Source organism: Anaerotruncus massiliensis (ex Togo et al. 2026), from assembly GCF_030825285.1.
Classification (GTDB): Bacteria; Bacillota; Clostridia; order Oscillospirales; family Ruminococcaceae; genus Anaerotruncus; species Anaerotruncus massiliensis.
The window spans coordinates 1-113,438 of record NZ_JAPJQF010000003.1; the positions used below are offsets into that span (position 1 = coordinate 1).

The following is a 113,438-nucleotide window of genomic DNA, read 5'->3' on the forward strand; positions in this document are numbered from 1 at the left end:
GTGGAGGCGGCTTCGGCGGCGGCGGCTCCGGCCGCAGCTTCTGAAACGCCCGGAAAAAGAGAATGCGAAAACCGGCCCCGGCTTATGCCGGGGCCGGTTTTGCGCGCCGCCCCCGATTGATTTCGGCGGGGCGCGTATGGTATACTGGTGCTGATCAAAAATATTGCGGCAGCAGATAGGATGAAGCGGATGAAATATCAGGTGGTGCTCTGGGACTTTGACGGGACGCTCGTGGACAGCTCGCCCGGCCTCTTCCGGTCGCTTGGCCGGATGTTCGAGCGGATGGGCCGCCCGGTGCCCGGCGAAGAGGTCCTGCGCAAGTTTATCGGCCCGCCGATCGTCTACTCCCTCAAGACCTACACCGGCATGTCGGACGAGGACGCGGAAAAGGCGGTGTGGCTCTTCCGGGAGGACTACGAGGCGGGGGGCTGCTACCTCTCGAAGGTGTACGACGGGCTGCCCGAACTGCTCGGCCGTCTGCGGGAGCGGGGAATCAAAACGGGCGTCGCGACCCTCAAGCCCGAAAAGACCGCCCGGCACCTGCTGGAATACCTCGGGATCGACCACCTGATCGACACCTGCATCGGCAACCGTAACGACGAGAAGGGCGCGATCACCAAGAAGGACATCATCGAAACCGCGCTCGACCGGCTCGGTTGGACGGACAAGTCCCGCGTCGTGCTCATCGGGGACTCGGTCTACGACGCGGACGGCGCGATCACAGCGGGGATCGATTTTGTCGGGGCGGCCTACGGCTTCGGGCTCCTTCCGGAACAGGCGGAGGAGCTGGGCTGCTGCTACGTGGCGGAGTCCCCGGCCGACCTCGAGCCCTTTTTCTTTGGCCCCGGCGATTGCAATGCGGCGGCGGGCGCGGTAAAATAAAAGTGGACCAACAAGCTGGACGGAGGGGTAGCATGGACGCAAATGTCAGCGCGGTACTCGAAAAGAAGATCAACCGGACGATCGGCAATCTGCAAAACAACAAGATGGACGCCTACTATGTCAAGACCTGCGCGGAGGCGGTCGCGCTCGTGAAGGAGCTCTGCCCCGAGGGACAGTCGGTCTCATGGGGCGGCTCGATGACCCTCGCGGAGAGCGGGATCAAGGAGCTGCTGCGCTCGGGGGCCTACCGCTGCCTCGACCGGGAGGCGAAGGGCGCGGACCCCGAAAAGATCCAGCGGGAGGCGTTCTCCTGCGACACCTATTTTTGCAGCAGCAACGCCGTCACCGAGGCGGGGGAGCTCTATAACGTCGACGGCATCGGCAACCGCGTGGCCGCGATGATCTACGGCCCCAAAAGCGTGATCGTCGTCGTGGGCTACAACAAGATCGTGCCCGACCTCGAGGCGGCGCGGGTGCGCATGCGGGACACCGCCGCGCCCGCCAACGCGACCCGCCTCGACCGGCGCACCCCCTGCAAGGTGCTCGGCATCTGCCGCGACTGCCACAGCGACGACCGCATCTGCTGCGACTATGTCGTGATGTCCCAGCAGAAGGTGAAGGGCCGCGTCAAGGTGATCATCGTCGGCGAGCAGCTCGGCTACTGAGCGGAAAAACAGAGAAAAAGCCCCGGGAACGCGCCGCGTTCCCGGGGCTTTTGTGAAGTCAGATCCGCGCGGCCTTCGCGCGCTCGAAGAGGTCCTGGACCTCTTTGGAGGGCTCCCTGTCGAGGAGGGAGACGGCCACGATCACGGCGAGCGCGAGGGCGAAGCCGGGGGCGAGGGAGTAGAGCCCGGTGGCCGCCAGCACGGGGACGTTTTCCCACAGCACGACGGTCAGCCCGCCGACCACCATGCCGGCGACCGCGCCCTTCATGGTCAGCCGCTTCCAGAAGAGGGAGAGCAGGATGACCGGCCCGAAGGAGGAGCCAAAGCCCGCCCACGCATAGGAGACGAGCCCCATGACCGAGCTGTTCGGATCGAGCGCGAGCAGGTAGGCGACGACGGCGATCACCATGACGGCGGTGCGGGAGACCCACATGAGCTCCCTGTCGGAGGCGTTCTTGCGGAAGAGCGCCTTGTAGAAGTCGTTGGAGACCGCGGAGGCGGCGACAAGCAGCTGGGAATCGGCGGTGCTCATCGCGGCGGCGAGGATGGCGGAGAGCAGGATGCCCGCGATGAAGCCGGGGAAGAGGCGGGTGACGAGGTCCATGAAGATGACCTCCGCCGCGCCCACGTCGGCGTAGACGCCCCGCCCGCCGAGGAAGGCGATGCCCACGATGCCGACGAAGACGGCCGCGCAAAGGGAGATGAGCACCCAGACCATCGCGATGATGCGGCTCTTTTTGATCATCGAGCTGTCCTTGATCGCCATGAAGCGCACGAGGATGTGCGGCATGCCGAAGTACCCGAGGCCCCAGACGAGGCCGGAGACGATCGTGACGAGCGCGACCCTGCCGGACGCGTCGGCGAAGAGGTTGAGGTAGTTGGGGCCTCCGAAGCCCGCGATCAGCTCGGGGGAGATGCCCGAGGTGGTGAAGGCGGCGGCGACCGGCACGATGATGAGCGCGGCGAACATCAGCATCCCCTGGATGAAGTCGGTCCAGCAGGCGGCCAAAAAGCCGCCGAGGAAGGTGTAGGAGATGATGATGACCGCGCCGACGGTCAGCGCCACGACGTAGTCGAAGTGGAAGACATACTGGAAGAGCTTCGCGCCGGTGCTGAAGGCGGAGGCGGTGTAGACGAGGAAAAAGACGAAGATGATCACCGCGCAGACGCTGCGGATCGCGGTGGACTTGCTGCAAAAGCGGTTTTGCAGATACTGCGGGATGGTGATCGAGTCGTCGGCGACGTAGGTGAACTTGCGCAGGCGCACGGCGACGAGCTTCCAGTTGAAATAGGTGCCGAGCGCGAGGCCGATGGCGATCCACGCGGCGGAGAGCCCCGACCAGAAGGCCGCGGCGGGAAGCCCGAGCAGCAGCCAGCCGGACATGTCGGAGGCCTGCGCGCTCAGCGCGGTGACCCAGCTCCCGAGGCTCCGGCCTCCGAGGAAATAGTCGGAGATGTTGTTGGACTTGCGGTAGAAGTAGAAGCCGATCCACACCATCAGGGCGAAATAGATGATGAATGCGATCAGGATGCCGATGTCAAGCTGCATGGCGGTTCCTCCTCATTTTCGTGCTTGGATGTCGGATGGGGCGCTTTTGCTCATTGCCGCAGTGATGAGCTGCAAAACTTACCCATTATTATACAAAATTCCCCAATTCAATGCAAGGGCGGATTTCAAAAGTTGCAGAATTTCTGTTGACAGCGGGGAAAATATGCGTATAATTAGAATCTATCAGGGCAATGCAGTCTTTACTACCTTTTCGGAGGCTTTTGGCATATGTTCAACCGGATTTCCAAGAGAATCGCTTCGACGCTGGCCGCGCTTTGCTGTGCGGTCTGCCTCGCTACCCCTTCTTTCGCGCTCATTCCGAATACGGGCGACGGTTCCGGGATGCTCCTGCCGATTATGGGCGGGCTTCTTGTGGTATCCGTAATCCTTATTATTATCTATGTCGTACTGTCCGCAAAGAAGAAAAAGTAGCAATTTAGGGACGATTTTCACGACCTTCCCGGATTGCGGGAAGGTTTTTTTATATACTTTTTCCAGTTGCTTTTGCATGAACCGTTTTTGTACATTTCATACTTTATTGATGCAGTATTTTAAAGCGCATTTGTGGAAAAGCTGGAAATTCTTTCGTTGCCTTGTGAATAATCATGCAGAATGCTATAATCAAACTTAACGCTTTCGCAGAAGGGAGCGCCTATGCTGACCAATCTCAAACGGATCGTCGTGGTCGTCGGCCACTACGGCAGCGGAAAGACCAATTTTTCGGTCAACCTCGCGGTGGACCTGAAGGCCGCCGGCCGGGACGTGATCCTCGTCGACCTCGACATTGTAAACCCCTATTTCCGCAGCGCCGATTTCGGCGCGCTGCTGGAGGAGAAGGGGATCGGGCTGATCGCGCCCGTCTACGCGCGGTCCAACCTCGACGTGCCCGCCCTTGACGGGCGCCTGGACGCCGTCATCGAATCGGATAAGACGCTGGTGATCGACGTGGGCGGCGACGACGCGGGCGCGGCCGCGCTCGGCCGCTACAGCGCCATGATCAGAGAGGCGGGCGGATGCGACGTGCTCTACGTCGTGAACGCCTACCGCTATCTCACCCGGACGAGCGAGGAGGCCGCCGAGATCCTCGGGGAGATCGAGCGGAAGGCCCGGCTGGAGGTGACGGCGGTGGTCAACAACTCCAACCTCGCGGACATCACGACGGCGGACGACATCGTTTCGTCGGCGGGATACGCTGAGGAGACGGCGCGTCGGTACGGCATCCCCGTGCTCTGCACGACGGCGTGGAAAAAGCTCGCCGCCGGGGTGGGGGAGAAGCTGCCCGGCCGGGAGATCTATCCGGTGGATATTTATGTAAAAAAACCGTGGGAAGTCTAGAGGCCCCACGGCGGTATAGAGTTAAGGAGGTGTTTTCAATGGCAAAGATGACGGTGAACCGTGACATCTGTAAAGGCTGCGGCCTGTGTGTGGAAGTCTGCCCGAAGAAGATCGTTTTTCTGGATAAATCGGTACTGAACGGAAAAGGGTACCATCCCGCTACCGTGACGGATATGGAGAGCTGCATCGGCTGCGCGATGTGCGCGACGATGTGCCCCGACTGTGCAATTACCGTTGAGAAATAGCGGCCTCAAACAGAATTGATCCACGAAAGGCAGTGAAGTTATGTCATCCACGCAAAAAATGTTAATGAAGGGGAATGAGGCGCTCGCGGAAGCGGCGATCCAGGCGGGCTGCCACCATTTCTTCGGCTACCCCATCACCCCGCAGACGGAAGTCGCGGCGTATATGGCCAAAAAGATGCCCAAGATCGGCGGTACATATATGCAGGCGGAGTCGGAGATCGCCGCGATCAACATGGTCTACGGCGCGGCCTCCGCGGGCGTGCGCGCCATGACCTCCTCCTCCTCCCCGGGCATCTCCCTCAAATCGGAGGGGATCTCCTACCTGGCGGGCTCCGACCTGCCCTGCCTGATCGTCAACGTCCAGCGCGGAAGCCCGGGGCTCGGCGGCATCCAGCCCTCCCAGGCCGACTACTGGCAGGCCACCCGCGCCCCCGGCCACGGAGACCTGCACGTGCTAGTCTTCGCCCCCTCCTCCATCCAGGAGATGGTCGACATGGTGTTTGACGCGTTCGACCTCGCCGACTGCTACCGTATGCCCGCGATGATTCTCGCGGACGGGATGCTCGGCCAGATGATGGAGCCGATCTCCTTCCCCGAAAAGCAGGTCAAGACCTACGACAAGAGCGGCTGGTCGACCAGCGGCCACCAGCACAAGCGCGCCCACCACATCGTCAACTCCCTCTACCTCCAGCCGGAGGAGCTGGAAGCCAAAATCCTCGAGCGCTTCCAGCGCTATGAGGAGGTCAAGGCGAAGCACACCCGCTGCGAGGAGTACCTCATGGAGGACGCGGAATACGTCGTCGTCGCCTACGGCGCGACCTCCCGCATCGTCCGCAGCTCGGTCAACTCCGCGCGGGAAAAGGGGATCAAGGTCGGTCTCATCCGCCCGCTGACCCTCTGGCCGTATCCGTACGCGCCGATCGAAAAGGCGGCCGAGCGCGGCGCAAAGGCGTTTTTGAGCGTCGAGATGAGCATGGGCCAGATGGTGGACGACGTGCGCATCGCCGTAAACGGCAGGGCGCCCGTGTCCTTCTTCGGACGCACCGGCGGCGTCATCCCGACCCCCGCCGAGGTGCTCTCCGAAATCGAAAAAATGGCAGGAGGTGACCGGTAATGGCCGTCGTCTATCAAAGACCCCACGCGCTGCTGGATGTCAGCACCCACTATTGCCCCGGCTGCACCCACGGCATCATCCATAAGCTGGTCGCGCAGGCGCTCGACGAGCTCGATATCGAAGGCCGCACGATCGGCATCGCGCCGGTCGGCTGCTCGGTCATGGCGTACAACTATTTCGGCTGCGACATGATTGAGGCCGCGCACGGCCGCGCCCCCGCGATCGCGACGGGCGTCAAGCGTTCGCTGCCCGACAGCGTCGTCTTCACCTACCAGGGCGACGGCGACCTCGCCGCCATCGGCACCGCCGAGACGGTCCACTCCGCGACCCGCGGCGAAAACATCACGATCATCTTCGTCAACAACGCGATCTACGGCATGACCGGCGGCCAGATGGCCCCGACCACCCTGCCCGGGCAGGTCACCCAGACGACCCCCTACGGCCGCGACGTGTCCTACTCCGGCTTTCCGATCCATGTGTGCGAGATGCTCTCCACCCTCGACGGCGTGGCCTACGCCGAGCGCGTCTCGGTGGACAGCGTCCCCAACATCCGCAAGGCGGGCGCCGCGATCAAGAAGGCGTTCAAATGCCAGGTGGAAAAGAAGGGCTTCTCGATCGTCGAGGTGCTCTCCGCCTGCCCGACCAACTGGGGCCTTACCCCCTCGGAGGCGCTCCAGTGGCTGCGTGACAACATGATGCCCTACTACCCGCTGGGCGTCTACACCGATAAGACGGAGAAGGGGGTGCGTCCGTAATGCTGAGTATCCTGCTCGCAGGCTTCGGCGGCCAGGGCGTCCTGTTCGCCGGAAAGATCATGGCCTATTCCGGGCTCATCGAGGATCAATACGTCTCCTGGCTGCCCTCCTATGGGCCCGAGATGCGCGGCGGCACCGCCAACTGCTCGGTGTGCATCTCCGACGAGCCGATCGGTTCCCCGCTGGTGCTCAACCCCGACGTGCTCGTCGCGATGAACCTGCCCTCCTACGACAAGTTCATCGACAAGGTCGCCCCGGGCGGCATCGCCGTGGTGGACAGCTCGCTCATCGCCAAGAAGAGCGACCGCACCGACATCAGCTGCTTCTACGTCCCCGCCACCGAAAAGGCGGATTCCGAGGGCCTCAAGGGGCTCTCCAACAACATTCTGCTCGGCAAGGTCCTGCAGGAGGCGAAATTCGCGTCGCTGGAGACGGTCGAGGCGGCCGTGGCCAAGTGCGTGCCGCCCAAAAAGCAGCACCTGCTCGAGCCGAACATGCGCGCCATCAAGCTGGGCATGAGCCTCTGAGAGGCGGCCCGGACTCGCGGCCCGGAAGGAATTTCCTTCCGGGCCGTTTCCATGCCCGCCGGGCGCGGCATTTCCGGGGAAAAGGCGCGGGCGGGAAAAATCCCCGCACGCTTGTCCGCCGGGCGGGGATTGTGGTAGAATAGGAAGCATGAATGGAGGTGGAGCGGATGCTGCATCTGATCCTGGGCGCGGCCGGCACCGGCAAGACGGCGCTGCTGCACGAGAAGATCGCGGAGTGCGTGCGCGGCGGCGGAAAGGCGGTCCTGCTGGTGCCCGAGCAGTATTCGTTCGAGAGCGAGAAGGCCCTCTACCGGAGGCTCGGCGCGAAGGACGCGCTGTCTGTGGAGGTGCTGAGCTTTACACGCCTCTGCGACCGGATTTTCCGGGAGTACGGAGGGCTGGCGGGGGTGCACCTCGACGAGACGGCCAAGGTGCTGCTCATGAGCGTCGCGCTCGGCGAGATCGGCGGGGAGCTGCGCGCCTACCGCAAAAACGTCTCGGGCGCGGCGTTCGCCGCCACGATGTGCGAGGCGGTCGGCGAGCTCAAGACCGCGGGCGCGGACCCCGAAACACTGCGCGCCGCGGCGGCGGACGCGTCGGAGGACCTGCGGGACAAGCTCTCCGACGTGGCGCTCATCTTCGACGCCTACCAGGCGCTGATCGAGCGCGGCTACTGCGACCCGGACGACAGCCTGCGCCGCGCCTGCCGGAAGCTCGAGGGGCGGGGGTTCTTCGCGGAGTACAGCGTCTTTATCGACGGGTTCATGGCGTTCATGGGCGCGGAGTGGAAGCTGCTCGGACGGATCCTGGAGGGGAGCCCGGCGGTGTGGGCGGCGCTGCCCTGCGACGGCCTTTCCTGCGCCGACGAGACGGGCGCGTTCGCCGCGGCCGCGCAGACCGCCAACCGGCTGGTGCGCGACGCGAAGGCGGCGGGGGTCCCCGTCGCGGCGCCGGTCGTCCTGCGGGAGCCCCGGCGGTTCGCGCGGCCGGCGCTCGCGCACATCGCCGTAGCCTTTTCCGACGCCGCGCCAGAGGGGTGCGAAACGCATGAGGGGGTGAAGCTCGCTGCGTGCGAGGACCTCTACGACGAGCTGGAGTTCGTCGCCTCGCGCATCTGCGCGCTCGTGCGGGAGGAGGGCTGCCGCTACCGCGACATCGCGGTGATCGGGCGGGACCTCGACCGCTACCTCGTGCCGCTCGAGACGGTCTTCACGCGCTATGAGATCCCCTTCTTCGCCGATCTGCGGGCAGATATCCAGGTGCACCCGTTCGCGGCGGGGCTGCTGGCCGCGCTCGACGCGGCGCGCAGCGGGTTCGATTCCGAACACCTGCTCGCGCTCGCCAAAAATTGCGTCACCGGTATCGGCCCGGCCGAAGCGGGGGAACTGGAGAACTACTGCTTCGTCTGGGGGGTCTCGGGCGCGGCGTGGCGGGCGGACTTCACCAACAACCCCGACGGGATGTCGGAGGGCTTCACCGAGGAGCAGGCGGAACGGCTGGGACGGATCAACGAGACCCGCCGAAAGCTGGCCGGCCCGCTCGTGACGCTGCGGCGCGAGCTTGCCGACTGCGACGGGCGCGGCTTTGCCGCGGCGGCGTTCGGGTGGCTCGAGCGGGTGAAGGCGGCGGAGCACCTTCAGGAGGCCGCCGCCGGGATGGAGGAGGGGGAGCAGAAACGCTTCCTCGAGATGTCCGCGCAGGTGTGGGAGGCGTTGCTCGGGCTGCTCGACGTGTTCGGCGGGGCGCTCGCCGACGTGCGCCTGCCGCTTGGGCGGCTGATCGATCTGCTGCGCATGGGGATTTCCGCCGCCGACATCGGGCTCATCCCCCAGACGATCGACCAGGTGATCGTCGGCGCGGCCGACCGCATCCGGCCGGACAGTCCGCGCGCCGCCTTTGTGATCGGCTTCAACGAGGGGGTCTTCCCGCGCTGGGAGACGTCGGCGGGCATCTTTTCCGCCGCCGAGCGCGACCTGCTCAAGGCGCGCGGGGTCGACCTGCTGCGCACGCCGGGACAGACGGCGCTCTTCGAGCGGTATTATGTCTATTTCGCGCTCACGCAGGCGTCCGAGCGGCTGTGCGTCAGCTGGCCGCTGCGGGATACGGCGGGGGCGGCGCTCGCCCCTTCGTCCGCGCTTGACCGGGTGCGCGCGCTGACCGGATGCCCGGTGGAGTCCTCTCTGGAGGGGCCGCTCGGGCGGGTGGCCAACGAGCACACCGCCTTTGACGAGCTGGCGCGCGGCTGGCGGGAACGGACGCCCGCCGAGGCGTCCCTGCGCGCGTGGTTTTCCGCGCGGGAGCCCGCGCGGATGGAGGCGCTCGCGCGGTGCGCCGGGACGAGGGGATTTTCCCTGAACGACCGCGCGGCGGCGCGCGCCCTCTTCGGCGCGCAGGTGCGCATCTCCCCGTCGCGCGCCGAGCAGTACTACCAGTGCCCGTTTTCCTATTTCTGCAAGGCGGGCCTGCGGATCAGCCCCCGCCGCAGGGTGGAATTCAACCCGATCGAGTCGGGCTCCCTCATCCACCTCGTGCTCGAAAAGATGGTGAGAAAATACGGCGGGCGGGGGCTTTCCGCGCTCGACGACACGCGGCTGGAGCGGGAGGTCACCGAGATCATCGAGACGGACCTCTCCGCCAAGATCGCAAACCTCGACGAGATGCCCGCGCGCTTCCGGTACCTCTTCCGGCGGCTGGTGGGCACCCTTGTGCGGCTGCTGCGGCGGCTGGCGATGGAATTCGCCCAGAGCGAGTTTGAGCCGGCGGCCTTCGAGCTGCCGATCAATCTCGAAGCGGAGATGAAGCCCCTCGACCTGCGCGCCCCAGACGGCACGCGGGTGATCGTCGAGGGGATCGTCGACCGGATGGACGTCCTCGAGCGGGAGGGGGTCCGCTATGTACGGGTCGTCGACTACAAATCGGGACACAAGAGCTTCAACCTCTCGGACGTCTGTTACGGGCTCAACATGCAGATGCTCATCTACCTCTTTTCGATCTGCGAGAACGCGCCCGGGGGCGGTGCGGTCCCGGCGGGCGTGCTCTACATGCCCGCGCGCGACAGCGTCGTTTCGGCGGAGCGGGGCGCCACGGAGGGCGAGGTGCGCGCGGAACAGCAGAAACGCCTGCGGATGAACGGCATCCTGCTGGAGGACCGGGAGGTCCTCTCGGCGATGGAGCCGGGCCTCGCGGGGCTCTATATCCCCGTCAGGACGAAAAAGGACGGCTCCTTCGACGCGCACAGCCAGCTCGCCACCCTCGAACAGATGGGGACCATCCGGCGGCAGGTCGAGCGGCTGCTCATTGAGCTGGCGGACAGCCTCGCGGGTGGGAAGATCGACGCGGCGCCGGTCGACGGGCTGAGCGACTACCGGCCGTGCGACTGGTGCGACTACCACGCGGTCTGCGGGCATGAGGATTCCGACGCGGTGAGAAAGCTCGCGGAGCTGGACCGCGCGGCCGCGCTCAAGGCGATGGAAGGGGATGAGGCGGATGGCTGAGCGTCAGTGGACCCCCCGGCAGCGGGACGCGATCGAGGCGCGCGGCGGGACGGTGCTCGTCTCGGCGGCGGCGGGCTCGGGCAAGACGGCGGTGCTCGTCGAACGGGCGGTAGGGCGCATCCTCGACTCCGAGCAGCCGGTCGACGCCGACCGGCTGCTCGTCGTGACCTTTTCCAACGCGGCGGCGCTCGAAATGAAGCAGCGGATCATGGCGCGGGTGACGGCGCTGGCCGCCGAACACCCCGAAAACGCCCGCCTGCGCCGCCAGCAGCTGCTGCTCGGGCGGGCGCAGATCAGCACGATCCACGCCTTTTGCAGCGAGCTCATCCGGCAGAATTTCCAGCTGCTGGGCATCGCCTCCAACATCCGCACGGGGGACGAGAAGGAGCTTGAGGTCCTGCGGCGGGACTGCGCGCGCGGCGTGGTGGAGGAATTCTTTGCGCGGGAGGACGGCGGACGGTTTGCCCGCCTCGTCGAGCTGCTCAGCACCGGGCGGGACGACAGCCGCGTCTTTACCACCCTCTTCTCCCTCTACGACTTCGTGCGCTCCCATCCCTTCTACCACGGCTGGATGGAGGCGAAGCTCTCCTATTATAATGAGGGGGTGCCGGTCGCCGATTCGATCTGGGGCAAGTGCATCCTAGGCTACGCCTCCGACGCGCTCGGGCACGCCTGCGCGCTCTGCGGGCGCGCGCTGTCCCTCGTGGAGGAGGACGAGACGCTCTCGAACGCCTACGGCGGCGCGCTGCGGGCCGACCTGCGGCAGCTCGAACGGGTGCGGGAATCGGTCGCGGCGCGCGACTGGGACGGGACCTGCAAGCGGCTGGGGAGCTTCGTCTTTGAGAAGCTGCGCCCCGTCCGGGGGGACGACCCCCGCAAGGGGGCGGCGCAGGCGCTGCGCAAGAGCGTCCGGGGAATCGTCGAGACGCTGCGGGACCGGCAGTTCTGCGCCACGGCGGCCGAGTTCTCCGAGGACGTCGCCGACCTGCGCCCGATGGTGGAGACCCTCTTCGAGCTGGTGGAGGCGTTCGACCGGGCGTTCACCGAACAGAAGCGGCAGAAAAACCTGATGGATTTTTCCGATATGGAGCAGTACGCGATCGCGCTGCTCGTGCGGCCCGCGGGGGAGGGGTACGTCAAGACCCCGCTCGCCCGGGCGGTGTCGGAGCGCTACGACGAGGTACTCGTCGACGAGTTCCAGGACACCAACGCGGCGCAGGAGATCATCTTCCGGGCCGTCTCGCAAAAGGAGCGGAACCTCTTTCTCGTCGGAGACGTCAAGCAGAGCATCTACCGCTTCCGCCAGGCCTGCCCCGAGCTCTTTATGGAGAAGAAAAAACGCTACGCCCCCTACGACGGCAAACAGTTCCCGGCGAAGATCACGCTCGGGAAGAACTTCCGCAGCGCGCCGGAGGTGACGGGCGGGGTCAACTTTTTGTTTTCGCTGCTCATGAGCGAGGAGATCGGTGAGATCGACTACAACGAGGAGGAGGCGCTCATCCCCGGCGGGAGCTTCCCCGAGGGGACGCCCGCCGGATGCGGGCTGCGCCTTCTGGACCTCACGGGCTACGCGGGGGAGCGGACCCGCGCGCAGGTCGAGGCGGACTACGTCGCCGATGAGATCGCCGGGATGCTCGAACGCGGGGAGCTCGTCGCGGAGGGGGACGCCCTGCGGAAGATCCGCCCGTCGGACGTCTGCATCCTGCTGCGCTCCCCCTCCGGACGGGCGCAGACCTATCTGGAGGCGCTGCAAAAGAGGGGCGTGCCCGTCTGGGCGGAGCCGAAGAGCGGCTTTCTCACCTCGAAGGAGGTCGCGCCGGTCGTCGCGCTGCTGCGGGTGATCGACAACCCCCTGCTCGACGTCGACCTCGCGGCGGCGATGATGTCCGCCCTCTTCGACTTCACCGCCGACGAGATGGCGCATATCCGCCTTGCCGACCGGCGCGCGCCCCTCTACACGGCGGTGCAGAGGCGCGCCGGGGAGGGGGACGCGCACTGCCTGGAATTCTGCGGGACGCTCGCGCGGCTGCGGCGGTTCGCGGCGGGCGCGACCGCCGACGCGGTCATCCGCCGCGTCTACGACGAGTGCGGCTGCCTTGCCAAGGCGCAGGTGATGCGGATGGGCGCTTCCCGCCGCGCGAACCTGCTGCTGCTCGTGCAGTACGCCTGCGACTACCACGCGAGCGGCTACCGGGGGCTTTCGGGGTTCGTCGGGTTTGTCGACCGGCTGATCGAGCGGGGAGGCGACTTCGCGCCCGCGGCGAGTCTGTCGGAGCAGGCGGACGTCGTGCGGATCATGAGCATCCACCGCTCGAAGGGGCTGGAATTCCCCGTCGTCTTCCTCTGTGACTGCGCCAAGCAGTTCAACCGTCAGGATTTGAACGGCACGACCCTGCTGCACACCGAGTTGGGCTTTGCCTGCGTGCGCCGCGACCCCAAATTGCAGACGCAGTTTTCCACCGTGCCGATGCAGGCGCTGCGGCTGGCGATCGAACGCTCGATGCTTTCGGAGGAACTGCGGGTGCTCTATGTGGCGCTCACCCGCGCCAAGCAGCGGCTCATCCTGACCGGGACGCTCACCAGGCCGGGGGAGAAGCTCGCGGGGCTGGCCTGCGCGCCGGAGGGGAACGGCAAGCTGCCGCCCTACCAGGTGCGCGGCGCGGCGAGCTATCTCGACTGGGTCCTGATGGCGGCGGTCCACCACCCCGGCGCGGCAGGACTGCTGGCGCAGTACGGCGTCGAGGCCGGCGCCGTTCCGGCGCAGGCCGCGTTTTCGGCCGCCGTCCTGCCCGTTGGGGGCGACCCGCCCGCGGCGGGGGAGACGGCGGAGGAGACGCCGCCCCCGCCCGACCCGGCGCTCACCGGGGCGCTGGAGCGGCGGCTCGCCTGGCGCTATCCCTTCGCGCCCGAGACGCGGATCCCCACCAAGATGGCGGTTTCGCAGATCTCCAAGGGGGAGCTCGCCAAAAGCTACCGCTTCGCGGGACGGCCCGCCTTTTTGCAGGAGCGGGGGCTCACCGCCGCGCAGCGTGGCAGCGCGCTCCACAAGTTCATGCAGTTTTCCGACTACCGCGCGGCGGCAAAGGACGTCGCCGCCGAGCTCGAACGGATGGCGCGGGAGGGCTTCCTCTCCCGGCAGGAGGCGGACGCCATCGACGCGGGAAAGCTCGCGGCGTTCTTCCGCTCGCCGCTGGCGGGGCGCATCTTCCGCGCGGACAGGGTGTGGCGGGAGCTGCGCTTTCTGGCCGAGGTGGGGAGGGAGACGCTCGGGGCGTACACCGACCTCTTCGACGCGGGCGGAAAAACGGCGGTCCAGGGCGTGGCCGACTGCGTCTTCGCGGAAGACGGCGGCGCGGTGATCGTCGACTACAAGACCGACCATGTCAGGACGCCCGCAGAGCTGGTCGAACGCTACCGGGTGCAGCTCGAGCTCTACCGGAAGGTGCTCGGCGGCGCGCTGGGCATGCCGGTCAGGGAGTGCGTGCTCTATTCCTTCGCGCTGTCCAGGGAAATCATCATTTAGGGGTTGACATCCGCGCATGCGCGTGGTATCATAATTCGGTAAACAAAGTAGAGCAGTTTCTGTTCTCACCTCGCCGCCGGTGGGCGGCTGGTCAATAGCGATTTCCCCTGCGGGGGAGACTGTGGTTGATTTTACGAGCGTGGGCGGTTTCTGCCCACGCTCGTTTTCAATTCAATGCAAAAAAGGCTTTGGAGGTGTTTCGTATTAGCAGCAAGGAATTGCTCATCAATGAGGAGATCAGAGACAAGGAAGTGCGTCTGGTCGGCACGGAGGGGGAACAGCTCGGCGTTGTGCCGCTTGCGACGGCCCAGAACATGGCGATCGAAAAGAACCTTGACCTCGTGAAGATCGCTCCTCAGGCCACGCCGCCCGTCTGCAAGATCATGGACTACGGCAAGTATAAGTTCGAGCAGGCGAAGCGGGAGAAGGAAGCAAGGAAAAATCAGAAGGTGATCGAAATCAAGGAGGTCCGCCTCTCGCTGAACATCGACACCAACGATTTCAACACCAAGGTGAACCGCGCCATCAAGTTCCTTGAGGACGGGGATAAGGTGAAGGCGTCCCTGCGATTCCGCGGCCGCGAGATGGCACATCCCGAGCTGGGGACGAGCATCATGAAGCGTTTCACCGAAGCGGTGGCCGAGGTCGGCAACGTCGAGAAACAGCCGAAGCTCGAGGGCCGCAGCATGGTGATGTTTATTTCGCCGAAGCCCGCAACCAATATTAAGGGAGGAAACAAAAATGCCTAAGCTGAAGACCCACACCGGTGCCAAAAAGCGCTTTAAGCTTACCAAGAACGGAAAGGTGAAACGTGCGCACGCCTACAAGAGCCACCTGCTCAACGGGCACGGGAAGACCGCCAAGAGCAAACGTCGCCTGCGCCGCGGCGCTTACGCCGACAAGACCAACGTGGCGACGATCAAACTGCTCGTTCCTTACAAATAATCGGAATAAGACGGAGGTAAATAGATATGGCTCGTGTTAAGGGCGCAATGATGACCCGTAAGAGAAGGAAAAAGACACTGAAGCTTGCCAAAGGCTACTTTGGCGCCAAGAGCAAGCTCTTTAAAATGGCCAAACAGCAGGTGATGAAGTCGGGCAACTACGCCTTCATCGGCCGCAAGCAGAAAAAGCGCAACTTCCGCCAGCTGTGGATCACCCGCATCTCCGCGGCCTGCCGCATGAACGGAGTCAACTACAGCACCTTCATGAACGGCCTCAAAAAGGCCGGCGTGGAGCTCAACCGCAAGATGCTCTCGGAGATTGCGATCAACGACGCCGCGGCGTTCACCGCGCTCGTCGAACAGGCGAAGGCCGCCCTTTAATAGGAACCGCATACGCCCGCGCGCATCCGCGCGGGCGTATCTTTTGTATGTAGGGGAAGGAGGTACCCGCCGTGGCAGAAAAGGAGATCACTTCGCGCCAGAGTCCTTCCGTCAAGCGGTATGTCCGGCTCGCGGGCTCCCGCAGGGCGCGGTATGAGGAGCGCCTCTTCGTGACCGAGGGGGCCAAGCTCACCGGGGAAGCGTTTGCGGCGGGGTATTTTCCCGTCGAGCTCTTCGCCACCGAGGAGGCGTTCGAGAGCGCTTTCGACACCCTTTCGCCCATTGCGCTCGCGGCGGAAACCTTCTGCCGCATTACCCCGGCCGTGGCGGACAAGCTCGCCCAGTCGGTCAGCCCGCAGGGCGTTTTCGGCGTTTTCCGTATGCTTGACAACGGGACGCAACCTGTTAAAATAAGCAGTAACGGCAAATTTCTCCTGCTTTCCTCGCTGCAGGACCCGGGAAATCTCGGCACCATCCTGCGCACGGCGGCGGCATTCGGGGTCGGCGGCGTCCTCCTTTCGGACGACTGCCCCGACCTGTACAGCCCCAAGGTGCTGCGTGCGTCGATGGGCGGCGTCTTTCGGGTGCCCGCCGCGGTGACGGACGACCTCGGGGGCTGGATCGACGCGCTGAAAGAAGCGGGCGTGCCCGTGTGGGCGGCCGCCCTGCGGCGGGACGCGAAGACCCTCCGGGAGGTCTCGCTCGGCGAGGGCGGCTGCGCGGTCGTGATCGGAAACGAGGGCGGCGGGCTGGCGGACGGCGTGATCGGCCGCTGCACCGGAAGCCTCGTCATCCCGATGGAGCCGGGCAGCGAATCGCTCAACGCCGCGATGGCGGCGGGGGTCTTTTTGTGGGAAATGTACCGTTAGACTGATTTCGGGGGTGCGCGGCATGGCGGACGGCCTCTATTGGATCTGGCTGCAGGAGGCGCTCGGCGCGGGCAGCATCAAGGCGGACCGGGTGATCCGGGAGATCGGCGCGCCCGAGAAGCTCTACCGCATGAGCGAGGAGGAGCTGCGCGCCACGGGGATCTTCGCGCCCAAGGAGATCGAGCGCATCCGCTCGGCCGACCTTCGGAAGGCGGAGGAGAACCTGCGCCTCTCCCGCCGGTGCGGGTGCGCCGTGATCACCCCGGATTCTCCCGATTATCCCGAGGCTTTGACAAATATCGACGGTATGCCGTGTGTATTATATGTACTGGGCGACCTGCGCGGCCTGCGGGAGGAGCTGGTCCTCACGCTGGTGGGGACGCGGACCTCGACCGATTACGGCGAGCAGTGCGCGAGACGCCTCGCCTATGACCTCGCCTCGGCGGGCTGCACCGTGGCCAGCGGGCTCGCGGTGGGCGTCGACTACGCAGCCCACGATGGGGCGCTTGCCGCCAACGGGCGCTCGGTCGGCCTGCTCGCCTGTGGGCTCGACATCGACTACCCGAGCGAAAGCCGCGGCCTCAAGCGGCGCATCCTCGACGAGGGCGGCGTGCTGATGACCGAGTTCCCCTTTGGGGAACGCCCGCAGCGATACAACTTCAACATCCGCAACCGGCTGCTCGCGGGCATCTCCGCGGGCGTCGTGGTGGTGCAGGCCCCCGAGCAGAGCGGCGCGCTCAACACCGCGCGCCACGCACTGGATCAGAACCGGGACGTCTTCGCGGTGCCGGGGGAGATTTTCGACCCGAGCATGACCGGGTGCAACCGGCTCATCAAGGACGGCGCCAAGCTCGTTCTGAACGTCTACAGCATCCTGGAGGAGTATATCGGCCGGTTCCCGGCCGGGATCGACGCGCATACGGTGGTGCGGAAGATCCGTGCCGCCGGGCAGGATGTAAATCCGCAGCCCCTGAACGGCCCGCGCAAGGTGCCGCGCCCGTCCATGGGGGAGGCTTTGCCGCTCATGGTGGCGCAGGAGGCCGTCCCGCCGGCCGAACGGCCCGGAGAGGCGGCGCTCGGGGAGCTGGGGGTCTCGGAGGAGGCCAGGAGCCTCTACGCCGCGCTCGGCGATCTGCCGGAGGGCGCGGAACCGCTCGCCGGGCGCGCGGGGCTCACCGCCGCGCAGGCGCTGGCGGCCCTGACCGAGCTGGAGCTCTTCGGGCTGGTGCGGGCGCTTCCGGGCGGCAGGTACCTGGCCGGGGCGCCGGAATGAAACTGGAATTGACTGCGCGTAAGCGCGTTTATTGATAGAGGGGAGCTTCCCCGGGAAAGGAATGGTTACAAGTTGTCCAATCTTGTCATCGTGGAGTCGCCCGCAAAGGCGAAAACGATAAAAAAATACCTCGGGAAGGGGTTTGAGGTGGTCGCGTCGATGGGACATGTCCGCGATCTGCCCAAGAGCAAGCTGGGGGTCGACGTGGACAACGGCTTCGCGCCGCAGTACGTCGACATCAAGGGTAAGGAGGATCTCATCAAGGATCTCAAAAAGGCCGCCAAGAAGAGCGACGCCATCTATCTCGCGACCGACCCGGACCGCGAGGGGGAGGCGATCTCCTGGCACCTGGCGCAGATGCTCGGTGTCGACATGAAGGAGCAGAACCGCGTCACCTTCAACGAGATCACCAAGAGCGGCGTGCATTACGGCATGGAGCACCCGCGCACGATCGACGAAAAGCTCGTGGACGCGCAGCAGGCGCGCCGCATCCTCGACCGCATCGTCGGCTACAAGATCAGCCCCTTCCTCTGGCGCAAGGTGCGCAAGGGGCTGTCGGCCGGGCGGGTGCAGTCGGTCGCGGTGCGGATCATCCTCGACCGTGAGGAGGAGATCCGCGCCTTCAAGCAGCAGGAATACTGGTCCATCGACGCGCTGCTCGCCGCCAAGGGCTATGCGAAAAAGCCCTTCCCGGCCAAGCTCTATTCGATCGACGGCAAAAAGCTCGAGCTCGCCGGCATTCCGGACGAGGAGAGCGCGAAAAAGATCATCGAATCCCTCGACGGGGCGGACTACACCGTCGGCAACGTCAAGAAGGGGGTCCGCAAAAAATCCCCCGCGCCGCCCTTCATCACCTCGACCCTCCAGCAGGAGGCCTCCCGGCGGCTCGGCTACCAGTCCCGCCGCACGATGAAGATCGCGCAGGAGCTCTATGAGGGCATCGAGATCGAGGGGATCGGCGCGACCGGCCTCATCACCTACATGCGTACCGACAGCCTGCGCATCTCCGACGAGGCCGCCGACATCGCCAAGGCCTACATCACCGAGACCTACGGCAAGGAGTACCTGCCGGGGACCCGCCGCGTCTTCAAATCCAAGAAGAACGCGCAGGACGCGCACGAGGCGATCCGCCCGTCCGATCCGACCCTCACGCCCGAAAAGGTCAAGAAGGACCTCAGCGCCGAGCAGTATAAGCTCTACAAGCTCATCTGGGAGCGGTTTATCGCCAGCCAGATGGCCAACGCCCTGCTCGACACCGTGGCGGTCGACATCAACGCCGCGAACTGCCTGTTCAAGGCGTCCGGTTTTACGGTAAAGTTTGACGGCTTTACAGTGCTTTACGAGGAGGCCAAGGACTCCGACGAGGAGAATTCCGCGGCGCTCCCGCCGCTTGAGACGGGCGGCGCCCTCGCCCTCAAGCAGCTCACCCCCAACCAGCACTTCACCCAGCCGCCCGCGCGCTACACCGAGGCCTCCCTCATCAAGACGCTCGAGGAAAACGGCATCGGCCGCCCGAGCACCTACGCGCCGACGATCACGACGATCCTGGCGCGCGGCTACGTCGAGCGGGAGGGCAAGGCCCTCAAGCCGACCGCGCTGGGCGAGGTGACGACCAAGCTGATGGAGGAGCAGTTCTCCAAGATTGTCGACATCGACTTCACCGCCAACATGGAGAAGAGCCTCGACGAGGTCGAGGAGGGCAAGGAGAGCTATACCCAGGTGCTCGATGGCTTCTATGGGGATTTCATAACGACGCTTGAAACGGCGGAAAAGAATATGGAGGGCACCCGCGTCAAGGTCCCCGACGAGGAGACCGACGTGGTCTGCGAGCTGTGCGGGCGCAAGATGGTCATCAAGACCGGGCGGTTCGGCAAATTCCTCGCCTGCCCGGGCTTCCCCGAGTGCCGCAACACCAAGAAGATCGTCAAGGAGACGGGCGGGCTCTGCCCCGTGTGCGGCGGCAAGGTGCTCGCCAAAAAGTCGAAGAACGGCAAGGGCTACTACGGCTGCGAGCACTTCCCCGAATGCAAGTTCATGACGTGGGACAAACCGCTCTCGGAGCCCTGTCCCAAATGCGGCGCGGCCCTCTTCCAGAAGACGGGGCGCGGCGCGCTCATCCACTGCCTCAAGGAGGGCTGCGACTACGCGCGGCCGGTGAAAGGGAAGTCCTCTGCCGGGGACGCGGACGAGGAATGACGCCGGTCGCGGTCATCGGCGCGGGGCTCGCCGGCTGCGAGGCCGCGTGGGCGCTGGCAAACGCGGGAATCCCGGTGCGGCTCCACGAAATGAAGCCGCAAAGGTTTTCCCCCGCGCACCACAGTGAAAATTTCGCGGAGCTTGTCTGCTCCAACTCGCTCAAGGCCCAGCGCATCGGCTCGGCGGCGGGGATGCTCAAGGAAGAGATGCGCATGATGGGTTCGCTGGTCGTCGCCTGCGCTCATGAAACGAGCGTGGCGGCGGGCGGCGCGCTTGCCGTGGACCGGGACGCGTTTTCCGCGCTTGTGACGGCGCGCGTGCGCGCGCACGCGCTGATCGAGGTCGTCCCCGGCGAGGTGGCGAAGATCCCCGAAGAGGGGAATGTGATCGTCGCGACGGGGCCGCTCACCTCCGACGCGCTCGCGGCCGACATCGAGGCGCGCTGCGGCGGGTCGCTGAGCTTCTACGACGCGGCCGCGCCGATCGTCACCTTCGATTCGCTCGACCGGGAGCGGGTCTTTTTCGCGGCGCGCTACGGCCGCGGGGAGGACGACTACATCAACTGCCCCTTTACGAAGGAGGAGTACGAACGGTTCTACGACGCGCTGTTAAGCGCCGAGGGCGCGCCGCTGCACAGCTTCGACCGCCCGGAGGAGAAGGTCTACGAGGGCTGCATGCCGATCGAGATCATGGCGCGGCGCGGTCCGGACACCATCCGCTACGGGCCGCTCAAGCCGGTCGGCCTGCGCGACCCGCGCACCGGGCGCCGCCCGTGGGCGGTCGTGCAGCTGCGGCGGGAGAACCGGGAGGGGAGCCTCTACAACCTTGTGGGCTTCCAGACCAACCTCAAATTTGGGGAGCAGAAGCGGGTCTTTTCGATGATCCCGGGGCTCGAGCACGCGGAATTCGCGCGGTACGGCGTGATGCACCGCAACACCTTCCTCGATTCGCCCCGCCTGCTGGACGGCGCCTTTCGGCTGCGGAGCGAGGAAAGAATCTGCTTTGCGGGGCAGATTACCGGCGTGGAGGGGTATATTGAGTCGGCCATGTCGGGAATCCTAGCAGGGAAGCAGCTTGCGCGCAGGCTGCGCGGCCTGCCTTCGCTGGAATTGCCGCGCGACACGATGTCGGGGGCGCTGTGCGCCTACATCAGCGATGAAAGCGTCGCCGAGTTCCAGCCGATGGGCTGCAATATGGGGCTGCTGCCCCCGCTCGGCGAACGGGTGCGGGACAAGCAGCAGCGTTACCAGATGATCGCCGAGCGGGGGCTCGGCCACCTGCGGGAGGTCCTGCGGGAAGAACAGGAGGTCTTGTAATCATGAGAATCATCGTGGATGCCTTCGGCGGAGACAACGCGCCGCTCGAGGTCCTCAGGGGCTGCGCCATGGCCGTGAAGGAGTACGGCGTCGACATCATCGCCTGCGGAAGCGAAAAAACCATCCGCGAGGTGTGCCAAAAGAACCGGATCCCGCTCGACCGCATCTCGATCACCGACGTGGAGAAGGTCATCCCGGTGGAGGTCGACCCGACCGAGGTGGTCAAGTCGTACGACGACTGCACGATGGCGGTCGGCATGAAGATGCTCGCCTCGGGCGAGGGGGACGCCTTCGTCTCGGCGGGCAGCACGGGCGCGATCGTCGTGGGCGCGTCCCTCTTTGTCAAGCGGATCAAGGGGATCAAGCGCGCCGCGCTCGCAACCGTCATCCCCTCGCAGGACGGCTGCTACATGCTGCTCGATATGGGCGCGAACGCCGAGTGCCGCCCCGAGATGCTCGTGCAGTTCGGCATCATGGGCAGCGCCTACATGGAGCATGTCCTGGGGATCGAGCGCCCGCGCGTCGGCATCATCAACATCGGCACGGAGGAGAATAAGGGCCTCGAGTTACAGATCGACGCCTACCGGATGATGCAGCACGCGCCGGTCAATTTTGTCGGCAACGTCGAGCCGCGCGACCTGCCCTTCACCAAATGCGACGTGGCGGTCGCGGACGGGTTCGTCGGCAACGTCGTGCTGAAGCTGACCGAGGGGCTGGGCTCCTGGTTTTCGAAGGAGCTCAAGGGCATCCTCTTCCAAAACGCGGCCTCCAAGATCGGCGCGGTCTTTCTGAGCAAGGGCGTGCTCTCCTTCAAAAAGAAGATGGACTACACCGAGTACGGCGGCGCGCCGCTGATGGGCATCTCCAAGCCGGTCATCAAGGCGCACGGCAGCTCGAACGCAAAGGCGTTCAAAAACGCGATCCGGCAGGCGAAGGAGTACACCGAGCGGGGCGTGATCGGCGAGATCAGCGACGCGCTCGCGCAGCTCCGGGCGAACGCCGCGGACAACCGGACGGAGGGCTGAGATGGAAGCACATGTAAAGGATACGGCCCCGCTTGAGGAGCGGATCGGCTACACCTTCCAGAACCGTAAATACCTCGACATCGCGCTGACCCACTCCTCCTACGCCAACGAGATGAAGAAGAACCTCTCGAGCAACGAGCGGCAGGAGTTTTTGGGGGACGCGGTGCTCTCGATCATCGTTTCCGACTATCTCTTCCACACCTTCCACCTCGCGGAGGGGGACCTCACCAAGCTGCGTGCGGCGATGGTGTGCGAAAAATCCCTCTGCGAGTTCGCGCGGCAGTTTTCGCTGGGGGACTACCTCAAACTCGGACGCGGCGAGGAGATGATGGGGGGGCGCACCCGCCCATCGATTCTGGCCGACGCGTTTGAGGCGCTGCTCGCGGCGATCTACCTTGACGGGGGGATTGAACCGGCGCGCAGATTCGTACTCGGATTCGTCGTGGACACGCTCGAACACCGGGACGAGTTCGCCTTCACCGACTACAAGACGATGCTCCAGGAGATCATCCAGAAGAACCCCGAGGAGCGGCTTTCCTACGTGCTCGTCGAGGAATCCGGCCCCGACCACAACAAGTCCTTTGTGGTCGAGGTGCACCTCAACAGCAACGTGATCGGCAGCGGGCGCGGCGGCAGCAAGAAGAGCGCCGAGCAGGCGGCCGCCCGCGAGGCGCTGCGGCTGATGGGCGAGTGCCCGTGAGGCACGCGAACCTCGCGATCTTCGTCCCCCACGCCGGCTGCCCGAGGCAGTGCAGCTTCTGCAACCAGAAAAGCATCTCGGGCGCGCGGGAGGCCCCGACGGGGAAATCGGTCGCGGCGCTCTGCGCCGAATCGGCCCGCGCGCTCGCGGGCACGGACACCGACGCGGAGATCGCCTTTTTCGGCGGCAGCTTTACCGCCATCGGCCGGGACTACATGCTCGAGCTGCTCGAGGCTGCCGCCCCCTTCGTGGGCGGCGCGTTCCGGGGCATCCGAATTTCCACCCGGCCCGACGCGGTCGACGGGGAAACGCTCGGCCTGCTGCGGCGGTATGGGGTGACCGCGGTCGAGCTCGGCGCGCAGAGTATGGACGACGGGGTGCTCGATCAGAACCTGCGCGGACACACCGCCGCCGACGTGGAGCGCACCGCAGGGCTCGTGCGGGAGGCGGGCTTTGAGCTGGGGCTCCAGATGATGACGGGGCTTTACGGCTCGGACGAGGCGCGCGACTTCATGACCGCGGAGCGCCTGGCCGCGTGCGCTCCCGACACGGTGCGGGTCTATCCGACGGTCGTGATGGAGGGGACGGGGCTCGCGGCGCTCTGGCGCGCGGGGGCCTACCGCCCCCAGACGCTCGAGGAGGCCGTCTCGCTCGGGGCGCGGCTGCTCGAATTTTTCGGGGGGAAGGGCGTCCGCGTCATCCGCATGGGCCTGCACGCGCAGGACTCCCTCGATCGGGAGCGGCTGGCCGGGCCCTACCACCCGGCGTTCCGCGAGCTCTGCGAGGGGGAGGCGATGCGCCGGCGCGCCGAGGCGCTTCTCGCCGGACGCCCGGAGGGGGAGTACCTCCTGCGGGTCGGCCCCCGGAGCCTCTCAAAAATTACGGGGCACGGGGCGCGCGCCGTTGAAAAACTGGGGAAATTAGGGTATCATGTAAAGATAGAACCGGACGGGAGGCTCTCGGGCCTCGCGATCGAGATAAAGGAAGTGTGACATTGCGTCTTCGCAGCTTGGAGATACAGGGGTTCAAATCCTTCCCCGACCGCACAAAGCTCAGCTTCCACGACGGCATCACGGCCGTCGTCGGGCCGAACGGCTCGGGCAAGAGCAACATCGCGGACGCGGTGCGCTGGGTGCTGGGGGAGCAGTCGACGAAGACGCTGCGCGGCGGCAAGATGGAGGACGTCATTTTCGGCGGCACGCAGGCGCGCAAGCCGCAGGGCTACGCGCAGGTGCTGCTCACGATCGACAACGCCGACCGCGCGCTCGCCTGCGACAGCGACGTGGTCACGGTCGGGCGCAAGCTCTACCGTTCGGGGGAGAGCGAATACCGGCTGAACGGCGCGGCGGTGCGCCTCAAGGACGTCTACGAGCTCTTCATGGACACGGGGCTCGGGCGGGACGGCTACTCGATCATCGGGCAGGGCAAGATCGCCGAGATCGTCAGCGCCAAGAGCACCCAGCGCCGCGAAATCTTCGAGGAGGCGGCGGGGATCTCCAAGTACCGCTACCGCAAGCTCGAGGCACAGCGCCGCCTGGAGGCCGCGGAGGAAAACCTCCTTCGCCTGCGGGACATCCTCGACGAGCTCGAAAGCCGTGTGGAACCGCTGCGGGCGCAGTCGGAAAAGGCGGCGCAGTTCCTCGAATACGCGGGGGAGAAGAAGACGCTGGAAATCTCCCTCTGGGTGCTGACGCTCGACAAATCCAGGGCGGTGCTGCGGGAGCAGGAGGACAAGATCCTGCTCTGCCGCGACGAGCACGACGGCGTCCAGGCGGAGCTCGACGGCATCGAGGGGCAGATCAACGCGTTCTTCGCGCAGATGCAGGCGCTCGCGGTCGAGATCGACTCGCGGCGCGGGCGCGTCCGGGAGATCGAGGAGCTCACGGCGCAGAGCGGGGCGGAGATCGCCGTCCTGCGCAACGATATGGCGCACAACGACGCGTCGGTCGAGCGCATCCGGGCGGAACTCGAGCAGTCGGACGCGTCGGACAGCGATCTCGACGAAAGGATACATACCTTTGAGGCGCAGATCGCAAAACGCCGGCAGGGCCTTGACGACCTGCGCCGCAGGCATGAGGAGGTTCAGCGGGAGCTGACGACGCTGGGAGAAGTGCAGGAGGACTGCCGCGGGAAGATCGACGCGCTCAAGGAGCGCCGCTTCGGCCTGACCCAGAGCATCAACGAGGTCAAGCTCTCCTCCGCGTCGAGCAGCTCGCTGATCGACGAGACGATCGCGCGGCTCGAGTCCCTCAAGGAGGGCGCGGTCGTCAAGGACGAAAATATCGCGAAGATCCGGCGGGAGCTCTCCGACTGCGGGGAGCTGCTCGAGGGGATCGAGGAGAACCTGCTTTCGCTGCAAAATTCCCGCAGGGGCTGCCAGATGAAGCTGGAGGGCCGCCGGCAGAAGCTCGACGCGCTGCTCGAGCAGCGGCGCGCCCTCGAGGACAAGGCCCGCGCCCACACCCAGCGGGCCAAGCTGCTCTTCGACATGGAGAACAGCCTGGAGGGCTTTTCACAGAGCGTCAAATACATCATGGAGCAGGCGCGCAGGGGCGCGATCGGGGACGTTTACGGCCCCGTCTCCCGGCTCATCTCGGTGGAGGACGACTACGCGCTCGCGGTGGAGATCGCGCTCGGCGCGGCGATGCAGAACATCGTCGTCAAGGACGAGGCGGTCGCCAAGCGCGCCATCGGCATGCTCAAATCGAGCAAGTCGGGCCGGGCGACCTTTCTGCCCGTCTCCACGGTCAAGGGGAATCGGCTCAACGAAAACTGGCTGCCCGGAACGGACGGCTTTGTCGGCGTTGCCGCCGACCTGGTCCGGTGCGACGAGCGCTACCGGGGCGTGATCAACCAGCTTTTGGGCCGCATCGTGATCGTTCGGGACCTTGACTGTGCGGCCGCCGTCGCGAAAAAGGGCGGCTACCGCTTCCGCGTCGTCACCCTCGACGGGCAGGTCGTCAACGCGGGCGGCTCGATGACGGGCGGCTGGGCCGCGCGCAGCGCGGGCATCCTCAGCCGCTCGAAGGAGATCGAGGAGCTCAAGGGCAGGGCCGCGGCGTGCGAAAAGGAGATGGCGGGGCTCGACGGGCAGATCAAGTCGCTGCGCGAGGAGATCACGGCCGTGCAGGCGTCGCTCGCGGGGATCGATGGGGAGCTTGCCACCGCGCAGGAGGATAAGATCCGCTATACCGCCGAGCAGAAGCAGCTGGCTTCCGCCCGCGACGAGGCGGTCCGTTCCCGCGAGCAGGCGGCGGAGGAATACGGCCGGCTGGCCGAACGGCTCGAGGAACTGAAGGAAAAGAACGTCACGAGCGCCGAGCTGACCGACGATTTGAACCGCCAGCTTGACGAGGTGGCGCAGCAGCTCGGCGTGCTCGCCTCCAAGCGGGACACCTGCGCGGCGCAGGCGTCGGAGGTGTCCGCGCGCCTGTCCCGGCAGGACGTGGAGATCATCTCGATCACCAAGGAGATCGACGGCCTGCGGCAGATGGCCGACCAGCTGCGCGACCAGAAGCTGCACCAGAAGGAGCATGTCGCCGGGCTCGAGCGGCAGCGGGCGGATTATCTGCGGGAGAACGCGGAAATCCGGGAGAAGATCGCGCAGGCCGAGCAGAGGCGGGAGGACTACGCGGCGCAGGCCGCCGCGCTGGGCGCGGAGATCGAGCAGAAGACGCAGGCGCGCAACGCCTGCGAGGCGAAGACCACCGCCCTGCGCGCCGACGAAAAGGAGATCACGGCGCGGCGGGAGACCGCCGGGCGGGAGCTTGCGCGGCTCGAGGAGAAGAAGGCGTCGCTCCAGGCGGAGTACGACGGCATCATCTCGCGGCTGTGGGACGAATATGAGATCACCCGTACGCAGGCCTCCGAGATCGCGCGGCCGGTGGAGGACGCCGGGAAGGCGCAGCGGCGGCTCGGGGAGCTCAAGGGGAAGATCCGGGCGCTCGGCAACGTCAACGTCGGCGCGATCGAGGAATACAAAGAGGTGTCGGAGCGGTACCGCTTCCTCAAGACCCAGACGGACGACGCGGAGAAGTCCCGCGCCGAGCTCATGAAGCTGATCACCCAGCTCACGAGCGACATGCAGTCGATCTTCGCGGATAATTTCGGCAGGATCGCCGAAAATTTCTCCAGGATCTTCACCGAGCTCTTCGACGGCGGGCGGGCGGAGCTCACCCTCACCGACCCGGGCAGCGTGCTCGAATCGGGCATCGAAATCTACGTCCAGCCGCCCGGCAAGATCATCAAGAACCTCGCGGCCCTCTCGGGCGGCGAGCAGGCGTTTGTGGCGATCGCCATCTATTTCGCGATTCTCAAGGTGCGGCCGTCGCCCTTCTGCCTGCTCGACGAGATCGAGGCGGCGCTCGACGACGTGAACGTCGTCAAATACGCGCAGTATCTGCGCACGATGTGCGACAGGACCCAGTTCATCACGATCACCCACCGGCGCGGCACGATGGAGGAAGCGGACATGCTCTACGGCGTGACGATGCAGGAGGAGGGCGTGTCCAAGCTGCTTGAGCTGCACGTCAGCGAGATCGAAAGCAAACTGGGCATCAAGTAGGGGGGTACCAAATGGGATTTTTCGGAAGACTTGCGGAAGGGCTCAAAAAGACGCGGGAGTCGATGGCGCGCGCCGTCGACGAGCTGGTCAATTCCTTCACCAGGATCGACGAGGAGCTCTTTGAGGAGCTCGAGGAGACGCTCATCATGTCCGACGTGGGCGCGGTGACCGCCGCGGCCATCTGCGATGAACTGCGCGCGGAGGTCAAACGGCGGGGCGTCACCGACGCGTCGGAGGTCAAGGGCCTGCTCAAGGAGATCATCGCGGGGATGCTTGCGGGCGGGGAGGAGCTGAACCTCTCGACCAGGCCGTCGGTCATCCTCGTCATCGGCGTGAACGGGGTGGGCAAGACCACCACGATCGGCAAGCTCGCCGCCAACCTCAAGGCGGACGGCAAAAAGGTGCTGCTCGGCGCGGCGGACACCTTCCGCGCGGCGGCGATCGAACAGCTCGGCGTGTGGGCCGAACGCTCGGGGGTCGACATGATCCGGCAGTCGGAGGGCTCCGACCCGGCGGCCGTCGTCTTCGACGCGGTCACGGCGGGCAGGGCGCGCGGCGTGGACGTGGTCATCTGCGACACGGCGGGCCGCCTCCACAACAAGAAGAACCTCATGGACGAGCTGGGCAAAATCTCCCGCGTCATCCAGCGGGAAGCTCCCGGCTGCGACACCGAGGTGCTGCTCGTGCTCGACGCGACGACGGGGCAGAACGCCCTCAACCAGGCGCGCCAGTTCAAGGAGGCCGCGGGCATCACCGGCATCATCCTCACCAAGCTCGACGGCACGGCGCGCGGCGGCGTGGTCATCGGCATCAAGCAGGAATTACAGGTCCCGATCAAATATATCGGCGTGGGCGAGCAGATCGACGATCTGCGGCCCTTTAACGCGCAGGACTTTGTCGACGCCCTCTTCGGCGGGCGGGAGGAAACGGAGGAGGACGCGTGATGAAGGTGATCGCCGCGACGGGGAACATGGGCAAGCTCCGGGAATTTGCCCGCATCTTCGCACCGCTGGGCATCGAGCCCGCCGCGCAGTCGGAGGTCTGCCCCGGCCTCTCGGTCGAGGAGACGGGGACGACCTTCGCGGAAAACGCCTTCCTCAAGGCGGACGCGGTCCATGAGCGCACCGGGCTGGCCGCCGTCGCGGACGACTCGGGGCTCTGCGTCGACGCGCTGGACGGCGCGCCGGGAGTCTACTCGGCGCGGTACGCGGGGGAGGAGACCCCCTATCCCGAAAAGATTTCCCGCCTGCTCGGAGAGCTGGAGGGGGTGCCGGAGGAGCGCCGCACGGCGCGTTTCGTGGCGCACATCTGCTACATCGGCGCGGACGGCGCCCGCATCGACGCGGAGGGGACCTGCGAAGGGAAGATCGGCTGGGAGCCGCGCGGAGACGGCGGCTTCGGGTACGACCCCATCTTCTACGTGGGGGACCGCAGCTTCGCGGAGCTCTCCGCAGAGGAGAAGGACGCGGTATCCCACCGCGGCAAGGCGCTGCGGGAATTGGCGCGCAAGCTGAACGAACATCAAAACGGATGAGATAGAGGAGAAAAGGATATGCTGACAAGCAAACAGCGGGCGAAGCTCCGCGGCATCGCGAGCACCGGGGAGACCATCCTCCAGGTGGGCAAGGGCGGCGTGGCGGAAGCGCTCGTCAAACAGGTGGACGACGCGCTGACGGCGCGCGAGCTCATCAAGCTGCGGGTGCTCGAGACGAGCCCCGCGCCGGTGCGCGAGGTCGCGCAGCAACTCGCCGAGGCGACCGGCTCCGAGGTGGTGCAGGTCATCGGCATGAAGCTGGTGCTCTACCGCCGCAACCCTGAAAAGCCGGTCATCGACCTCGGCTGATGCGCACGGGGGTCTTCGGCGGGACCTTCAATCCCGTCCACAACGGCCACATCCACCTGGCGCGCACCTATTTTGACGCGCTCCGGCTCGACCGGATGCTGGTCATCCCCACCTGCCTGCCTCCCCACAAGCCGGGGGAGCAGCTCGCGGACGGGGCGGACCGGCTCGCGATGTGCCGCCTCGCCTTCGACGGCCTGCCCGGCTTCGAGGCGAGCGACATCGAGCTGCGGCGCGGGCAGAAAAGCTACACGGTGGACACCCTCGAGCAGCTTGCAAAGGAATACCCGGACGACGGCTTCTACCTCATCATGGGCAGCGACATGTTCCTGACGCTGACCGGGTGGCGGGAGTGGAGGCGCATCTGCGAGCTGGCGGTTATCTGCGCCGGGGCGCGGGACACCGCGCTGCGCGGCCGGCTCGCCGACTGCAAACGCTCGCTCGAGGCGCAGGGGGCGCGCTGCGAGCTGGTCGAGCTTAACCCCCTTCCGATCTCCTCGACGCTCGTGCGCGCGCGCGCGCGGGAGAAAAAACCGCTCGGCGGGCTGGTCCCGCCAGAGGTCGCCGCATACATCGACAGCCATGGGCTCTATCAGACATTATAGGAAAGCGGGGCGTTCCTGATGGAATATGATCTGAAGAAGCTGGACAAACTTGCGAAAAAGACCCTCTCGGCCAAGCGGTACTACCACACCCAGTGCGTGGTGCAGCAGGCGCAGAAGCTCGCGCGGCTCTACGGCTGCGACGAGCAGAAGGCGATGGTGGCCGGCTGGATGCACGATATCTGCAAGGAGATGCCCAGGGAGGAGCAGTTGCAATGGCTCACAAAGTGTGGTATCATTCTTGACAGCGTGCAGGAGAGCCAGCCCAAGACGTGGCACGGCATGGCGGCGTGCGGCTTCATTTCGGAGAAGCTCGGCATCACCGACCCCGGGATCCTGCACGCCATCCGTTTTCACACGACGGCGTGCGGGCATATGACCGAGCTGGACGAGGTGGTCTATCTGGCGGATTTGACGAGTGTCGACCGCGTCTATCCCGACATCCTGCCGATGCGGAAACTCGCGGAAACCGCCCTCAAGCCCGCGATGAAGGAAGCGATGCGCTACGCGGTCAACGACCTCGTGGAGCGGTCGCTCGGAATCAGCTTTGATACGTTCCAGGCATATAATGTCTATATGGCGTACTGATTTTTTACCGGAGGTGAAGCAATGACATCGATTGAAATGGCAAAGGAGGCCGCGAGGCTCCTGTCGGAAAAAAAGGGCACGGACATCACCGCGATCGAGATCCGGGATCTGACCACGATCGGGGATTATTTTGTCATCGCGTCTGGCGGGTCCAACGCGCAGGTCAAGGCGCTTTCGGACGCGGTCGAGGAGGGGCTCTCCAAGCAGGGCTTCGAGCCGCGCCGCATCGAGGGCTACCAGTCGGCCATGTGGGTCGTGCTCGATTACTACGACGTGATCGTCCATATCTTCTATGACAAAACCCGCGAGTTCTATTCGCTCGAGCGGCTGTGGGCGGACGCCCCGCGCGTCGACCTGGGGCTTGCGGAATAAAATAAAGGAAGCCAACATCATTTGCCGCGCGGGACACGGCAAACAGGGAGTGTACAGCATTGAAGTACGATTTTGCAGCAATTGAGAAAAAATGGCAGAAGAGCTGGGAGGCGCGCAACGTCTTCGCGGCGACCGACGACTACTCCAAGCCGAAGTATTACGCGCTGGTCGAGTTCCCCTACCCGTCGGGGCAGGGACTGCACGTCGGCCATCCGCGCTCCTACACCGCGCTGGACATCGTCGCGCGCAAGCGCCGCCTGGAGGGCTACAACGTTCTCTACCCGATGGGCTGGGACGCCTTCGGCCTGCCGACCGAAAACTACGCCATCAAGAACCACATCCACCCCGAAAAGGTGACCCACGACAACGTTCAGCGGTTCAAGTCCCAGCTCAAGAGCCTGGGGCTCAGCTTCGACTGGAACCGGGAGATCAACACCACCGATCCCGATTACTACCGGTGGACCCAGTGGATCTTCCTCCAGCTCTTCAAGAAGGGGCTCGCCTATAAGAAGGAGATGTCGGTCAACTGGTGCACCGGCTGCAAGGTCGTACTGGCGAACGAAGAGGTCGTGGGCGGCGTCTGCGAGCGCTGCGGGAGCGAGGTGGTCCACAAGGTCAAGAGCCAGTGGATGCTCGGCATCACCCAGTACGCCCAGCGGCTGCTCGACGACCTCGACACGGTCGATTACATCGACCGCGTCAAGGTCTCCCAGCGCAATTGGATCGGCCGCTCGACCGGCGCGCAGGTGGATTTCGACACCACCGCGGGGGACAAGCTGACCGTCTTTACCACCCGCCCCGACACCCTGTTCGGCGCGACCTACATGGTCATTTCGCCCGAGCACCCCTACGTCGACCGGTGGGCGGACAAGATCTCCAACATGGACGCGGTGCGCGCCTACCAGGAGGAGTCGGCGAAGAAGTCCGACTTCGAGCGCACCGAGCTGGTCAAGGACAAGACGGGCGTCATGCTCGAGGGGGTCCGGGGGATCAACCCGGTCAACAACGCCGAGATCCCCATCTTCATCTCCGACTACGTCCTCATGTCCTACGGCACCGGCGCGATCATGGCCGTCCCGGCGCACGACACGCGCGACTGGGAATTCGCCAAGAAATTCGGCCTGCCCATCGTCGAGGTGGTCAAGGGCGGGAATGTAAATGAAGAAGCCTTTACAGACTGTGAGACGGGCGTGATGGTCAACTCCGGCATGCTCGACGGCCTCTCGGTCGAGGAGGCGAAGAAGAAGATCACCGCCTGGCTCGCCGAAAACGGAAAGGGCGAGCCGAAGGTGAACTTCAAGCTGCGCGACTGGGTCTTCTCCCGCCAGCGGTACTGGGGGGAGCCGATCCCGATCATCCACTGCGACCACTGCGGCTATGTCCCGCTCGACGAGAGCGAGCTGCCGCTGCGCCTGCCCGAGGTGGACAGCTACGAGCCGACCGAAAACGGCGATTCGCCGCTCGCGGCCATGGACGACTGGGTGAACGTGCCCTGCCCCAAGTGCGGCGCGCCCGCCAGGCGGGAGACCGACACGATGCCCCAGTGGGCGGGCTCGTCCTGGTACTTTCTGCGCTACTGCGACCCGCACAACGACAAGACCCTCGCCTCCAGGGAGGCGCTCGAATACTGGATGCCGGTCGACTGGTACAACGGCGGCATGGAGCACACGACGCTCCACCTGCTCTACTCCCGCTTCTGGCACAAGTTCCTCTACGACATCGGCGTGGTCCCCACGCCCGAACCGTACGCCAAGCGCACCAGCCACGGCATGATCCTTGGCGAAAACAACGAGAAGATGTCCAAGTCCCGCGGCAACGTCGTCAACCCCGACGACATCATTCGCGACTACGGCGCGGACACCCTGCGCCTCTATGAGATGTTCATCGGCGACTTCGAGAAGAGCGCGCCCTGGTCCCAGTCGTCGATCAAGGGCTGCAAGCGCTTTCTGGAGCGGGTGTTCGGGCTGCTGGACATCCTCGCGCCGGGCGGGGAGTATACCCCCGAGCTGGAAGGCGCCCTGCACAAGACGATCCGGAAGGTGTCCGAGGACATCGAGGCGATGAAGTACAACACCGCCATCGCTGCGATGATGAGCCTCCTCAACGACATCTGCGCGAAGGGCAGCGTCAACCACGCGGAGCTGCGGACCTTCATCCTGCTGCTCAACCCCTTCGCGCCGCACATGACCGAGGAGATGTGGGAGCGCGCCGGGTTCGGCGGGACGGTCACCGACCAGAAGTGGCCCGTCTTTGATCCCGAAAAATGCAGGGACGCGCAGGTCGAGATCGCCGCGCAGGTGTGCGGCAAGATCAAGGCGCGCGTCATGGTGGACGCGGACGCCCCGGACGCCGAGCTGCTCGCCGCCGTCAAGGCCCGCCCCGAGGTCCAGGCGGCGCTGGAGGGCAAGACGATCGTCAAGGAGATCGTCGTCAAGGGCAAGCTCGTCAACATCGTCGCCCGGTAAAAGCCCGTATTCATGCGGTCCGGCGGCTTTGCGCCGAAAGGCGGGGCAAACTGCTTGACAAAACAGGCGTTTCCATAGTATAATAAATTTTGTTATCCACATCTTTGCGGGTATCAACTCCTGCCGGACGGCGTGGGGAGGGAATAGGTAAATGTCAGAAATCAGAGTCAAGGACAATGAGTCTTTGGACAGCGCGCTGCGGCGCTTCAAACGTTCTTGCGCCCGCTCCGGCGTTCTCGCCGAGGTCCGCAAGAGAGAGCACTACGAAAAGCCTTCTGTCAAGCGCAAGAAGAAATCTGAGGCGGCTCGTAAGCGTAAATTCAAATAATCATCCATAAACGGGCGGGGAATATCCCCGCCCGTTTTGCACATTTTTTTGCCGTCCGGCGGGCACCGAGGTTGTAAATCGGGGCGCTTTGCGGTACAATATCCGGGTACGGGCGGCGTTTGCGTCCGCGCCCCGCCCCCGCGGCGGGGATTCTTCAGGAAACGGAGGGACCGGATATGGCGGTCTTTCAGCCCGACTACCGGTTCCGGCGCGCGTGGGACATCCCGCCGGAGTGGCTGCGGGACAAGGGGATCACGGTGCTGCTGCTCGACGTGGACAACACCCTGACCACCCACGACAACCCCGACGTGGCGGACGGCGTGCATGGCTGGCTCGCGCGGATGCGGGCGGCGGGCGTCCGCCTCTTCATCCTCTCCAACAACCACCCGGCCCGGGTGGAGCCGTTCGCCGAAAAGCTCGGCGTGGGCTGTATCGCGGACGCGGCGAAGCCCCTCGGGGGCGGCGTGCGCCGCGCGCGGGAACGGCTCGGGGCGGACGCGCGGGAGATCGCGATCGTCGGCGACCAGGTCTTTACCGACGTGCTCTGCGCCAACCTCGCGGGGGCGGTGTCGATCCTGGTGGAGCCGATCGAGCTGGAGCCTTTCCCGTTTTTTAAGCTGAAGCGCAGATTGGAAAAGCTCGTCCTGCGCGGCGGGCGGAAGGGAACGCACTGATGGCAAAGATCCGGTTCGGCCCGGCGGGGAACTCGCGGAGTTTCACCGAGATGGGCTATAAAAAGAATACCGACCTGCCCGAATACCTCGAAAAGATGGGGCTCGACGCGTTCGAGTACCAGTGCGGGCGGGGGGTCAAGATTTCCGAGGCGAACTGCCGCCAGCTTGGGGAGCTGTGCGCGGCGAAGGACATCCAGCTGAGCCTGCACGCGCCCTATTACATCTCGATGTCGAGCGTGGAGGAGGAAAAACGCCTTAAGAGCGTCGACTACGTCCTCCAGTCGGCCCGCGCGGTCGGCGCGATGGGCGGGGACCGCATCGTGATCCACACCGGCTCCTGCGGCAAGATCAGCCGGGAGACGGCGCTCGAGCTCGCGTGCGACACGATGAAAAAGTGCATCGCGGCGCTCGACGCGGAGGGGCTTTCCCACATCCGCATGTGCCCCGAGACGATGGGGAAGCTCAACCAGCTCGGCACCCTTACGGAGGTGCTCGCGCTCTGTAAGCTCGACGACCGCATCCTTCCCTGCATCGACTTCGGGCACCTCAACGCGCGCACCTACGGCGGCGTCGACGGCCCCGAAGCCTACGCGAAGATCTTCGACGAGATGGAAAACGCGATCGGTATCGACCGGGCGCGGCTTTTCCACTCCCACTTCAGCAAGATCGCCTACACCGTTCCCGGCGGGGAGAAGGTCCATCTGACCTTTGAGGATACCGAGTTCGGCCCGGATTTTGAGCCGCTGGCCGAACTGGTCGCAAAGAAAAACGGCACCCCCACCTTCATCTGCGAGTCCGCGGGCACGCAGGCGGAGGACGCGGGGACGATGAAACGGATGTATCTGACAGCGAAAGGCGGACAGTCATGAAAAAGATTCTGGTCATCCACGGACCGAACCTCAACCTGGTGGGCGTGCGGGAGCCGGGCGTCTACGGGACCGAGGGGATCGACGACATCAACCGGCAGATCGTGGCGCACGCCGAGGCGAAGGGCCTTGCGTGCGACGTGTTCCAGTCCAACCACGAGGGCGCCATCATCGACAGGCTCCACGCGGCGCGCGCCGAATACGACGGCGTGGTGCTCAACGCGGGCGCCTACACCCACTACAGCATCGCCATCCGGGACGCGATCGCCGCGATCCGCATCCCGGTGGTGGAGGTGCACCTCTCCAACGTGCACGCGCGCGAGGAGTTCCGGCACAAGTCGGTCATCGCGCCCGTCTGTGCGGGCGGGATCTTCGGCTTCGGCAAGCAGGGCTACCTGCTGGCGGTCGACGCGCTGGAGGCGATGCAGTGAAGCGGATGCTGGTCATGCACGGCCCCAACCTCAACCTCACAGGGGTGCGGGAGCCGGGCGTTTACGGAACCGAGACGCTGGAGGATATCAACCGGCGGATCGCGGCCCACGCCGAAAAGCGGGGGTACGCGTGCGACTTTTTCCAGTCCAACCACGAGGGGGAGCTGCTCGACAGGCTCCACGCGGCGCGCGGAGCCTATGACGGCGTTGCGTTCAACGCGGGGGACTACACCTTCACGAGCATCGCCCTGCGGGACGCGATCGCGGCGGTCGGCATTCCGGTGGTGGAGGTCCACCTCTCCAACGTCTACGCGCGCGAGGAGTTTCGGCACCATTCGGTGCTCGCGCCCGTCTGCGCGGGAGGCGTTTACGGGTTTGGCAGGCAAAGCTACCTGCTGGCGCTCGACGCGCTGGCGGCAATGAAATAGGAGGAGACATCCATGCAAAACAGAATTGAACGGCTGCTCGGGCTGCTTCCCGACGGGATCGACGCGGTGCTGGTCGCCTCGCAGGTGGGGCGGCAGTACTTCACCGGCATGCACTCGACCGCAGGCACCCTCTTCGCGGTGAAGAACGCGGGCGCGACCTTTGTGATCGACTTCCGCTACATCGAAAAGGCGCGCGCGGTCGTGCGCGGCGCCGAGGTGGTTTTACAGGATAAGCTCTATGAGCAGATCGGGGAGCTCGCCAAACGCCACGGCGTCAGGCGCGTCGCGGTCGAGAGCGAATACATGACCCTGTCGGAGTTCACCGCCTGGAAGGAAAAGGTCCCGGGCGTGGAATTCGTGATGAACGGGAAGGTGAACGACGTCATCCGCCGCATGCGGATGATCAAATCGCCCGACGAGCTCGACGCGATCCGCGCTGCCCAGAAGGTGACCGACGAGGCGTTTTCCCACATCTGCGGCTACATCAGGCCGGGCCTCACCGACCGGGAGATCGCGGGCGAGCTGCTCGACTACGCCTTCCGCCACGGCTCGGAGGGCCCCTCCTTCGACTATATCGTCGTGTCGGGCAGGAACTCCTCGATGCCGCACGGCGTGCCGACCGACAAGGTGGTCGCGCGCGGCGACTTTATCACGATGGACTTCGGCTGCCTCGTGGACGGCTACTGCTCCGACATGACCCGCACCGTTGCGGTGGGGGAGGTCACCGACGAGCAGCGGATGATCTACGACACGGTGCTGCGCGCCCAGCTCGCCGCGATCGCGGCCGTCAAGCCGGGGGAAATCTGCCATGTGGTGGATGCCGCCGCGCGGGACATCATCACGGACGCGGGCTACGGCGCCTGCTTCGGCCATACGACCGGCCACTCGCTCGGGCTGGAAATCCATGAGAACCCGCGCTTCGGCAAGGGGGACGAGACGGTGTGCGAGCCGGGCATGGTCATGACGGCGGAGCCGGGCATCTACCTCGAGGGACGGTTCGGCGTGCGCATCGAAGATATGGTGCTTGTCACAAAGGACGGCTGCGAGGACCTCACACATTCCGACAAGTCGCTGATCATCCTATAATTCTCTGCGAATAGGGCTTGCAAAATGAGTGATTATAATATAGAATTAGAGTGTTAATCTGGATGGTACCGATCTGACCGTGCTTAGGACGGGAAAGAGACAGACGTATCAGAATATTTGGAGGGTAACATATGATTTCTGCCGGCGATTTTAGAAATGGCGTGACCTTTGAGATGGACGGCAACGTGGTCCAGATCATCGAGTTCCAGCACGTCAAGCCCGGAAAGGGCGCGGCGTTCGTCCGCACCAAGATCAGGAACGTGATTTCCGGATCGGTCACTGAGAAGACCTTCAACCCGACCGATAAGTTCCCGACCGCCTATGTGGAGAGGAAGGACATGCAGTACCTCTACAGCGACGGCGACCTTTACTATTTCATGGACAACGAGACCTACGAGAACATCCCGATCTCCAAGGACGTGCTGAGCGACAACTTCAAGTTCGTCAAGGAGAACATGGACTGCAAGGTGCTCTCCTACAAGGGCAAGGTCTTCGGCGTCGAGCCGCCCTTCTTCATCGAGCTCGAAGTCACCCAGACCGATCCGGGCTTCAAGGGCGACACCGCCACCAACGCGACCAAGCCCGCGGTGCTCGAGACGGGCGCCGAGATCCGCGTCCCGCTCTTCATCAACGAGGGCGACCACATCAAGGTCGACACCCGCACCGGGGAGTATATGGAGCGCGCGTAACCTGCTGATCCACATGATTCTATGATTTTTAAGGAGGCGTTACCATGACGATTACTGAACGGGCCGCTTATATCAAAGGCCTGGCCGAGGGCCTCGGCATCGACGAGAGCACCAAGGAGGGCAAGGTCATCAAGGCCCTGATCGACGCGTTTGACGATATGGCGCTCACCGTGTCCGACCTCGAGGCGGAGCTCGACGAGCTCACCGAGCAGGTCGAGACGATCGACGAGGACCTCGGTTCTCTCGAAGAGGACTACTACGACCTCGACGACGAGTGCGACTGCGACGAGTGCGGCGCGGAGGACTTTGAGGACGGCGACATCTATGAGGTCTGCTGCCCGACCTGCGGCGACATCGTCTGCATCGATTCCGACATGCTGGAAGAGGGACAGACCACCTGCCCGAACTGCGGCGAGCTGCTGGAGTTCGACCTTGAGGACGACGGGGAAGAGACCGAAGACTCCGACAACGAAGACAAATAAAGGATTTCCCGAACGGATTCCGTCGGAAGACACCCCGCCTCCCGCGGGGTGTTTTCACTGTTGACGATTTTTTGTCAATCTGTGCAGGATTTTCGACCGAAAAGATACCAGCCGAAAGGATTTATGCCATTGTCGAGGGGAATGCGGATGACCGCGCTTCTCATCGGACTCCTGCTGCTCGCCGGTTGCGGCGGGCGGGAGGCTCCGGTGACGGGCACGTCGTTTCTCATGGATACCATCGTGGAATACAAGCTCTACGGGAAGAACGCCCAGGCGGCCAGGGACGCGATCGAGGCGGAGCTCGCGGGGATCGAGTCGCGCATGTCGATGTACCTGCCCGATTCGGAGGTCGCGCGGCTCAACGAAAACGCGGGGAGGGGGTACGTCCCCCTCTCGGAGGACACCTACGGGCTGCTCTCCCGCTGCGCGGCGTTCGGGGAGGCGTCGGGCGGCGCGTTCGACGTGACCATCGCCCCGCTCACCGCCGAATGGGGGGTCACCTCAGGCCATCCGCAGGTGCCCTCCGACGCGCGCATCGATGAGCTGCGCACCCTCGTCGGATACCGGGACATCCTTCTTGACCCCGCGGACCGGTCGGCCATGCTGCGCCGCGAGGGGCAGGCGGTCGACGTCGGCGGCGTGGCCAAGGGTTACGCCTGCGACGCGGCGCGCAGGGTCGCGCGGGAATACGGCGTCGACTCGGGCTACATTTCCATCGGCGGCAACATCATGGCTATGGGGGCGAAGCCGGACGGGGAGCCCCTGAAATTCGGGGTGCGCGATCCGCGCGGCGGCGGGAACGACTACATCGCGGTGGTGACGCTGTCCGATACGACGATGGCGACCTCGGGCGACTACGAACGTTATTTCGAGCGGGACGGGGTGCGCTACCACCACATCCTCGACCCCGCGACCGGCCGCCCGGCCGACACCGGGCTGATGTCCGTGTCGGTCGTCTCTCCCGACGGGGCGCTTGCCGACAGTATGTCGACCTGGCTGTTCATCAAGGGCAGGGACTACGTCCTGGAGAACCTCAACGCGCTCAGCTGCGGGCTGGTCGTCATCGACCGGGAGCGCAACGTCTACGTGTCCAACGACCTTCTGGACCGGTTCACCCCCGCCGACCCGGGCGGGAGCTACCACTTCGAGGTGCCGTCATGAAACGGATGAAATACCGCGCGTCCAAGGTCGCCTTTTTGGGGCTGCTCTTCGCGCTGTCGGTCGTGCTGAGCCTCGTGGAATCGTCGCTCGCCCCGATGGTGCCGGTCCCCGGCGTCAAGCTGGGACTCAGCAACATCGTGACGATGTACTGCCTTTTCTGCCTCGGCTGGCGGGAGGCGTACTCGCTGGCGGCGCTCAAAAGCCTGTTCGTGCTGCTGACGCGCGGGCCGGTCGGCGCGGCGATGAGCTTCGCCGGGGGGCTGGTGTCGGTGACGGCGATGCTCCTGCTGCGCGCGCTGCCCAAAAAGCCGAGCGAGCTTTTCACAAGCATCTGCGGCGGGCTCATGCATAACGCCGGACAGCTTGTGATGGCGGTGCTGCTATTAAACGGCGCGGTGCTCTATTACTTTCCGGTGCTCGCGCTGGGGGGCGTCGCGATGGGCGCGCTCACGGGGCTGCTCCTGCGGCTGCTCAGGCCGCATTTCAACCGAATCTTCTTTTGACGCCCCGTCCGGAGGCGGGACGCCGGATGATGATACTGCAACTCCCACCATAAAACTCAGAGGAGGAAATGGTAACATGAGTGTTTTGCAAAAGACACTGAAGGGCGCCAAGGTGGCGCACTTCAAGAACACGGAAAATTGCGAAAGCACCCCTATGCCGCTGCCGAAAGAAGTCTGTATTTCGATGTCGCAGCATATGGGCCCGCCCTGCAATCCCCTGGTCAAGAAGGGGGACGCCGTCAAGGTCGGGACGATGATCGGGGACAGCGAGGCTTTTTTGAGCGCGCCGATCCATTCGAGCGTCTCGGGGACGGTCTCGGCGGTCGAGGAGATCGTGACGGCCACCGGCTCCCGGTGCCAGGTCGTGATCATCCAGACCGATGGGGAGCAGGCGGTCGATGAACATATAAAGCCTCCCGAAATCGAAAACCACCCGGAATTCGTCAAGGCGATCCGGGCCTCCGGGCTGGTGGGGCTCGGCGGCGCGGGCTTCCCGACGCACATCAAGATGAACCCCAAAAACCTCTCGGAGGTGGACACGCTGGTGGTCAACGCCGCCGAGTGCGAGCCCTACATCACCTCCGACTACCGCACGATCATCGAGCGTCCGCAGGACATCCTCGACGGCATCGCGGCGATCAAAAAATACGTCGGCATCACCCAGGTCAAGATCGCGGTGGAGAACAACAAGCCCCAGGCGATCGAAATGCTGCGCCGCCTCACCGGGGACGACCCGTCGATCGAGGTGTGCAGCCTGAAAGCGATCTACCCCAAGGGCGCGGAAAAGGTCACCGCCTATGAGACGACCGGCCGCGTCATCAAGGAGGGGATGCTCCCGGCGGACGTGGGCGTCATCGTCGAAAACGTGACGACCACCGCGTTCATCGGCCAGTACCTGCGCACCGGCATGCCGCTCGTCACCAAGACGCTGACGGTCGACGGCGGCGCGGTCGCGGAGCCGAAGAACGTCGTCGCCCCCATCGGCGCGCACTTTTCCGACGTGATCGACTTCTGCGGCGGCTATAAATGCACGCCCAAGAAGCTCATCATGGGCGGCCCGATGATGGGCACGCTCGTCTTCGACGATACATATCCCGTCCTGAAGAACAACAACGCCCTGCTCGCGTTCGACGAGAGCCAGACGGCGGTCTATGAGGAGCAGCCCTGCATCCGCTGCGGCCGGTGCATCCAGGCCTGCCCCTACCACCTGATGCCCCGTATGATCGAAAAGGCCTATGAATCGGACAACATCCCGATGCTCCAGAAGCTGAAGGTTTCGCTCTGCATGGAGTGCGGCTGCTGTTCGTTTGTCTGTCCGGCGAAGCGCAATCTGACCTTTACCAACAAAATGGCAAAGCAGAAGCTCCGGGCCGCGACGGCGAAGAAATAGGATAGGAGGGATTTGTTGTGGCTGTGAATACAGTGGAAACCCAGGCCCCGGCGGAGGAAAAGGCAAAGCTCATGATCACCCCCTCCCCGCACTTCCGGGACGATATCAATACCCGCAAGATCATGCTGACCGTCGCGACGGCGCTGCTGCCCGCGCTGGTCATGTCGATCTTTTACTTTGGGATCCGCGCGCTGCTGCTGACGGCGGTCTGCGTCGTCTCCTGCGTGGTGTTTGAATACCTCTTCGCGAAGGTCACCAAAAAGCCCGTGACGATCAGCGATTGCAGCGCGGTGGTCACCGGAATCATCCTCGCCTTCAACGTCCCCGTCACGCTGCCCTTCTGGATGGCGGTGTTCGGGTCGTTCATCGCGATCGTCGTGGTCAAATGCCTCTTCGGCGGCATCGGCTGCAACTTCGCCAACCCCGCCGCGACCGCGCGCATCTTCCTGCTCGTGTCGTTCGGCAACCAGATGACCCACTGGATCGCCCCGCACGCCGCGATCGACGCGGTCGCGACCGCGACCCCGCTCAAGCTGATTTCCGCCGGGCAGACCGACCAGCTCCCGTCGCTGTGGAACATGCTGATCGGCAACCGCGGCGGCTCCCTCGGCGAGACCTGCGCGCTCGCGCTCATCGTGGGCGGGCTCTACCTCATCTGGAACGGCGTCATCGGCTGGCAGATCCCCGTCACGCTGATCGGCAGCGTCTTCGTCTTCGCGCTGCTCTTCGGCCAGGACCCCTTCTACGCCGTGCTTTCGGGCGGCGTGATGATCGGCGCCTTCTTCATGGCGACCGACTACTCGACCAGCCCGGTCACCACCAAGGGCAAGGTGATCTTCGCAATCGGCATCGGCTTTATCACGATGGTGATCCGCGTCTTCTGCAACTATCCGGAGGGCATGTCCTTCGCCATCCTGCTGATGAACATCCTCGTCCCGCACATCGACAGCCTCACGATCACCAAACCGTTCGGCGCTGTCTTTGAGCAGAAAAAACAGTAGGGGGGCGCGAACATGAAAGAACTTTTGAAACCGGTCGTCGTACTGACCGTGATCTGCGTCGTGGCCTCCGCGCTGCTGGGGCTCACTTACGACAAGACCGCCCCGCTCATCGCGCAGGCGGAGAAAGAGGCCTCCGACGCCGCCATGCAGGCGGTGGTCCCAGGCTCCACCACTTTTACCGAGCTGGCCCTGGAGGGGATGGAAAACGTCCTCATCGCCGCGAAGGACGACAGCGGCAACGGCTACGCCTTCAAGGTTAAGGACAAGGGCTTCGGCGGCGTGTACAACGTCATGGTCGGCATCGGCAACGACGGCAGGATCACCGGCGTGAAGCTGCTCGACAACTCCGAGACGCCGGGACTCGGCTCCAAGACGGGGGCGGACGCCTTCACCGGCCAGTTCCCGGGCAAGGACAAAAGCCTTGAGGGCGTCGACGCCGTCACGGGCGCGACGATCTCCTCCAACGCATTTTTCCGGTGCGTCGACACCGCCTATCAGGCGTATGAAGCAGTAGGGGAGGGCGCTTAAATGAGCAATCCGAACAAACCCAGCAACTGGAGGGTCCTGACGAACGGCATCCTCAAGGAGAACCCGACCCTGGTTCTCATCCTCGGCACCTGTCCGACGCTCGCCGTCACGACGATGGCGGTCAACGGCATCGGCATGGGCATCGCGGCGACGGTGGTGCTCATCTGCTCCAACATCGTCATCTCGCTGCTCAAGAACATCATCCCCGACAAGGTGCGCATCCCCTGCTACATCGTGGTCATCGCGAGCTTTGTCACCCTCGTGCAGTTCATCGTCAAGGCGTACGCGCCCGATCTCGACAAGGCGCTGGGCGTCTACCTGCCGCTCATCGTCGTCAACTGCATCATCCTCGGCCGCGCCGAGATGTTCGCCAACAAGAACACCGTTCTTGCCTCCGCCTGCGACGGCATCGGCATGGGCATCGGGTTTACGCTGGCGCTCTTCGCGATGGGTTCCATCCGCGAAATCCTCGGCAACGGCACCTGGATGTCGGGCGCCGAGTGGCTCGGCATCCAGAACGGCGTCTCGCTGCACTGGGATAACCCGATCATCGTCTTCCTGCTCGCGCCGGGCGGTTTCCTGGTCTTCGGCGCGCTCATCGCGCTGGTCAACCACCTGACCCACGGCAAGGCGATCAAAAAGAAGGAGTTCGGCTGTGCCGGCTGCCCGTCCGCGGCCGCCTGCGCGGCGGTCCGGAAAGGAGGTGCTGACGAATGAAGGAATACCTGATCATTTTAGTCGGCGCCGTACTCGTCAACAACTACGTGCTCGCGAAGTTTTTGGGCATCTGCCCCTTCCTCGGCGTCAGCAAAAAGCTCGACTCCGCGTTCGGCATGAGCGTCGCGGTCATCTTCGTCATGGCGCTCGCCACGGCGGTCACCTGGCCGATCTATACCTACATCCTCGTGCCGAAGGGGCTCTCCTACCTGCAGACGATCGTCTTCATCCTGATCATCGCGGCGCTCGTGCAGTTCGTCGAGATCGCGCTTAAAAAGTATATTCCCGCGCTCCACAAGGCGCTGGGCATCTACCTGCCGCTTATCACGACCAACTGCGCCGTGCTCGGCGTGACCATCCTCAACCTCGACGAGGGGTATACCTTCGGCCAGTCGCTGGTCAACGCGGTCGGTTCCGGCCTGGGCTTCCTGCTCGCCATGGTGCTCTTCTCAGGCGTGCGTTCCCGCGTGGACGCCGCGGCCGGCAGCACGCCCAAGGCGTTCCAGGGAATCCCGATCACACTGGTCGCGGCGGCGATCTGCTCGGTGAGCTTTATGGGCTTCAGCGGCATCGTCGACGGCCTGTTTAAATAATGGGGGTGGGCTCTATGTTATTTCCGGTAATCATCGTCGGCGGGATCGGGCTGCTGTCCTCGATCATCCTCGTCGTCGCCGCAAAGGTGATGGCGCTTCCCGCGGACGAACTGTTCGATAAGGTGCGCGCCGAGCTTCCGGGCGCCAACTGCGGCGCGTGCGGCTACGCCGGCTGCGACGACTACGCCAAGGCGGTCGCGCACGACGGCGCCAAAACCAACCTCTGCGTGCCGGGCGGCGACGCGGTCGGCCACAAGCTCAGCGAGGCGATGGGCGTCGCCTTCGAGGACGTGGAGGAGCAGTACGCCGTGGTGCGCTGCTCGGGCAACTGCTACGCCACCGACAGCATCATGGACTACGAGGGCAAGCAGAGCTGCGCGGCCTGCAACTTCTTCTACCAGGGCAAGGGAAGCTGCTCCCACGGCTGCCTCGGCTACGGCGACTGCATCGCGGCCTGCCAGTACGGCGCGATCTCGATCGTGGACGGCATCGCCGTCATCGACAAGGCGGTCTGCGTGGGCTGCGGCATGTGCGCCAAGGCCTGCCCCAACCACCTGATCACGGTCATCCCGGCCACGAGCACCGTCTATGTCGGCTGCTCGTCCCACGACAAGGGCGCCTTCACCCGCAAGGTGTGCAAGAACGGCTGCATCGGCTGCAAGAAATGCGAAAAGACCTGCGAGAACGGCGCGATCACCGTCACCGACAATCTCGCTTCGATCGACCCGCGCAAGTGCACCAGCTGCGGCGCCTGCGTGACCGCCTGCCCGACGGGCGCGATCGTCACCTGCGCCTCCCGCTGCGAAGCGATCGTCGGCGAATAAACAGACGAAAGGCCGCCGCGTTCAATGAACGCGGCGGCCTTTTTCCGTATGATTTTCAGTGCTCCGCCCAGTCGAGGCTGCGGCCGACGGCTTTCCGCCAGCCGGAAAGCAGCCTTTGGCGGGCGGGATCGTCCATGTCGGGGTCGAAGCGGACGTCGCAGCTCCACAGCTTTTTGAGCTCGTCCAGGTCCTTCCACACGCCGGTGGCGAGCCCCGCCAGGTAGGCCGCGCCGAGCGCGGTCGTCTCGCGGATCATCGGCCGGCACACCCGCTTACCGAGGATGTCCGCCTGGAACTGCATGAGGAAGCGGTCGCGGGAGGCCCCGCCGTCGACGTTGAGCTCGGCGAGGGCGATGCCGGTGTCCCGCTCCATCGCCTTGACGAGGTCGTAGCTCTGGTAGGCGATCGACTCCTGCGCCGCGCGGATGATGTGCTCCCGCCTGGTGCCGCGGGTGATGCCCACGATGCAGCCGCGCGCGTACATATCCCAGTGGGGCGCGCCCAGCCCGGTGAAGGCGGGGACGAGGTAGACCCCGCCGGTGTCGGGCACCTTCCGCGCGTAGTACTCGGCGTCGCGGCTTTCGTTGATGAAGCGCATCTCGTCGCGGATCCACTGGATGACCGCGCCGCCCACGAAGACGCTGCCCTCCAGCGCGTACTGCACCTTTCCGTTCAGGCCGATGGCGATCGTGGTGAGCAGGCCGTTTTCGCTGACGCAGGGGGTCCCGCCCGTGTTCATGAGCAGGAAACAGCCGGTGCCGTAGGTGTTCTTCGCCTCGCCGGGCGCGAAGCAGCACTGGCCGAAGAGCGCGGCCTGCTGGTCGCCCGCGATGCCCGCGATCGGGATCCGCACCCCCTGGACCGCGGCATAGCCGTAGATTTCGCTGCACCCGCGCACCTCGGGCAGCATGGCGCGGGGGATGTCGAGCGCGTCGAGCAGCTTTTGGTCCCAGTCGAAGGTCCTGATGTTATAGATCATCGTGCGGGAGGCGTTGGTGTAGTCGGTGACGTGCACAGCGCCCCCGGTCAGCTTCCAGATGAGCCAGCTGTCCACCGTGCCAAAGAGGATTTCCCCCCGTTCGGCGCGTTCCCGCGCACCCTCGACGTGGTCGAGGATCCATTTGATCTTGGTGCCCGAGAAATAGGCGTCGGGCACCAGCCCGGTGGCCTCCCGGATGTAGCCGGAAAGCCCGCGCGCGTCCAGGTCGTCGATGATGTCCGCAGTGCGGCGGCACTGCCAGACGATCGCATTGTAGACCGGACGGCCGGTGGATTTATCCCACAGGATGGTCGTCTCCCGCTGGTTGGTGATTCCGATGGCGGAAATTTCCCCGGCGTCCACGCCGCTCTGGGCGATGACCTCCATCATCACCGCGTACTGGGAGGAGTAGATCTCCATCGGGTCGTGCTCGACCCAGCCCTCCTTCGGATAGAACTGCGTGAACTCCTTCTGCGCCATGCCGACGATGTTCTGCTCCCGGTCGAAGAGGATCGCCCGCGAGCTCGTCGTCCCCTGGTCAAGCGCCAGCACATAGTTTCCCATTTTTGCCTCTCCTCTCACAGGCCGCGCGCGGCGATGAAGCGCGCCCGTCCCGCACACATATTCCACGGCCGCTCTGGGCGGGCGCGTGGAGGGTGACCGCGTCAAGGGGCTTCGCCGGTCCGGTCAGTTCCATTCTACCAGATTTTTCATCCCGTGGACAACCCTTACAGCCGGCCCGGAAGGCGCTTGTTCCGTTCACAGCCGGCGCATGAACATAAAAGCGGGCCATAAAAGGGCCGAAGGCCCTTTTATGGCCCGCTCCCGGTCTCTCGGCAGTTGTCCGGTCACAATAACCAGACTTCGGGATTGGAGGAGGAGACCGCCACCGCCCCCGCACCCAGCGCGTTGAGCACGTCCTCCTTGTCGGAGATGAGTCCTCCCGCGATCATCGGCTTGCGGACGATCGCCGCGAGCCTGCGGATGACCTTGGGCATGGCGCCGGGCAGGATTTCCACCGCGTCCGCCGCCTCGAACGAGAGGCGCTTTTCAATGTTGACCAGCGCGATCGAATCGAGCATAAAGAACCGCTGCACCGCGAGCATCCCGCGCGCCTTTGCGCGCCGGACAAGGTTGGAGCGGGTGGAGATGATCCCGTCCGCCCGCGTGCTCTCCGCGATGAAATCCACGGCGACGTCCCGCGCGGCCAGCCCGTCGATCAGGTCGATATGCACCATCGCGAGCTTGCCCGCCTCATGCACACGGGAGACGACCTCCTTGACGCCCAGCAGGTTGCCGCTCAGCACGAAGACGATCTGGCAGTCGCTGTCCATGCTGCGGGAGAGCCCCGTCGCGTCCTTAACGGCCGCGATGACCGGGTTCTCCTGCAAAAGTTCCACAAACGCTTCATGCCTCACCCACATAGCCTCCCGTCTTCAGTAAAGCATACCTGCAAAAGGAGGTTTTGTCAATCCTCCACCCGGGGACCCGTCCCCGGGTGGAGGACAGCCCGTCCGGCGGCTTTGACCGGATTTCGGCGCAAAAAACGGCCGCGCCTCCGCCGGCAGGCGGACCGCGGCCGTTTTTTTATTCATCCGGGGCGGGGAAGGTCCCCCGGCGCATCCGATCAGGGAAAAACCTTCACGAGCGCGTCGGGGTCGGCGGACTCCTTCGGGTCGGGCGGGGCGAGCGGCTCGCCGAAGGGCATCTGCGCGACCAGCTTCCAGCTTTCGGGAAGCCGCCAGGTCCGGCGGACCTCTTCGTCGATGAGGGGGTTATAGTGCTGGAGCGAGGCGCCGAGCCCGGCCTCCTCGAGCAGCGTCCAGACGTTCAGCTGCGCCATGCCGTTTGCCTGCTGCGCCCAGACCGGGAAATTGTCCCGGTAGGTGGAGAACCTGTCCGCGTAGTCGTCCGTGACGGCGGTGTCGTCGAAATAGAGGACGGTCCCGTGCCCGGCGGCGAAGGAGCGTATCTTTCCTTCAGTTGCGGCGAAGGCATCCGGAGGCACGATGGCGCGCAGCGATTCCAACACGATCTTCCAGAGCTTTTCGTGTTCGGCGCCGAAGAGCAGGACCGCGCGCGTGCTCTGCATGTTGAAGGCGGAGGGGGTGACGGAAACGGCCTCCTTCACCAGCCCGGAGATCCGGCTGTCGTCGATGGGGGAGCCGCTGCCGATCCGGTAGCAGGTGCGGCGGGCTTTCAGGGCGGATAAAAATGTGTTCATATGGGTTCCTCCGATCACAGGGTTGCATGTTTGTCGAAAAATCCTCTATAACAGGATCGATTATCATTATTATAATCTTTTTTCCTCCGAAATGCAACCCTAATCGAAAGCGGCCAGCGGGAGACGGGGGACGAGGTCCTGCTGCGTCAGGTAGGTCAGCCCGTCGAGGTAGTCCTCCCGGTTGTCGCCGCGGTAGACCAAGAGCGGGCGCAGCGGGCTGGAAAGCCCCGGCTGGGCGTTCAGCCGGTCAAGCGCGTACTGGAGCCACGCCGCGTCAAACAGGCTCCCGCCGACTACGACGAGCTCGGGGTTGGTGACGCAGTTGACGATGGAGACGACGCGGGAGACGATATCAAGGCAGTCCTCCCGGGAGGAGACGCTGGGAAGCAGGTCGTTCAAGGTCTGCTTATGCCCCATCGGCAGAAAGCCGAGCTCCCCGGCGAACTGCTTGGCGCCGTGGACGACCTGCCCGTTGGCAATGACGCCCGCGCCCGCGCTCTCCCGGTCAAAATGGATGTAGGCCATATTGAAGCCCGCGGGACTGCAGGAGGGGTGTTCCCGGTGGTAGCGGTTCATATAACCGAGCGCGGTCGCGTTGAGGTCGTTTTCCAGAACGAGCGGAAAGGGGAAGGCGGAACGGACCCGCGCCCCGAGGTCGTTCGGGACCAGGGTATCCAGTTCGCTGCCGATATAGGCGCGCCCGTTCTCCACGATGCCGGGCACGCCGAGCCCGACCGCGCGGACGTCCCAGCGGGAACGGCAGCCCGCGATCAGGCGGAGGACCGCTTCCACCGTGTCGCCGTCCTCGATGGGGGTGAAGCTGTCCGCGGCGACATCTCCCGTCAGGCCGGTGATCCGGTAGTCGATCCGTTCCCCGGCACAGTAGAGCGCGAGGGTCAGGTTGCGCGCCGGGTTGAGGGCGTACCGCTGGGCGCGCCGTCCGCCGCTCGACCGGTCGAGCGCGCCCGCGACGATCTCGCCGCCCGCTTCGAGTTCCTCAAAGAGGTTGCGGATGGTGGTCGCGCTGAGGTTCGTCTCATTGGCCACCTCCGCCCGCGTCGCCGAGCCAAGGCGGATCAGCGTCCGGTAGAGCAGGGTGGTGTTCATCCGCTTCATCAGCTCCGGTTTCCCGGTCACCCCGGTCATCGCGCTCCCTCCAGGCTGTCAAGTTTTTTGCGCAGTTCCCCGAGCAGCGCCGCCTCCCGTCCGCCGGACTCGGCCGAACCCAGCCGGATAGCGGGCTTGATCTTCCCGTGGAAGTCGCTGCCGCAGGTGACCGCGAGGCCGAGCGCCTCCGCCTGCCGGAGATAAAAGGCGGTCTGCGCGGGGGTGTGGTAGCTGCTGTAGGCCTCGAGCCCCGCGACGCCGCAGCGCACGATGCTTTGCAGCAGGGCGGCGTCCTCGTGGATGTTGTTGCCGGGGTGGGCGAGCACCGGAAGCCCGCCCGCTTCGCGCACCAGCGTGACCGCCTCCGCGAGGGAGGGGAACCGGATGGGGACGTAGGCGGGCTTTCCCTGCGCGCAGAAGTCCCAGTAGAAGTTGACGTAGGGATTGTCGGAGCGCGCCCCGCCCGGACGGTAGGGGGAGAGGAGGGGATGTTCCGCGTTTTCCGGCATGGCGAGGGCGACCTCCGCGATCATCTCGCCCGTGACGATGCCGTCCTTGGAAAGCGCCGTCACCGCCGCCAGATCCAGCGGGATCCCACAGGCGCGCACCAGTTCGATTCGCCGCCCGGCGGCGGTTTGCTCCTGCGAGAGGACCGATTCCTCGGCCCGCGCGAAACCGGGGTGGGCGGGGTCGATCCAGTAGCCGAGCAGATGCAGGTCGACGCCCTCGTGGGTGCAGTCGAGCTCGACCGCCGGGATGACCTCGACGCCCAGCGCCCGCCCGGCCTTGAGCATCGCGGGGACGCCGCGCGTCGTGTTGTGGTCCGCCAGCGCGGCGGTTCCGATTCCCGCCCGCCAGCAGAGGAGCGCCAGTCTGGTCGGGGAAAACTCCCCGTCGTCGCTGAAGGAGGAATGGAGATGCAGGTCCAGCCAACTCATATCGTCGCCTCCAATACTTTAGACAGATACTTTTAAAAGTTTCTGATTTAACTATAGGACATCGGAGCGCAAATGTCAATAGGGGGTGTAAATTCCCGGCGGATGGTCTATAATCAAGAAAAGGAGGGGATGGCATGGAGCGTCTCTGGTGCGTGCTGGCAGGGTACCTGTTCGGGTCCTTTCTGACCGCCGACCTGATCGTCTTCTGCCGGACGGGCGCGCGGCGCGCAGAGGGGTTCGGCAACCCCGGCATGGCGAACGTCGCCTCCCGGCTGGGGACGGGGAGCGGGCTGCTGGTGCTCGCGGGGGATATCCTCAAAACGGCGGCGGCCTGCGCCCTCTGCCGGCTGTGGCTCTTCCCCGGGATGGGGCGGATGGCGGTGCTCTACGCAGGGCTCGGCGCGGTGCTCGGGCACTGCTGGCCGGTGTGGAACGGTTTTCGCGGCGGCAAGGGAGTGGCGGTCGCCGGCGCGGCGTCGATCCTTTTTTCACCCCCCGTCGGAATCGCGAGCTACCTGCTCGGCGCGGCGGCGGTGCTGGCGATGGGCTATCTCGCGGTGGGCTCCGCGGTGATCGCGGTGAGCCTTCCGCTCTTGACGGCGCTTTTCGGCCTCGGGCGGGAGGCGGCCGCGGCGGCAGGCGTGATCGGCGGCGTGATGCTGGTGCGGCACAGTGGGAACTTTGCCCGGATGCGCGCGGGAACGGAAGGCCGGGCCTCCGTCGCGTCGCGGCTGAAAGCCTATTTGAAGCGGAAATCATTTCACTGAAAAAGGAGCGCCGGTTCCGGCGCTCCTTCGTATATCGGCGCGGAATCCGCGCACCCTAATGCGGGGTGAACGCGGATGGAAAAATTCAAGGAATACGCCGCCGTCTGCACGGTCGGATCGGTGGGCTACAGCGCGATCGAAGTGCTCTGGCGGGGTTTTACCCACTGGACGATGGCGCTGACCGGGGGCGTCGGCTTTTTGCTGCTCTACCTGACCGACCTGCGTATGACGGGGCGGTCGATGCTGCAAAAATGCGCGGCGGGCAGCCTGGTGCTCACGGCGGTGGAATTTGTCGCCGGGTGCATCATCAACAGGGGCTGCCGGCTCGGCGTCTGGGACTACTCCCGCCGGAAGGGGAACCTGCTCGGGCAGATCTGCCCCCTGTACAGCGCGCTCTGGTTTTTGCTCTGCATCCCGGTGCTCCCGCTGAGCCGCGCCCTGCGCGAACGGCTCTGCCAGGGCGGAAGCGGCCGGAGGATCGAGACCGCCTGACGGATAAAAGGCCGCCGTGCATCGCACGGCGGCCTTTTCAGCCTTCGCCGGGTTCGCGGGGCGCGCCGAGGCCGCGCAGCCTTTCAAGCGGCGACTTCCGCGCGGACTCTTCGGGGAACACCTTTGCGGCCGCCTCCCGGTAAAAGACGCCGAGCTCTCCGAGATAGTGCTCGTGCCACGGCTTGCTCTTGCCGCAGTAGTGGATGACGGCGGTGTTCTCCCGCACCCATTTGAGGTCGATCCTGCCGAGGGTGGCCACCTTGACGGTGTTGAAATAGCGCGCGTCGAAGTTATAGACGCGCGGGTCGAGCAGAACGGTGCGGTCGTGGTAGAGGGCGTTGAGCACGTCCTGGTCGGGAAGGATGAGCTTTTCCCGGTGGGCGCGGATGAACTCCGTCACCTCATCGCAGTCCTGTCCGGCGCGCAGCGCGTCCAGGTTCATGAGCAGCACGCCGGAATTGAAGTATTCGCTTTCCTCGGGCATGTCGAGGCGCAGCTTGTACTCCACCTGGGAGACGGGGTTGACCGACCGCGCGGCCGCGAAAAAGTGTTCCCCCAGCTCCATGCCGTAGAGCGGGGCGAGCGGGCGGTTGATCACCATGTCCGGGTCGAGGTAGAGGGCGCGCCCGAGGGTTTGGGGCAGCAGGCGCGCCGAAAAGATGCGGTAATACATCTCCTTGGGGAAATGGAAGAGCACCGGCGCGTCCGCCATGAAGTCCTCCGGAACGCGCACGTCGAAGAGGCGGAGCCTCCCGTCTGGAAGGACGGAGCGGGCAAAGGAGAACGCCTCCGGGGAGAGGGAGGCGTGCAGGACGTAGACGTCCGCCTCCTCCCCGGGATTCGCGTCGAGCAGGCTGCGCAGCATCACGCAGAGCGGCCGCAGATAGTTGGCGTTGAGCGAAACGACGATATTCATCGGCTGCCTCCGAAATCAAAATAGGGATGAAAATATTATAATCCCCGTATCGCGTCTTCGCAATACGGGGATTATGAACGATTTGTATCAGCCGAGGTTCTGGATGGTGAAGCCTCCGTGGAACTCGTCGGCGGTCAGCCTGACCTGGTAGGCGCCGGATACGGGAAGCGCGATGGTCTGGCTCCCGCTCGCCTCGGAGAGGTCGTAGCCCTCAAAATAGATCGTGCCGTCCGGCCCGGCGATCCGCATGTCCAGCGTACCGCCTTCGGTCGAGACGTCGACCTGCACCGTCGTGGGGTTGGAAACGGGCAGATCGAAATAGTAGCTGTGCGCGGTCATGCCGTCCGCCGAATAGACGATACGGTCGGGCCACTCGTTGCTGAAGCCGTCGTTCTCGAGGGGCTCCAGCGGCGGGAGGGCGCTCTCACCGGAAAAGCCGTCCCGGGCGGACGATTCTTCGTCCTCATGATACCAGTCCGCATCCACCCGGCGCACCAGCTCGTCCAGCTTCATGTCGAGCTGATACCGGTCATAGAGGTCGAGCCCGAAATCGACCTCCTCGCCGTCGTAGCGGAACGTCAGGTTGCGGATGTCGAGGCCCAGGGGATCGAGCTTGGAGAGGATATTCTGGATGTCCTTCGCAAAGGACTCCTTGTCGTGGTAGGGGCCGTTGAGGTTAATGTGCAGATAGACGCGCGCGTCCCCGGCGAGCTCGTCGTAGCTCATGTTCGGCGTGTACTGCTTATAGTAGGGGAGCTCGGCGTTCACATACATCTGCCCGATCAGCTCCCGCTCGTCGATGAGGCTTTCGGAGATCCGCCCGCGGAGCTGGGTGTGGAACTCGTCCCGCACCTGCATGGCGGGTGGGCCGAAATAGTTCCAGGCGGCGGGCACGGCGGCGAGGCAGCCGCCCGCGACGATGAGCACAAAGCAGACGAAGCCGCTGAGCAGGTCGTATTTGAGCTTCTGGCCCTTGTGGGCGAAGTAGTTGTAGAGAATTTCGACGCCGAGGAGCACAAAGATGAGAGGGGAAAGCTTAAAGACGAAGACCAGGTCGAGGGAGGGCTTGAACATCGCGGCCAGCGCCACGATGCCGGTGACGATGAGCGCGAAGCCCATCGTCATGGTCCCCACCCGGCGGACCGGCTCCTCCCGCTTGCGGGAAGGAGTCGGCTCCGGCGCGGGGGATTCCGCCTTCGAGGCGCCGCTCCGCGCGGATTCCTCCTCGGGGGTTTCCAGGGACTCGATGCGTTCTTCGTTATTCATTGGAATCCCCCCTGTACTCGACGAATTCTTCCTCCGGCTGCACATGGCGCTTTTTGCCCTTCACGAGGTAGATGCCAAAGAAGATGACGGCGACCGCCACGACGACTGAAGGGATGCGATTGAGGATGCTGCGGAGGTACCAGCTCTCATACCCCATCGTTTCTACAAAGTAGTAGATCAGCGGGGAGACGAAGCTCGAGAAGATCGCCCAGCCGCCGATGAAGATGAGCCCGCCGCCGATGAGGACGTGGCGCTTTTCCAGCAGGGGGCGCAGGCCGCTGAAGACGGAGCCGTCGACCCGCAGGGAGAAGGCGTTGTCCATCTGAAGGCGGTCCTCATAGGGGAGCTGCCTGATGTTGAAGGTCTCGAAGAAGGAATAGAACCAGATGATCGGCAGCAGCCAGTAGAGAAACTCGAACTGGAAGAACCACACGACCGCGCAGACGCCCCAAAAGACGGACATGACCGCCAAGCCCTTTTTCATCATCCCAAGGTACATTTCACCCGCCCCGGGGATGAAGGCAAAGCAGAAGGTGAAGAAGCTATTCTTTTTCATGTTGGGAACCCCTCTCAATTTTCAGACTTTGGAGAATTTTATCCAGTGTTTCCGACAGGTTGTCGGTAAATTGCGTCGTCCGCTCGCTGAAGGTCGCCGCGCCGTTTGCCAGCGCGTCAAGGATCTTGCCGTGGTCGTTCTGGACGTCGACGTTGAAGAGGCCGATGTTCCAGAACATGATGGCGAAGCAGGCCGCGGCGGCCGCCGTCGCGTATTTGTTGACAAAGAGCTTACGGGCGCGCTCGCGGATGCGCCGGAAGACCGGAGGCGCGACCGGCTCGGGGGGAGAGAGCAGCTCGGAGCCGTCCAGGAGGGCGGCGTACCGCTCCACACAGCGGTCGCAGAAGGAAAGGTGCTCGGAAATCTCCAGACGTTCCATCTCGTCGAGCGGTTCGTCGCGCAGCAATGCGCCGAACGCGTCGTCCGTCAGATGCCCGTTTGGATCAAACAGTTCTTTCATCGTTGTACCCCCTCCTTTACGAGTAGTTCCTGTAGCTTGCTTCGCGCCCGGTAGAGCTGCGTCTGCACCGTTTTTTTCGGCCGGTGCAGGGTTTCGGCGATCTCCTCGATGGTTTTTTCCTCGAGGAAGAAGAGCACCGAAACCTTTTGGTAAGGCTCTTTGAGATTGAGGATCGCCTGCCGGATCACTCCGGTTCCCTCGTCGGTTATGTACAGCCGCTCGGGAGAATTCTCGGCGCGGATGAGGTCCATTTCGCTCATGTCCTCGGATAGGCAGACGCGCCGGTTGTAAGCGCTCTTGAGGTAGTCCTTGGCTTTGTTGGTGGCGATGCGCGCGAGCCAGGCCTTCAAATTGTCCTCCGTCACGGTGTCGATGTGGGCGTATGCGGAGACAAAGGCGTCCTGCGCGAGGTTCTGCGCCTCGTGGTAGTCGCGCACGAGCTGGTAGCAGATGGTAAAGACCAGCTTTTCGTACTGTTCCACCATTTCCTGAAATTTTTCATTTGTCATCCGGTCCTGCCTCACCACCTCAATTGCCTTACACCCATCAAACGATGCTGCGCGGCATTTGTCTTCAAACAGCATACACGTTTTTTTCATTTTTGTCGATTGGCAAATCCGCGCACCCCTTATGCCAAATTGACCCGCCGCGCCCGCTGTGGTATGATTGGCAGGACAGGGGGGATTCTCATGCGAAAGATGCTGGCGCTCGACCTGGACGGCACGACCTTCGGGGTGCGCACCGAGCTTTCCGAGGCGAACCGGCGCGCCCTGCTCGCCGCGAAGCGGGCGGGCACGGTCGTCTGCTTTGTGACGGGGCGCAAATCGGTGGAACCGATTTCGCATCTGTGCACGCTTGCCGATTATTTCGTGCTCAACAACGGGGGCACGGTGGTGGCGGCGCCGGACATGGAGCAGCTCTATACCACGCTCGTCGAGCGGTCGGACATGCTCCGCCTCATCGACTTCTGCCTCTCGCAGGATTCCGCCATCCTCCATCTGATCTCGGGGGACTACTGGGGCGTCAACCGCATCACGCCGGGGGTGCTCCGGCAGCAGGAGGAATTCGAGGGCACGCCGGTCGTCTACCGCGGCGCGGACGACCTGCCCTTCGAGACGCTCGACGGCTTTGTCGTGAGCGAAAACTACGGCCCGGTGCGGGAGTTCATCGAGCGGGAGGGCCTGCGGCTCACCTGCGCGGTAACCAACGCCACCTCGATGGACGTGATGCCGGAGGGGGTCAACAAGTGGCGCGGCACGGCGTACGTCGCCGCGCGCGAGGGCATCGCGTATGAAAACATCGTGGCGGCGGGCAACTACTATAACGATCTCGAGCTGATCCGGGGCGCGGGGGTGGGCGTCGCGGTGCGCAACGCGCCGGAGGAGGTGCGCGCGCAGGCCGACTATGTGACCGCGCGCACCCACCTGGAGGACGCGGTCGCGGAAATCGTGGAGAAGTTCATCCTGTGAGCGGGAAAAAGAACGCGGAAAAGCCCTTCCGCCGCGCCTACATCGAGATCACGAACGCCTGCAACCTGAACTGCGCCTTCTGCCCGGGGACGCGACGCGCCCCGCGCGTTCTGTCCCCGGAGGAGTTTGCGCTGCTCGCGCGCGCCGTCAAGCCCCATACCGACTATGTCTGCCTGCACCTGATGGGGGAGCCGCTCCTGCATCCCGCGCTCGGGCGCATCCTCGAAATCTGCGGCGAGGAGGGCCTGCGGGCCAACCTCACGACAAACGGAACGCTGCTGGAGGATGTAAAGGATATCCTCTTGTCGGCACCCGCACTGCGGAAGCTCTCTGTTTCGCTCCACAGCTTCGAGGCCAACGGGGACGGCCCGCCGCTCGAAGCGTATCTCTCGCGGGTGCTGCCGGTCGTGCGGCTGGCGCGGGAGGCGGGGATCATCTGCGAGCTGCGCCTCTGGAACGGCGGCGGCGCGCGGCGGCTCAACGGGCGGGTCTGCCGCGCAATCGAGCGGGAGCTCGGCATCCCGGTGGGGAATCCGCCGGACGGGGTCTGCGACCGCAAGCTCGCGGAGAACCTGCACCTTGTGACCGCGCCGGTCTTCGACTGGCCGGACATGGCCCTGCCCGCCGGGGAGGGCCGCGTCTCCTGCCTCGGGATGCGGGATCATTTCGGCATCCTCGCGGACGGGACGGTGGTGCCCTGCTGCCTCGACAGCGAGGGGATGGTCGCGCTGGGCAACGCCTTTGAGCGCCCGCTCGGGGAGATTCTCGATTCCCCCCGCGCCCGGGCGATCGCGGACGGCTTCTCCCGGCGGACCGCCACGGAAGAGCTTTGCAGGCGGTGCGGCTACGCGCGCCGCTTTTGACAGGAGGGACTGCTATGGAATTTTCAGCGGAGGCGGTCCGGCGGCATCTGCCCGCCGGCCATAAGCCGCCCGTATACTATTATGAGGAGCTTGGCTCGACGAACATCGAGGCCCGGCGGCTCGCCCGGGAGGGCGCGCCGCACGGCACGGCGGTGCTCGCCGAGCGCCAGACGGCGGGACGCGGCCGGCTGGGACGCAGCTTCTTCTCGCCGGGCGGGGCGGGGGTCTATCTCTCGATGGTGCTGCGCCCCGGGCTTTCCGCCGCCGATACGGCGCTCGTCACCCCGGCGGCGGCGGTCGCGACCGCGCGCGCCATCTCCCGCACCGCGGGGGTGGAGGTCGGCGTCAAATGGGTGAACGACCTCTATTACGCGGGGAAAAAGCTCTGCGGCATCCTTGCGGAGGCGCCGCTCGGCGCGGACGGCAGGCCGGAATTCGTCGTGATCGGCATCGGCGTCAACGTGCTGGACGCGAGCTTTCCGCCCGAGCTTTCCGGCGTGGCGACCTCGCTCGAAGCGGCGGGAGCGGGGGAGGCCGACCGGGCCGCGCTGGCGGCGGCGGTCATCGCGGAGATGCTCGCCCTCTGCGGCGGGCTCGGGGAGCGGACTTTCCTCGCGGAATACCGCGCGCGCTCCTGTGTGCTCGACCGGACGGTGACGTTGGTGCGGGGAGAGGAACGCCGGGAGGCCTACGCCGTCGGGATCGACGACGACGCGCGGCTGCTGGTCAGGATGCCCGACGGGAGCAGCGAGGCGATCGGCGCGGGGGAGATCAGCCTGCGGGGAGACTTCGCGTAACCACGCGCGGATTGCGGCGCGATCGTGAGAATGGACGAGCAATCAGGAGAAAACCGGCGACAGATCGGGAAAAATCGGTATAACAGCCTGCTACAAGGGTAGCAATTTACCTTGATAAAGTGTAAAATGTTCAAAAGCGGCCCGGATTTTGCCCTGCCGCCGCCCTTGAGGCAAAAATCAACGATGAATTGGGAGAAAGCATATGAAGAAAATTTTGACCGTCCTTCTCGCCGCGCTGCTCTGCCTGACCCTCTTCGCCGCCTGCGGCGCCCCCGCCGAGCCCGCCGCTCCGGCGTCCGAGGCCGCGCCCGCGCCGGAAGCACCGGCCGAAGAGCCCGCTGCGGAACCCGCCGAAGCGCCTGCCGACGCGGCGCTGCCCGAAACGTTTGTCCTGGGCCTCGACGCCTCCTTCCCGCCGATGGGCTACCTCGACGAGAACAACGAGATCGTCGGCGTCGACATCGACCTTGCCAGGGCGGTGTGCGAAAAGCTGGGCATGAAGTTCGAGCCCAAGCCGATCGACTGGGATGCCAAGGACATGGAGCTCGGCACCGACAAGATTAACTGCATCTGGAACGGCCTGACCGTCACCGACGAGCGGATCGAAAACTATGAGTTGAGCGACGCCTACATGGACAACGAGCAGGTCATCGTCGTCATGCAGGACTCCCCGATCAAGTCGAAGGCCGACCTGGCGGGCAAGATCGTCGCCGCGCAGAAGGATTCCTCCGGCCTCGAGGCGCTCCAGAAGGATGAGGTTTTCCCGTCGATTAAGGACGGCGTCGCCAAGGAGTACGCCAACTATGTCGACGCGCTGACCGACCTTGAGATCGGCCGCTGCGACGCGATCGTCATGGACTCGGTCGTCGCCAACTACTACATCGCAGAGAACGCCAAGCCGATGACCATCCTGGAGGACAAAATGGCCTCCGAGCAGTACGCGATCGCCTTCAAGAAGGGGAACACGGCGCTCAAGGACGCGGTCTGGAACGCGCTGGGCGAGCTGGCCGACGAGGGCAAGATCGCCGAGATCTCTCAGAAATGGTTTGGCCGCGACGACATGATCAAGGTCAAATAAGTTCGGATCCACCGCGATACGCCGCACTCCCGACCGGGTTCCCGGCCGGGAGTGCGGGCTGTTTTATGGAGCCAAACGCTTTTATCGGGCAGCGTGTTAGCGTCGTAAAAGAGCCCGCATCATTTCACTTACATAGGAGCGTGCCTTTATGTCAATCAGCGAGATCGCAACCACCACCAGCGCAATCCTGCAGGGTCTGGGAACGGTTCTGACCCTCTTTTTCGTGGTCCTCGTCGCGTCGCTGCCGCTCGGCTTTTTGATGACGCTCGGCACTCGCAGCCGCGTCGCGCCGCTGCGCTGGATCATCAACGCCTATATCTACGTCATGCGCGGCACGCCGCTGATGCTCCAGCTCTTCTTCATCTATTACGGCCTGCCCTTTGTGAACGACTTCTTCAAGACCGCGCTCCATTCCGCGATGGTCTGCGCTCTGATCGGCTTCTCCCTCAACTACGCGGCGTATTTCGCGGAGATCTTCCGCGGGGGGCTCCTGTCGATCGACCGCGGGCAGTATGAGGCCTGTCAAGTGCTTGGGCTTAACAAGGTGCAGACGACCTTCCATGTGATCCTGCCGCAGATGATCCGCGTCGCGCTGCCGAGCATCACCAACGAATCGATCACGCTGGTCAAGGACACCGCGCTCGTCTTTGCGATCTCGATCACCGAGATCCTCTATTACGCCAAGGCGGCGGTCACCCGCACGGGCAACGTCTTTCCCTATGTGATCGCGTTCGTCATCTACCTGGCGATGAACACCGTCCTCCAGTTGTTCTTCAACTGGCTGGAAAAGAAAATGGCATATTGAGGAGGGCGGGAAAATGAACCTGATCGAAGTAAGCGGCCTCAAAAAGGGCTTTTCCGGACAGGACGTGCTCACCGACGTGAGCTTCACCGTAAAGCGGGGCGACGTGATCGCGGTCATCGGGCCGTCGGGCGCGGGCAAGAGTACGATGCTGCGCTGCCTGATCGATCTGGAGAAGGTCGACGGCGGGAGCATCGTCGTGGAGGGGGAGCCGTTTGTCACCGACGGGGTCTATCCGCCGGCGGCCAAGGTGCGGGCCATCACCGCGAAGATGGGAATGGTCTTCCAGTCCTTCAACCTTTTCCCGCATCTGTCGGTGCGCAAAAACCTGACGATGCCGCTCGTCAAGACGCAGGGCGTCGCCCGCGAGGAGGCGGACGCGCGCGCGATGTCCATCCTCGGCAAGGTGGGGCTCCAGGACAAGGTCGACGCAATGCCCTCAACGCTGTCGGGCGGGCAGAAGCAGCGGGTCGCGATCGCGCGCGCGCTCATGCTCAACCCCGACATCATGCTCTTCGACGAGCCGACCTCCGCGCTCGACCCGCAGCTCACCGCCGAGGTGCTCGGCGTCATGCGCAAGCTCGCGGAGGAGGGGATGACGATGGTGGTCGTCACCCACGAGATGTCCTTTGCGCGGGACGTGGCAAACAAGATCCTCTTCATGTGCGACGGGGAGATCGTCGAGTCGGGCCCGCCGGAGGAGGTCTTCGGCAATCCGAAGGACCGCCGGATGGCGGAATTTTTCGGCAACGTGTCCTGAAGACCACCCGTTTTTTGTCCACATAAAAATTTTTTCCAGTTTTCCTGAAGTAATCCGCGCGTTTGGGCATACTCTATGAGGGAAGAATGAAGCCCGTTGCGGGCAATGACCAAAGGAGAATGTACCATGAAAAAGATATTCGCTGTTCTGCTTTCCGCCGCGCTGTTCGCCGGGATGCTTGCCGGGTGCGGCTCGAAACCCGCGGCCTCCGGCGATTCCACCGAGATGAAGGAGGGGCAGACGATCCAGACGGTTGTCGACCAGATCATCGACGAGGTGGGGATCGCGATGCCCGCCGAGATCGACGACACCCTTATGAAGGACGTTTTCTACATCGACCCCGAAAAGGACGTGGACGAGTATTACGGCCAGTTCGCGATGGTCAATGTGAGCGCCGACAACCTGCTTGCCGTCAAGGCGAAGCCGGAACAGAAGGACGCGGTGATCGAGGCGATGGGCAAGCGCCTCAAGGATGTGCAGGCCTCCTTCTCGAACTACCTGCCCGACCAGTCGGAAAAGGCGCAAAAGGGCCGCGTGGTCGACCGTGGGAACTATGTGTTCCTGGTCATCCTCGGAGAGAGTCCGGAAACCTTTGACGACGACCTCGACCGGGCGGTCAAAATCATTGACGAGGCGTTTGCCGCTTAAATCTTGCATAAATCCGCAGGATTTGGTAAAGTGTACTGGATAGCTTCTATTCGGTACACTTTCATTTTGTGACAAAAAGGGGAGAAACCCGTGGTATTCAGCAGCCTGCTGTTCCTGTTCTGCTTTTTGCCGGTGACCTTCGCGGTCTACTATATCGCGCCGGTGCGGCTGAAAAACGCCGTCCTGCTGGTAGCGAGCCTCGTCTTCTATTCGTGGGGGGAGATCCGCTTCTTCCCGGTGATGATCGCGGTCATCCTCGTCAACTACTTCGCGGGACTGGCCATCGGCCGGTGGAAGCGGAACCGCGCGCTCAGCCGCGCCGTCCTGCTCCTGTCGCTCGTTTTCAGCATCGCGTGGCTCGTCTTCTTCAAGTACAGCAATTTCCTGATCGACAACTGGAACACGCTGACGGGGATGGCGGTGCCCTATATCGAAGCGGCCAGGACCCTCCCGCTCGGCATCAGCTTCTACACCTTCCAGATCATGACCTATACGGTCGACGTCTACGCGGGCAAGGTGGAGACCGAACGCAACATCATCAATTTCGGCACCTTCGTCGTCCTTTTCCCGCAGCTGATCGCCGGCCCGATCGTCAAGTACTCCGACATCAGCCGCGAGCTGCACAGCCGTAAGATCACCCTCGGCGCGGTGCAGGACGGCATCGGGCTCTTCATCCTCGGCCTGGGCAGCAAGGTGCTGCTCGCCAACTCGATCGGCGCGTTGTGGAGCGACGTGGCGGCGGTCGGGTTCGCGAACGTCTCGACCGCTTCGGCGTGGCTCGCGCTCATCGCCTTCACGCTCCAGATCTACTTCGATTTTTCCGGCTATTCGCTCATGGCCATCGGCATGGGCAAGGCGCTCGGGTTCACCTTCCCGCAGAACTTCAACTACCCCTACATCTCCCGCAGCGTCACCGAGTTCTGGCGGCGGTGGCACATGACCCTTTCGGGGTGGTTCCGCGACTATGTCTATATCCCGCTCGGCGGCAGCCGCAGAGGCCCGGCGCGTAACGTCCTGAACCTGCTGGTCGTCTGGGCGCTCACCGGGCTGTGGCACGGCGCGAGTTGGAACTTCGTGCTGTGGGGGCTCTACTATTTCGTCCTGCTCATGATCGAACGGATGGGCCTGCGCGTGTTTCTGGACAGGCACCCGCTCATTTCTCACGCCTATTCGCTGCTGGCGGTCATGCTCGGATGGGGGCTCTTCGCCATCGAGGGGAGCTTCGGCGCGCTCGGCGTCTTCTTTGGGAAACTGTTCTCCCTTACGGGCGGGAATGAATGGATGTTCTACCTGCGCAACTATGCGGTCGTGCTGGCGCTGGGAATCCTCTTCTCCATGCCGGTGCTGAACCGCATCCGCGACCGGCACCCGAAGGTCTGCCGCGCGCTCGCGCTGCCGTTTTTGGGGCTCATACTGGTGCTTTCGGTCGCCTATCTGGTGGACTCCACCTACAACCCGTTCCTCTACTGGAACTTCTGAGGAGGAAGCATGATGCAGACCTTAAAAAAATATCCGCTCGTCTTCCTCTTTGCGGCCTTCCTGCTGATCGTCTCGGCGGCGAACCTGCTGACCCCCGACCGGGAGAAGAGCGAGCTCGAGAACCGCCCGCTCGCCCAGAGGCCGAAGCTGACGGCGACGGCGCTGCTGGCGAAGGACCAGGAGAACAAGTACACCCAGCGGTTTGAAACCTACCTCAACGACCAGTTCGTCGGGCGGGACGGGTGGATTACGCTCAAATCGGTGAGCGAATCGGCGCTCGGAAAGATCGAGAACAACGGCATCGTCTACGGGTCGGACAACTACCTGTTCGACCGGTACGAGACAGTGGACGAGCGCCGGTTTTCGATGAACATCGAGCTGCTCGGGACCTATCTGGCCTCCTACCGGGACACCGCGCCGATCACTGTGGCGGTCATCCCGAACTCCTATGAGATCCTCGCGGACAAGCTCCCGAAGGGCCTGCAAAACGTCAACCAGGCGGCGCGCGTCACTGAAATCTACAGCGCGCTGCCCGGCGGCGCGGACACGCTCGACCTCTTCCCGGTGATGCGGCTCGCCGCGTCGGAGCGGCAGGCCTACTACCGCACCGACCACCACTGGACGACCTGGGGCGCCTACAACGCCTACCGCGCGTTCGTCGAGTCCCGGGGACTCAAGGCGGTGGAATTTTCCGTGCTGGAGCCGCTGAGAAGGGAGGCTCCCGGCTTCTACGGCACCTACTTCAGCAAGTGCAAGCTCTTTTCCGCGGTCCCGGACACGATCGAGTGGTACGATATCCCCGTCTCCTCGGTCACGGTGGGCGGGGAGGAGAAGCCCGGCCTTTACGACGCGGAGAAGTGGGGGGAGCGGGACAAGCACGCCGCCTTCCTGTGGGGCAACAGCGACCTGACCGTCGTCAAATCGGAAAACAACCTCAACCACCAGGAGGGGCGGACCTCCCGCGTCCTGCTCATCAAGGACAGCTATGGGAACCCGTTCGCGCCCTTTCTGACCTACAGCTACGACGAGGTGTGGATGGTCGACCTGCGCAACCTGACGGCGCCGATGAGCGAGGTCATGGCGCGGGCGGAATTCGACGACGTGCTCGTGATGTACAACTTCGAAAACTTCGCGCAGGACTCGAATTTCACCTTCCTCAACCGTTGACGATCAAAAAAGGCAGCCGCCCGCGGGCGGCTGCCTTTTTTATTTTTTCGTCTGTTCGGGCGGGTCGCCGTCGGGCAGGGCGTCGAAGTCTGGAATCTCCGCCTTCATCGGGATATTGAGCTCGAGCGTGCGGGTATCCGCGCCCGCGCCGGGCGCTTCGCCGGGATTCTCCGGTTCCGCGGGAGGGAACTTGCCCCAGCGCTTGCCGATCTTCCCGGTGAGGATCAGGATCAGATAGAGCAGCCCGAAGAGGAGCAGGAACCCGAAGAGGAACCGCAGAAACACATAGGCGTTGTCGGGCTGCGGCTCCACATAGCCGGGATACCGCTCGGGCGGCAGGTAGGGCGAGAGGCCGGACGCGTCGGTCGAAAGGGCGATCACCGCCGCCTCCGTTGCCGCGACCTCCGAAGGCCCGCCGGGGGTGGCGGCGTAGCCGCCGTCCTGCTGCCGGAAGGATTGGAGCGCGTCGTGCAGGTCCCGTCCGTTTTTGGTGAACCGCGCGTCGCCCAGGCCGATGCCGCAGGTGCGCACCGCCGTCAGGACCGCCGCGGTGCTTTCGCAGTCGGGGCGGCCGTTGCGGAGGAAGGCGCCGTCCTCATCCTGCTGGGTGCTCAGCCAGGAGAGCGCCCGGTTGACCGCGGTGTTCACGTAGGGGATGTCCCGGCTCGCCGCGAGGACGGTGACCGCCCGCGCGGTGGTCCGTACGTCCGGGTCGCGCCCGGCGGCGGAACCGAACCCGCCCGCGCGGAGCTGGGAGGATACGATATAGTCGATGACCGCGGTGGGGGAGTTGTGCGCGGAGACGGGAGACTGCGCGTCCGCCGCGCTGTAGGCGGCCAGCGCCAAAAGCGCGCCGTCCAGCCCCTCCTGGTAGATGTTTTCATGGGAGTAGAGGGCGGAAACTAGGTCGGTCTTTTCAAACGAGGCGGGATCCTGCCCGCTCTTGACCAGCCCGATGATGCCCCGTTCCAGCGCGCGGGGAGAGGAAAATCCATCCGCTACGCTGCCGCGCAGGTCCCCGGACAGCCTGGTAACGGCGTCCTCCCGGACGGCCTGTCCGCCGAGCGAATAGGCGAAAATGCTGTTTTCTCCCGGGGGATTGGCGTCGAGGTACCGCCAGGTCTGTTCGGCGACGGGGGCCGGGGCAGCGTCGCCGGGAAGGGTTTCGGCGCTGGCCGTGACGGCCGAAAACAGGAGCAGCGCGCCAGCGGCAAAGGCCGCGAACCGTCTTTGCAAGCAGCAGTTCCCCTTTCATTAAGTGGCTCATAAAAGTATAATACATTGCCGGGTGGATTTCAACTGCATTTGGAAATACATTTTTGCCCAAAATAGGGTTTGAAAGATGCGCCTCCATCATGTATAATAGCTAGAGGAATATCGACGGAAAACGAATAAAGAAGGTGCTCATGTGGCGACAAAATTTATTGTGCCCCTCCAAAAGCTGATCAGGGATTTTAACCTTGAGGTGGTCTATCTTCCCGAAGACGCCGCCGGGATCTCCATCTCCACGCCCGAGGTCAACCGGCCGGGGCTGCAACTGTCCGGCTTTTTTGATTATTTCGACCACCAGCGGATGCAGATCCTCGGAAAGAGCGAGTTTGCCTTCCTCGACCAGTTCGACGAGGAGGAGCGCACCCGCCGCGTGGACGACTACTTTGCAAGTCAGCCCTCCGCGGTCGTCATCACCCGGAACATCGAGGTGACCGACCGGATGCGTTCCGCCGCGCAGAAATACAAGGTCCCGTTGCTGCGCACCGCGGACGGCACCTCCGCCTTCATGGCGGGGCTCATCGGGGAGCTCAACGTCGAGCTCGCCCCCCGCGTCACCCGCCACGGCGTGCTTGTCGAGGTCTACGGCGAGGGCATCCTGCTGCTCGGGGAGAGCGGCGTCGGCAAGAGCGAGACGGCCATTGAGCTCGTCAAGCGCGGCCACCGCCTCATCGCGGACGACGCGGTGGAGATCCGGCGCGTCTCCGCCAAGAGCCTCGTCGGCTCCTCGCCCGAAAATATCCGCCACTTCATGGAGCTGCGCGGCGTGGGCATCATCAACGCCCGCCGCCTCTTCGGCATCGGCGCGGTCAAGATGACCGAGAAGATCAACATGATCGTTCAGCTCGAACAGTGGGACGCCGCCAAGGTGTACGACCGGATGGGCATGAACGACGAATACACCGAGGTGCTCGGCGTGCAGATCCCGTCGCTGACCATCCCGGTGAAGCCGGGGCGCAACCTCGCCATCATCATCGAAGTCGCGGCGATGAACAACCGCCAGAAGCGCATGGGCTACAACGCCGCCCAGGAGCTGCTCGAAAAGCTCGGCATGGTCGAGCCGGACGGCGGCAACCCCACCGACTGGGGAGATTTCTAATCCGGAAAGGAACCTGACTGCATGCAGATCATCGCGGAAACCCACAGCCACACCGTTGCGTGCGACCACGCGTTCAGCACCCTCTATGAGAACGTGCGGTACGCCGCGCGCAGCGGAATCCGATTTCTCTGCGTCACCGAGCACTGCCCGGCGATGGAGGGCGCGCCGGGCGGGATGTTTTTCAGCAACCTGCCCAACGTGATCCCCGACCTGATGGAGGGGGTCGTCGTCCTCAAGGGCGCGGAGACGAACATCATCGATTACGAGGGGGGCCTCGACCTGCCCGACCGCAAGCTCGCGCGGCTCGACTGGGTGATCGCCTCCTACCACATCAACTGCCTCGCGCCCGCCACCGAGGAGGAGCACACCGCCGGCTGGCTCGCAGTCGCGAAGAATCCCCTCGTCGACGTGATCGGCCACGCGGGGGACGAGCGCTACCGCTTCGACGTGGACGCCGTCGTAAAGGCGTTCGCCGAAAACGGCAAGATCGTCGAAATCAACGCCCACTCCTTTGAATGCAGGCCCGGCTCGGCGGAAAACTGCCGCAGGATCGCGGAGAGCTGCAAAAAATACGGGGTGCGGGTGGTGTGCAGCTCGGACGCGCACTTTTTCACCCAGATCGGCAATGTCGGCGCGGCCGTCGAGATGCTGGAGGAGATCGGCTTCCCGGAGGAGCTTGTCATGAACGCTGACTACGGGCGCTTTCTGGCGCTCGCGCGGGAAAAGAGCGGGCGTCCGCTGATATAAAGCCACCAGGAGGACATCAAGAGGAAAGGGAGAGCATACGATGAGTTATTACGTGGGAATCGACCTCGGCGGCACCAACATCGCCGTCGGCGTGGTGGACGAGGACTACCGGATCGTCGGCCGTGCCAATGAAAAGACCAAGGCGTTCCATCCGGCGGAGGAGATCGCGGACGACATGGCGGCGACCGCGCGCCGGGCGGTCGAAAACGCGGGCGTCACCTTCGACGAGGTCGCGTGGGTGGGCGTCGGGACGCCCGGCACCGTGAACCCCGAAACGGGCATGGTGGGACTCGCGGCGAACCTCGGCTTCCACGACACCCCGCTGGGAATGCTCGTCGCGGAACGGCTCGGCAAGAAGGTCTATGTCGAAAACGACGCCAACGCCGCCGCTTACGGGGAACTGATGGCCGGCGCGGCCAAGGGGCTCGACTCGGTCATCCTGATCACGCTGGGCACCGGCGTGGGCGGCGGCATCATCATCGACGGAAAAATCCAGTCGGGATTCAATTACAAGGGCGCGGAGCTCGGGCACATCGGCATGGTCTACCAGGGCGTGCCCTGCACCTGCGGCCGGCGCGGCTGCATCGAGTCCTACTGCGCGGTGACGGGGCTCATCCGCATCACCCGCGAGTCCATGCAGCTCAACGCGAAATCCAAGATGTGGGAGCTCGCGGAGGGCAGCCTCGACAAGGTGAGCGGCCGCACCGCGTTCGACGCGATGCGCGCAGGCGACGAGGCGGGCAAGGCGGTTGTCGACCAGTATATCGACTACCTCGCCTACGCGGTCAGCGGCATCATCAACCTCTTCCAGCCGCAGGCGGTCGTCATTGGCGGCGGCATCAGCAAGGAGGGGGAGACTCTCTTCGGTCCAATGCGGGAGCGCGCCTATCCGCAGACCTTCAACCACGACCCCAACAACTGTTCGCAGATCATCAAGGCGAAGCTCGGCAACGACGCGGGCATCATCGGCGCGGCGCTGCTCGGCAAACAATACAAATGATTTTCCAGGAGGCTTCATGAGCGGGATACACGAGCTGCGGGCGTACTGCGAATCGATCGGGTGCGCCTGCCATGCGGACGAACCGATGTCCAGGCACACGTCGTTTAAAATCGGGGGGCCGGCCGACCTGCTGGTCCGCCCGGCGGACGCTGAGACGGCCGCGAAGGTTATGCGGCGGGCGGGGGAGCTGGGCGTTGCGCTCACGATCATCGGCAGGGGATCCGACCTGCTCGTCTCGGACGAGGGGATCCGGGGCGCGGTGCTCTCCTTCGACGAGCAGGCCGCGAAGCCCGGGATGCAAGGCCCGGAGACGATCTTCTGCCCCGCGGGCGCGAGCCTGACGGCGCTCTGCGTCTTCGCGTGGCAGCGGGGGCTGTCGGGGCTGGAATTCGCCTACGGCATCCCCGGCAGCGTGGGCGGCGCGGTCTATATGAACGCGGGCGCCTACGGCGGCGAGATGAAGGATGTGCTTGAAAGCGTCCGCTGTCTCACGCCGGAGGGCGGGGAACGCGTCCTCGGCGCCGCGGAGCTGGAGCTCTCCTACCGGCACAGCTGGTTTACCGGCCGTCCCGGGCATCTCATCACCGGCGCGGCTTTCCGGCTCCAAAAGGGCGACCCCGCCGCCATCCGCGCCAAAATGGACGATCTCATGGAGCGCCGGAAGCAGAAGCAGCCGCTCGAATACCCGAGCGGCGGCAGCACCTTCAAGCGTCCGGCCGGCTCCTACGCGTCGGCGCTCATCGACCGGTGCGGGCTCAAGGGCCGCCGGGTGGGCGGCGCGATGGTCAGCGAAAAGCACGCGGGCTTCGTCATCAACTACGACAACGCCACCTGCCGCGACGTGCTCGCGCTCGTCGAACTGGTCCAAAAGGAAGTGCTGGAGAAGACCGGCTATACGCTCGAATGTGAAATCAAACTGCTCTGAGAGCGCCCGCCAGGCGGGCGGAAAAGGAAGCCTATGGAATTTGTAATCATCACCGGCATGTCCGGTTCGGGAAAATCCCGCGCGATCGCGGCGATGGAGGATATCGGCTACTACTGCGTCGACAACCTCCCGCCCAAGATGGTCAAATCCTTCACCGACCTGTGCCTTCAGGCGGAGGATAAGGTGGATAAGGTCGCGCTCGTCATCGACGCGCGCAGCCGGGAAATTTTCGGGGACATCTTCGAGGGGATCGAGGAGTTTCTGGAGGCGTCGAGCGGGTTTCAGACCCTCTTCCTCGACTGCGAGGACGCGACGCTCATCCAGCGGTATAAGGAGACCCGCCGCACCCACCCGCTGATGGACGACGAAAACACCTCGATCGAGGAGGCCATCGCGGAGGAACGGCGGCTGCTCTCCCGGCTGCGGGAGTGTGCCGACTATGTGATCGACACCACCTACCTCTCGGTCAACCAGCTGCGGGAAAAGGTGGTCGGCATCTTCCTCGACGACAAAAACCAGGCGATGCTCGTCAACTGCATGTCCTTCGGCTTCAAATACGGCCTGCCCAAGGAGGCGGACCTCGTCTTTGACGTGCGCTGCCTGCCGAACCCCTTCTACGTGCCCGAGCTCAAGAGCCTGACCGGCCTCGATGCGCCGGTGCGGGAGTACGTCCTCAAATGGGAGCAGGCACAGAAGCTGATCCCCAAGCTGTTCGACCTCGTCGACTACCTGCTGCCCCTCTACCGGGACGAGGGGAAGACCCAGCTGACCATCGCGGTCGGCTGCACGGGCGGGAAGCACCGCTCGGTGGTTTTCGCGCAGCTTCTGGAGGAGCACATGCAGGAACAGAAGGTGCGCAGCACCGTGACCCACCGGGATATCGCCAAGCGCAAGGAGTAGCCATGTCGTTCGCCTACCGCATCAAAAGTGAAATCTGCAATAACAGGCCGTTTCGCCAGCGCCGCAGGTGGGCGCTCGCCTACGGCCTTTTGCTGTTCGGACGCGCGTTCGGGCCGGAGGAGATCTCGCTGCACACCGAGCACAAATTCGTCGCGCGGCTCTACGCGGACAGCATCTCCGACCTGGTGGGCCTCGGCGGGAGCATCACCCTGCGGGAGGTCAAGCGCAAGGACCGCCGGAGCGTCTACCTCGTGACGGTGGACAGCCTCTCCGACCGGGTCGCCGTGCTCTCCCGTTTCGGGTGCAGGGCGGGGGAGGACCCCCGCCGCGTCGACTTCACGCATGTCCCCGAGGAGGAGGCCGCCGCCTTTTTGAGCGGGGCGTTTCTGGCGTGCGGCGCGGTGTCCGATCCGGAAAAGGGCTACCGCGTCGAATTCGCGACCCAGCACCAGCCGCTCGCGGACGACCTCGCGGCGCTGCTCGCGGAATATCTCGCGCCGCCCAAGCGGACGGTGCGCCGCAACGACTACCTGCTCTACTACAAGGAGAGCGAAAACATCGAGGACCTGCTGACCTACCTCGGCGCGCCCAAGTCGTCGCTCGAATTGATGGAGGTCAAGATCGTCAAGGAGCTGCGCAACCGGGTCAACCGCGCCACCAACTGCGAGACGGCCAACATCTCCAAGACGGTCAACGCGGCGCTCTCCCAGATCGAGGACATCCGGCTGATCGAAGCGTCGGGAGGCATCGGTTCGCTCGACGAGGAGCTGCGGGAGCTCGCGCGGCTGCGGCTGCAAAATCCGGACATGTCCCTGAGGGAGCTGGGGCAGGCGCTTACGAGCCCGATCTCCCGGTCGGGCGTCAACCACCGCCTGCGGCGGATATCCGAATACGCCGCGGAGCTTCGAAGGAAAGAGCACAGGGAGGAACAGGCATGATTCTGACGACGACCCCTTCGGTGGAAGGGAAGCATATTACGGAATATCAAGGCGTCGTGTTCGGCGAGGTGATCGCGGGCGTCGATTTCATCAAGGACTTCACCGCCGGGCTCTCCAACTTCTTCGGCGGCCGCTCGGGGACCTATGAGGAGGAGCTGCTCCGGGCGCGGGAGGAAGCGATGCGGGAGCTGGAGGGGCGCGCGCGGGCGCTCGGGGCCGACGCGGTCGTCGGGATTGACGTGGATTACGAGGTGCTCGGCGCGAACAACGGCATGCTCATGGTGACCGTGTCGGGCACGGCCGTGCGGCTCGGATAGGGCGTAAGAGGAACGGGCAAAGGGGGAACGGAAATGGCCGATTTTGCGCATCTGCACGTACATACCGAATACAGCCTGCTCGACGGCGCCTGCCGGATCGAGCGGCTGGTCGAGCGGGTCAAGGCGCTCGGGCAGTCGTCCGTGGCGATCACCGACCACGGCGTGATGTTCGGCGCGATCGACTTTTACAAGGCCGCCAAAAAGGCGGGCGTCAAGCCGATCATCGGGTGCGAGGTCTATGTCGCGCCACGCACCCGCTTCGATAAGCAGCACAAGGTCGATTCCTCCCCCTACCATCTCGTGCTGCTCTGCAAAAATAACACCGGCTACCAGAACCTGATCAAGATGGTGTCCGCCGGGTTCGTCGAGGGCTTCTACTCCAAGCCGCGCGTCGATCACGACCTGCTCGAGGAGTATCACGAGGGGCTCGTCTGCCTGTCGGCCTGCCTCGCGGGGGAGATTCCCCGGATGCTCGCCGCGGGGGATTATGACCGCGCGAAGGAGACGGCGCTCTGGTACCAAAACGTCTTCGGCGAGGGAAATTACTATATCGAGATCCAGAACCACGGCATCCGGCTTCAGGAGCAGATCCTGCCCGACCTGCTGCGGCTCTCCAAGGAGACGGGCATCGGCCTCGTCGCCACCAACGACGCCCACTACATCGAGAGGGCGGACGCCAGGATGCAGAGCGTGCTGATCTGCATCCAGACAAACACCACGGTGGACGAGCCGGGCGACCTCGAATTTGAGACGGAGGAATTCTACGTCAAGAGCCGTGACGAGATGGCCGCGCTCTTCCAGAACTACCCCGGCGCGCTCGACAACACCCTCAAAATCGCGGAGATGTGCAACGTCGAGTTCGAGTTCGGCAATACCAAGCTCCCGCTCTTCGTCGCGCCGGGCGGGGAGGACAACCTCTCCTACTTCAAGCGCCTCTGCTACGAGGGCCTGCGCCGCCACTACGGCGATCAGCCCGACCCGGCCGTCGCGGAACGGCTGGAGTACGAGCTGGACGTGATCATCAAGATGGGGTACGTCGACTACTACCTCATCGTCTTCGACTTCATCAACTACGCGAAATCGGTCGGCATCCCGGTGGGGCCGGGCCGCGGTTCGGGCGCGGGAAGCCTCGCCGCCTACTGCATCGGCATCACCGGCATCGATCCCATCCGCTACAACCTGCTCTTCGAGCGGTTTTTGAACCCCGAGCGGGTCAGCATGCCCGACTTCGACATCGATTTCTGTTACGAGCGGCGGCAGGAGGTCATCGACTACGTCGTGCGCAAGTACGGCGCGGACCATGTCGCGCAGATCATCACCTTCGGGACGATGGCCGCGCGCGCGGCCATCCGCGACGTGGGGCGGGTGCTCGGCGTCCCCTACCAGCAGGTGGACGCGATCGCCAAGCTGGTGCCGAACGAGCTGAAGATGACGCTCGACCGGGCGCTTTCGGTCTCGGCGGACCTCAAGCAGATGCGCGAGAGCGACCCCAAGGTGGCCGAGCTGCTCGACATGGCGCGCAAGATCGAGGGGATGCCCCGCCACGCCTCGACCCACGCGGCGGGCGTCGTCATCACCCGCGACCCGGTGGACAGCTACGTGCCGCTCTACAAGGCGGAGGAGACGATGCCGGTCACCCAGTTCACGATGACGACGCTTGAGGAGCTCGGGCTGCTCAAGATGGACTTCCTCGGCCTTCGCACGCTGACGGTCATCAGCTACGCCGAGAAGGAGGCCGCCAAACGCAGTCCCGGCTTTCGCGCGGACAGCATCCCGCTCGACGATCCCGACACCTTCGCGATGCTCACCAAGGGGCAGTGCGTCGGCGTCTTCCAGTTTGAGTCCGCGGGCATGCGCAACGTGATCGCCCAGCTCGGCCCCGAGTCGATCGAGGATTTGATCGCGGTCATCTCCCTCTACCGCCCCGGGCCGATGGAGTCGATCCCCACCTACATCCGCAACCGCCACAACCCCGGGCTCGTCACCTACAAGCACCCGCTCCTCAAGCCGATTCTCGACGTGACTTACGGGTGCATCGTCTACCAGGAGCAGGTCATGCAGATCTGCCGCGCGCTCGGCGGCTACTCCTACGGGCGCGCCGACCTCGTGCGCCGCGCGATGTCCAAGAAGAAGCACGATGTGATGGAGAAGGAGCGGGAGGTCTTCGTTTCGGGCGCGCAGGCAAACGGCGTGCCGCGGGAGACCGCGAACGAGATCTTCGACGAGATGAGCTCGTTCGCCTCCTACGCCTTCAACAAATCCCACGCGGCGGCCTACGCCTTCGTCTCCTACGAGACGGCCTACCTCAAATGCCACTATCCGCGCGAGTTCATGGCGGCGCTGCTCACGAGCGTGCTCGACAACACCGACAAGGTCATCGAGTATATCGGCGAGTGCGGCCGCATGGGCATCAAGGTGCTGCCCCCCGACGTCAACATCAGCGGCGAGGGCTTCACGGTGAGCGGGGACGCGATCCGTTTCGGCCTGCTCGCGGTCAAGAACATCGGCCGGGGCTGCATCCGCGAGCTCATCGCCGAGCGGGAGGAGAACGGCCCCTTCCTCGACTTCTCCGACTTCTGCGAGCGGATGTACGGCAAGGAGACGAACAAGCGCGCGGTCGAAAGCCTCATCAAATCGGGCGCGCTCGACTGCGCCTGCAAGAACCGCCACAGCATGCTGGAGGGCCTCGAGGCGATCCTCGACGACATCGACGCGGCCGCCAAGCGCAATATTTCCGGCCAGATCAACCTCTTCGACAACCCCGACGTGGGGATCAAATCCGCCCACCAGCTTCCGCGTGTGGAGGAATACGAGCCCTCCGAGCTGCTCGCGATGGAGAAGGAGACGACGGGGCTCTATATCAGCGGCCATCCAATGGCGCGCTTTGCCGAGATGATCGAGCAGGAGCACTGCACGCTGATCGCCGATATCTCGAACGCCGAGGAGCGGGGGAGCCATATCGCCGACGGCGCGTCGGTGCGCGTGGCGGCGATCGTCTCCTCCAAGCGGCTCAAATCGACCCGCGGCGGGGAGATGATGGCGTTCGTCATGCTCGAGGACACGAGCGGCAGCATCGAGATGCTGGTGTTCCCAAAGGTGCTCACGCAGTATTCCCACAAGCTCGCGGAGGGCAGCGTCGTCATTGTGCGCGGCAGGGTGTCGATGCGCGAGGAGGAGGACGCCAAGCTGATCTGCGAGGCCGCCGCCTCGCCCGGCGAGCCGCTGCCCGAGGGTTCGCCCGCGGGGGCGGGCCGCTATTCCGGCGCGCCGCGCCGCGAGCGGGCACCGCAGGCGCCCGCACGGCCCGCCGCGTCCCGCAGCAAAAACGCCGGGGCCTACCTGCGCATCGACAGCGCGTCGGCGCCCGTCTACGACCGGGTGAAAAACCTGCTTTCGATCTTTTCGCCCGAAAACGGCGGGACCGGCCGGGACGCCGTGTACTTCTATTTCAAGGACACGGGGAAATACAACGTGGCCGCGCACGCCCTGTGGGTAGATTACAACCCCGTGCTCGAGCGGGAGCTCAAGAAGCTGCTCGGCGCGGAAAACGTCGTATATAAACAATAAATTTCGCGGGTTTTCTTTGAAATTATCCAGTACTATGATAAAAATTAATCAGGTTGAATCAAATCGCTTGCACAAAAGGGACGAATCTTCTATAATTATTTCGGTAAAATGCCGATAATCGGGCATAAGTAAGATTAGAACGCGGATTTTCCGCAGACGGAGGATGCGAGGATATGGAAAACAAGCAGAAAGCGATTGGCGTATTGACCAGCGGCGGTGACGCCCCCGGCATGAACTCGGCGATCCGCGCCGTCGTCAGGGCCGCCCTTCATAAGAACATGCGGGTGATCGGCATCCGCCGCGGCTACAGCGGGCTGCTTGCCCACGATATGTTTGAGATGAACCTGCGCAGCGTCAGCGACACGCTCCACCGCGGCGGCACGATGCTCTATTCGGCGCGCTGCCCCGAGTTCCGCGACGACAAGGGCGTGGAACGCGGCAAGGAGGCCTGCCTCCAGGCGGGCATCGACGGGCTGGTCGTCATCGGCGGCGACGGCTCCTTCCGCGGCGCGCGCGACCTCTCCCTCAAGGGGATCCCCTGCATCGGCCTGCCCGGCACGATCGACAACGACATCGCTTCGAGCGACTATACGATCGGCTTCGACACGGCGGTCAACACCGTCATGGACATGGTCGATAAGCTGCGCGACACCTCCCAATCCCACGACCGCTGCTCGATCGTCGAGGTCATGGGCCGCCGCTGCGGCGACATCGCCCTGCACGCCGGCATCGCCTGCGGCGCGGTTTCCATCCTCGTGCCCGAGGTGCCCTTCTCGATCGACGCGATCGTCGAGAAGATGCAGCGCACCCTGCGCACCGGCAAAAAGCACTTCATCGTCATCGTCGCCGAGGGCGTGACCAGCTCGGACGGCGTCGGTACGGTCCACGACATCGCCGAGGAGATCGAGGCGCGCACCGGCGTCGAGTCCCGCGCCACGGTGCTTGGCCATGTGCAGCGCGGCGGCGCCCCGACCGCCCGCGAGCGCGTGCTCGCCAGCGAGATGGGCTACCATGCGGTCGAGCTGCTTGAAAAGGGCATCGGCAACCGCGTGGTCGTCTGCCACGAGAACAAGATCGTCGACTACGAAATCCTCGAGGCCCTCAGCATGAAGAAGGAATTCAACCGCCATCTCTACGACATCGCGGACGCGATCAGCATCTGATCTGAAAGAAAAAGGCCCCCGGAAGCGCTTGCGCTTCCGGGGGCCTTTTTTTCCGCGCGTGGATTTGCTATAATAGGACAGGATTGGCCCCGCCGCCGGGACGGGCGCGCGGGCGTATCAAAATTCGCGCAAATTTTTCTTCCCTGGGCGCTATCATGAAAAAAGGGGGTGGCGGACATGCTCTTTAACCGGAAACTGGAAAAGCCCCGCGTTGCGGCGGTCATCGCCGCGGCGGGGGCGGCCTCGCGCATGCAGGGGATCGACAAGCAGTTTGAGGAGATCTGCGGGGTTCCGGTCGTCGTGCGCACAATGCTCGCCTTTTCCGACAGCGACTGGATCGACGAGATCATCGTGGTCGCCCGCGCGCAGGATATCCCGACGATGCACGCCCTGATCCGCGCCTGGGGGGTCCCGAAGGTGCGTTCGGTGGTCGCCGGCGGCCAGACCCGCCAGCAGTCGGTCCAAAACGGCGTCGAGGCCGTCGGGTACGAGACGCAGTACGTGGCGGTCCACGACGGCGCGCGCCCGCTTGTGAACCAGCAGGTCATCGCGGACGCGGTGATCGACGCCGTCCGCTACGGCGCGGCGGCGGCGGCCGTGCCGGTGACCGACACCGTCAAGGTCGCGGATGAAAACAGGCGGATCCTTTCGACGCCCGATCGCAGCACCCTGTTCGCGGTGCAGACGCCGCAGGTGTTCGAGCTCGAGCGCTACCGGCTGGCGGCGCGGAAGGCGGAGGAAACGGGGATGGACTATACCGACGACTGCCAGATGCTCGAGGCGGCGGGGTACCCGGTCTATCTCGCGCGCGGGGACTACGACAACATCAAAATCACGACGCCGGTCGACCTCGTGGTCGCGACGGCGATGGTGGAGGCGGCGGAGGGGGAACGCATATGAGCGGCATGAGAATCGGGCACGGCTACGACGCGCACCGGCTCGCGGAAGGACGCAGGCTGGTGATCGGCGGGGTGGAGATCCCCTGGGAAAAGGGATTGCTCGGGCATTCGGACGCGGACGTGCTCGCCCACGCGGTGATGGACGCGGTCCTCGGCGCGCTCGCGCTCGGAGATATCGGGGCGCAGTTCCCCGACAGCGATCCGGCCTATGAGGGCGCGGATTCGGTCGCGCTGCTCGGGCGGGTGCGCGCGATGGCCGAGCAGCGGGGCTGGAAGATCGGCAATGTGGACGCGACGGTCGTCGCGCAGGCCCCGAAGCTCGCGCCATACATCCCGCAGATGCGGCGGCGGCTGGCCGACGCCTGCGGGGTCCCGGCGGAGGATGTGAACATCAAGGCCACCACCGAGGAGCACATGGGCTTCACCGGGAGCGGGGAGGGCGTCAGCGCCCACGCGGTCTGCCTGCTGATGAGGCGCTGACTTTCCGGGGCGTTCCTGCATATGATGATACAGCGGTACCTGCACGCGTTTTGACGCGCGGACTGTACCGCTGTATTTTCTTTTGCCCGCTCAGGCGGGAATACACAGTCGGCAATGCGGCGCGTCCGCATCCATGATTTCATAGCAGGGAGAACGATGCTTATGACAAATATAGATCAGGCCGTGCTGGTGGTCCGTTCCGTCACCAGCGCGATGAAGGGCCAGAAGCTCTTGGAACAGAATGGGATTTCCGCCTATGTGGAGCGCAACACCGCGCCCAACAGCAGACAGGGCTGCGGGTACGGGCTCAAAATCCGCGGCGACGTGGCCGCCGCCGCCGGAATCCTGAGCGCGGCGGGGATCAAGGTCTCGGAAATTCAGCGGGGAGGGTGACCGGATGATCTATTTCGACAACGCGGCCACCACCTTCCCAAAACCCGCTTCCGTCAAGGACGCCGTGGATACGGCGCTGATGCGTTACGGCGCCAACCCGGGACGCAGCGGGCACGACCTGTCGGCCGAGACCGCCAAACAGGTGTTCGAGGTGCGCTCGAAGGCCGCGGAATTTTTCGGCGCGGCGGACGTGGAGGACGTCGTCTTCACCCAGAACTGCACCTACGCGGTCAACACGGTCGTCAAGGGGCTTTTCAAGCCGGGCGACCACGTCATCATCTCCGACCTCGAGCACAACGCGGTCCTGCGGCCGGTCCACGCGCTCACGGTGCAGGGGATCATCACCTACACGGTCGCGGAGACCTTTTCGGACGACGAGGAGACGGTGAACGCCTTCCGCTCCTGCATCCGGCCGAACACCCGCGCGATCATCGTCACGCACGGCTCCAACGTGTTCGGCGTCAAGCTGCCGATCGCGCGGCTGGCGCAGCTCGCACGGCAGTATGGGCTCTACTTCGCGGTCGACGCCGCCCAGACGGCAGGGATCGAGCCGATCGACGTCAAGGGGATGCAGATCGATTTCCTCTGCACGGCCGGGCACAAGGGGCTTTACGGTCCCACCGGGACCGGGCTGCTCATCACCTCGTGCGGCAAGCGCCTGCGGCCGCTCGCGGAGGGCGGGACGGGCAGCGTCTCCTACGATTACCTACAGCCCGATTTCATGCCCGACCGCTTCGAGGCGGGCACCCTCAACACGGTGGGCATCCTCGGCATGGGCGCGGGGATCGACTTTATCCGCCAGAGCGGAATGGAGCGGATCGCCGGGTTTGAGAGCGGGGTGGCCCGGTGCGTTTACGAGGAGCTCTGCGGGGTGAAGGGCGTCCGCCTTTACACGCCCGCCCCCCAGCACGGCAAAAACCTGCCGGTATTCAGCTTCAACATCGACGGCCTCGGCTCGGAGGAGACGACCGCGAAGCTCAACGAAATGGGGTTCGCGGTCCGCGGCGGGCTGCACTGCGCGCCGCTCGCGCACAAAAAATTCGGGACCAACCACGGCGGGACGGTGCGCCTGAGCGTCGGCGCCTTCAACACGCCCGACGAGGGAAGACAGTTCGCGCAGGCGGTCCGGAAGATCGCATATGAGAAATAAAGCCAACCGCGCCATGCGCCAAAAAAAAGATTGATTTGCTGTGGATATGTGATAAAATATAAAAAGGGATTTATGCGGCCGGAATGGTTTCCGGCCGCATCGTCCGAACGTCGAAGGGGAATGAATGTATGGCCGAGCTCTGGTACAACATTGTCAGAACGTTCAGCACGTTTGAGTGGAAAGACGCGCTGGACATCCTTGTCATGGCCTTTTTGATCTACCAGGGCATCAAGCTGGTGCGCGAGACGCGCGCCGCGCAGCTTGTCAAGGGCATCGCGATGCTGCTGCTGCTCTACCTGCTCGCGCAGGCGCTCGAGATGAAAGCCATGCAGTTCATTACAAAGAATATTTTGCAGATCGGCGTCTTGGCGCTCGTGATCGTCTTCCAGCCGGAGCTGCGGCGCGCGCTCGAACAGGTCGGGCGTTCCCGCATCGGCAAGCTGCAGGTCTTTTCAGGCGGGATGAGCGAACAGGAGACGCGCGCCAAATGGGTGAAGTTCATCAACGCCCTGGTGGAGGAGGCTTCCTCCCTCTCGCGCCAGAAGATCGGCGCGCTCGTCGTCATCGAGCAGAAGACCAAGCTCGGCGACATCATCAAGACGGGCACGGTCGTCGACGCCGACCCCACGCCCGAACTGATCGGAAACATCTTTTTCCCCAACTCGCCGCTGCATGACGGCGCGATGATCGTCCGCGAGGGAAGGCTCCACGCCGCGGGCTGTTTTCTGCCGCTCTCCGATAACCAGGAGATCAGCCGCGAATTGGGCACCCGCCACCGCGCGGCGCTCGGCATGAGCGAAATGAGCGACGCGATCGTCGTGGTCGTGTCGGAGGAGACCGGCTTCATCACCGTCTGCCGCAACGGCAAGCTGGAACGGGGGCTTTCCACCGCGCGCCTGCGGGAATATCTGGAAGCGGAGCTCACCCCCGAAAAAGCCGCCGCCGAGCCTTCCGACAAGCGTTTTGACCGCAAGCGGGGGAAGAAGAGCCCCGAGGGGGAAGATACGAATGAAGTTTAACTTTGGACGCCTCCTGGACAACCGGAGGCTGCTCATGATCCTTTCTCTGGTGACGTCGGTCATCATCTGGCTGGTGATCGTCTACTACGTCGAGCCGGATAAGGTTCAGACCATCCGCAACGTTCCGGTCACCATCACCGCCGACCAGGTGGACGCGCTCGCCGCGCTCAACCTGCGCATCGTCGACAGCGAGATCGAAACGGTCGACGTGCGCATCGAGGGCGCGCGCCCCGTCGTCGGCGCGGTAAAGCCCGCGGATGTGGACATCCGCGCGGACCTCTCCGGAATCACCGCGCCGGGCAGCTTCGACGTCGTCCTCTCGGGCGGCAAGACGGGCAACTACAGCGCGGGGGATAAATTCGGCAAGGGCTTCACCCTCGCGCAGACCGACGCGATCAGCCCCACCACCGTGCGCGTGCGGGTGGACCGCCAGGCGCAGAAGACCTTCCAGGTCGCCACCGACATCGAGGGACTCCAGACGCCCGAGGACTACGTCCGCGGACAGACGAAGGTCAGCCCGCGGGAGATCACGATCTCGGGCCCGGAAACCGACGTCGGGCGGATCGACAAATGCGTCGTTTCGATCAGCTTTGACGCGCCGATCACCTCCAGCAAGACCCGCACCGGCCAGATCGTCCTCTACGACGCCGAGGGCAACGAGCTCGACAGCAGCCTGCTGACGATGAGCGCCGAAACGGCGGATGTGACCATCCCGGTGCTCAAGCAGAAGGAACTGCCGGTCAGCGTCGAATATCTGAACGTCCCGTCGGGCTTCCCGATCGACTGGCTGGAGGATGAATACTCCGTCGCATCCCTGCTGGTCGCCGGGCCGGAGGAGCTGATCGACGCCTACAGCCAGCTCGACATGGGGTTCATCAACATTAACGAGATCACCATCGACAGCAACTTTTTCTCCTTTGACGTGAAGGGCTTTTTGCCCTCCGGTTTCACCAACCTCTCGGGGGTCGACACGGTCATCGTGACGATCAAGACCGCCGACATGCTCGAAGGCAACTATACGATCCCTGGCGACAACATCCGGGTCACCAACGTCCCGGTCAACTACAGCGTCACGGTGGAGTCCCCGAGCATTTCGGGGGTGCACATCATCGGGGACGCGGATGTGATGGCGACGCTTTCGGGGTCCGATCTGGTCGCGGAGGTCGACATGTCCACCAAGGACGTCTCCTCGCCCGGACCGTATACCATGCCGGTGCGTATCTCCGCGCCGGGCAAGGGGCTGGCGTGGGCGAGCGGCGACTACACCGTGCTCGTCAACATTAGGGAGCGATAGACAAACCATCCCGAGGGCGCCCGGCCTGCCGGACGCCCTCGTTTTTTGCGGAGGAGGACTTATGCCGATCATCGTCCATTCGATCACGACCTCGCTGGAGGAACCTGCGGAGGCCGCGCTTTCCCGCGCGGCCTCGCTGCTGGGCGTGCGGGCGGCGGACGCCTGCATCGTCAAAACGTCGCTCGACGCGCGCAAGCGGGGCGACATCCACTTTGTGCACACCGTGGCGCTCACGCTCGGGGCCCCCGCGGAGGAGGAGGCCGCCGCCTCCCGCTGCGCCGACCGGCGGGTCTCCCTGCGGCGGGAGGAGCCGCTCGAGATCCCCCGCGGGACGCGGACGCTGGAACACCGCCCGGTGGTTGTGGGCTTCGGCCCCGCCGGGATGTTCGCCGGGCTGCTGCTCGCGCAGAACGGCTACCGGCCGGTCATCCTCGAGCGGGGCGGGGAGATGGACCGGCGGGTCGCGGCGGTCGAGCGGTTCTGGAGGGAGGGGACCCTCGACCCCGGAACGAACGTGCAGTTCGGGGAGGGGGGCGCCGGGACCTTCTCGGACGGCAAGCTGACCACCCGCATCGGCGACCCGAAATGCGGTTGGGTGCTCCGGGAGTTCGTGCGGTTCGGCGCGCCGGCGGAGATCCTCTACCGGGCGAAGCCCCACATCGGTACCGACCGTCTGCGCGAGGTCGTCAAAAACCTGCGCGCGGAAATCTGCTCGCTCGGCGGGGAGGTGCGGTTCGACACCGCGCTGACCGACCTTGTGGTGACGGGCGGACGGCTGCGCGGCGCGCGCACCTCCGCCGGGGAGATCCCCGCCGACGTGCTGCTGCTCGCGGCGGGACACAGCGCGCGGGACACCTTTGAGATGCTCCTGCGGCGCGGTTTTGCGATGGAAGCCAAGCCCTTTTCGGTCGGCGTGCGGATCGAACACCTCCAGGCGGAGATCGACCGGGGGCTCTACGGCGAACACGCGGGACATCCCGCGCTGCCGCCGGGAGAGTATCAGCTTTCCCACCGGGTGGGGGAGCGCGGCGTCTACACCTTCTGCATGTGCCCGGGCGGCGTGGTCGTGCCCGCCGCGTCGGAGGAGGGGATGACGGTCACCAACGGGATGAGCTACCACGCGCGCGACGGGAAGAACGCCAACGCGGCGGTGGCCGTCTCGGTCACGCCCGCCGACTACGGCGGCGGGCCGCTGGGCGGGGCCGCGTTCCAGCGGGAGCTGGAACGGCGCGCCTACGCCGCCGGGGGCGGCGGCTACCGCGCGCCCGCGCAGGACATCGGGCACTTTTTCGCGGGGAAGGCGGGGCTCGACGCCGCGCGGGTGCGGCCGACCTACGCGCGCGGGGTGACGCCCTGCGACTTTCACGAACTCCTGCCGGGGTTCGTCTCGTCAATGCTTGAAACGGGGCTGCGCGCCTTCGGGAAAAAGCTGCCCGGCTTCGACGCGCCCGGCGCGCTGCTCACCGGCGTCGAGACGCGGACCTCCTCGCCCGTGCGCATCCTGCGCGGGGAGGATTACCAGGCGCCGGGGGCCGGGGGGGTCTATCCCTGCGCGGAGGGCGCGGGCTACGCGGGCGGCATCATGAGCGCGGCGGTGGACGGTATCCGCGCGGCGCTTGCCGTCATGGCGGAATACCGGCCGTTCGATTAGGACCGGCAGGGCAGTGGCAGCCGCCGCCGCACAGCATAGAATGGTAGTGTCCGGTGCGCCGCCCCACGGGCGGGGCGCGGACGTTGTCATCCCAGCTGTGCGGTGGTTTTGCCGCTGGGGATGGCAGTATCTCTGACTGAGGAGGTCTGCCATGAAAATCGGTGTCGCGTTTTCCGGCAGCGGCGCGGGCGCGGCGGCGGCAAACGTCTTTGCCGACGAGCTGCTAAAGCGCTCCGTTGCGGTCGATATGCTCTCGGCGACCTCGCTGGCGGCGGTTCCGTCGCTGCTGTGGTCGCGCGGGGCGGGGCCGGAGGAGCTCGAAGAGCTGATGACCCTGTTTTCGGCGTCGCAGACGCCGCAGCTGGGACTCCGGCAGCTGGATCGGATGAGGATGTTCCGCGCGCCCGCGGTGTGCGACCTTGCGGTCAGCTGTGTCGATGCCTCCACCGGCATAACGGTGATCTATTCCGACACGCTGCACTCGGACGCGTGGAACCTCAAAGTCCTGCCGCTTTCCGGCAACGAACCGGCGGCGCTCGCCTGCGCGCTGAGCCCCTACCGGGACAGCGAGCCGTTCGTCCGCGAGGGAATGCGGCTGTGCGACTTTTCCGTTCGTTACGGCTGCCCGTTTTTCCCGCTCAAGATGGCGGGGATGGAGCGGATTCTGTCCGTCTCCTTCTCGGGAGGCGAATCCCCCGCGCAGGTCGCCGCCGACACCCTGTCGGCGCTGACCGGCAAAAACGCCGACCTGCATTACGACCTGCGGTTCGGCGGCGCGGATATCCCGGAGAAGATCCGGGCGTTCATGGAGGAGCATATCGCCGAGATCTACGAGAAACTGCTCTTTTAGAGCGCAGGGACGGCCCGCGAAAGCGGGCCGTCCCTTTCTGCCGAGATGTGTCTTTTTTCTTTTGTGGATTTATGCTATAATCCTATTATAAGAATGTAAAAAGAATCCCCGCGCAAATGGATGGCGCGCGGCCGGAAAGGACCACCATGGATAAAAAAGTGACGATTACCTGCCCCTGCCTCTTTGGGCTTGAGAGCGTGCTCTCCTTCGAGGTCAAAAAGCTCGGCGGGGAAAACATCACCGTCTCGGACGGGCGGGTGACCTTTGAGGGGAACCTCGCGATGGTCGCCAAGGCGAACATCTGGCTGCGCACCGCCGAACGGGTGGGGATCGTGATCGGGAAGTTCCGCGCCGAGACGTTCACCGAGCTTTTCGACGGGACGGCCGCGCTGCCGTGGGAGGACTTCATCGGGGTGGACGACCAGTTCCCGGTGAAGGGCTGGTCGCGGAATTCCAAGCTGTTCAGCATGTCCGACTGCCAGTCGATCATCAAGCGCGCGATCGTGCGGCGGTTTGAAAACGTCTACCACAAGGAGATTTTCGCCGAGACGGGCGCGATCTACCAGGTGCAGTTTTCCATCCTCAAGGATACGGTGACGCTGCTGCTCGATACGACGGGCGCGGGGCTCCACAAGCGCGGCTACCGCGCCAACGCGAACGAGGCGCCCATCAAGGAGACGATCGCGGCCGGCATCGTCGACCTCGCGCGGGTGCGGGGGGATTCCCTCGTCTACGACCCGATGTGCGGCTCCGGCACCATCGTGATCGAGGCGGCGCTCAAGGCGCTCAACATCGCGCCGGGCATCCGGAGGCGGTTCGCGGCGCAGAGCTGGAAGTGCTTCCAGAACGGCGTCTTCGACGAGGTGCGCCGGGAGGCTTCGGCGCAGGTGCGACGCGACGCGGTCTTCGAGGCGTTCGCCAGCGACATCGATCCCGAGGCGGTGTGCCTGACGCGGGAAAACGCCGCGAAGGCGGGAGTCGCCGGGCGCATCCATGTCCGGCAGGCGGACATCAAGGATTTTGCGCCCGAGATTCCCGAGGGGCGCAGGGGGGTCCTCATCACCAACCCGCCCTACGGGGAGCGGCTGCTCGCGGCCTCCGAGGCGGAGGAGATCTGCCGTACGATGGGGCAGGTTTTCCCGCAGCGTGACGACCTCGGCTATTACATCATCAGCCCGCACGACGATTTCGAGGGGGTCTTCGGGCGGGAGGCGGTCCGCCGCCGCAAGCTCTATAATGGCATGATCAAATGCCAGGTCTACATGTATTTTAACAGCAGGCACGGGGAGAAGGCCTGACCTTCCCCCGAAACGGAATCAGGATTTTATTAGGCCGCCCGCGGAGAAATCCGCGGGCGGCCCTTTTGCGCCTGTCCGGTCTCCGGTTCTAAAAAAGCGGACGGGCTAATAAGATAGGAGGGAAGACTGGAAAAGGACGTGATGAAATGAAGGAAGACGAACGCTACCTCTCTGCGGCGGCGACCCTTGGGGAACGGGTGCGGCGGGTGCTTTCGCGGGTCCCCGCGCAGATCGCGGCGGAGGTGACGGAAATCCGTTTGCGGACGGGAAAGCCCCTCGGGCTGATGGCGTCGGCCAAGGTGCTCTTTGTGGATGAAAACGGCGGGGTCTCCGACCGGCCCGCGCTGAACGCCTTTCTCCTGACCAAGGCGGACATGCAGGACTCCTTTGTGACGCTGTGCGGCTGGGCGGTACACAGCCACCAGCGGGAGCTGTGCGACGGCTACCTCTCGGTACGCGGCGGACACCGCGCGGGCATCGCGGCGACAGCCGTGGCCGAGGAGGGGAAGGTGACCGCCGTGCGGGACATCACCTCGATCAACCTGCGCGTCGCGCGGGAGATCTACGGGGCGGCGGACCCGCTCGTGCGGGGCTGCTTCTGGGACAGGCCGTGCGGCGTGCTCATTGTCGGGCCGCCCGCCAGCGGCAAGACGACGCTGCTGCGCGACACGGCGCGCCAGCTCTCCTCCGGTTCCCCCGGCGGCTACCTTAAGGTGTGCGTCGTCGACGAAAGCGGGGAGATCGGCGCGGCCTCGGGCGGCGTCGTACAGAGCGAGCTGGGGCCCTGCTGCGACCTGCTTTCCGGCTACCCGAAGGCGAAGGGGCTGCAGATCGCGGTGCGCTACCTCTCCCCGCAGGTGATCGTCTGCGACGAGATCTGCACCGACGGCGAGGTGGAGGCGGTGGCCGCCGCCGCCAACAGCGGCGTGGCGGTCGTGACCTCGCTGCACGCCGCCGACTACGAGGAATTTCTGCGCAAGCCGCAGGCCAGGCGGCTGCTGGAGACGGGCGCGTTCCAAAAGCTCGTGCTGCTGGAGGGCGCGGAAAGCCCCTCGAAAATCCGGGAGATCAGGGAGGTGCCGGCGCCATGCTGATGATATTGAAGGTTTGCGGAATGCTGCTGGTGGTCGCCTGCACCACCTCGATCGGAATTTCGATGGCGCAGGCGCTTTCCCGCCGTGTACGGGAGCTGGAGGGCTGCATCGCCCTGCTGACGGGGATGGAGGGGGAGCTTTCCTACAGCCTGGCGCCTCCCGACGAGGCCGTCGCGCGGCTGGAGGAGCGGGAATCGGCGCAGGAGGCGCCCTTCCTGCCCGCCTGCGCTGCCCTCTGTCGGAAGGGAACGCCCTTTCCGCAGGCGTGGCGGGAAGCGGTGGCAAAGCAGGGCGGGAGCCTCACCCGGGAGGACGCCGCGATCGTCGAGGCGCTGGCCGACACCCTCGGGCAGTGCGACCTCGACGGGCAGCTCTCGAGCCTTTCCCACGCGAAGGCGCTGCTCGCCATGCAGCTGGCCGCGGCGCGGGAACGGTGCGAATCCCACGGCAAGCTCTACCGCACGATGGGCCTTTTGGCGGGAGCCTTTGTGGTGGTCTTTTTCATTTGATGCCTGTACTGCGAAAACAGGCCGCCTGCGGGGGCCGGGGAAGCATCCGGAAAAAAGAGTTCTGAACCGGGAGGGACAGGCATATCTATAATGCAAAGGACAAGTTTGGCGGGAAAGGACGATGAAAGATTATGGATGTGGATTTGATCTTTAAAATCGCGGCGATCGGGATCATTGTGGCGGTCCTCAACCAGGTGCTGATCCGCTCGGGGCGGGAGGAACAGGCGATGATGACCACCCTTGCGGGGCTGATCGTCGTGCTGATGATGATCATCGTGCAGATCAACACGCTGTTCGAGACGGTCAAGAGCGTCTTTGGGCTCTACTGACATGAATATGATGACGATTACCGGGCTGGCGATCGTCGCGGTCGCGCTCGGCACGGTGCTCAAGCAGAAAAACCCCGAGTACTCCCTGCTGCTTTCGCTGACGGCGGGCGTGCTGATCCTCGGGATGATCATCACCTCCGCGCTCCCGCTTTTCGAGCGGATCCGGTCCCTTTTCGAGGCGACGGGCGCCAAGGCGGAATACGTGCAGATTCTCTTCAAGGCGCTGGGGCTCTGCTTCATCACCCAGATCGCCTGCGACGCCTGCCGCGACCTCGGGGAGACGGCGATCGCCTCCAAGGTGGAGACGGCGGGCAAGCTGTCGGTGCTGCTCGTCAGTTTGCCGCTCTTTGAAAAGATCCTCGGCATCGCGGGCGGCCTGATCGGGGGTGCGGGATGATGCGGCGGCTTGTGGGGTTTTTCGCGGCGCTGTTTTTGGCCGGCCTCTGCGGGACGGGCGCCTTCGCGGTGGAGCTGGTCACCTGGGACAGGCCCGGCGACGCGGCGGAGGCGTGGGGCTACGCAGGCGCGGGGGAGGGGGATTACGACCTGAGCCGGGAACTCGACGCGGTGGGCGCGGACGAGCTGCTCGGCGAACTGCCGGACGACGCGCAGGATCTGATGGAGCGCACCGGGCTGCACGGCATCGACTACAAGGAGCTGCTCGCCCTCTCGCCCGAGGCGTTCTTCCGGGAGATCTGGGGGCTCGTGAAGGAGCGCATCCGCCTGCCGCTGACCGTCTTCGGCGCGGTGCTCGGCACGGTGCTGCTCTGCGCCATGCTCGACGGGCTCAAGACCTCCCTCTGGGAGGGGACGCTGTCGACCGTCTTCGCGGCGGTGGCGGTGGTGTGCGTGGCGGCGTCGATCGTCTCGCCGATCATCGACTGCATCACGACGACCGCCGCGGCCATCCGCGACTACTCCAACTTCGTCCTCGCGTTCATCCCGATCTTTTCATCGATTGTCACAGTCGGGGGGCAGGCGGTGACCGCCACCACCTACACCGCCTTCCTCTTCATGGCCTGCCAGGTGGTCTCGCAGGTGGTGGCGGGAATCTTCGTGCCGCTGATGGGGGTCTACCTCGCCTTCTGCGTGGTCGGGAACCTCGCGCCCGGCGTCGACGTGTCGGCGGTCGCGGGCGCGATCAAATCGGCGGTGTCGTGGGCGCTGGGGCTGCTGCTCACCCTCTTTGTGGGGCTGCTCTCGCTCCAGACGATGGTTGCGTCGGGCAGCGACACGGTCGCCTCCAAGGCGGCGAAATTCCTGATCGGCAGCTTTGTGCCGGTGGTGGGCGGTGCGCTCTCCGACGCCTTCGTCGCGACGCAGGGGTACCTGAGGCTCCTCAAGGCGACGGTCGGCGTGTTCGGCATCCTGATCGCGCTGATGACCTTCCTGCCCGTCTTCCTGCAGACGGTGCTGTGGTATTTCACCGTGAACCTCGCGGGGGCGGTGAGCGAGATGCTCGGCGTAAAGCCGGTGGCGAGCATCCTCAAAAGTTCCTCCGCCACGCTGGGCATCCTCATCGCGGTCATCCTCTGCTTCGCGCTGCTCATCGTCATTTCGACCTCGCTCGTCATGATGGTGTCCACCGGGGTATAGGACGGGGTTTTCGGAGACGTGTCATATTTTCGCGGGGAGGGAACGTATATTGGATAGTGTCAGGCAGTGGGCGTTCGGCATCTGCGCCGCGGCGATCGCCTGCGCGCTCGCGCAGCTCATCCTGCCGAAGTCCAGCATGCAGCGGGTCTTCAACATTACCTGCGGCGTCTTTTTCCTCGGGTGCCTGCTTTCGCCGGTCGTGCTGCCGTCCGCCTCGGTCGAGCTCACGCCGCCGGAATCGATCCAGCGGCGGATCGAGGAAAAGGCCGGACGGCTTGAGAGCGCGGTGGAGGAGGGCGCGCAGGAACGCGCGACCGAAAGCGTGCGGCTGGAGGCGATGCGCGCCCTGCGGGACATGGGCGTCAGCTACAACAAAATTTACATAAATGTACATGACGACGGGCAGGGCGGCATATCTATTAGTGAGTGCGAGGTGGAGCTCGACCGCAGCTATCTGCCCCGGCACGACGAGATCCGCGCCGCATTGACCGAACGCCTCGGCGTCAGGGTACTGATTGGATATGACGACAAAGGAGTGACCTCATGAATGGGACCAGATTGGGCGCGGGACTGCGGGAAAAGCTGGACGCGGTCTTCAAGGGAAAGCACAGCCGCACCCTACTATTCGTCGGGATAGCCGGCATGGCGCTGATCTTCCTTTCGACGGTGATCCAGACCGGAGGCTCCAACAAGCCGAATCCCAGCGTCGGGGCGGGGCAGCTTACCTCGCAGGAGTATGTGGCGCAGCTGGAGGATCGGCTCACCGGGATCGTGGGGAGCATCGAAGGGGTGGGCCGGTGCCAGGTGATGGTCACGGCCGAAAGCGGCGTCGAATATGTCTACGCGGTGGAGGAGACGCAGAACGTCAACCGCACCAACAGCTATAACGGCGACGAGGTGGCCCGGGAGACCCAGCAGGAGAATACCGAGCAGAAATACATCGTCGTCGACGCCGGGAACGGCAAAAAGGAGGCGCTCGTCAAAACCGAACGGCAGCCCGCCATCCAGGGGGTCGTCATCGTGTGCGAGGGCGCGGGGAGCATGGTGGTGCAGGAACGGGTGACGCAGGTGGTTACCACCGCGCTCGGAATCCCCTACAACAAGGTGTGCGTCACCAAGCTCAGCAAATGATTCGTGCATACCCTGCGGCGGCAGCCCGCAGTTTATGGCCATAAGTTCAGTTTATCAAAAGAGGAGGAACCCCCGTATGAATATGATTATCGGCAAAAAACAGATCATCCTGGCATCCCTGGTGGTAGGGCTCGGGCTGGCCGTCTACGTCAACTATCAGTTCGCCAGGACGGACGGCGACCTGACCGCGACCGGCGCGCTCGCCAATGACAAGAACTACGGCGACGCCCAGCTGGTCGACGCGAACGACCCGACGGTGGACGACATCGACGGCGAGGCCTATTTTGCCGAGGCAAAGGTCACCCGCCAGCGCTCCCGCGACGAGTCGGTCGAGACCCTCAAGAATATGATGGCCAGCGCGGACGTCGACCCGGACATCAAGGCGGAGATGGCGCTCAAGGCCACCGAGATCGCAAAGTCGATCGAGACGGAGGGCAAGATTGAAAACCTCATCAAGGCCAAGGGCTTCGAGGACTGCATGGTCTACTACGACACCGACAACGTCGACGTGGTGGTCAAGACGGAGGGGCTCGAAGCGGACCAGGTGGCCCAGATGAAGGATATCATCCTCAAGGAGACCAGCATCCCGGTCGAGAACATCTCGATCGTCGAGATCAGTTAGCCCGCAGCCGGAATCTTCACCAAAAAAGCCTGCTGAAAAGCAGGCTTTTTCCTTCTCCTTTCTTTGCGGAAAAGATTGCATATACGGTTGTATATTCGGAATTTTATGATATAATATTCCTGTATGCTACACCGGCTCCCGAAAAACAATCGGACACATCCGTTTCTCGCCATATAAAGGAGAATGATTATGCAGAGTCACGACCAGAATCAGGCGGCAGGCAATCTCAAGATTTCCCGCGAGGTGATCGCCACCATCGCGCGCTACGCGGCGCTGGAGATCGAAGGGGTGGACTCCCTCGCTTCCTTTGCGACCAATCTCAAGGGCTGGCTGCTCAAAAAACAGTCCGCCAAGCCGATCGGCATCGACCTGTCGGACGACGTGGCCGTCATCGAGCTCCATGTGAACATCAAGGCGGGCGTCAACATCCCCGAGACCGCCGAGAAGATCCAGTCGGCCGTCAAGGAGGCCGTCCAGAACATGACCGGGATCGCCGTTTCGCGGGTCAACATCAACATCGCCGGCATCGTCTTTGCCGAGCCCGCCGAGCAGACGGAAGCCTGACCAAAAAACGATTCACTGCCCTCCGAGGCCCCCTTGGAGGGTATTCTTGTCGCAGACGTACAATTAGGAGAGGACAATATGAAACGAAGCGAATCCCGCGAGCAGGCCTTTATGCTGGTATTTGAGCGCTCCTTCAAGGAGGAATCGGTCGACGAGATCATCGAGGAGGCCGTGATCGGCCGCAACCTCGAGGTGGATGATTATGCATACCGCCTTGCAAGCGACGTCTGCGATCATCTGCCCTGGCTCGATGAGACGATCACCGCCCACTCGAAAAAGTGGAAGCTCAACCGCATGTCGCGCGTGGCGCTGACCATCCTGCGGCTGAGCCTGTGGGAGATCGACAACGTTGACACGGTGCCGGTCGGCGCCTCGATCAACGAGGCGGTCGAGCTGGCCAAAAAATACGGCAGCGCCGACGACTTTTCCTTTGTCAACGGGGTGCTCGGCGCCTATGTGCGCGCGAAGGGGCAGGATGTGCCCGAGGCGCGCCGGGCCGAGGAGGAGGCCGCGGCTTCGGCTGGGGAGGCGAAGGCGGAGGACGAGGCGGTCCGCGCCGCCAAAGAGGCCGCCGCCGAAACGGCGGCGGAGTAGCGCGATGGCCTGGTACCTCGGAATCGACACGAGCAACTACACCACCTCCGCCGCCCTCTATGATTCGGAAAGCGGCGCGGTGCGCCAGCAAAAACAGCTCCTTCCGGTGAGAGAGGGGGAGCTCGGCCTGCGGCAGAGCGACGCGGTCTTCGCGCATGTCAAACAGCTCGGCGCTCTGGTCGAGGCCCTCTTTGAAGCGGGGCCCCCGCCGCTCGCGGGCGTCGGTGCGTCGGTGCGCCCGCGTGACGCCGAGGGCTCCTATATGCCCTGCTTCCTCGTCGGGGAGGCGGTTGCCCAATCGGTCGGCGCCGCCTGCGGCGCGCCGCTCACGCGGGTATCCCACCAGTCGGGACACATCGCGGCGGCGCTTTTTTCCGCCGGCCGGCTCGACCTGATCGGAAAGCGGTTCGCGGCCTTCCACCTGTCGGGCGGCACGACCGAATGCCTGATCGCCGAACCGGGCGGGCCGTGCGGCTTTACCGTGCGGCTCTTCGCCCGTTCGCTCGACCTCAAGGCGGGGCAGGCGGTCGACCGCGTGGGCGGGATGCTTGGCCTGCGGTTTCCCGCAGGGCGGGAGCTCGAACGCCTCGCGAAGGAATCGGAAAAGACCTACCGGGTGCGCCCGGTGATGAAGGGGGCGGACTGCTCCCTCTCCGGGATTGAGAACCGCTGCCAAAAGATGAAGCTCGACGGGGAGGCGGACCGCGATATCGCGCGCTACTGCCTCGACAGCATCCTCGCCGCCCTCTGCGGCATGACCGAGGCGGTCCGGGCGCGGTTCGGCGAGCTGCCCATCCTCTACGCGGGGGGCGTCATGTCCAATTCGATCATCCGCGAGGCGGTGACCGCGCGGTACGGGGGCTATTTCGCCGACCCGCAGTTTTCCTCCGACAACGCCGCCGGGGTCGCGATTTTGGCGTCGCGCGCGGGAGAGGGGGGGACGGCGTGCTGAAGAACCCCACCGTTGTTTCGGTCTCCCAGCTCAACCGCTATGTGAAATCTCTCCTTGAATCGGACCACGTCCTTTCGGGGCTGATGGTCCGGGGGGAGATCTCCAATTTTACCCGGCACTACAAGTCGGGGCACCTCTATTTCACGCTCAAGGACGATTCCGCCGCCGTCAAGGCGGTGATGTTCCGCAGCTACGCGGCGCGCGTGCCCTTTTCGCCCGAGAACGGCATGTCGGTGATCGTGAGCGGTTCCGTCTCCCTTTACGAGCGGGACGGCAGCTACCAGTTCTATGTGACCGACATGCAGCCGGACGGGATCGGCGCGCTCCACCTGGCCTATGAGCAGCTCAAGGCGAAGCTCGCGGCCGAGGGGCTCTTCGACGAGGCGCGCAAGCGCCCGCTGCCGCCCTATCCCGAGCGGATCGGCATTGTGACGAGCGAGGGCGCGGCGGCGCTGCAGGATATGCTCAATATTCTCTCCCGCCGCTACCCGGCGGCAACGGTCGTGCTCTGTCCCGCGCAGGTACAGGGGGCGGGCGCGGCAAGGACGCTGATTGACGGCATCCGCGCCCTCAACGCCGCCAAAGCCTGTGACCTGATCATCATCGGGCGGGGCGGCGGCTCGATCGAGGACCTCTGGGCCTTCAACGACGAAACCCTCGCGCGCGCGATCGCGGCGAGCGGCATCCCGGTGATTTCCGCCGTCGGGCACGAGACCGACTTTACAATCGCCGACTTCGCGGCCGATTTGCGCGCGCCGACCCCCTCCGCCGCGGCGGAGCTCGCCGTGCCCAACATGGCCGACCTGCAATATTACCTTGCCGATCTCGGCGCGCGCTGCCACGGGGCGGTCGTCCGCCGTATCGAGGGGACGGAGCTCCGGCTGCGCCAGCTGCGCGCCGGGCTTACGACCCCCGAGGGGATCCTGCGCGCCTGCGGACTGCGGCTGGACGCGTTGGAACGGGAGATCCGCGCGGGCGTTCTGCAAAGGCTGGACGGCGCGCGAAACCGCCTGCAATATCTCGGCGCGCTCGTGGAGGAGCGCAGTCCGATGAAGATCCTCTCCCGCGGCTACAGCCTGACGAGCGCGGACGGGCGTACCGTCCTCTCGGCGGAACAGGTGAAGCCGGGGGACCTGCTGACGACGCGGGTCGCCGACGGAGAGATATTGTCGAAAGTGACCGGGACGAATAGGAGGACGACATGACCAAGACGATGACGCTGGAAGCCGCAGTCGCGCGGCTTGAGGAGATCGCCGCGAAATTGGGCGGCGACGTTTCGATCGACGACGCGGTCAAGCTCTATGGCGAGGCTGTAAAGCTGCTGGACTTTGCAAACGGAAAGCTGGAGGCCGCGAAGCTCAAGGTCGAAAAGCTGGCGGCGCCGAAGGAGACGGAAGATGAACCGGTATGAGCAGCAGCTCGCGTCCTACGCGACGCAGGTAAACGACGCGCTGCGGGAACGGCTGCACTTCGACCGGGAGCTGCGGCAGATCGTGGTCGTCGACGCGATGCGCCACAGCCTGCTCGACGCGGGCAAGCGGCTGCGGGCGGCGATGGTGCTCGAGTTCGGGCGGCTCACCCACGCCTCCCGGGAGGGGGCGATGGCGCTGGCCTGCGCGATCGAGATGATCCACGCCTACTCCCTCATCCACGACGACCTGCCCTGCATGGACGACGACGATTTCCGCCGCGGCAAGCCATCCTGCCACAAGGCGTTCGGCGAGGCCAACGCCCTGCTCGCGGGGGACGGGCTGCTCACGCTGGCGTTTGAGACGGCCGCCGACGCGCCCCTTTCCGACGCGCAGCGGGTGGAGGCGGTCCGCACCCTCGCTAAGGCGGCGGGGGTGCGCGGGATGCTCGGCGGCCAGGTGATCGACCTCAGCTGCGAGGGCAAGCCGGTCGACCTCGAGACGCTGAACACCCTCTACGAGCTCAAGACGGGCGCGCTGCTGCGCGCCTCCGCGCGGCTCGGCTGTCTCGCGGGGAACGCGGGGGAGGAGCTCCTGGAGACGGCGGACCGGTACGCGCGGGCGTGCGGGCTGGCGTTCCAGATCACCGACGACATCCTCGACGTGGCGGGCGACGCCGAAAAGCTCGGCAAGCCGACCGGCAGCGACGAGGAAAACCACAAGACGACCTATGTCACCCTGCTGGGGCTTTCGGGCGCGCGGGAGCGCGCGCGGGAACTGATCGGCGAAGCCGGGGAATGCGTCGCGGCGATCCCCGGCAATGAATTTCTGCTGTGGGTCGCGGAGATGATCCTCGGCAGGGACCACTAAAGCATCCGGACAACCGCCGGACTGGAGGAAGTTATGAACCCATTGAGAGTACTGATCAGCAACTATGTCATCGACGTGGGGTTTCTCGCGTGGTTCGCGGCGCAGCTGCTGAAGACGATCCTGGCCTATATCCCCAGCCGCAAGATCATCTGGGAACGCATGGTGGGCTCGGGCGGGATGCCCAGCTCCCATTCGGCGCTGGTGTGCGCGGTGTCGGTGGGCGTGGCCAAAAAGCTCGGCTACGCCTCCCCGGAGTTCGCGCTCTCGCTGGCGATGGCGGGCATCGTCATGTACGACGCGATGGGGGTGCGCCGCGCCGCCGGGGAGCAGGCGAAGGTGCTCAACAAGATGGTCATCGATTTCAAGGAGATCTTCCAGATGCTCAAGGAGGAGTTCGACGCGCTCGCGCGCGGCGAGGACGCGCCCGAGGAGCGCGGCGGCCCGAACAAGCGCCTCAAGGAATTTTTGGGGCATACGCCGCTGGAGGTGCTCTGCGGCGCGGCGCTGGGGATCCTGATCGCCGCGCTGATCCCGGCATTCTGATAAAGTGGGGTGTTCCTTTGGCTAAATATAACCTGCTCAACCGCCTGGAGCTGCCCGGCGGCGTCAAGCGGCTGAATCCGGAGCAGCAGAAGATCCTCTGCTGGGAAATCCGCCAGAAGCTGCTGCATACCCTTTCGGAGAACGGCGGCCACCTCGCCTCCAACCTCGGCGTGGTGGAGTTGACCGTCGCCCTGCACACCGTTTTTGACGTCCCGCAGGACGCAATCGTGTGGGACGTGGGGCACCAGTGCTACGCGCATAAGATGCTGACCGGCCGGCTCGGGGCGTTCCCGACCATCCGGCGGGAGGGGGGGCTCTCCGGCTTCCCGCGCCCGGGCGAGAGCGGCTGTGACGCCTTTATCGCGGGGCACGCGAGCACCTCGATCTCCGCCGCCTGCGGGCTCGCGACGGCCAAGGCGCTCTCGGGCGACCGGCACCACGTGGTCGCGGTGGTCGGGGACGGCGCGTTTACCGGCGGGATGATCTACGAGGCGCTCAACAACGCCGGGCGCACCGGAAACCGGCTGATCGTCGTGCTCAACGACAACGATATGTCGATCTCCAAAAGCGTGGGCTCGCTCGCGCGTTATCTCGCCTCCAAGCGGACGAGCGAGGGGTACTTAAATCTGAAAAACCGGGTGGAGGACGCGCTGAAGAAGATCCCCGTCGTCGGCAGGGAGCTGCGCGACGTGATCTCCGACTCCAAGGCGGCCTTCCGCCAGCTGCTCTACCATTCGAACCTCTTCGAGGATTTCGGCTTCGACTATCTCGGCCCCGTCGACGGGCACGACATCCCCGCGCTTGTACAGGCGCTGCGCCGCGCGAAGGAGCTCGAGAAGCCGGTCGTCCTGCACGTCAACACCGTCAAGGGCAAGGGCTGCGACTTCGCGGAGAAAAACCCCGCCCGTTACCACGGGGTGGGCGGCTTCGACCGGGCGAGCGGGAGGCTCAAGGCCCCCTCCGAGAGCTTTTCCTCGGTGTTTGGTCGGGAGCTGGTCCTGCGCGCGCGCCGGGATCACAAAATCTGCGCGATCACCGCCGCGATGGAGGAGGGCACGGGCCTCTCCGCCTTTGCAGCGGAGTTCGGCCCGAAAAACCGCTTTTTCGACGTGGGGATCGCGGAGGAACACGCGGTCACCTTTGCCTGCGGGCTCGCCGCGGGCGGGATGAAGCCGGTGTTCGCGGTCTATTCGACCTTTTTGCAGCGCGGGTTCGACCAGATCATCCACGACGCGTCGATCGAACGGCAGCACATCGTGCTCGCCGTCGACCGGGCGGGGATCGTGGGGGAGGACGGGGAGACCCACCAGGGGCTTTTCGACGCGGCGTTCCTTTCGGAGATCCCCGGCGTGACGGTCTATTCCCCCGCAACCTACGGCGATCTGCGCTACGCGCTTGACCAGGCGTTCGACTGCTGCGACGGGGTCGCGGCGGTGCGCTACCCGCGCGGTGGGGAGATCCCGGTGGACGAACGCCTCGGCTACCGGCCGGGGGAGTGGTTCCACCACAGGAGCGGCGGCCAGACGCTGATCGTCAGCTACGGGCGCGCCTTCGGGGAGGCTTACGGCGCGATGGAGCTGCTCGCCGCCGAGGGGAAAAAGGCCGACCTGCTGAAGCTGCACCGCATTTCGCCCATTCCGGACGCGTGCGTACAGCTCGCGAAGAAATACCGCGCGATCTACTTTGTGGAGGAGGGCGTCCGGCAGGGGGGCATCGGGGAGCATTTCCTCGACGCGCTCTCGCGGGTGCGCTACCGCGGCCGCATGACGATCGGCGCGGTGGAAAATCCCTTCATCCCCGCGATGCCCGCCGATTCGGCGCTCAGGCGCTGCGGGCTCGACGCGCACACGGTTGCGCGCGCGATTTCGGAACTCTACTTCTGACCTGACGGAGGACGACGTGAAAAAACGACTGGATGTCCTGCTGGTGGAGCGCGGGCTCTTCCCGAGCAGGGAAAAGGCGAAGGCGGTCATCATGGCGGGGCAGGTGTATGTCGACTGCCAGAAGGCCGACAAGCCGGGCATGGACGTGGAGGAGGCCGCCGCGCTCGAGGTGCGCGGGGAGACCCTCCGGTACGTCAGCCGGGGCGGCCTCAAGCTCGAAAAGGCGATGCGGGTCTTTCCGGTCGTGCTCGAGGGGAAAACCTGCATGGATATCGGCGCGTCGACCGGCGGCTTCACCGACTGCATGCTGCAAAACGGCGCCGAAAAGGTCTACGCGGTCGACGTCGGCTACGGCCAGCTCGCCTGGAAGCTGCGGACCGACGGACGGGTCGTCAACCTGGAGCGCACCAACATCCGCTATGTCACCCGCGAACAGGTGCCCGACCCCATCGATTTCGCGAGCGTCGATGTGTCCTTCATCTCCTTGAAGCTCGTGCTGCCCGTGGCGGCGGAGCTGCTGCGCGGTGGCGGCGGGATGGTCTGCCTCGTCAAGCCCCAGTTTGAGGCGGGGCGCGGCAAGGTGGGTAAGAAGGGGGTCGTGCGGGAGCGCTCGACCCATGTGGAGGTGCTGGAAAACGCTGTCGGCTACGCGGCGGAGAACGGTTTTTCGGTGGCCGGGCTCGACTTTTCGCCGGTCAAGGGGCCGGAGGGCAACATCGAATACCTCATGTACCTCCGCAGGGAGGAGGGGGGCTCCCTCCCGGAACGTGAGGAGATCGCGGCGCTGGTGGAGCGTTCCCACGCGGCGCTTGACTGAATCTTTGGAAGGGATGTGGTGCGGATGGAGCAGAAAACCGTATTAATCATGCCGAACCTGTCCAAATATAATACTGTCTGGCTGATGAAGGCGATTATCGGGCAGCTGCGCGCCGCCGGGTGCGTGCCGGTCATGGACGAGCGGTTCCGGGGCCAGTTCGGGGAGGTCGGCTACGGCGCCTTCGACCGGCAGATTGCCGCCTGCGACGTGGTCGTCACGGTCGGCGGAGACGGCACCATCCTGCACGCGGCCAAGCACGCGGTCGAATACCAAAAGCCGATCCTCGGGATCAACACGGGCAGGCTCGGATACCTCGCGCAGGTGGAGCCCAACGAGCTGGAATACCTCGCGCGGCTTTCGAGCGGGGATTACACGATCCAGGACCGGATGCTGCTCGAGGTGGAGATCGACGGGGTCCCGGGCGTGCGCCACGCCCTCAACGACGTCGTGATCTCCAAGGGGGAGCTCTCGCGGCTGGTCGACCTTGATATCGAAAGCGGCGGCCGCCCGGTCGGCAGCTACCGCGCCGACGGGCTCATCTTCGCGACGCCCACCGGCTCGACGGCGTACTCCCTCTCGGCGGGCGGCCCGATCGTCGACCCGGCGATCGGCACGATCCTTCTGACGCCCATCTGCCCGCACTCCCTCTACGACCGGTCGGTGCTCCTTTCGCCCGACATGGAACTCACGGTGCGCAGCCGGTTCGTCAACAACCCCGACAGCATTCTCGTCAGCGTGGACGGGGAGAGCTTCGCGGGGCTCGGCGCGGACCGGACGGTGCATATCCGCCGCTCGGAGAAGGCGGCGCGGTTTATCAGTTTCCCGGAGAAGAGCTTCACCGACATCCTCGGGAAAAAGCTGAAGGCGCGGGGTTAGGCCCCGTGCGAAGGGGTCCCCGCCGTCCACCGGCTGCGCGCGGCGGGGACGGAGCACGGACAAATTGACGCCGGCGCGCAGCGGCGAAGGGGAAGAATCGTATGAAAGCAAAACGTCACGCCAAAATCCTGGAACTCATCAACTCCCGGCCGATCGACACGCAGGACGAGCTGCTGGGCCTGCTGCGCGAAAGCGGCTTTTCGGTGACGCAGGCGACCGTATCCCGGGATATCAAGGAGCTGCGGCTGGTCAAGACGCTGACCCCCGACGGCAAATACCACTACGCGGCGCACGCCGACCTTCCCAAAAGCGAAATGTCCAATAAGTTCCTGCTGATCTTCTCCGAGTCGGTCAAGGAGATCGATTCGGCGGGCAACATGCTGGTGATCAAATGCTTCACCGGCATGGCGAACGCCGTCTGCGCGGCGCTCGACACCCTCCATTGGAGCGGCGTGGTCGGGACCCTCGCGGGGGACGACACGATCTTCATGGTCATGCGGGACGACCACAACGCGCGCGAACTGGTGCTGCAGCTCCGCAAGATGATGAGCGCCGGCCAGTAGGGGCGGCGCGTTTTCAATGCCGGAATAACGGGGTGAGAAGATGCTTTCACAGCTCTACATAAAGAATATCGCGGTGATCAGCGAGGCGGCGATCGATTTTACCGGCGGCCTCAACGTCTTTACCGGCGAGACGGGCGCGGGGAAAACGATCCTGATCAGCGCCATCAACGCCGTGCTGGGGGAGCGCACCTCCAAGGAGATCATCCGCACGGGGGAGGAGAAGGCGGTCATCTCCGCCCTCTTCACCGGGCTTTCGTCCGCGGCGGCCGCCGCGCTCGGGGAGGCGGGTTACCCGCCCGAGGAGGACGGCGTGCTCATCAGCCGGGAGATCACGGCGGACGGGAAATCGGCCTGCCGCATCGACGGCAGGCCCGCCACCGCCGCGATCCTCAAAACCGTCGCGGCGCACCTCATCAACGTGCACGGCCAGCACGACAACCAGCAGCTGCTCTCCCCGGCAAAGCACCTCGGCTTCATCGACGGGTACGGCGAGCTGGAGCCGATGCTGGAGGAATACCGGAACGCCTATCGCGCCTATTCCGCCGTCAGACGGGAGCTCGAGCAGATCGACACCGACGAGGCGGAGAAGGCGCGCCGCATCGATCTGCTGGGCTACCAGATCGGGGAGATCGACGCGGCGGGGCTCACGGCGGGGGAGGAGGACGAGCTGCGCGCGCAGCGCAAGCTCCTCAAGAACGCGCTGGCCGTCACCGAGGCGCTCGGCGGCAGCCTCGCGGTGCTCGACGGGGACGACGAGACGCCGGGGCTCTCCTCCCAGCTCGGCGCGTTGGTCGAGCAGATGGAGCGGGCCGCCCGCTATATGGACGCGGCCCGGCCGGTCAGCGAGCGGCTGACCGAGCTCTCCTACGAGTTCGAGGGGTTCGCGGGCGACATCCGCGACCTGCTTGAGGGGTTCGACTGCAATCCGCGCCAGCTCGACGCAATCGAAAACCGCCTCGACCTGCTCTACAGCCTCAAAAAGAAATACGGCGGCACGGTGGAGGAGATCCTCGCCTTCCGTGACCGGGCGGCGGCGGAGCTCCGGAAGATCGAGACGTCGGACGAGCGCGCCCGGCAGCTCCAGCGGGAGCTTTCGGGGCTGCTCGCCGAGGCGGCGTCGCGCGCCGAAAAGCTCTCCGCGGCGCGCGGGGACGCCGCAGAGCGGTTCACCGCGCGGGTGATGGAGGAGCTTGCCTTCTTGGACATGCCCTCGGTGACCCTTACGGTACGGCGCCGCGAAAAGCCCCTCTCTCCCGACGGGATCGACGAGCTGGAGCTCTATATCTCCACCAACGTCGGCGAGGAGCCGCGCTCGCTCGCGAAGATCGCGTCGGGCGGCGAGCTCGCGCGCATCATGCTGTCGGTCAAGAACGTGATGGCCGGGCGGGACGACATCGGCACCCTCATCTTCGACGAGGTGGACACCGGCGTGTCCGGCCGCGCCGCCCAGAAGATCGGCCACAAGCTGCGGCAGGTCGCCGCGGACCGGCAGGTGATCGTCGTCACCCATCTGGCGCAGGTCGCCGCCTACGCGCAGCACCACCTGCTCATCTCGAAAACGGCCCGCGACGACCGCACCTTCACGTCGATCACCCCGCTCGAGGGGGAGGACCGGGTGCGGGAGCTCGCGCGCATCACCGGCGGCGAAACCCTCAGCGAAATCGCGCTCGAACATGCCCGCGAGATGCTGCGGGAGGCGGACGGGGCCTTCCGGTAGGGGTTGTACTTTGTGCTTTTGCATGCTATACTGGTAAAAATCCGCCCAGCGGATGGTAACAAAGAAATTTTAACAAGGGGAAAGATCGATGACAGTATTTGAAGAATTAACCCGACGCGGCCTGATCGCGCAGATGACCCACCCGGAAAAGATCGAGGAGCTTCTGAATAACGAGAAGGTCACCTTCTATATCGGGTTCGACGCGACTGCGGACAGCCTCCATGTCGGCCACTTTCTTCAGTTGGTTGTGATGCGCCGCCTCCAGCTCGCGGGACACCGCCCGATCGCGCTGCTCGGCACGGGGACCACCCTCATCGGGGACCCGACCGGGCGCACCGATATGCGCAAGATGCTCACGCCGGAGGCGATCAACTATAACGCCGAGTGCTTCAAGCGCCAGATGGAGAAGTTCATTGACTTTTCCGACGACAGGGCGCTCATGCTACGCAACGGCGACTGGCTCTGCAAGCTCAACTACATCGAGCTGCTCCGCGACGTGGGTGTCTATTTCTCGGTCAACCAGATGCTCACGATGGACAGCGTCAAGACCCGCCTGGAGCGCGGGCTCTCCTTCCTGGAATTCAACTATATGATCATGCAGAGCTACGACTTCTTAAAGCTGCACCGCGACTACGGCTGCCGGATGGAGCTGGGCGGCAACGACCAGTGGGCCAATATCCTCGGCGGTATCGATCTGACCCGCCGCGTCACGGGCGACGAGGTCTATGGCATGACCTTCACGCTGCTCACCACCAAGGAGGGCAAGAAGATGGGCAAGACGGAGAACGGCGCCGTCTGGCTCGACCCGGAGAAGACCTCGCCCTACGAGTTTTTCCAGTACTGGCGCAACGTCGCGGACGCCGACGTTATCAACTGCCTCAAGCTGCTCACCTTCCTGCCGATCGAGGAGATCGAGGCGATGGAGGATTGGGAGGGCAGCCAGCTCAACCAGGCCAAGGAGACGCTCGCCTACGAGCTGACCAAGATGGTGCACGGCCAGCAGGAGGCCGACAAGGCGCTGGCCGCCGCGCGCGCGCTTTTCGGCGCGGGCAGCCAGAGCGACGACATGCCCACGACCACCCTTTCGGCCGCTGACCTTGCCGGTGGGAGGATCGCGGTGGCGGACCTGCTCGTGAAGACCGGGCTCGCGCCCTCCAAGGGGGAGGCCAAGCGCCTCATCCAGCAGGGCGGCGTGTCTGTCGACGATGAAAAGGTTTCTGACTTTACAGTTGAAATCGGCACGGACGCCTTTGAAAAGGGCCACGTGATTCTCAAAAAGGGCAAGAAAATCTACCACAAGGTCCTGCTGGGCTGAACCCTGGCGCGCTGGGAGGCGGCGAGATGAAGGAATCCCTTTCCCGCACAAAATATCTCTCGATGCTGGGGCTGCTGGCCGCGATGGAGATCGTGCTGACCCTCACGCCGCTCGGGTTCATCCCGCTCGGCGTGACCAAGGCGACGACCCTGCACATCCCGGTCATCCTCGGCGGCGTGCTGATGGGGCCGCTCGCGGGAGGCATCCTGGGCGGCGTGTTCGGGCTGCTCAGCGTGATCACCAACACCTTCCAGCCGACGATCACCTCCTTTGTGTTCACGCCCTTCTATTCGCTCACCCCCGAATACAGCGGGAACCTGTGGAGCCTCGTTATCGCGATCCTGCCGCGGGTGCTGATCGGCGTCTTTTCCGCGTGGGTCTTCCGCCTGCTGCGCAGGGCCTTCAAGGGGGATACGGCCGCGTTCCTCGGCGCGGGAATCGTCGGCGCGATTACGAATACCGGCCTTGTAATGGGCGGCATCTACCTCTTTTTCGGCGCGAGCTACGCCGCCGCCAAGGGGATCGCGCGGACTGCGCTACTCGGCGTGATCATGGGCGTCATCGGGCTCAACGGCGTGCTTGAGGCGGTGATCGCCGCGGTGCTGACCGTCGCGCTCGGTAAACCGCTGGCCACGGTGCTTCGCCGGATGCGTTGAAAATTTTGGGAAATTTACGTCTTGACAAACGCGGCTTTGCGCGTTATCATGTCTAACAAGATGAATACGTCAAAGGCGTTGACGGGGAACAAAACACATCCCGCGCGTTTGCAGAGAGCCGCCGGCCGGTGCGAGGCGGTACCGCGAATGTGAATAACTCGCCCCCGAGCTGCCGGTCGAAAGCTCCATTTGCGATTAGAACCGGACGGAACCCCGCCGTTAGATGGGGAGCGCATTGTTGGATGCGGTCGAGCGGGCTGCCTATGGCGGTCAATGAGAGTGGTACCACGGAAGTTTTTCAAAACCTTCGTCTCTTTTTTGGAGAGGCGAAGGTTTTTTTGTTTTCTCCGCGATCCGCGCTGACGTTTCTCGAAATCTCATTACGGGAAAGGGGAAATCACCATGAGCACAAGAACGGTCAAGATTTTCGACACCACCCTGCGGGACGGGGAACAGTCCCCGGGATGCAGCATGAACTTCAACGAGAAGCTGGAGATGGCGCGCCAGCTCGAGCGGCTGGGCGTAGACGTCATCGAGGCGGGCTTCCCGGTCTCGTCGCCCGACGACTTCCGGGCGGTCGAGGCGATTGCCAAGATCGTCAAGAATTCCACCGTCGCGGGGCTCGCGCGCTGCGTCGAGGGGGACATCCAGCGCGCGTGGGACGCGGTCAGGCACGCCGCGCATCCGCGCATCCACGTCTTTCTCGCGACGAGCGACATCCACATGAAATACAAGCTCAAGATGACCCCCGACCAGGTCGTCGCCCGCGTCGCCGAGATGGTCCGGTTCGCGCGCAGCCTCTGCCCGGACGTTGAATTTTCGGCCGAGGACGCCTCCCGCAGCGACCGCGACTTCCTCGTCAAGGTGTTCGACACGGCGATTGCGGCGGGCGCCTCGACAATCAACATCCCCGACACGGTCGGCTACAGCACCCCGAACGAGATGTACGACCTCGTCGCCTATGTAAAGGCGCACCTCCAGAATCCCGCCGTGGACATCTCGGTCCACAACCACAACGACCTCGGCATGGGGGTCGCGAACACGCTGGAGAGCATCCGGGCGGGCGCGACGCAGGTCGAATGCACCGTCAACGGCATCGGCGAACGTGCGGGCAACGCCGCGATGGACGAGATCGTCATGGCGCTCAGGACCCGCGGGGATTTTTACGGATGCACAACGGGCATCAACACCCGCCAGATCTACCGCACGAGCAAGCTGCTCTCCACGATCATCGGCGTGGGAATCGCGCCCAACAAGCCGATCGTCGGCGCGAACGCCTTCGCGCATGAGAGCGGCATCCACCAGCACGGCGTGCTCGCCGAACGCACCACCTACGAGATCATGAGCCCCGACGACGTGGGCATCTACCAGAACAAGATGGTGCTCGGCAAGCACTCGGGTAAGCACGCGTTCGCCGACCGGATCGCCGAACTGGGCTACCGGATGTCCGACGAGGACATCGCCGAGGCGTTCGAGCGTTTTAAGGAGATGGCCGACCGCAAGAAGGAGATCACCGACCGCGACATCGAGGCGCTCGTCGGCAACGCGGCGATCTCCGACGTGAAGGAGACCTACGGGCTGAAGAGCTTCGTCGTCAATTCGGGCACCGTCATCTCCGCGACGGCGGTCGTGCGGCTCGTACGGGACGACGGGGAGGAAAAGGAGCATGTGGCGCGCGGCGAGGGCCCGATCGACGCGGCCTTCAACGCGATCGACCGCATCGTCAAGATGGACACCAAGCTGGAAAACTGGACGATGCAGGCGGTTACCGAGGGCGAGGACGCGCTCGGCGAAGCGATCTGCAAGATCAGCTGCAACGGCCACACGGTCACCGGGCGCGGCCTGAGCCCCGACATCCTCGAATCCTCCATCCGCGCCTACGTCAACGCGATCAACAAGGCGATTGCGATGGAAGAAAAAGCCATGATATAATCGCCGCAGACGGTGGATAACACTCTGATGGAAATGGGGAATTGACATGGGAATGACGATGAGCCAGAAGATTCTGGCCAAAAAAGCGGGCCTCGACTCCGTCGCGCCCGGCCAGCTCATCAACGCGGACGTCGACATGGTGCTCGGCAACGACATTACCACGCCGGTCGCGATCGACGAGTTTGAAAAGTACGGCTTCGACAGCGTCTACAGCAAAACGGGCATCTCGATCGTGCTCGACCACTTCGTGCCCAACAAGGACATCAAGGCGGCGCAGCTCTCCAAGCGCTGCCGGGAGTTCGCCGGGAAATACGGCATCGAACATTTCTTCGACGTGGGCCGCATGGGCATCGAGCACGCGCTGCTGCCCGAGCAGGGGATCGTCGCGCCGGGCGAGCTGATCGTCGGCGCGGACAGTCACACCTGTACATACGGCGCGCTCGGGGCCTTCTCGACCGGCTTCGGCTCGACCGACATGGCCGCCGCGATGGCCACCGGCAAGTGCTGGTTCAAGGTGCCCTCCGCCATCCGCTTCAACCTGACCGGCAAGCCGGGCAGGTGGGTGAGCGGCAAGGACGTCATCCTGCACATCATCGGGATGATCGGCGTGGACGGCGCGCTCTACAAATCGATGGAGTTCGGCGGCGAGGGGCTGGGAAACCTCTCGATGGACGACCGGCTGACGATCGCGAACATGGCGATCGAGGCGGGCGCGAAAAACGGCATCTTCGAGGTGGACGAGGTGACGCTCGCCTATGAGAAGGGCCGCGTAAACCGCCCCTTCGACGTCTATGCGCCCGACCCGGACGCGGTCTACGACGCAGTCTACGACATCGACCTCTCCGCGATCAGACCGACCGTCTCCTTCCCGCACCTGCCCGAGAACACCCGGACGATCGACGAGGTGGGGGACGTAAAGATCGACCAGGTGGTCATCGGCTCCTGCACCAACGGCCGCATGAGCGATCTGGCGGTCGCCGCGGACATCCTGCGCGGCAGGAGGGTGGCGGACGGGGTGCGCTGCATCGTCATCCCCGGCACCCAGCGAATTTACAAGGAGGCGATGGAGACCGGATACCTCTCCGACTTCATCGAGGCGGGCTGCGCCGTCTCGACGCCGACCTGTGGCCCCTGCCTCGGCGGTTATATGGGCATCCTCGCGGAGGGGGAGCGGTGCGTCGCGACGACCAACCGCAACTTCGTCGGCCGCATGGGGCATGTGAAGAGCGAGGTCTACCTCGCGTCGCCCGCCGTCGCGGCGGCCAGCGCCGTGGCCGGGAAGATCGCCGGCCCCGACAGCCTGTAAGGGAGGAATCAACCAATGAAAGCTACCGGAACCGTCCACAAATATGGGGACAACATCGATACCGACGTCATCATCCCCGCGCGCTGCCTCAACATCTCCGACCGCGGGGAGCTCGCCTCCCACTGCATGGAGGACATCGACGCGGAGTTCGTCAAAAAGGTGCGGCCGGGCGACATGATCGTCGGCGGCTGGAACTTCGGCTGCGGCTCCTCTCGCGAGCACGCGCCGATGGTCATCAAGGAAAACGGCGTCTCCTGCGTGATCGCCAAGACGTTCGCGCGCATCTTCTACCGCAACGCGATCAACATCGGCCTGCCGATCCTCGAGTGCGAGCAGGCGAGCGACGCGATCCAAAACGGCGACCGCGTCGAGGTGGACTTCGATACGGGCGTCATCCGAAACCTCACGCGGGAGGAAAGCTACACCGCCGCGCCTTTCCCCGCGTTTATAAAAGAGATCATCGACGCGGACGGCCTTTTGAATTCCATCCGCCGCAGGATGGGGAAATGACAAAACGCCCGCCGGCCACCAAGTGGCCGGCGGGCGTTTTTCGCTTTCATGCTTCGGATTCGCAGGCGGCGACGGCATGCCGCCAGACCGTTTCAAACGGGACGCCGTGCGCCTTGGCGGCGGCGAGCACGTCGGCGTACTCCGGCTTCTCCTTGGCGACCCCGTGGCCGCTGCTCCGCTTGACGCAGATGGGGCCGTAGGGGGTGTCCACCGTCGAAAGGGAGGACCGCAGCACCGTGCGGCGGCAGGTGTGCTCCCGCACGCCGAGGGTCGAGGTGTGCAGGAGCATGGCGTCGACCACCGCCCGCTTCTGCGCGGGGCGGGCAAGGCAGGTAAGCATCACGCCCGGCCGGTTCTTTTTCATCTGGATGGGGGTCAGGAAGACGTCGAGCGCGCCCGCCGCAAAGAGCAGGTCGACCGCCGCGCCGACCGCCTCGGGGGTCATGTCGTCGAGGTTGCAGCGGAGCTCGCAGGTTTCGTCCATGCCGCCGTCCTCCTCGCCGAGGAAGGCGCGCAGGCAGTTGGCGCGCTCAAATTCCTTGCTGCCCATGCCGTAGCCGATCTTTTCCGCCGCCATGACGGGCATCGGGCCGAAGGAGGAAACAAAGTGCCGCAGCAGCGCCGCGCCGGTCGGGGTGCAGAGCTCGCCGCGCACCTCGCCGCCGTAGGCGGGCACGCCGCGCAAAAGGTGGGCGGTGGCGGGCGCGGGCACGGGCAGAACTCCGTGCGCGCAGCGCACGAAGCCGCTTCCGACGTGGACGGGGGAGGCGGCGACGCGGTCCGCGCCGATCAGGTGGAAGAGCAGGCAGCAGCCGACGATGTCCGCGACCGCGTCCATCGAGCCGACCTCGTGGAAATGCACCTCCTCGGCCGCAACGCCGTGCGCGTGGGATTCCGCCTCGGCGATGAGACGGTAAACGGCGATCGCGTCCGACCGGACCTCGGCGGGCAGGTCGAATCCTTCGATCAGCGCGCGGATATCGGAAAAGCTGTAGTGATGATGCCCGTGCGGATGGCTGTGACCCTCCCCGTGTTCGTGGCCGTGTTCGTGCGTGTGCGGCGTCTCCCCGCCGTGCTCATGCTCATGAAAGTGCCCGCGGTCATGGGGAGCCTCTCCGTGGTCGTGCTCATGGGGGTGCTCATGGACGTGGGGCGCCTCCTGCGTGTGGGGATGGGCGTGGCCGCCGACGTCCTCGCTCTGCTCCTCCTCGCCGCGCACCCTGACGCGGACGTGGGTGCCGGTGATGCCGCATTTCTGCATGGGTTCGCCCGTGATCTCCACGCCGGGGATGCCCAGCGCGTTCATCCGGGCGAGAAAGGGCGCGGGATCAGGCAGCAGCTCGAGCAGCGCGGCCATCAGCATGTCGCCCGCCGCGCCCATCTGGCATTCGAGATAGAGCGTCTTCATGATTTCGTCCCTCCCATGTGGTTGATCATGCTGGCAAGATAGCCCGCGCCGAAGCCGTTGTCGATGTTGACGACCGACACGCCGCTCGCGCAGGAATTGAGCATCGAGAGCAGGGCGGAGAGCCCGCCGAAATTCGCGCCGTAGCCGATGCTGGTGGGCACGGCGATGACCGGGCAGTCGCACAGCCCGCCGATCACGCTGGCGAGCGCCCCCTCCATGCCCGCGACGGCGATCACCACGCGGGCGCTCATGAGCACGTCCAGCCTTGCGAGAAGCCGGTGCAGCCCCGCGACCCCCACGTCGTAGAGCCGCTCCACCGGGTTGCCGAGCGACTCGGCGGTGACGGCGGCCTCCTCCGCGACGGGGATGTCGCTCGTGCCGCCCGTCGCGACGACGATCCGCCCCTCCGTGTCGGGCGCGGGACGCTCCCCGGCGAAGGCGATGCGGGAGACGGGGTCGTAGCTGATCTCGATTTCCGCCGCGACCGCTTCCGCCGCCTCGGGGGAGAGGCGCGTGATGAGCACGCCGCTGCCGCGCGCCAGCATCGAGCGGGTGATGCCGACGATCTGTCCGGGCGTCTTGCCGCTTCCGAAGATGACTTCGGGGACGCCCTGCCGCAGGGCGCGGTGGTGGTCCACCTTCGCGTAGCCCAGATCCTCAAACGGGCACATCTTCAGGTCCAGCATCGCCTGCTCGGGCGTGACCGCCCCCGCTTTGACCTCCTGCAAAATCTGTAAAATCCGGTCCTGTTCCATCAAGTCGTCTCCTTAACCGCGCGGCCGCAGATCGAGCAGCACCGCGTCAAAATCGGGGGATAGCGCGTCCAAAATCGACTGCCGCGCCAAAAGAGCGCGAGAAAGCTGCCCCTCCGGGAGCTGGATGCGCGCCGCGCCGCAAAAAAAACGCACCCGAAAATCGGTGAACCCGAGGGAGAAGAGGGCGTTTTCGGCGCGTTCGGTCTTTTCCAGCAGGCCGGGGGTGATCGGCGTGCCGGTGGGGACCCGGGTGGCAAGACAGGCATAGGCGGGCTTATCGTGGGTGAAAAGCCCCGCCTCGCGGGAAAGCCGGCGGATCTCCGGCTTGGAGAGGCCCGCCTCCCGCAGGGGGGAGCGCACCCCAAGCTCCACGAGCGCCTTCATGCCCGGCCGGTCGACGCCGTCGTCCGAGGCGTTGGTGCCGTCGCAGAGCACCTCGAATCCGTCGGCGCGCGCGGCCTCCCACAGTCGGGTGAAGAGCGCGCGCTTGCAGTGGTAGCAGCGCAGCGGCCCGTTCTCCGCGACGCCGGGGACTCTGAGCACGTCGTATTCGACGATGTGCAGCGGCACGCCGAGCTGGCCCGCGAGCTTTTGGGCGTCCTCCAGCTCGAACCGGGGCTGGAAGGGCGTCTTCAAAAAGTAGGCGGCCGCATCGCAGCCCGCCGTCTTGGCGGCGTAGAGCAGGTAGGCGGAATCCACCCCGCCGGAGAACGCGACCGCTACCCGCGGGTGCGCGGCAAAAAAGGATTCGAGAGGCATCCCAAAGACCTCCTGTCGACAAAAAAAGGCTCACGAAGCGTGAGCCTTCTGGCGGTTTTCTCCGTGGCTTGACCACAGACAGCGCACTTCCTGTGCGTTACCAGTTTACAATAACGGGACCGGTTTGTCAATCGCGGCTGCTTGACAAATCCGTTTCATTCGGGTATCCTTAGTGAGGTCCGCAGAAGCGGACGCGTGCGCCGCCCACGAAGGGACGGCAGGCAGTATAGACGATTTGACGAATGAAATCATGAAGATTTTCCCGCGGGCAACGCGGGGGATTTTTCATGGTTTTTTCTTTTGCGTCAAATTTGGCGGGGGAGGGTGAAAAGATGAAGCGCGCGGTGAAAAACGCGGTCAGGCGGGCGCTGGGATTTGTGCTGGCGCTCTTTCTGCTTTCCATCGCGGTCTTTTTCCTCTCGCGGCTTTCCCCCGGCGACCCGCTGCGCTCCTACTACGGCGAGAGCGCGGAACGCCTCAGCGAATCCGAGCGCGCCGACGCGCTCGACCGGCTCGGGCTGGACCGACCGATCATCGTGCAGTATGGCGCGTGGCTTCAAAACGCGCTCCGGGGCGACTTCGGCGTCTCCTTCCAGTATAAGCGGGACGTGATGACGGTGATCGGCGGCGTCTACGGGAACACGCTGCTGCTCGGCGTGACCGCCTACCTGCTGACCTTCGGGCTGGCGCTGCTGCTGGGGGCCTTCTGCGCGCTGCGGGAGGATTCGCCGGCCGACCGCGCCGTCCGGCGGATCGGCACCGTGACCGGCTGCATCCCTTCCTTCTGGCTGGCGCTTCTGCTGATCCTGCTGTTCAGCGTCGAGCTGGGCCTGCTGCCCTCGAGCGGGGCCTACGACATCGGCAGGCCGTACGACCTTTTGGGGCGCCTGCGCCATCTCGTCCTGCCGCTCGCCGTGCTGGTGCTCGGGCACCTCTGGTACTACGCCTACCTCATCCGCAACCGCCTGCTCGACGAGGTGCGGCAGGACTATGTCCTGCTCTGCCGCGCGGAGGGGCTCAGCCGCCGCAAAATCCTTTTCACCCAGTGCCTGCGCAACGTCCTGCCCTCCTATTTCGGGCTGATGGCGGTGTCGATCCCGCATATTCTGGGCGGCACCTACATCGTGGAAAAGGTGTTTTCCTATCCCGGGCTGGGCACACTCTGTTTTGAAAGCGCGAAATATCACGACTACAACATGCTGCTCGTCCTCTGCCTCATCACCGGCGCGGTCGTCATGCTCGCGGGCATGGCGGCGCGGGCGCTGGGCGGGGCGCTCGACCCGCGCATGAGGGGGAGGGGCGCGCGATGAATTTTCTGCCCGGCGACTTCTCCGTTTGGCGCGCGGCTTCGGTGGCGGCAGCGGCGGTGCCGCGCCGGGGGGCGCGGGCGCGAAGGCCGTGGGCCGCATTCTGCCTGCTCGGGCTGATCCTGCTGGGGTGCGCCCTCGCGGGCGCGCTCGCGCCGCGCGACCCCGGATACCTCGACCTATCGCACATCGGCGCGCCGCCCTCGCCGGAATTCTGGTTCGGCACCGACCCGATGGGGCGCGACCTCTTTTCCATGATCTGGCACGGGGGGCGGGTGTCCCTCCTCGTGGGGTGCCTCGCGGCCGCGATATCAACCGCGATCGCCCTGCTCTACGGCAGCGTCAGCGGAGTCGCGCCCGCTAAGGCGGACGCCGCGATGATGCGTTTCATCGAGCTTTCCCTCTCGGTGCCGTCCATCCTGCTCGTCATCTTTTTGCAGGCGGTCATCGGCCGCCAAAGCCCGGCGGGCATCGCGCTGGTCGTCGGCGTGACCGGCTGGATGCAGATGGCGCAGGTCGTGCGCGGAGAGGTGCGCAGGCTGCGGCACAGCGCCTACGTCCTCGCGGCGCGCACGATGAAGGCGGGCTTCTGGCACATCCTGCGGCGGCACCTGCTGCCGAATCTCCTGTCGCCCCTCATGTTCATGGTCGTCACCAACATCAGCGCGGCGATCGCAACCGAATCGACTCTCAGCTTCCTGGGGCTCGGCCTGCCGGTCGGCGTCGTCTCGTGGGGGAGCCTGCTCTCCCAGGCCGACCGGGCGCTCCTGTCCGGGAGCTGGTGGGTCATCGTCATACCGGGCGTCTTTCTGATCACGACGCTCGTCTCCATCACCGACATTGGAAATTACATCCGCAGGGAGGGTAACAAAACATGCAGCAATCTGTAACGCGCCTCCTCGCCGTCCTGCTGGCGGCGGTCCTCTTCCTCCTGCCGGGCTGCGGCGCGGCGGGCGGGGAACCGGAAGAAACGACCCTCGTCTATGGCAGCGGGGACTACACGAGCATCAACCCCGCGCTCTATGAGCACGGGGAAGTGAACCTGCTGCTCTTTTCGGGGCTGACCGCCCGCGACGGGGAAAACAAGATCATCCCCGGGCTGGCGGAAAAGTGGGAGTACGACCGCGACAGCCTCACCTACACCTTTACGCTCCGGAAGGGCGTCAAATGGCACGACGGCGAACCGTTCACCGCCGCAGACGTAAAGTTCACGCTGGAAGCGATCCTCGCCCCCGAAAACCTCTCGGAGATCGCCTCCAACTATGAGGACATCGCGGCGATCGAGACGCCCGACGACCACACCGTGAGGATCACGCTTTCCTCACCCAACGCCGCGATGCTCGATTACCTCGCGATCGGAATCCTCCCGAAGCACCTGCTCGAGGGGAAGGACCTCGTCACCGACCCCTTCAACCAGGCGCCGGTCGGGACCGGCCCCTACAAGCTTGTCTCATGGGACGCGGGCCAGAGCATCGTGCTCGAGCGCAACCCCGATTACTACGCGGGCACGCCGAAGATCGGCCGGATCATCTTCAAGATCGTGCCCGACGAGAAGGCGCGCGCCATGCAGCTTCGGTCGGGGGAGCTCGACCTCGCGCAGGTGTCCCCGCAGGACGCGCGGTCGTTCGGGGACGCGGAGGGCTTTACCGTCTACGATATGAAGACCTCCGACTACCGGGGGGTCCTCTATAATTTCAACCATCCGCTCTTCGCCAAATACCGCGAGCTGCCCAACGCGCTGAGCTACGCGGTCGACCGGCAGGCGATCGTCGACAGCGTCCTGCTCGGCAAGGGCCGGCCCGCCTACTCGCCCCTCCAGTCCGGCCCCTACAACAATCCCGCCGTTGAAAAGTTCCAGTACGATCCGGTCAAGACCCGTGCGATGCTCGAAGCGGCGGGCTGGCGGCAGGGCTCCGACGGCGTCTACCAGAAGGACGGCGACCGGCTGGCCTTTACAATCCACTGCCCCGAGGGGGACCCGGTGCGCGTCGACATGGCGAACATCTGCGCGCAGCAGTTCTCCGAGGCGGGCGCGGACGTGACCGTTTCGATCGATTCCGAGATCGACTGGGCGGGGCAGGCCGCCTATCTGATCGGCTGGGGAAGCCCCTTCGACCCCGACGACCACACCTACAAGGTGTTCGGCACTGGGCAGGCGGCCAACTACGGGAACTACTCCAACCCCCGTGTGGACGACCTGCTCGAGAAAGCGCGCGGCACCGACGTCTCCGCCGACCGGATGAAATACTATCAGGCGTTCCAGGAGGCGCTGACCGACGATTTGCCCTACACCTTCCTGGCCTATGCCGACGCCGTCTACGTCGCGAAGGACCGGGTGCAGGGGATCGCGCCCGACACGGTCCTCGGCCACCACGGGGTGGGCATCTTCTGGAACGTCAAAGACTGGACGCTCGCCTGAAGGGGGAATGACCATGGACGCGCTGCTTGAGGTGCGGGATCTGAAGATCGCGTTTGACTCCCCGCGCGGCGTCATCCGGGCGGTGCGCGGCGTCTCCTTCTCCCTTTGCGCGGGGGAGACGCTCGCGGTCGTTGGGGAGAGCGGCTGCGGCAAGTCGGTGCTCTGCAAGAGCCTGCTCGGCCTGCTGCCCCACCGGGGGCGGGTCGCGGGCGGGAGCATCCTCTACGCGGGGCGGGACCTCGCCGCGATGGGCGAGCGGGAGCTCGAGGGGATCCGCGGGAAGGAGATCGCGCTCGTGCTGCAAAACCCGATGTCCGCGCTGAACCCCTCCCTGCCGGTGGGAAGCCAGA

The 113,438-nt window shown here is 64.7% G+C and carries 117 protein-coding genes and 1 other annotated feature (1 of these 118 running past the window's edge); of the genes, 101 read left to right on the top strand and 16 right to left on the bottom strand.

Translation table 11 applies throughout. From position 1 onward, the window contains the following. Nucleotides 1-189 precede the first annotated feature (189 nt). Together RCI06_RS01890 and RCI06_RS01895 are read left to right on the top strand one after the other, a co-directional pair. Nucleotides 190-882: an HAD hydrolase-like protein gene (locus tag RCI06_RS01890; protein ID WP_172439219.1), complete on the top strand. Its 693-nt coding sequence runs from the start codon at nt 190-192 to the stop codon at nt 880-882. Nucleotides 883-914: 32 nt separating this feature from the next. Further along, entirely contained in the window at nt 915-1,547 is a 633-nt protein-coding gene (locus tag RCI06_RS01895) for a lactate utilization protein (RefSeq protein ID WP_101550937.1), read from the top strand. A gap of 58 nt (nt 1,548-1,605) precedes the next feature. Here RCI06_RS01895 and putP read toward each other — a convergent pair whose 3' ends face one another. Together putP and RCI06_RS01905 are read right to left on the bottom strand one after the other, a co-directional pair. After that, complete coding sequence (gene putP, locus RCI06_RS01900) at nt 1,606-3,096, bottom strand: sodium/proline symporter PutP (RefSeq protein WP_306573870.1); 1,491 nt, start codon at nt 3,094-3,096, stop codon at nt 1,606-1,608. Nucleotides 3,097-3,279: 183 nt separating this feature from the next. Then, nucleotides 3,280-3,606, bottom strand: coding sequence for a hypothetical protein (locus RCI06_RS01905; protein WP_306573872.1), 327 nt, complete (start codon nt 3,604-3,606; stop codon nt 3,280-3,282). A gap of 144 nt (nt 3,607-3,750) precedes the next feature. On the opposite strand from RCI06_RS01905, the gene RCI06_RS01910 reads away from it, so the two are divergent. From RCI06_RS01910 to RCI06_RS02110, 41 genes are all read left to right on the top strand, one after another. Then, a complete protein-coding gene (locus tag RCI06_RS01910) occupies nt 3,751-4,431 on the top strand; it encodes a hypothetical protein (protein ID WP_101550931.1) in 681 nt (226 codons plus the stop codon). A 38-nt stretch (nt 4,432-4,469) separates the two neighbouring features. Then, complete coding sequence (locus RCI06_RS01915) at nt 4,470-4,676, top strand: 4Fe-4S binding protein (RefSeq protein ID WP_101550929.1); 207 nt, start codon at nt 4,470-4,472, stop codon at nt 4,674-4,676. Between the two features lie 40 nt (nt 4,677-4,716). After that, nucleotides 4,717-5,790, top strand: coding sequence for a 3-methyl-2-oxobutanoate dehydrogenase subunit VorB (locus RCI06_RS01920; protein ID WP_101550927.1), 1,074 nt, complete (start codon nt 4,717-4,719; stop codon nt 5,788-5,790). Then, nucleotides 5,790-6,545: a thiamine pyrophosphate-dependent enzyme gene (locus RCI06_RS01925; protein WP_101550925.1), complete on the top strand. Its 756-nt coding sequence runs from the start codon at nt 5,790-5,792 to the stop codon at nt 6,543-6,545. The genes RCI06_RS01920 and RCI06_RS01925 overlap by 1 nt, the downstream gene beginning before the upstream one ends. Further along, entirely contained in the window at nt 6,545-7,072 is a 528-nt protein-coding gene (locus RCI06_RS01930) for a 2-oxoacid:acceptor oxidoreductase family protein (RefSeq protein WP_101550923.1), read from the top strand. Before RCI06_RS01925 ends, RCI06_RS01930 begins: the two co-directional genes overlap by 1 nt. A 167-nt stretch (nt 7,073-7,239) precedes the next feature. Then, nucleotides 7,240-10,566 carry a PD-(D/E)XK nuclease family protein gene (locus RCI06_RS01935; RefSeq protein WP_306573874.1) on the top strand — a complete coding sequence of 1,109 codons (3,327 nt, stop codon included), beginning with the start codon at nt 7,240-7,242 and terminating at the stop codon, nt 10,564-10,566. Beyond that, nucleotides 10,559-14,089, top strand: a complete 3,531-nt coding sequence (gene addA, locus RCI06_RS01940) for a helicase-exonuclease AddAB subunit AddA (RefSeq protein ID WP_306573876.1) — start codon at nt 10,559-10,561, stop codon at nt 14,087-14,089. The genes RCI06_RS01935 and addA overlap by 8 nt, the downstream gene beginning before the upstream one ends. A gap of 194 nt (nt 14,090-14,283) precedes the next feature. Next, a complete protein-coding gene (gene infC / locus RCI06_RS01945) occupies nt 14,284-14,838 on the top strand; it encodes a translation initiation factor IF-3 (RefSeq protein WP_207654186.1) in 555 nt (184 codons plus the stop codon). Beyond that, entirely contained in the window at nt 14,831-15,034 is a 204-nt protein-coding gene (gene rpmI / locus RCI06_RS01950) for a 50S ribosomal protein L35 (RefSeq protein ID WP_101550915.1), read from the top strand. Before infC ends, rpmI begins: the two co-directional genes overlap by 8 nt. A gap of 26 nt (nt 15,035-15,060) precedes the next feature. Next, nucleotides 15,061-15,414: a 50S ribosomal protein L20 gene (gene rplT, locus RCI06_RS01955; protein WP_101550913.1), complete on the top strand. Its 354-nt coding sequence runs from the start codon at nt 15,061-15,063 to the stop codon at nt 15,412-15,414. A 71-nt stretch (nt 15,415-15,485) separates the two neighbouring features. After that, a complete protein-coding gene (locus RCI06_RS01960) occupies nt 15,486-16,283 on the top strand; it encodes an RNA methyltransferase (RefSeq protein ID WP_306573878.1) in 798 nt (265 codons plus the stop codon). Nucleotides 16,284-16,305: 22 nt separating this feature from the next. Then, nucleotides 16,306-17,556 (top strand): DNA-processing protein DprA, encoded by a 1,251-nt coding sequence (gene dprA, locus RCI06_RS01965; RefSeq protein WP_101550908.1) that lies wholly within the window; start codon nt 16,306-16,308, stop codon nt 17,554-17,556. Between the two features lie 72 nt (nt 17,557-17,628). Further along, nucleotides 17,629-19,752, top strand: coding sequence for a type I DNA topoisomerase (gene topA / locus RCI06_RS01970; protein WP_101550907.1), 2,124 nt, complete (start codon nt 17,629-17,631; stop codon nt 19,750-19,752). Continuing rightward, on the top strand, nt 19,749-21,068 hold the full coding sequence (gene trmFO, locus RCI06_RS01975; protein ID WP_306573881.1) for a methylenetetrahydrofolate--tRNA-(uracil(54)-C(5))-methyltransferase (FADH(2)-oxidizing) TrmFO: 1,320 nt from the start codon (nt 19,749-19,751) through the stop codon (nt 21,066-21,068). Before topA ends, trmFO begins: the two co-directional genes overlap by 4 nt. A 2-nt stretch (nt 21,069-21,070) precedes the next feature. Beyond that, nucleotides 21,071-22,093, top strand: a complete 1,023-nt coding sequence (gene plsX / locus RCI06_RS01980) for a phosphate acyltransferase PlsX (RefSeq protein ID WP_121585717.1) — start codon at nt 21,071-21,073, stop codon at nt 22,091-22,093. 1 nt (nt 22,094) lies between these two features. Beyond that, nucleotides 22,095-22,793 carry a ribonuclease III gene (gene rnc, locus RCI06_RS01985; RefSeq protein ID WP_101550901.1) on the top strand — a complete coding sequence of 233 codons (699 nt, stop codon included), beginning with the start codon at nt 22,095-22,097 and terminating at the stop codon, nt 22,791-22,793. Continuing rightward, nucleotides 22,790-23,785 (top strand): radical SAM protein, encoded by a 996-nt coding sequence (locus RCI06_RS01990; RefSeq protein WP_306573884.1) that lies wholly within the window; start codon nt 22,790-22,792, stop codon nt 23,783-23,785. Before rnc ends, RCI06_RS01990 begins: the two co-directional genes overlap by 4 nt. 2 nt (nt 23,786-23,787) lie before the next feature. After that, on the top strand, nt 23,788-27,357 hold the full coding sequence (smc, locus tag RCI06_RS01995) for a chromosome segregation protein SMC (protein WP_306573886.1): 3,570 nt from the start codon (nt 23,788-23,790) through the stop codon (nt 27,355-27,357). 11 nt (nt 27,358-27,368) lie between these two features. Beyond that, the gene (ftsY, locus tag RCI06_RS02000) at nt 27,369-28,301 is read left to right on the top strand and encodes a signal recognition particle-docking protein FtsY (protein ID WP_101550897.1); all 933 of its coding nucleotides are present in this window, start codon (nt 27,369-27,371) and stop codon (nt 28,299-28,301) included. Further along, a complete protein-coding gene (rdgB, locus tag RCI06_RS02005) occupies nt 28,301-28,891 on the top strand; it encodes an RdgB/HAM1 family non-canonical purine NTP pyrophosphatase (RefSeq protein WP_101550895.1) in 591 nt (196 codons plus the stop codon). Before ftsY ends, rdgB begins: the two co-directional genes overlap by 1 nt. A gap of 18 nt (nt 28,892-28,909) precedes the next feature. Further along, nucleotides 28,910-29,200, top strand: coding sequence for a YhbY family RNA-binding protein (locus RCI06_RS02010; RefSeq protein WP_101550893.1), 291 nt, complete (start codon nt 28,910-28,912; stop codon nt 29,198-29,200). Then, entirely contained in the window at nt 29,200-29,802 is a 603-nt protein-coding gene (nadD, locus tag RCI06_RS02015) for a nicotinate (nicotinamide) nucleotide adenylyltransferase (protein WP_306573889.1), read from the top strand. The genes RCI06_RS02010 and nadD overlap by 1 nt, the downstream gene beginning before the upstream one ends. Nucleotides 29,803-29,820: 18 nt before the next feature. Beyond that, a complete protein-coding gene (gene yqeK, locus RCI06_RS02020; protein WP_101550890.1) occupies nt 29,821-30,387 on the top strand; it encodes a bis(5'-nucleosyl)-tetraphosphatase (symmetrical) YqeK in 567 nt (188 codons plus the stop codon). A 21-nt stretch (nt 30,388-30,408) separates the two neighbouring features. Next, nucleotides 30,409-30,759 (top strand): ribosome silencing factor, encoded by a 351-nt coding sequence (gene rsfS, locus RCI06_RS02025; protein WP_101550888.1) that lies wholly within the window; start codon nt 30,409-30,411, stop codon nt 30,757-30,759. 59 nt (nt 30,760-30,818) lie between these two features. Then, nucleotides 30,819-33,224, top strand: a complete 2,406-nt coding sequence (gene leuS / locus RCI06_RS02030) for a leucine--tRNA ligase (RefSeq protein ID WP_306573892.1) — start codon at nt 30,819-30,821, stop codon at nt 33,222-33,224. A gap of 151 nt (nt 33,225-33,375) precedes the next feature. Beyond that, nucleotides 33,376-33,552 (top strand): 30S ribosomal protein S21, encoded by a 177-nt coding sequence (gene rpsU / locus RCI06_RS02035; RefSeq protein ID WP_101550884.1) that lies wholly within the window; start codon nt 33,376-33,378, stop codon nt 33,550-33,552. Between the two features lie 176 nt (nt 33,553-33,728). After that, entirely contained in the window at nt 33,729-34,226 is a 498-nt protein-coding gene (locus RCI06_RS02040) for a YqeG family HAD IIIA-type phosphatase (RefSeq protein ID WP_256151406.1), read from the top strand. After that, on the top strand, nt 34,226-35,095 hold the full coding sequence (locus RCI06_RS02045; RefSeq protein ID WP_101550880.1) for a TIM barrel protein: 870 nt from the start codon (nt 34,226-34,228) through the stop codon (nt 35,093-35,095). The genes RCI06_RS02040 and RCI06_RS02045 overlap by 1 nt, the downstream gene beginning before the upstream one ends. Further along, a complete protein-coding gene (gene aroQ, locus RCI06_RS02050) occupies nt 35,092-35,523 on the top strand; it encodes a type II 3-dehydroquinate dehydratase (protein ID WP_276871441.1) in 432 nt (143 codons plus the stop codon). The genes RCI06_RS02045 and aroQ (RCI06_RS02050) overlap by 4 nt, the downstream gene beginning before the upstream one ends. Further along, complete coding sequence (gene aroQ / locus RCI06_RS02055) at nt 35,520-35,951, top strand: type II 3-dehydroquinate dehydratase (protein ID WP_370867112.1); 432 nt, start codon at nt 35,520-35,522, stop codon at nt 35,949-35,951. The genes aroQ (RCI06_RS02050) and aroQ (RCI06_RS02055) overlap by 4 nt, the downstream gene beginning before the upstream one ends. A 12-nt stretch (nt 35,952-35,963) precedes the next feature. After that, nucleotides 35,964-37,037 (top strand): Xaa-Pro peptidase family protein, encoded by a 1,074-nt coding sequence (locus tag RCI06_RS02060; RefSeq protein ID WP_121585701.1) that lies wholly within the window; start codon nt 35,964-35,966, stop codon nt 37,035-37,037. 131 nt (nt 37,038-37,168) lie between these two features. Continuing rightward, entirely contained in the window at nt 37,169-37,726 is a 558-nt protein-coding gene (gene efp / locus RCI06_RS02065; RefSeq protein ID WP_121585699.1) for an elongation factor P, read from the top strand. Between the two features lie 44 nt (nt 37,727-37,770). Next, on the top strand, nt 37,771-38,208 hold the full coding sequence (locus RCI06_RS02070; RefSeq protein WP_101550872.1) for a CD1247 N-terminal domain-containing protein: 438 nt from the start codon (nt 37,771-37,773) through the stop codon (nt 38,206-38,208). 147 nt (nt 38,209-38,355) lie between these two features. Then, a complete protein-coding gene (locus RCI06_RS02075; protein WP_306573895.1) occupies nt 38,356-39,369 on the top strand; it encodes an FAD:protein FMN transferase in 1,014 nt (337 codons plus the stop codon). Beyond that, on the top strand, nt 39,366-39,872 hold the full coding sequence (locus RCI06_RS02080; RefSeq protein ID WP_276871447.1) for a Gx transporter family protein: 507 nt from the start codon (nt 39,366-39,368) through the stop codon (nt 39,870-39,872). The genes RCI06_RS02075 and RCI06_RS02080 overlap by 4 nt, the downstream gene beginning before the upstream one ends. A 76-nt stretch (nt 39,873-39,948) precedes the next feature. After that, nucleotides 39,949-41,262: an electron transport complex subunit RsxC gene (rsxC, locus tag RCI06_RS02085; protein ID WP_101550868.1), complete on the top strand. Its 1,314-nt coding sequence runs from the start codon at nt 39,949-39,951 to the stop codon at nt 41,260-41,262. A 71-nt stretch (nt 41,263-41,333) separates the two neighbouring features. Continuing rightward, nucleotides 41,334-42,263 carry an RnfABCDGE type electron transport complex subunit D gene (locus tag RCI06_RS02090; protein ID WP_101553220.1) on the top strand — a complete coding sequence of 310 codons (930 nt, stop codon included), beginning with the start codon at nt 41,334-41,336 and terminating at the stop codon, nt 42,261-42,263. Nucleotides 42,264-42,275: 12 nt separating this feature from the next. Further along, entirely contained in the window at nt 42,276-42,791 is a 516-nt protein-coding gene (locus RCI06_RS02095) for an RnfABCDGE type electron transport complex subunit G (RefSeq protein WP_121585693.1), read from the top strand. After that, a complete protein-coding gene (gene rsxE, locus RCI06_RS02100) occupies nt 42,792-43,508 on the top strand; it encodes an electron transport complex subunit RsxE (protein WP_101550864.1) in 717 nt (238 codons plus the stop codon). Further along, the gene (locus RCI06_RS02105; RefSeq protein WP_101550862.1) at nt 43,505-44,101 is read left to right on the top strand and encodes an electron transport complex protein RnfA; all 597 of its coding nucleotides are present in this window, start codon (nt 43,505-43,507) and stop codon (nt 44,099-44,101) included. The genes rsxE and RCI06_RS02105 overlap by 4 nt, the downstream gene beginning before the upstream one ends. Before the next feature lie 14 nt (nt 44,102-44,115). After that, nucleotides 44,116-44,925: an RnfABCDGE type electron transport complex subunit B gene (locus tag RCI06_RS02110; protein WP_242970834.1), complete on the top strand. Its 810-nt coding sequence runs from the start codon at nt 44,116-44,118 to the stop codon at nt 44,923-44,925. A 55-nt stretch (nt 44,926-44,980) separates the two neighbouring features. Here the strand turns inward: RCI06_RS02110 and glpK are convergent, their stop codons facing one another. The 5 genes from glpK to RCI06_RS02135 form a co-directional block, all read right to left on the bottom strand. After that, nucleotides 44,981-46,468 (bottom strand): glycerol kinase GlpK, encoded by a 1,488-nt coding sequence (gene glpK / locus RCI06_RS02115; protein WP_306573900.1) that lies wholly within the window; start codon nt 46,466-46,468, stop codon nt 44,981-44,983. 284 nt (nt 46,469-46,752) lie between these two features. Further along, a complete protein-coding gene (locus tag RCI06_RS02120) occupies nt 46,753-47,322 on the bottom strand; it encodes a glycerol-3-phosphate responsive antiterminator (protein ID WP_306573901.1) in 570 nt (189 codons plus the stop codon). A 209-nt stretch (nt 47,323-47,531) separates the two neighbouring features. Continuing rightward, nucleotides 47,532-48,128, bottom strand: coding sequence for a nitroreductase family protein (locus RCI06_RS02125; RefSeq protein ID WP_306573903.1), 597 nt, complete (start codon nt 48,126-48,128; stop codon nt 47,532-47,534). Nucleotides 48,129-48,227: 99 nt separating this feature from the next. Beyond that, complete coding sequence (locus RCI06_RS02130; RefSeq protein ID WP_306573905.1) at nt 48,228-49,274, bottom strand: ROK family protein; 1,047 nt, start codon at nt 49,272-49,274, stop codon at nt 48,228-48,230. Beyond that, nucleotides 49,271-50,173 carry a PHP domain-containing protein gene (locus tag RCI06_RS02135; protein ID WP_207654185.1) on the bottom strand — a complete coding sequence of 301 codons (903 nt, stop codon included), beginning with the start codon at nt 50,171-50,173 and terminating at the stop codon, nt 49,271-49,273. Before RCI06_RS02135 ends, RCI06_RS02130 begins: the two co-directional genes overlap by 4 nt. A gap of 134 nt (nt 50,174-50,307) precedes the next feature. Here RCI06_RS02135 and RCI06_RS02140 point away from each other — a divergent pair, with 134 nt between their 5' ends. Together RCI06_RS02140 and RCI06_RS02145 are read left to right on the top strand one after the other, a co-directional pair. Beyond that, nucleotides 50,308-50,940: a glycerol-3-phosphate acyltransferase gene (locus tag RCI06_RS02140; protein ID WP_306573907.1), complete on the top strand. Its 633-nt coding sequence runs from the start codon at nt 50,308-50,310 to the stop codon at nt 50,938-50,940. Nucleotides 50,941-51,015: 75 nt separating this feature from the next. Further along, a complete protein-coding gene (locus RCI06_RS02145; RefSeq protein ID WP_101550849.1) occupies nt 51,016-51,432 on the top strand; it encodes a hypothetical protein in 417 nt (138 codons plus the stop codon). A gap of 37 nt (nt 51,433-51,469) precedes the next feature. Here the strand turns inward: RCI06_RS02145 and RCI06_RS02150 are convergent, their stop codons facing one another. From RCI06_RS02150 to RCI06_RS02170, 5 genes are all read right to left on the bottom strand, one after another. Then, a complete protein-coding gene (locus tag RCI06_RS02150; RefSeq protein WP_306573909.1) occupies nt 51,470-52,348 on the bottom strand; it encodes a glycosyltransferase family 8 protein in 879 nt (292 codons plus the stop codon). 87 nt (nt 52,349-52,435) lie between these two features. Beyond that, a complete protein-coding gene (locus RCI06_RS02155) occupies nt 52,436-53,614 on the bottom strand; it encodes a hypothetical protein (RefSeq protein WP_306573911.1) in 1,179 nt (392 codons plus the stop codon). Beyond that, nucleotides 53,607-54,170 (bottom strand): hypothetical protein, encoded by a 564-nt coding sequence (locus RCI06_RS02160; protein WP_306573913.1) that lies wholly within the window; start codon nt 54,168-54,170, stop codon nt 53,607-53,609. The genes RCI06_RS02155 and RCI06_RS02160 overlap by 8 nt, the downstream gene beginning before the upstream one ends. Continuing rightward, entirely contained in the window at nt 54,157-54,630 is a 474-nt protein-coding gene (locus RCI06_RS02165) for a hypothetical protein (protein WP_101550840.1), read from the bottom strand. Before RCI06_RS02165 ends, RCI06_RS02160 begins: the two co-directional genes overlap by 14 nt. Next, nucleotides 54,627-55,139 (bottom strand): RNA polymerase sigma factor, encoded by a 513-nt coding sequence (locus RCI06_RS02170; protein ID WP_101550838.1) that lies wholly within the window; start codon nt 55,137-55,139, stop codon nt 54,627-54,629. Before RCI06_RS02170 ends, RCI06_RS02165 begins: the two co-directional genes overlap by 4 nt. Nucleotides 55,140-55,319: 180 nt before the next feature. On the opposite strand from RCI06_RS02170, the gene RCI06_RS02175 reads away from it, so the two are divergent. From RCI06_RS02175 to RCI06_RS02215, 9 genes are all read left to right on the top strand, one after another. After that, a complete protein-coding gene (locus tag RCI06_RS02175; RefSeq protein WP_306573916.1) occupies nt 55,320-56,099 on the top strand; it encodes an HAD family hydrolase in 780 nt (259 codons plus the stop codon). Next, nucleotides 56,096-56,962, top strand: a complete 867-nt coding sequence (locus RCI06_RS02180) for a radical SAM/SPASM domain-containing protein (protein WP_306573918.1) — start codon at nt 56,096-56,098, stop codon at nt 56,960-56,962. Before RCI06_RS02175 ends, RCI06_RS02180 begins: the two co-directional genes overlap by 4 nt. Before the next feature lie 14 nt (nt 56,963-56,976). Next, nucleotides 56,977-57,759 (top strand): biotin--[acetyl-CoA-carboxylase] ligase, encoded by a 783-nt coding sequence (locus RCI06_RS02185; protein ID WP_306573920.1) that lies wholly within the window; start codon nt 56,977-56,979, stop codon nt 57,757-57,759. A gap of 202 nt (nt 57,760-57,961) precedes the next feature. After that, nucleotides 57,962-58,837, top strand: coding sequence for an amino acid ABC transporter substrate-binding protein (locus RCI06_RS02190; protein WP_306573922.1), 876 nt, complete (start codon nt 57,962-57,964; stop codon nt 58,835-58,837). 148 nt (nt 58,838-58,985) lie between these two features. Then, complete coding sequence (locus RCI06_RS02195) at nt 58,986-59,642, top strand: amino acid ABC transporter permease (protein ID WP_101550828.1); 657 nt, start codon at nt 58,986-58,988, stop codon at nt 59,640-59,642. Between the two features lie 13 nt (nt 59,643-59,655). Beyond that, nucleotides 59,656-60,399 carry an amino acid ABC transporter ATP-binding protein gene (locus RCI06_RS02200; RefSeq protein ID WP_101550826.1) on the top strand — a complete coding sequence of 248 codons (744 nt, stop codon included), beginning with the start codon at nt 59,656-59,658 and terminating at the stop codon, nt 60,397-60,399. Nucleotides 60,400-60,525: 126 nt separating this feature from the next. After that, complete coding sequence (locus RCI06_RS02205) at nt 60,526-61,047, top strand: DUF4358 domain-containing protein (RefSeq protein WP_276872487.1); 522 nt, start codon at nt 60,526-60,528, stop codon at nt 61,045-61,047. Nucleotides 61,048-61,137: 90 nt separating this feature from the next. Continuing rightward, nucleotides 61,138-62,526, top strand: coding sequence for an MBOAT family protein (locus RCI06_RS02210; RefSeq protein WP_101550822.1), 1,389 nt, complete (start codon nt 61,138-61,140; stop codon nt 62,524-62,526). Between the two features lie 12 nt (nt 62,527-62,538). Then, nucleotides 62,539-63,693, top strand: a complete 1,155-nt coding sequence (locus RCI06_RS02215; RefSeq protein ID WP_172439212.1) for a DHHW family protein — start codon at nt 62,539-62,541, stop codon at nt 63,691-63,693. 39 nt (nt 63,694-63,732) lie between these two features. On the opposite strand, the gene RCI06_RS02220 is transcribed toward RCI06_RS02215, so the two are convergent. Then, complete coding sequence (locus RCI06_RS02220) at nt 63,733-64,929, bottom strand: prenyltransferase/squalene oxidase repeat-containing protein (protein WP_306573925.1); 1,197 nt, start codon at nt 64,927-64,929, stop codon at nt 63,733-63,735. A 172-nt stretch (nt 64,930-65,101) separates the two neighbouring features. Here RCI06_RS02220 and hprK point away from each other — a divergent pair, with 172 nt between their 5' ends. From hprK to leuD, 43 genes are all read left to right on the top strand, one after another. Continuing rightward, entirely contained in the window at nt 65,102-66,061 is a 960-nt protein-coding gene (gene hprK, locus RCI06_RS02225) for an HPr(Ser) kinase/phosphatase (RefSeq protein WP_101550816.1), read from the top strand. A 21-nt stretch (nt 66,062-66,082) separates the two neighbouring features. Next, the gene (locus RCI06_RS02230; protein WP_101550814.1) at nt 66,083-66,808 is read left to right on the top strand and encodes a phosphatase; all 726 of its coding nucleotides are present in this window, start codon (nt 66,083-66,085) and stop codon (nt 66,806-66,808) included. A gap of 40 nt (nt 66,809-66,848) precedes the next feature. Beyond that, on the top strand, nt 66,849-67,808 hold the full coding sequence (locus RCI06_RS02235; protein ID WP_101550812.1) for an ROK family protein: 960 nt from the start codon (nt 66,849-66,851) through the stop codon (nt 67,806-67,808). Between the two features lie 16 nt (nt 67,809-67,824). Further along, a complete protein-coding gene (gene murB / locus RCI06_RS02240) occupies nt 67,825-68,733 on the top strand; it encodes a UDP-N-acetylmuramate dehydrogenase (protein WP_101550809.1) in 909 nt (302 codons plus the stop codon). 33 nt (nt 68,734-68,766) lie between these two features. Beyond that, nucleotides 68,767-69,633: an RNase adapter RapZ gene (rapZ, locus tag RCI06_RS02245; RefSeq protein ID WP_101550807.1), complete on the top strand. Its 867-nt coding sequence runs from the start codon at nt 68,767-68,769 to the stop codon at nt 69,631-69,633. 2 nt (nt 69,634-69,635) lie between these two features. Then, on the top strand, nt 69,636-70,571 hold the full coding sequence (gene whiA, locus RCI06_RS02250; RefSeq protein ID WP_306573927.1) for a DNA-binding protein WhiA: 936 nt from the start codon (nt 69,636-69,638) through the stop codon (nt 70,569-70,571). Then, on the top strand, nt 70,568-70,888 hold the full coding sequence (locus tag RCI06_RS02255; RefSeq protein WP_306573929.1) for a putative heavy metal-binding protein: 321 nt from the start codon (nt 70,568-70,570) through the stop codon (nt 70,886-70,888). The genes whiA and RCI06_RS02255 overlap by 4 nt, the downstream gene beginning before the upstream one ends. Nucleotides 70,889-70,921: 33 nt before the next feature. Continuing rightward, nucleotides 70,922-74,455 (top strand): DNA polymerase III subunit alpha, encoded by a 3,534-nt coding sequence (locus RCI06_RS02260; RefSeq protein WP_306573931.1) that lies wholly within the window; start codon nt 70,922-70,924, stop codon nt 74,453-74,455. A 173-nt stretch (nt 74,456-74,628) separates the two neighbouring features. Next, nucleotides 74,629-75,618, top strand: coding sequence for a 6-phosphofructokinase (pfkA, locus tag RCI06_RS02265; protein ID WP_101550799.1), 990 nt, complete (start codon nt 74,629-74,631; stop codon nt 75,616-75,618). Between the two features lie 177 nt (nt 75,619-75,795). Beyond that, nucleotides 75,796-76,518 carry a 2-C-methyl-D-erythritol 4-phosphate cytidylyltransferase gene (gene ispD, locus RCI06_RS02270; RefSeq protein ID WP_121585669.1) on the top strand — a complete coding sequence of 241 codons (723 nt, stop codon included), beginning with the start codon at nt 75,796-75,798 and terminating at the stop codon, nt 76,516-76,518. A 5-nt stretch (nt 76,519-76,523) separates the two neighbouring features. After that, complete coding sequence (ispF, locus tag RCI06_RS02275) at nt 76,524-76,997, top strand: 2-C-methyl-D-erythritol 2,4-cyclodiphosphate synthase (RefSeq protein WP_373690835.1); 474 nt, start codon at nt 76,524-76,526, stop codon at nt 76,995-76,997. Between the two features lie 162 nt (nt 76,998-77,159). Continuing rightward, nucleotides 77,160-77,390 (top strand): putative Se/S carrier-like protein, encoded by a 231-nt coding sequence (locus RCI06_RS02280; RefSeq protein ID WP_158595512.1) that lies wholly within the window; start codon nt 77,160-77,162, stop codon nt 77,388-77,390. A 4-nt stretch (nt 77,391-77,394) separates the two neighbouring features. Next, nucleotides 77,395-78,540 carry an aminotransferase class V-fold PLP-dependent enzyme gene (locus tag RCI06_RS02285; RefSeq protein ID WP_101550792.1) on the top strand — a complete coding sequence of 382 codons (1,146 nt, stop codon included), beginning with the start codon at nt 77,395-77,397 and terminating at the stop codon, nt 78,538-78,540. A 128-nt stretch (nt 78,541-78,668) separates the two neighbouring features. After that, nucleotides 78,669-79,559, top strand: coding sequence for a diadenylate cyclase CdaA (cdaA, locus tag RCI06_RS02290; protein ID WP_242970832.1), 891 nt, complete (start codon nt 78,669-78,671; stop codon nt 79,557-79,559). Next, nucleotides 79,549-80,853 (top strand): YbbR-like domain-containing protein, encoded by a 1,305-nt coding sequence (locus tag RCI06_RS02295; RefSeq protein WP_276873025.1) that lies wholly within the window; start codon nt 79,549-79,551, stop codon nt 80,851-80,853. Before cdaA ends, RCI06_RS02295 begins: the two co-directional genes overlap by 11 nt. Before the next feature lie 61 nt (nt 80,854-80,914). Further along, nucleotides 80,915-82,504 carry an NAD(P)/FAD-dependent oxidoreductase gene (locus tag RCI06_RS02300; protein WP_288233988.1) on the top strand — a complete coding sequence of 530 codons (1,590 nt, stop codon included), beginning with the start codon at nt 80,915-80,917 and terminating at the stop codon, nt 82,502-82,504. Nucleotides 82,505-82,655: 151 nt separating this feature from the next. Beyond that, nucleotides 82,656-83,354, top strand: a complete 699-nt coding sequence (locus RCI06_RS02305; RefSeq protein ID WP_306573935.1) for a hypothetical protein — start codon at nt 82,656-82,658, stop codon at nt 83,352-83,354. 146 nt (nt 83,355-83,500) lie between these two features. Continuing rightward, complete coding sequence (locus tag RCI06_RS02310) at nt 83,501-84,652, top strand: class I SAM-dependent RNA methyltransferase (protein ID WP_306573937.1); 1,152 nt, start codon at nt 83,501-83,503, stop codon at nt 84,650-84,652. A 146-nt stretch (nt 84,653-84,798) separates the two neighbouring features. Beyond that, a complete protein-coding gene (locus RCI06_RS02315) occupies nt 84,799-85,746 on the top strand; it encodes an ATPase, T2SS/T4P/T4SS family (RefSeq protein WP_276873020.1) in 948 nt (315 codons plus the stop codon). Further along, nucleotides 85,740-86,255 (top strand): stage III sporulation protein AB, encoded by a 516-nt coding sequence (locus tag RCI06_RS02320; protein ID WP_276873018.1) that lies wholly within the window; start codon nt 85,740-85,742, stop codon nt 86,253-86,255. Before RCI06_RS02315 ends, RCI06_RS02320 begins: the two co-directional genes overlap by 7 nt. Before the next feature lie 131 nt (nt 86,256-86,386). Continuing rightward, nucleotides 86,387-86,584, top strand: a complete 198-nt coding sequence (spoIIIAC, locus tag RCI06_RS02325) for a stage III sporulation protein AC (RefSeq protein WP_006875388.1) — start codon at nt 86,387-86,389, stop codon at nt 86,582-86,584. A 1-nt stretch (nt 86,585) separates the two neighbouring features. Continuing rightward, the gene (locus tag RCI06_RS02330) at nt 86,586-86,981 is read left to right on the top strand and encodes a SpoIIIAC/SpoIIIAD family protein (RefSeq protein ID WP_101550777.1); all 396 of its coding nucleotides are present in this window, start codon (nt 86,586-86,588) and stop codon (nt 86,979-86,981) included. Further along, the gene (locus RCI06_RS02335) at nt 86,981-88,180 is read left to right on the top strand and encodes a hypothetical protein (RefSeq protein WP_277138411.1); all 1,200 of its coding nucleotides are present in this window, start codon (nt 86,981-86,983) and stop codon (nt 88,178-88,180) included. The genes RCI06_RS02330 and RCI06_RS02335 overlap by 1 nt, the downstream gene beginning before the upstream one ends. A gap of 49 nt (nt 88,181-88,229) precedes the next feature. Continuing rightward, a complete protein-coding gene (locus RCI06_RS02340; protein ID WP_306573942.1) occupies nt 88,230-88,727 on the top strand; it encodes a hypothetical protein in 498 nt (165 codons plus the stop codon). After that, on the top strand, nt 88,724-89,311 hold the full coding sequence (locus RCI06_RS02345) for a hypothetical protein (RefSeq protein WP_146021703.1): 588 nt from the start codon (nt 88,724-88,726) through the stop codon (nt 89,309-89,311). Before RCI06_RS02340 ends, RCI06_RS02345 begins: the two co-directional genes overlap by 4 nt. A 76-nt stretch (nt 89,312-89,387) precedes the next feature. After that, nucleotides 89,388-89,933, top strand: a complete 546-nt coding sequence (locus RCI06_RS02350) for a SpoIIIAH-like family protein (protein ID WP_158595510.1) — start codon at nt 89,388-89,390, stop codon at nt 89,931-89,933. A gap of 189 nt (nt 89,934-90,122) precedes the next feature. Continuing rightward, complete coding sequence (locus RCI06_RS02355; RefSeq protein ID WP_172439211.1) at nt 90,123-90,497, top strand: Asp23/Gls24 family envelope stress response protein; 375 nt, start codon at nt 90,123-90,125, stop codon at nt 90,495-90,497. Nucleotides 90,498-90,575: 78 nt separating this feature from the next. Further along, complete coding sequence (gene nusB / locus RCI06_RS02360) at nt 90,576-91,091, top strand: transcription antitermination factor NusB (protein WP_101550764.1); 516 nt, start codon at nt 90,576-90,578, stop codon at nt 91,089-91,091. Nucleotides 91,092-91,095: 4 nt separating this feature from the next. Beyond that, the gene (locus RCI06_RS02365) at nt 91,096-92,043 is read left to right on the top strand and encodes a peptidase M22 (RefSeq protein WP_276871925.1); all 948 of its coding nucleotides are present in this window, start codon (nt 91,096-91,098) and stop codon (nt 92,041-92,043) included. Continuing rightward, on the top strand, nt 92,037-93,248 hold the full coding sequence (xseA, locus tag RCI06_RS02370) for an exodeoxyribonuclease VII large subunit (protein WP_306573945.1): 1,212 nt from the start codon (nt 92,037-92,039) through the stop codon (nt 93,246-93,248). The genes RCI06_RS02365 and xseA overlap by 7 nt, the downstream gene beginning before the upstream one ends. Next, nucleotides 93,245-93,454 carry an exodeoxyribonuclease VII small subunit gene (gene xseB, locus RCI06_RS02375; protein ID WP_101550761.1) on the top strand — a complete coding sequence of 70 codons (210 nt, stop codon included), beginning with the start codon at nt 93,245-93,247 and terminating at the stop codon, nt 93,452-93,454. Before xseA ends, xseB begins: the two co-directional genes overlap by 4 nt. Beyond that, the gene (locus RCI06_RS02380) at nt 93,441-94,322 is read left to right on the top strand and encodes a polyprenyl synthetase family protein (protein WP_306573947.1); all 882 of its coding nucleotides are present in this window, start codon (nt 93,441-93,443) and stop codon (nt 94,320-94,322) included. Before xseB ends, RCI06_RS02380 begins: the two co-directional genes overlap by 14 nt. A 33-nt stretch (nt 94,323-94,355) precedes the next feature. Next, the gene (locus RCI06_RS02385) at nt 94,356-94,865 is read left to right on the top strand and encodes a divergent PAP2 family protein (protein WP_101550757.1); all 510 of its coding nucleotides are present in this window, start codon (nt 94,356-94,358) and stop codon (nt 94,863-94,865) included. Between the two features lie 17 nt (nt 94,866-94,882). Next, entirely contained in the window at nt 94,883-96,748 is a 1,866-nt protein-coding gene (gene dxs, locus RCI06_RS02390; RefSeq protein WP_306573950.1) for a 1-deoxy-D-xylulose-5-phosphate synthase, read from the top strand. A 16-nt stretch (nt 96,749-96,764) separates the two neighbouring features. After that, a complete protein-coding gene (locus RCI06_RS02395) occupies nt 96,765-97,565 on the top strand; it encodes a TlyA family RNA methyltransferase (RefSeq protein WP_306573953.1) in 801 nt (266 codons plus the stop codon). 24 nt (nt 97,566-97,589) lie between these two features. Beyond that, nucleotides 97,590-98,441, top strand: coding sequence for an NAD(+)/NADH kinase (locus RCI06_RS02400; protein ID WP_101550751.1), 852 nt, complete (start codon nt 97,590-97,592; stop codon nt 98,439-98,441). Between the two features lie 101 nt (nt 98,442-98,542). After that, the gene (locus RCI06_RS02405; RefSeq protein WP_101550749.1) at nt 98,543-99,004 is read left to right on the top strand and encodes an arginine repressor; all 462 of its coding nucleotides are present in this window, start codon (nt 98,543-98,545) and stop codon (nt 99,002-99,004) included. Nucleotides 99,005-99,044: 40 nt separating this feature from the next. Further along, the gene (gene recN / locus RCI06_RS02410; RefSeq protein ID WP_306573956.1) at nt 99,045-100,721 is read left to right on the top strand and encodes a DNA repair protein RecN; all 1,677 of its coding nucleotides are present in this window, start codon (nt 99,045-99,047) and stop codon (nt 100,719-100,721) included. 88 nt (nt 100,722-100,809) lie between these two features. Then, nucleotides 100,810-102,036, top strand: a complete 1,227-nt coding sequence (gene tyrS / locus RCI06_RS02415; protein WP_276871939.1) for a tyrosine--tRNA ligase — start codon at nt 100,810-100,812, stop codon at nt 102,034-102,036. Nucleotides 102,037-102,062: 26 nt separating this feature from the next. Continuing rightward, nucleotides 102,063-102,692, top strand: a complete 630-nt coding sequence (locus RCI06_RS02420; protein WP_101550743.1) for an ECF transporter S component — start codon at nt 102,063-102,065, stop codon at nt 102,690-102,692. 69 nt (nt 102,693-102,761) lie between these two features. Next, nucleotides 102,762-103,010 (top strand) — a binding site (T-box leader). An 84-nt stretch (nt 103,011-103,094) separates the two neighbouring features. Then, nucleotides 103,095-104,624: a 2-isopropylmalate synthase gene (locus tag RCI06_RS02425; protein ID WP_101550741.1), complete on the top strand. Its 1,530-nt coding sequence runs from the start codon at nt 103,095-103,097 to the stop codon at nt 104,622-104,624. Nucleotides 104,625-104,670: 46 nt separating this feature from the next. Then, a complete protein-coding gene (leuC, locus tag RCI06_RS02430; protein ID WP_306573959.1) occupies nt 104,671-105,930 on the top strand; it encodes a 3-isopropylmalate dehydratase large subunit in 1,260 nt (419 codons plus the stop codon). 15 nt (nt 105,931-105,945) lie between these two features. After that, complete coding sequence (gene leuD / locus RCI06_RS02435; RefSeq protein ID WP_101550736.1) at nt 105,946-106,440, top strand: 3-isopropylmalate dehydratase small subunit; 495 nt, start codon at nt 105,946-105,948, stop codon at nt 106,438-106,440. Between the two features lie 46 nt (nt 106,441-106,486). On the opposite strand, the gene larC is transcribed toward leuD, so the two are convergent. Genes larC through larE form a run of 3 tightly spaced genes read right to left on the bottom strand, consistent with a single transcriptional unit; the run spans nt 106,487 to nt 109,362 of the window. Further along, nucleotides 106,487-107,848 carry a nickel pincer cofactor biosynthesis protein LarC gene (gene larC, locus RCI06_RS02440; RefSeq protein ID WP_306573961.1) on the bottom strand — a complete coding sequence of 454 codons (1,362 nt, stop codon included), beginning with the start codon at nt 107,846-107,848 and terminating at the stop codon, nt 106,487-106,489. Beyond that, complete coding sequence (gene larB, locus RCI06_RS02445) at nt 107,845-108,603, bottom strand: nickel pincer cofactor biosynthesis protein LarB (protein ID WP_306573964.1); 759 nt, start codon at nt 108,601-108,603, stop codon at nt 107,845-107,847. The genes larC and larB overlap by 4 nt, the downstream gene beginning before the upstream one ends. A gap of 12 nt (nt 108,604-108,615) precedes the next feature. After that, nucleotides 108,616-109,362 carry an ATP-dependent sacrificial sulfur transferase LarE gene (gene larE, locus RCI06_RS02450; RefSeq protein ID WP_306573967.1) on the bottom strand — a complete coding sequence of 249 codons (747 nt, stop codon included), beginning with the start codon at nt 109,360-109,362 and terminating at the stop codon, nt 108,616-108,618. A gap of 332 nt (nt 109,363-109,694) precedes the next feature. Here larE and RCI06_RS02455 point away from each other — a divergent pair, with 332 nt between their 5' ends. The 4 genes in view from RCI06_RS02455 to RCI06_RS02470 are tightly spaced (at most 13 nt apart) and all read left to right on the top strand, a layout consistent with a single transcriptional unit that may run on beyond the window. Next, a complete protein-coding gene (locus RCI06_RS02455) occupies nt 109,695-110,672 on the top strand; it encodes an ABC transporter permease (RefSeq protein ID WP_101550729.1) in 978 nt (325 codons plus the stop codon). Beyond that, nucleotides 110,669-111,559: an ABC transporter permease gene (locus RCI06_RS02460; protein ID WP_306573969.1), complete on the top strand. Its 891-nt coding sequence runs from the start codon at nt 110,669-110,671 to the stop codon at nt 111,557-111,559. The genes RCI06_RS02455 and RCI06_RS02460 overlap by 4 nt, the downstream gene beginning before the upstream one ends. Next, on the top strand, nt 111,544-113,088 hold the full coding sequence (locus RCI06_RS02465) for an ABC transporter substrate-binding protein (protein WP_306573971.1): 1,545 nt from the start codon (nt 111,544-111,546) through the stop codon (nt 113,086-113,088). Before RCI06_RS02460 ends, RCI06_RS02465 begins: the two co-directional genes overlap by 16 nt. Nucleotides 113,089-113,101: 13 nt before the next feature. Next, nucleotides 113,102-113,438, top strand: partial view of an ABC transporter ATP-binding protein gene (locus RCI06_RS02470; protein WP_306573973.1) — the start only. 686 nt of this gene lie beyond the right edge of the window; 337 of the gene's 1,023 nt are visible here — the first part of the coding sequence; it begins with the start codon at nt 113,102-113,104; its stop codon lies off the right edge, out of view.

Coding starts and splice junctions, on each gene's coding strand:
- glpK (WP_306573900.1), bottom strand. CDS start 46,468: ATGGGAAACTATGTGCTGGCGCTTGACCAGGGGACGACGAGCTCGCGG.
- RCI06_RS02075 (WP_306573895.1), top strand. CDS start 38,356: ATGACCGCGCTTCTCATCGGACTCCTGCTGCTCGCCGGTTGCGGCGGG.
- RCI06_RS01920 (WP_101550927.1), top strand. CDS start 4,717: ATGTCATCCACGCAAAAAATGTTAATGAAGGGGAATGAGGCGCTCGCG.
- RCI06_RS02205 (WP_276872487.1), top strand. CDS start 60,526: ATGAAAAAGATATTCGCTGTTCTGCTTTCCGCCGCGCTGTTCGCCGGG.
- RCI06_RS01910 (WP_101550931.1), top strand. CDS start 3,751: ATGCTGACCAATCTCAAACGGATCGTCGTGGTCGTCGGCCACTACGGC.
- recN (WP_306573956.1), top strand. CDS start 99,045: ATGCTTTCACAGCTCTACATAAAGAATATCGCGGTGATCAGCGAGGCG.
- RCI06_RS02110 (WP_242970834.1), top strand. CDS start 44,116: ATGTTATTTCCGGTAATCATCGTCGGCGGGATCGGGCTGCTGTCCTCG.
- RCI06_RS02310 (WP_306573937.1), top strand. CDS start 83,501: ATGGATAAAAAAGTGACGATTACCTGCCCCTGCCTCTTTGGGCTTGAG.
- plsX (WP_121585717.1), top strand. CDS start 21,071: ATGAGAATCATCGTGGATGCCTTCGGCGGAGACAACGCGCCGCTCGAG.
- RCI06_RS02200 (WP_101550826.1), top strand. CDS start 59,656: ATGAACCTGATCGAAGTAAGCGGCCTCAAAAAGGGCTTTTCCGGACAG.
- pfkA (WP_101550799.1), top strand. CDS start 74,629: ATGGAAAACAAGCAGAAAGCGATTGGCGTATTGACCAGCGGCGGTGAC.
- RCI06_RS02095 (WP_121585693.1), top strand. CDS start 42,276: ATGAAAGAACTTTTGAAACCGGTCGTCGTACTGACCGTGATCTGCGTC.
- RCI06_RS02260 (WP_306573931.1), top strand. CDS start 70,922: ATGGCCGATTTTGCGCATCTGCACGTACATACCGAATACAGCCTGCTC.
- whiA (WP_306573927.1), top strand. CDS start 69,636: ATGTCGTTCGCCTACCGCATCAAAAGTGAAATCTGCAATAACAGGCCG.
- RCI06_RS02365 (WP_276871925.1), top strand. CDS start 91,096: ATGGCCTGGTACCTCGGAATCGACACGAGCAACTACACCACCTCCGCC.
- rnc (WP_101550901.1), top strand. CDS start 22,095: ATGGAAGCACATGTAAAGGATACGGCCCCGCTTGAGGAGCGGATCGGC.
- RCI06_RS02090 (WP_101553220.1), top strand. CDS start 41,334: ATGATCACCCCCTCCCCGCACTTCCGGGACGATATCAATACCCGCAAG.
- aroQ (WP_276871441.1), top strand. CDS start 35,092: ATGAAAAAGATTCTGGTCATCCACGGACCGAACCTCAACCTGGTGGGC.
- ispF (WP_373690835.1), top strand. CDS start 76,524: ATGAGAATCGGGCACGGCTACGACGCGCACCGGCTCGCGGAAGGACGC.
- RCI06_RS02235 (WP_101550812.1), top strand. CDS start 66,849: ATGAGTTATTACGTGGGAATCGACCTCGGCGGCACCAACATCGCCGTC.
- RCI06_RS02455 (WP_101550729.1), top strand. CDS start 109,695: ATGAAGCGCGCGGTGAAAAACGCGGTCAGGCGGGCGCTGGGATTTGTG.
- RCI06_RS02300 (WP_288233988.1), top strand. CDS start 80,915: ATGCCGATCATCGTCCATTCGATCACGACCTCGCTGGAGGAACCTGCG.
- RCI06_RS02170 (WP_101550838.1), bottom strand. CDS start 55,139: ATGACAAATGAAAAATTTCAGGAAATGGTGGAACAGTACGAAAAGCTG.
- rapZ (WP_101550807.1), top strand. CDS start 68,767: ATGGAATTTGTAATCATCACCGGCATGTCCGGTTCGGGAAAATCCCGC.
- RCI06_RS02315 (WP_276873020.1), top strand. CDS start 84,799: ATGAAGGAAGACGAACGCTACCTCTCTGCGGCGGCGACCCTTGGGGAA.
- RCI06_RS02175 (WP_306573916.1), top strand. CDS start 55,320: ATGCGAAAGATGCTGGCGCTCGACCTGGACGGCACGACCTTCGGGGTG.
- RCI06_RS02150 (WP_306573909.1), bottom strand. CDS start 52,348: ATGAATATCGTCGTTTCGCTCAACGCCAACTATCTGCGGCCGCTCTGC.
- addA (WP_306573876.1), top strand. CDS start 10,559: ATGGCTGAGCGTCAGTGGACCCCCCGGCAGCGGGACGCGATCGAGGCG.
- RCI06_RS02400 (WP_101550751.1), top strand. CDS start 97,590: ATGGAGCAGAAAACCGTATTAATCATGCCGAACCTGTCCAAATATAAT.
- RCI06_RS02320 (WP_276873018.1), top strand. CDS start 85,740: ATGCTGATGATATTGAAGGTTTGCGGAATGCTGCTGGTGGTCGCCTGC.
- larB (WP_306573964.1), bottom strand. CDS start 108,603: ATGGAACAGGACCGGATTTTACAGATTTTGCAGGAGGTCAAAGCGGGG.
- yqeK (WP_101550890.1), top strand. CDS start 29,821: ATGGAATATGATCTGAAGAAGCTGGACAAACTTGCGAAAAAGACCCTC.
- RCI06_RS02380 (WP_306573947.1), top strand. CDS start 93,441: ATGAACCGGTATGAGCAGCAGCTCGCGTCCTACGCGACGCAGGTAAAC.
- rsfS (WP_101550888.1), top strand. CDS start 30,409: ATGACATCGATTGAAATGGCAAAGGAGGCCGCGAGGCTCCTGTCGGAA.
- RCI06_RS01890 (WP_172439219.1), top strand. CDS start 190: ATGAAATATCAGGTGGTGCTCTGGGACTTTGACGGGACGCTCGTGGAC.
- RCI06_RS02385 (WP_101550757.1), top strand. CDS start 94,356: ATGAACCCATTGAGAGTACTGATCAGCAACTATGTCATCGACGTGGGG.
- RCI06_RS01915 (WP_101550929.1), top strand. CDS start 4,470: ATGGCAAAGATGACGGTGAACCGTGACATCTGTAAAGGCTGCGGCCTG.
- RCI06_RS02125 (WP_306573903.1), bottom strand. CDS start 48,128: ATGAACACATTTTTATCCGCCCTGAAAGCCCGCCGCACCTGCTACCGG.
- efp (WP_121585699.1), top strand. CDS start 37,169: ATGATTTCTGCCGGCGATTTTAGAAATGGCGTGACCTTTGAGATGGAC.
- RCI06_RS02345 (WP_146021703.1), top strand. CDS start 88,724: ATGAATGGGACCAGATTGGGCGCGGGACTGCGGGAAAAGCTGGACGCG.
- RCI06_RS02130 (WP_306573905.1), bottom strand. CDS start 49,274: ATGACCGGGGTGACCGGGAAACCGGAGCTGATGAAGCGGATGAACACC.
- RCI06_RS02350 (WP_158595510.1), top strand. CDS start 89,388: ATGAATATGATTATCGGCAAAAAACAGATCATCCTGGCATCCCTGGTG.
- RCI06_RS02185 (WP_306573920.1), top strand. CDS start 56,977: ATGGAATTTTCAGCGGAGGCGGTCCGGCGGCATCTGCCCGCCGGCCAT.
- leuC (WP_306573959.1), top strand. CDS start 104,671: ATGGGAATGACGATGAGCCAGAAGATTCTGGCCAAAAAAGCGGGCCTC.
- dprA (WP_101550908.1), top strand. CDS start 16,306: ATGGCGGACGGCCTCTATTGGATCTGGCTGCAGGAGGCGCTCGGCGCG.
- RCI06_RS02060 (WP_121585701.1), top strand. CDS start 35,964: ATGCAAAACAGAATTGAACGGCTGCTCGGGCTGCTTCCCGACGGGATC.
- putP (WP_306573870.1), bottom strand. CDS start 3,096: ATGCAGCTTGACATCGGCATCCTGATCGCATTCATCATCTATTTCGCC.
- murB (WP_101550809.1), top strand. CDS start 67,825: ATGAGCGGGATACACGAGCTGCGGGCGTACTGCGAATCGATCGGGTGC.
- RCI06_RS02230 (WP_101550814.1), top strand. CDS start 66,083: ATGCAGATCATCGCGGAAACCCACAGCCACACCGTTGCGTGCGACCAC.
- nusB (WP_101550764.1), top strand. CDS start 90,576: ATGAAACGAAGCGAATCCCGCGAGCAGGCCTTTATGCTGGTATTTGAG.
- RCI06_RS02040 (WP_256151406.1), top strand. CDS start 33,729: ATGGCGGTCTTTCAGCCCGACTACCGGTTCCGGCGCGCGTGGGACATC.
- RCI06_RS02080 (WP_276871447.1), top strand. CDS start 39,366: ATGAAACGGATGAAATACCGCGCGTCCAAGGTCGCCTTTTTGGGGCTG.
- larC (WP_306573961.1), bottom strand. CDS start 107,848: ATGAAGACGCTCTATCTCGAATGCCAGATGGGCGCGGCGGGCGACATG.
- RCI06_RS02460 (WP_306573969.1), top strand. CDS start 110,669: ATGAATTTTCTGCCCGGCGACTTCTCCGTTTGGCGCGCGGCTTCGGTG.
- rsxE (WP_101550864.1), top strand. CDS start 42,792: ATGAGCAATCCGAACAAACCCAGCAACTGGAGGGTCCTGACGAACGGC.
- RCI06_RS02280 (WP_158595512.1), top strand. CDS start 77,160: ATGACAAATATAGATCAGGCCGTGCTGGTGGTCCGTTCCGTCACCAGC.
- RCI06_RS02155 (WP_306573911.1), bottom strand. CDS start 53,614: ATGAATAACGAAGAACGCATCGAGTCCCTGGAAACCCCCGAGGAGGAA.
- RCI06_RS02010 (WP_101550893.1), top strand. CDS start 28,910: ATGCTGACAAGCAAACAGCGGGCGAAGCTCCGCGGCATCGCGAGCACC.
- RCI06_RS02285 (WP_101550792.1), top strand. CDS start 77,395: ATGATCTATTTCGACAACGCGGCCACCACCTTCCCAAAACCCGCTTCC.
- larE (WP_306573967.1), bottom strand. CDS start 109,362: ATGCCTCTCGAATCCTTTTTTGCCGCGCACCCGCGGGTAGCGGTCGCG.
- RCI06_RS02305 (WP_306573935.1), top strand. CDS start 82,656: ATGAAAATCGGTGTCGCGTTTTCCGGCAGCGGCGCGGGCGCGGCGGCG.
- rpmI (WP_101550915.1), top strand. CDS start 14,831: ATGCCTAAGCTGAAGACCCACACCGGTGCCAAAAAGCGCTTTAAGCTT.
- RCI06_RS02295 (WP_276873025.1), top strand. CDS start 79,549: ATGAAGTTTAACTTTGGACGCCTCCTGGACAACCGGAGGCTGCTCATG.
- RCI06_RS02045 (WP_101550880.1), top strand. CDS start 34,226: ATGGCAAAGATCCGGTTCGGCCCGGCGGGGAACTCGCGGAGTTTCACC.
- RCI06_RS02405 (WP_101550749.1), top strand. CDS start 98,543: ATGAAAGCAAAACGTCACGCCAAAATCCTGGAACTCATCAACTCCCGG.
- trmFO (WP_306573881.1), top strand. CDS start 19,749: ATGACGCCGGTCGCGGTCATCGGCGCGGGGCTCGCCGGCTGCGAGGCC.
- RCI06_RS01895 (WP_101550937.1), top strand. CDS start 915: ATGGACGCAAATGTCAGCGCGGTACTCGAAAAGAAGATCAACCGGACG.
- RCI06_RS02190 (WP_306573922.1), top strand. CDS start 57,962: ATGAAGAAAATTTTGACCGTCCTTCTCGCCGCGCTGCTCTGCCTGACC.
- RCI06_RS02255 (WP_306573929.1), top strand. CDS start 70,568: ATGATTCTGACGACGACCCCTTCGGTGGAAGGGAAGCATATTACGGAA.
- RCI06_RS02355 (WP_172439211.1), top strand. CDS start 90,123: ATGCAGAGTCACGACCAGAATCAGGCGGCAGGCAATCTCAAGATTTCC.
- RCI06_RS02420 (WP_101550743.1), top strand. CDS start 102,063: ATGAAGGAATCCCTTTCCCGCACAAAATATCTCTCGATGCTGGGGCTG.
- xseB (WP_101550761.1), top strand. CDS start 93,245: ATGACCAAGACGATGACGCTGGAAGCCGCAGTCGCGCGGCTTGAGGAG.
- RCI06_RS01925 (WP_101550925.1), top strand. CDS start 5,790: ATGGCCGTCGTCTATCAAAGACCCCACGCGCTGCTGGATGTCAGCACC.
- RCI06_RS02105 (WP_101550862.1), top strand. CDS start 43,505: ATGAAGGAATACCTGATCATTTTAGTCGGCGCCGTACTCGTCAACAAC.
- RCI06_RS02215 (WP_172439212.1), top strand. CDS start 62,539: ATGCAGACCTTAAAAAAATATCCGCTCGTCTTCCTCTTTGCGGCCTTC.
- RCI06_RS01905 (WP_306573872.1), bottom strand. CDS start 3,606: ATGCAAAAGCAACTGGAAAAAGTATATAAAAAAACCTTCCCGCAATCC.
- rsxC (WP_101550868.1), top strand. CDS start 39,949: ATGAGTGTTTTGCAAAAGACACTGAAGGGCGCCAAGGTGGCGCACTTC.
- RCI06_RS02140 (WP_306573907.1), top strand. CDS start 50,308: ATGGAGCGTCTCTGGTGCGTGCTGGCAGGGTACCTGTTCGGGTCCTTT.
- rplT (WP_101550913.1), top strand. CDS start 15,061: ATGGCTCGTGTTAAGGGCGCAATGATGACCCGTAAGAGAAGGAAAAAG.
- RCI06_RS02135 (WP_207654185.1), bottom strand. CDS start 50,173: ATGAGTTGGCTGGACCTGCATCTCCATTCCTCCTTCAGCGACGACGGG.
- RCI06_RS02145 (WP_101550849.1), top strand. CDS start 51,016: ATGGAAAAATTCAAGGAATACGCCGCCGTCTGCACGGTCGGATCGGTG.
- tyrS (WP_276871939.1), top strand. CDS start 100,810: ATGACAGTATTTGAAGAATTAACCCGACGCGGCCTGATCGCGCAGATG.
- RCI06_RS02330 (WP_101550777.1), top strand. CDS start 86,586: ATGAATATGATGACGATTACCGGGCTGGCGATCGTCGCGGTCGCGCTC.
- ispD (WP_121585669.1), top strand. CDS start 75,796: ATGCTCTTTAACCGGAAACTGGAAAAGCCCCGCGTTGCGGCGGTCATC.
- spoIIIAC (WP_006875388.1), top strand. CDS start 86,387: ATGGATGTGGATTTGATCTTTAAAATCGCGGCGATCGGGATCATTGTG.
- ftsY (WP_101550897.1), top strand. CDS start 27,369: ATGGGATTTTTCGGAAGACTTGCGGAAGGGCTCAAAAAGACGCGGGAG.
- RCI06_RS02465 (WP_306573971.1), top strand. CDS start 111,544: ATGCAGCAATCTGTAACGCGCCTCCTCGCCGTCCTGCTGGCGGCGGTC.
- rdgB (WP_101550895.1), top strand. CDS start 28,301: ATGAAGGTGATCGCCGCGACGGGGAACATGGGCAAGCTCCGGGAATTT.
- leuD (WP_101550736.1), top strand. CDS start 105,946: ATGAAAGCTACCGGAACCGTCCACAAATATGGGGACAACATCGATACC.
- RCI06_RS02195 (WP_101550828.1), top strand. CDS start 58,986: ATGTCAATCAGCGAGATCGCAACCACCACCAGCGCAATCCTGCAGGGT.
- cdaA (WP_242970832.1), top strand. CDS start 78,669: ATGGCCGAGCTCTGGTACAACATTGTCAGAACGTTCAGCACGTTTGAG.
- rpsU (WP_101550884.1), top strand. CDS start 33,376: ATGTCAGAAATCAGAGTCAAGGACAATGAGTCTTTGGACAGCGCGCTG.
- nadD (WP_306573889.1), top strand. CDS start 29,200: ATGCGCACGGGGGTCTTCGGCGGGACCTTCAATCCCGTCCACAACGGC.
- RCI06_RS02165 (WP_101550840.1), bottom strand. CDS start 54,630: ATGAAAGAACTGTTTGATCCAAACGGGCATCTGACGGACGACGCGTTC.
- RCI06_RS02425 (WP_101550741.1), top strand. CDS start 103,095: ATGAGCACAAGAACGGTCAAGATTTTCGACACCACCCTGCGGGACGGG.
- RCI06_RS02070 (WP_101550872.1), top strand. CDS start 37,771: ATGACGATTACTGAACGGGCCGCTTATATCAAAGGCCTGGCCGAGGGC.
- RCI06_RS01930 (WP_101550923.1), top strand. CDS start 6,545: ATGCTGAGTATCCTGCTCGCAGGCTTCGGCGGCCAGGGCGTCCTGTTC.
- RCI06_RS02160 (WP_306573913.1), bottom strand. CDS start 54,170: ATGAAAAAGAATAGCTTCTTCACCTTCTGCTTTGCCTTCATCCCCGGG.
- RCI06_RS02335 (WP_277138411.1), top strand. CDS start 86,981: ATGCGGCGGCTTGTGGGGTTTTTCGCGGCGCTGTTTTTGGCCGGCCTC.
- RCI06_RS01935 (WP_306573874.1), top strand. CDS start 7,240: ATGCTGCATCTGATCCTGGGCGCGGCCGGCACCGGCAAGACGGCGCTG.